Below are 113,120 nucleotides of genomic sequence, written 5' to 3'. Positions count from 1 at the left end.
GGGAGCACGAGCTCTCCTGCTGGGAGGGCGAGCTCAGCCACATCGAGGCGATCGACAATCCGATGCTCGTGCGCCGCCTCGCCGTCACCTCCGAGCAGGACCGCGAACGGACGATCGCGTACAAGCGCTTCGCCTACGACGGGCTCGCGGATCGCGCGCGCGGCGAGATCGCCTGGGCCGAGCGCGGGCTCCGGCTCATCGACGAGCTCGAGGGGCCGGGGGCGCGCTGATGCACCCGGGTCCGACGACTGCGCCGGGCGGCGCGGGATCCGCGACGCCCGCGCCCCGCGAGGTCGACCGGCCGCGCGCGATGCGCGCGGTCGCCGAGTTCCTCGCGGCGATGGGCGAGGATCCCGAGCGTTCGGAGCTGCGCCGCACCCCCGAGCGCGTCACCGAGCTGGCCGTCGGGCTCTTCGCCCAGGCCGGTGCCGACCTCGGGTCCGCGCTCGGCACCCCGATGGCGATCACGGACGCGGAGTCGCTCGGACAGCTCGTCGTGGTCTCCGAGATCCCGTTCCGCTCGCTCTGCCCGCACCACCTGCTCCCCTTCGAGGGCACGGTGGACGTCACCTACGCCCCCGACCGCAGGCTCGCGGGCTTCAGCCGGGTCGTGCGGCTCGTCGAGGCCGCCTCGCAGCGCCTGCAGCTGCAGGAGCGCATGGGCGAGCAGATCGCCCAGACCCTCATGACCGTGCTCGAACCGCACGGCGTGCGCGTGCGCATCGAGGCCTCCCACGGCTGCGTCACGATGCTCGAGCACGGCGCGGCCTCCGTGCGCATGATGACGACGTGCAGCCGCGGTACGCTCGCGGATCCGGAGTCCCCGGGATCCGGATCTGGATCCGACGCGGACTTGTCAGGCCCGCGCGCACAGGCTTAGATTGTCTGAGAAGTCATCGACAATCGTGGAATCCCGGGAGTTCGCATGGTGGGGAACCCCCCGAAGACGCCGAGCACGGCGGACGATCTCACCCTCGCGATCCGCAGGGAGATCCTCGAGGGCGGTTTCGCGCCCCACCAGCGGCTGATCGAGGCCGATCTCAGCGGCCAGTTCGCCGCCTCGCGCACCGCGATCCGAGCCGCGCTGATGACGCTCGAGAACGAGGGCCTCGTCGAGCGGATGCCGAACCGGGGCGCCCGGGTCCGCGCCATCACCGTCGAGGAGGCGGTGGAGATCGTGGAGGTGCGCGTCGGCCTCGAATCGCTCGTCGCCCGCCTCGCGGCCGAGCGGCTGAGCGACGAGGACGCCGCCGAGCTCGGCGAGCTGCGCGCGGGCATGCGCGAGGCCGTGCCCGCGGGCGACCTCATGCGCTACGCCGCGATGAACCAGGAGCTGGACCAGCGGCTGCGCGACATCGCGGGACACGCGCTCGCGGCGCAGCTGCTCGAGCGGCTGCGCGCCCAGGCCGCGCGGCACCAGTTCCGGCTCGCCTTCGACCCCGCGCGCGCCCAGCGCTCGCTCGGCGAGCACACGGCGATCATCGACGCCGTCATCGCGCGCGACCCCGACGCCGCGGAGGCCGCGACGCGCGCCCACCTCACGGCCATCATCGAGACGCTGCGCGCGAGCTCCTAGCCCGCGGCTCGCGGGATCGGAGCGACGTCGCGCCTCCCGGTGCCGCGGGCGCCGCGCCGCGTTCCCCGCGCATGCGACGAGCCGGGGCCCGTCTCCGGGCCCCGGCTCGTCGGGCGCTCCCCGCGGAAGCGGGGGCGGGCGCGACGGCTAGCCGATCGCCTCGACCGTGTCGTAGCCCTTGCCGTTGTACTTCTGCACGACGACCGTGGAGACCGCGGGCTGCCCGTCCTCGGTGGTGTCGACGTAGGTGCCCTCGAGCATCAGCGGCGCCTGGAACTGCTCGACCTCGCGCATCCGCTGGATGAACTCGGCGCGCGTAGGCTCCTCCATGCTCTGGAAGACCTGCTCGAGCGTCGCGCCGAGCATGTAGCTCCACATGCAGTGCGGGAACGCCGGGGTGTCCTGGTAGTCCGCGTACTCCTTGAGGTCGGAGAGGAACGTCTGCACGTCCTCGTCCTCCGCGAACTCCGGCGACGCCGGGGCCTTCGCGAACGCGACCGAGTAGACGCCGGGGAACGCCGCCCCGCCGCCGGGCTCGAGGATCGCCGAGGGGCTCGAGGTGTTCGACGGCAGGAACCAGCTCGGGCTCCAGCCGATGCTCTGCGCGCGCTGCATCGAGGAGATCACGAGCGGCGTGATGGACATCGCGTTGAAGAAGATGTCGGCATCGGTGGCGGCGAGCTCGGTCAGCTGCGCGTCGACCGCGGTGTCGGTCGCCTCGTAGGTGAGCTCCTTGACGATCTCGATGTTGTCTGCGCCGGCGATGCCCTCCTTGAAGCCCTCGACGTAGCCCTCGCCGTAATCGTCGTTCTGGGAGAGGATCGCGACCTTGTGGTCCTCGCCCGAGGCGGCGAGCGCCTCGCCGAAGGCCTGGCCCTCGTTCTGGTAGACCGGCACCCAGCCGAGCGACCAGGGGCTCTCCTCCTGGTCGCTGAAGATCGGGTCGCCGGTCATCACGAAGGCCTGCGGCACCTCGTCGGCGTTCGCCGCCTCGCGCCACGCGAGGTTGGTGGGCGTGCCGAGGCCCGAGGTGATGGCGAAGGCCTTGCCCTTGAGCGCCTGGTAGTTCGCCGAGGCCTTCTGCGGGTCGTAGCCGTCGTCCATGGCGTCGATCTCGACCTGGCGGGTCTTGCCGTCGCCGAACTCGATGCCGCCGTCGGCGTTCGCGGCGCCCATGTAGGCCTCGAGGCCCGCGACGGTGCAGGTGCCCGGCCCGGCGGTCGCTCCGCTGAGCGGGGTGGTGATGCCGAGCGTGATCGAGTCGTCCGTGATCCCGGGGCTCGCTTCGCCCCCGCCCTCCCGGCCGCCTCCTCCGCCGCCGCCGTCCCGCGCGCAGCCGGTGAAGGCGAGCGTCACGGCCGCGGTCAGGGCGACCGCGCTCATGATCCTCCGTGTGGTCCTGGTCATCGTCATCGATCTACCTTTCGTTCTGCGTCGTCGTCGGCGCGGGTTCGGGGTCTGGGTCTGGAGCAAGGCTCGCGCCGCCCGGCGGCGCCTGGCCGCTCGGGCGTCGGCGCAGCGCGGCGATCCGGCGCGGCAGGGACACGAGCCCGCCCGGCAGCACGAAGAGCACGATCAGCAGGATCGCGCCCTGCAGCGCCGCGGTCAGGTTCGGGTCGATCGCGTTCGTGAGCATCGGGACGAACACGTAGTAGACGCCGCCGAGCACGGAGCCGGTCATCGTGGCAGCGCCGCCGATCACCATCGAGGCGACGAGCGTGATGGAGTGGTGGAAGGCGAGCGTCTCGGGCGAGGTGTACTGGACCACCGCCATGTACAGGAAGCCGCTGACGCCGCCCACGAGCGAGGCGATGGTGAAGGCGAGCACCTTGTACCAGTAGGGCGAGATGCCCATCGAGCTCGCGACCGCCTCGTTCTCCTTCACGATCGCGAGCGCGCGGCCGAACTTGCCCCGCACGAAGTTGCGCACGAGCACGAAGGTGACGGCGCCGATGACGAGCACGAGATACAGCTTCCACTGGTCGTTGTAGAGCCCCGTCCACTCGGGAGCGTCGGAGAAGCGGGAGGAGAGCCCCTGGGAGCCGCCGGTCCAGTCGCTCAGCCGTTTCGCGAGCGGCAGGCCGATGATCGGCAGCGCGATCGTCACCATCGCGATGGCGAGCCCGCCGAGCCGGGCCGCGGCGAGCGCGACGAGCAGGCCGATGACGGCGGGCAGGAGCAGCGCGAGCACGAAGGTGAAGACGATGTTCCAGTCGTGCGTCGCCCCGTACGCGGTGACGTAGGCGCCGAGCCCGAGGAAGAAGATCTGGCCGAGGGAGACCTGGCCGCCGTAGCCCATCACCACGTTGAGCCCGAGCACGGCCACGGCGAAGACGCCGATGCGGGCGATCGTGTCGTTCGCGATCTCGGGCAGCACGAGGGGCAGCACCGCGGCGATCACGACCAGCACGATGAGCGCGCCCCACCGCACGACGGGCCGCCGCAGGAAGGACTGGTTCGCGTTGTTCGGCATCAGACTCGCACCACCGCTTTCCGGCCGAAGAGGCCCTGTGGTCTCACGACGAGCACCACGACGATCAGGAGGAACGGGACGACGACCTTGAGGTCGTGCCCGATGAAGGGGATGTAGACCGCGGCGAGGTTCTCGAGCACGCCGATGATCCACGCGGCGAGGACGACCCCGACGGGGCTCGTGAGCCCGCCGAGGATCACGGCGGCGAGGGCGTAGACGAGCGCGTTGTCCATCATCCCCGGCGTGAGCGTGAGCTGCGGGGCGACGAGCACGCCGGCGACGGCGCCGAGCGCCGCGGCGAGGCCCCAGCCGACCATGAGCAGCCGGCCGACCGGCATGCCGGAGAAGGCCGCGGACTGGGGGTTGATCGACACCGCCCGCAGGGCGAGCCCGAGCTTGGTGCCGACGAAGAGCAGCTGCAGCAGGCCCATGATCGCGACGATGACGACGAAGGTGCCCAGGGAGCGCAGGCTCACCTTCGCGCCGAGCAGCTCGAGGGTCTCGTTCGGGAAGAGCGAGGGGAAGATGCGGTTGTTGTACGACCAGAGCCAGGCGCACACGCCCGTGATGAGCGTGAGCAGGCCAATGGTGACGACGACGGCGGTGTCGGGATCGCCGCGCTCGAAGCGACGGATCAGCAGCCGCTCGACGGCGGCGCCGATGACGAAGGAGATGAGGATCGACCCCAGGATCGCCAGGATGAGGGGCAGCCCGGCGTTCAGCAGCGCGAAGGCGATGTAGCCGGAGAGCACGGCGAGCGCGCCCTGCGCGAAGTTGATCATGCCGGTGGCCTGATTGACGAGCACGATGGCGAGCGCCAGCGCCGCGTAGATGGAGCCCGTCGACAGCCCGTCGATCAAGAGCTGGATGAAGATACCCATCGGTCAGCCTCCCAGGTAGGCGCGTCGAATGTCGTCCATGGTGCGCAGCTCCTCGGTCGGCCCGCTGAGCACGCTGCGCCCGGTCTCGAGCACGACCGCCTCCTCCACGAGGGAGAATGCGAGGTTCGCGTTCTGCTCGACCACGAGCATCGAGATGCCCGACTCCTCGCGCAGGCGGCGGATGGCCCCGTACACCGTCTTGGCCGTGCCGGGCGCGAGCCCGAGCGAGGCCTCGTCGAGCAGCAGCAGCCGCGGCTTCGCCATGAATGCGCGGGCCACGGCGAGCATCTGCTGCTCGCCGCCGGACAGAGCCGAGGCGTTGGAGCGGATCCGGTCGCGCAGCTGCGGGAAGAGCTCGAGGCAGTAGTCCATGTCCTCGCGGATCCGCGCGCGGTCCTTACGCAGGTAGGCGCCGACCCGCAGGTTCTCGCGCACGTCGAGGTCGCCGAGGGTGCCGCGCCCCTCGGGGACGTGCGCGATCCCGAGCGCGGCCACCTGATCCGGCCGCATCCCGAGGATGCTGCGACCGTCGAAGCGGATCGTGCCGCCCGCGCGGACGACGCCGGTGATGGCGCGCAGGGTGGTCGTCTTGCCCGCGCCGTTCGCCCCGAGCACGCCGACGGCGCCGCCCTCGGGCACGGCGAGGGAGACCCCGTCGAGCACCTGGACGCGACCGTAGGCCGCGGTGACCCCTTCGAGCTCAAGCAGCATCGTCCGCCTCCTCCCGGCCGATGTAGGCCTCGAGCACTCGCGGGTCGGACTGCGCTTCGGCGGCCGTCCCCTCCATCAGCTTCGCCCCGTGATCGAGGACGACCACGCGGTCGGTGAGGGCCGCGATGAGCCCCATGTGGTGCTCGACGATGACGATGGTGACGTCCGCGTCGCGCTGCAGCCGGCGCACCGTCTCGATGAGCTGCTCGACCTCGGAATGCGGCAGGCCGGCGGCAGGCTCGTCGAGGAGGAGCAGCTTCGGGCGCATCATGAGCGCGCGGCAGAGCTCGACGCCCTTGTGCAGGCCGTGCGAGAGCTCGTCGGCGCGCGTGTGGGCGGCCCAGCCGAGGCCGTTCTCCTCGAGCAGCGCGAGGGCCTCGTCGCGCAGGGCGCGCTCGGCGCGCAGCGCCCGCGGCAGCCGGAGCGACCACTCGAGCGGGCCGCCGGGGAGGCGCGCGTGGGCGCCGAGCATCACGTTCTCGAGCACGGTCTCCCGCAGCTGCAGCGCCGGGTGCTGGAAGGTGCGCGCGAGGCCGTGCCCGGCCATGCTCGCGGGCCGCGCCCCGCGCACCTCGACGCCGTCGATCCTGAGCGAGCCGCCGCTCGGGCGGTAGTGGCCGCTGATGCAGTTGAACAGGGAGGTCTTGCCCGCGCCGTTCGGGCCGACGAGGCCGAACACCTGGCCCGGCTCGACGTCGAATCCGACTTCGCGGAGCACGGTGACCCCGCCGAAGTGCAGGCTCACGCCCTCCAATTGCAGTCGAGCCGCCATAGCCCATCTCCCTGTCATCGTCTTTGAAGGCACGGGTCCGTCTCCACCCGCCGGGCGGTTCCGACACTACGGATCCGCTCAGAAAGTGTCAACAATTTCTTCGCCAATATTGCGAGAATGTTGCGTTACGGAGGATCATTATGCCGAGGCCCCCGGCGCCCCGACGCCCGAGATTCCGTTCAACGGAATCCGCGCGCTCCGCCTTCGGCTCGCCGACCCGATTCCCCGGGCCCGGCTCCTCGATCCAGCTCCACCCGACACCGACTCCTCGATCCCGACTTCCCGAAAGGCGGTCCCGCGTGACCCACATCGCCATCCTCGGTCTGGGCGAGGCCGGACGGCGCTACGCCGTCGGGCTCGCCTCCGCATCGCCGGGCGCGGCAGTGGTCGGCTACGACCCCTTCGTGACGCTCGCCGATCCCGCGTTCGCCGCGGTGGCGACGCAGGAGGCCGATCTGCACGCGGCTCTCGCGGAGGCGGATCTCGTGCTCTCGCTCACGGGAGCGCGCGCCGCCGCCGCGGTCGCCGCCGAGGCGCTGCCGCACCTGCGGCCCGGGGCCATCCTCGCCGATCTCAACACCGGATCCCCCGAGCTCAAGGAGCGGATCTCGGCGGAGGCCGCAGCGGCCGGCGTGCGCTTCGCCGACGCCGCCGTGCTCGCGCCCGTGCCGCGGGCGGGCCACCGCACCCCGCTCGCGGCGAGCGGGACCGGAGCCGAGGCTTTCGCGGCGCTCATGACCCCGCTCGGGGCCCCGGTCGAGGTCGTCGGCGCGCGCGCGGGCGACGCGGCGCGCCTGAAGCTGCTGCGCAGCGTGTTCATGAAAGGGCTCGCCGCCCTCGTCATCGAGGGACTCACCGCGGCGGCCGCGCAAGACGCGGAGCCCTGGCTGCGCGCGCAGATCGCGGCGGAGCTCGGCCCGGGCGGCGACGCGCTCGTGGAGCGGCTCGTCACGGGGACCCGCGCCCACGCCGAGCGACGGGAGCACGAGGTGCGCGACGCCCTCGACGTGCTGGAGTCCGGCGGATTGCCTGCGGACATGACCCGGGCGACGCTCGCCTGGTTCGAACGCATCCTCGCGGAGCACCCCGCCCCCTGACCCGCGCCCGGCCTCGCACCCCCGCCCGGTCTCGTACCCCCGCGCCCCTCCTCTCCTCCGCACCCCTCTGCTCCCCCGCACCCCATTCCCCTTCCCCGCGCCCCGCACAAGCGAAGGATCCGGGTCGCTCCGGCAGGGGGCGCTTGGCGCGCACCCTGCCGGAGCGACCCGGATCCGAGCGGGAGGGAAGCGGGGATCAGGGGACCAGGGTGGAGATCGCGTGCGGCTCCTGGAAGTCGCGCACGCCGTGGAGCCCCTGCTCGCGCCCGATGCCGGACTGCTTCACGCCGCCGAACGGGGCGCGCAGGTCGAGGCGGGTCGCACCGTGATCGTTCACCCACACGTACCCCGATCGCAGACGAGCACCCACGCGCGCCGCGGCATCGGCATCGGCGGTCCACACCGAGTTGCCGAGGCCGGCCCAAGTGTCGTTCGCGAGGCGGACGGCCTCCTCCTCGTCGTCGAAGGCGAGCACCGGGATCACCGGGCCGAACTGCTCCTCGGTGACGACCCGGAGCGCCGGGTCGGCCCCGACCACGACCGCGGGTCGCACGAAGTTGCCGCCGGCGAGCTCGGGATCGGCGGGGAGCTCCCCGAACTCGCGCACGTCGGCGCCGGCGTCCTTGGCCTCCTGGATCAGCCCCTCGACGAAGGACTTCTGGGACGGCGCGTGCAGCGGCCCCATCGTGGTCCCCTCGTCGAGGCCGTAGCCCAGGCGGACGCCGCGCAGCCGCGCCTCGAGCCCGGCGACCAGTTCGTCGAGGCGGGAGCGGTGCACGAGCACGCGCTTCGCGTTCATGCAGATCTGCCCGGTCGTGTCGTACACCGCGGCGAACAGGCGGTCGAGGTGCTCGTCGTCGAGGATCGCGTCCTCGAGGAACACCGCCGCGTCGTTTCCGCCGAGCTCGAGCGTCACCGGGGTCACGGTGCGCGAGGCCATCTCCATCATGCGCTTGCCGCCGCCCACGCTGCCCGTGAAGCTGACTTTGGCGATCCGCTCGTCCTCGATCAGCGGAGACATGTCGGCGTCGCGGCCGGTCACCACCTGCAGCACCCCGGGCGGGAGCTTCGCGGCGACGCGCTGCACCACGCGCGCCGTCGCGAGCGGCGCGGTGAGCGGCGGCTTCACGATCACCGTGTTGCCCGCGAGCAGCGCGTGCGGGAGCGCCGCGCCCAGGATCGCGATCGGCCAGTTGAAGGGCACGATGATGGTGACGACGCCCATGGGCCGGTAGGTGATGAGGGTGCGGTTCGGGATCGCGCCGGCGACGGGCTCGAGGGTCTCCGAGCCGTCGACCTCCTCCGCGTGGGCGAGCGCGAGGTTCCAGCGCAGTTCGAAGACGAGCGCGTCGACCCACGCCTCGTGCACGACCTTCCCGTTCTCCTGCGACAGGATCGCGGCGTCCGCGTCCCGGTCGTCGCCGATGCCCTGGATGGCCTCGGCCATGCGCGCCGCGCGCTCGGGGCCGGTCAGCGCCGACCACGCGGGGAACGCGGCGTCGGCCGCCGCGATCGCGTCCTCGACGTCCTGCGCCGAGGCAGCGGCGGCCTCGCCGACGGTCCGTCCGGGCTTGCCCGGATCCGCGATCGTCAGGGCCTCGGTCGTGGTCCGCGGCTCACCGCCGATGAACAGCGGGATGCTGATGGGGGTCTGGTCGTTCGACATGCTCGTGATCTCCTTCGATTCGATGCCGCGGCGCGGCATGAGGGGTCGTGGTGCGGGTGGCTTCGGTGCTCGGGGTCGGTGCTCAGGGTCGGTGCTCGGATAGGTGCTCAGGGTCGGTGCTCGGAATGCCGGGACCGGTCGCCGCGGCCGGAGCCGCGGCACCGGGGGCGGCGCGCTCGGCGCGGCGCTCCGTGTGCCGCAGGTACCCGCTGCGCAGGATCCCCGCGGCCTCCGCGGCGAGCGCCGGGCCGTCCGAGAACGGCGCCCGCCACACGGCGAGCGCCGCGCGCGCCGGCGCGGTGAGCAGCGGGGCCGAGAAGGCCTCGACGCCCCACCTCCCACCGTATCCGGCGTCCAGCGCATCGGCCACCAGCGCGGGCAGGTCGAGCGCGCCCGTCGCGAGCCTGCCGCGGCCCGACTGCCCGAGCTCGAGGAAGCGCAGCCGCGGCAGCGCGGTACGGATCGCCGCCGCGATGTCCGCCTCCTCGACGAGCATGTGGAAGGCGTCGAGGTGGATGCCGAGATGGGGGGAGCCCGAGGCCTCGGCGAACGCCATCGCCTGCTCGGCGGTGTTGACGACCGCCGTCTCGTAGCGGTTGAGCACCTCGAACGTCAGCGTCACCCCGCGCTCGTGCGCGTACTCGGCGGCCTCCCCCACTGCCGCCGCCGCGCGCGCGACGGCCGCGGGCGGCGCGGCCCGGGCGGCCCGGGCGAAGAGCCCGTAGGGGACGCCGTTGAGCTGGTCCCCGCCGAGACGCACGGTGAGGTCGATCATGCGCCTGAGCGCGGCCGCGCCGGCCCGCCGCTCCTCGGGCTCCTCGGAGGAGACGTCCGCGCCCGGCTCCTGCCCCGCGATCGGGATCGGCACGATCCCGCGCTCCGCGCAGCACGCCGCGAGCGCCGACGCATCGAGGGCCTCCGGGTCGACCGGCGGCAGCACGACCCGTCGGTAGCCGAGGCCCGCGAGTCGGTCGAGGGCGCCGGGCAGCGCCCCCGGATCGACGTCGGCGAGGAGCGCGTTCAGGTGGCAGGCGGCGTCGAGGGCCGCGGGGATCGCCGGGGCGTCCCGCGCGCCCGCGTCCGCGTCGTGCGTGCGCATCGTGCGGCCCGTCAGAAGACCGGCAGCTCGAGGCGCTGCTTGAACGCCGAGTAGCCGTCGTCGACGTGCACGACGGTGCCGTTGATCGCGTTCGCCTCGTCGGAGGCGAGGTACGCCACCACATCGGCGATCTCCGACGGCTCGGTCAGCCGGTCGCGCAGCTGCTCCGAGGCGAAGGTGGCCCGGAGCTCCTCGCTGAACTGGTTGATGATCGGGGTGCCCACGCGCCCCGGCGTGATCGCCACCGCGCGGATCCCGTGCTCGGCGAGCTCGTACGCCGCGGAGCGGGTGAAGGAGATCACCGCGGCCTTCGCCGCGCTGTAGGTGAAGGAGAGCTCCGCCGCCTGCTCGCCGTAGATCGAGGAGGTGCTGATGATGACGCCGGGGGTGCCCTGGCGCACGAACTGGCGTCCGGCGGCGAGGATCCCGTAGTAGACGCCGTCCTGGTCGATGCTCACGAGCGGGCGGTAGTCGCGCTCGGGATCGTGCTCGAGCAGCGGACGACCGCCGGCGATCCCGGCGTTGTTGAAGATGACGTCGAGCTTGCCGAACACCTCGGCCGCGCGCTGCACGGCGGCCTCGACCTCGGCGTAGTCGGAGACGTCGACGCGGACGGCGGCGGTGGCGCCCGGAGCCGTCGCCTCGATGTCGGCGACGACCGTCTCGGCACTCGGGAGATCGATGTCCGCGATCATCACCTTCGCGCCCTCGCGGACGAACTTCTCGACCGTCGCGCGGCCGATGCCGCTCGCGCCGCCCGTGATCAGGGCGACCTTGCCTGCGAGTCTCATAGTGTGTGCTCCTTTCAGAATCCGGTGTGGGAGAGGGCGAGCGCGCCGCCGTCGATCGCGAGCGTCGCGCCGGTGACGAAGGCCGACGCCGGCGCGACGAGGAAGAGCATGGGTCCCTGGATCTCGGCCATGGTGCCCATCCGCCCGAGCGGGATGGTCTCCGCCCAGGCCGCCTCCGCCTCGGGGGCGATCTCGGTCTTGCCGTCGCCGATGCGGGTGCCCTTGAACGGACCGGGGGCGATCGCGTTGACCCGGATGCCCCGCGGGGCGAGTTCGAGCGCCGTCTGGCGCACGAGGTTGAGGATCGCCGCCTTGGTGGCGACGTAGCCGTACGACACCATGGGGTCGGTCCGCAGACCCGCCGTTGAGGAGGTGACGAGGATCCGGCCGCCCGGCCCGAGCACGCGCGCGGCGGCGCGCACGGTCTCGAAGGTGCCCTGGAGGTTCGTGGCGACCACCTCGTCCCACTCCGCGTCGGAGTAGTCGGCGATCCCGCCGTCGCCGCGGTAGCTCTCACCGCCCGCGATGCCGGCGTTCGCGACGACGACCGTGGGGCGGCCGAGGTCCTGCGCGATCCGCGCGACGGCCGCGTCGACGGCGCCGCGGACGGCGACGTCGACCGCGTAGCCGCGCGCGGTGCCGCCGGCCGAGACAATGCCGGCAGCCACGGCGTCGGCGCGCTCGGCGCTGCGCCCGAGGACGGCGACGGCGGCTCCGGCGGCGGCGTAGACCTCCGCCGCCGCCTGCCCGATCCCGCTCGAGGCCCCGGTCACCACGACGACATCGCCGGTGAGGTCGAAGAGCGCCGGGATCCCGGCCGCACTGCTGATGCTCATCTCCGCGGCCGTCAGAGGCTCGGGGTGAACGAGTCGACGTTGCTCCGGTCGATGAGCTCGCCCTTGATCTCGACGAAGTTCTCCTCGGGGAGGGTCGCGCTGTCGCGGTAGTCGTTCATGTACCCGATCACCTCGTCCACGACCGAGATCCAGTCCTGGGAGACGGAGGCGTACATCGGCCCGTTCTTCTTGATCTCCACCGTCGTCTCGGCGAGGGCGTCGACGCCCGTCACGAAGATGTCGTCCCTGCCGGCCTCCGTGATCGCCTTCGCCGCGCCGAGCGCGGCGTCGTCCCAGCCGACCCAGACGCCGTCGAGCCCGTCGGGGTTCGCCTGCAGGTAGTCGGTCACGAAGTTCAGCGCCTCGGTGCGGCCCGTGCCGGGGTCGAGAGCCTGCTTCATCTCGCCGCCGGCGATGTTCGCCCCGGCCTCCTCCAGCATGTCGAGCGCGAGGTTGCTGCGCGTCATGATGCCGATGTGCGGGTCGTGGCCGATGACCATGACGTCCTTGCCCTCGAGGCCGCCCATCGCCTCGTCGAGCGCGCCGACGGTCTGCTCGGCGATGTCCTCCTGGTCGAAGGTGACGTCCACGACGAAGTCGTCGTTGGGCTCGACGCCGCCGTCGATCGAGAAGATCGGGATGTCGGCGGCCTGCGCGGCCTGGACGAGCGGCTCGATCTGCCGGGGATCGGGGAATCCGGCGAGGATCGCGTCGGCGCCCTGCGTGATGGCGGTCTGCACGTCGCTGTTGATCTTGTCGTAGTCGAAGGCGCTCGTGTACAGCGTCACCTCCCAGTTCTCCTGCTCGTTGCCCTTGGCGACGAAGTCGTCGAGGGTGAGCTTGCCGCCCGGGGTCGCGTAGCCGGCGGTGAACGCGGCGACCTTGAAGACGCCGTCGTCCCCCATGCCGTCGCTGCGCTGCTCGGACGTGCCGCCCGAGGATCCGCCGGTCTCGACGGTGCAGCCGGTGAGGGCGACGAGAGCGAGGACGCCCGCGCCGGCGACGGCTCCGAGGCGCCGCGCACCGTTGCGCCGGCGTGAGGAGTGCTGCGTGTGCATGATGGTCTCCTTCATGGTGATGGTGGGGTGATGCGGAGTGGAACGATAGGGGTCAGCGCTGGGTCTTCACGCCGGACAGCAGCACGGCGCCGACGATGATGGCGCCGATGAGCACCTGCTGGATGTAGGTGTTCACGCCGATGATGTTGAGACCGTTGTTCACGACGCCGATGATCGCGACGCCGACGAGCGTGCCGCCGATGTTGGCCTGCCCCGATTTCAGGAGCGTCATGCCCAGGAAGACGGCCGCGACCGCGAACATCATGAGGTCGTTGGCGGAGGCCGATCCCGCGCTCGCGAGCCGGCTCACCAGCACGACGCCGCCGAGCGCGGAGAGGAATCCGGCGACGGTGAAGGCGAGGAACCGGGTGGAGCGCACGCTCACCCCGGAGAGGCGCGCGACCTCGGCGTTGCCGCCGATGGCGTACCAGCGGCGCCCGATGGTGGTGAAGCGCAGCACTGCCCACATGATGAGCGCGAGCACGACCGCGTAGATGACCGGCGAGGGGATGCCGTTGATGCGCATCTGCCCGATGTACCCGAAGGCCTCGGGCATGCCGTAGAGCGTCGTGCCGCCGGTGACGATGAGCGCGAGGCCGCCGACGGTCGTCATCATCGCGAGGGTCGCGACGAAGGCGGAGAGGTTGAGGTACGCGACGAGCACGCCGTTGACCATGCCGATGAGCGTGCCGGCGCCGAGTGCCAGCAGGATGGCGACGGGGATCGAGACCCCGTTGATCATGAGCGCGGCGGCCGTCGCGCCGGAGAGCGTGGCGTTCGTCCCGACCGAGAGGTCGAAGTCGCCCACGACCATCACGACGGTCTGCGCCGCCGCGATGATCGTGAGGATCGCGACCTGGTTGAGGATGTTGGTGAGGTTGCCCGGCGTGAGGAAGACGCCGCCGCCCGCGATCGTGAAGACGATGATGAGGGCGATGAGCGCCAGCACGGTCGAGCCCTGCCAGACGAGCTGCGTGAGGCGGGGGCGCTCCTGCGCCGCCGCGGGGATCGTGAGGGTGTCGGTCTGAGCCATCTCAGGCGTCCCTTCCGTAGGCGTGGGTGAGGATGAGTTCGTCGTCCGCCGTGGCGGCGTCGAGGAGGCCGGTGACCCGGCCCTCGTGCATCACGAGGATGCGGTCGGACAGCCCGATGAGCTCGGGCAGTTCGCTGCTGACGGCGACGACGGTGGTGCCGCGCGCCGCCAGCTCGCGGATGAGGCGGTAGATCTCGGCCTTCGTGCCGACGTCGATGCCGCGGGTGGGCTCGTCCATGAGCAGCACGCGGGGGCTGCGCGCGAGCATCTTCGCGAGGACGACCTTCTGCTGGTTGCCCCCGGAGAGCTGTCCGACGGGCTGCCTGACGCCGCTCGCCTTGATCTGGAACTCGGCGAGACCCCGACGCGCGAGCTCGGCGATGCGGCGGCCCGAGACGATGCCCGCGCGGCTCACGCCGGCGAGGTTCGCGATCGCGATGTTCTCGGAGATGGGCGCCGAGAGGATCACGCCCTGGCTGCGGCGCTCCTCGGGGACGAGCGCGATGCCCGCTTCGAGCGCCCGGCCGACGCCGCCGCCGCCCGCGAGCGTCCGCCCGCCGACGGAGACCTCCCCGGCCGAACGCCGCTGCGCGCCGGCGAGGAGGCGCAGCAGTTCGCTGCGCCCCGATCCGGCGAGCCCGCCGATGCCGATCACCTCGCCCGCGCGCGCCTCGAAGCTCACCTCGCGCACGCGACGGCCGGAGAGCCCGTCGACGCGGAGCACGACCTCGTCGCCCGCGGTGCCGCGGTCGGGGTAGAGCTCGCCCTGCTCCCGGCCGACCATGGTGGAGATCACCTCGTCGATCGAGGAGTCCGCGACGTCGGTCGTGACGATCGTGCGGCCGTTGCGCATCACGGTCAGCCGATCGCACAGCTCGAAGACCTCCTCGAGCCGGTGCGACACGTAGACGATCGCCACGCCCTCGTCGCGCAGGCCGCGCAGCACCGCGAAGAGATCGCCGATCTCGGTGTCGGTGAGCGAGGCGGTGGGCTCGTCGAGGATGAGCACCCGGGCGTCCGCCATCAGCGCGCGGGCGACGGCCACCATCGTCTGCTGCACGGGGGAGAGGCTGCCGGCGAGCCGGCCGAGCGGCAGCCGCTGGTTCAGCCGGGCCAGCTGCGCCTTGGCGCGGCGCCGCAGCTCCGTCCACTTGACGAAGCCGGCGACGCTCGGCGCGCCCTCGCCGAGCACGATGTTCTCGGCGACGCTGATGGTCGGGACGATCGAGAGCTCCTGGTAGAGCGCGACGACGCCGGCGCGGTGGGCCGAGCGCACGTTCGCGAAGTCGACGGCCTCGCCGCCGACGCGCACCTCGCCCCCGTCCATCCCGTAGAGCCCGGTCACGATCTTGATGAGCGTCGACTTGCCCGCCCCGTTCTCGCCGAGCAGCGCGTGGATCTCCCCCGGTCGCACCGAGAGCGTCACCCCGCGGAGCGCCTGCACGCCCTCGAAGCTCTTGACCACGTCGACGGCCTCGAGGGCGGGCGCGGCGGCGGTCATGCCTCGGCCCCCGCGAGCTCGTTGCAGCGGATGACGACCTTGGGGTGCGCCCCGGACACGTGCACGGCGAAGGCCTCGGCGGCGTCCTCGAGGGGGTACACGGCCCGGGTGAGCTCCTCGACGTCGAGGTGGGGCAGGAGCTGGAGCGCGCGGGGGAACGCGTAGGGGGAGACGAACACGCCGGTGAGGGTGAGCTCTCTGAGGTAGAGGTAGTCGGAGAGGTTGAGGGGCAGTTCGTAGTCCTCGGGATACATGGCGCCGTAGACGACGGTGCCGCCGGGGGCGGCGAGGTCGAGGAGGCCCCGGACGGCGCGGGGCGATCCGGAGGCGTCGATGACGATGTCGTAGCCGCGGTCCGCGGTGTGGCCGGCGGCGAGGGCCGCCTGATCCTCGCCGACGGGATCGATGACGTGGTCGGCGCCGTGGCGCAGCGCCATGGCGCGTCGTTCGGCGATGGGTTCGATGAGGGTGAGGGCGGTGGCGCCGTGCCGCTTGGCGAGCTGCAGGACGAGCTGCCCGATGGGGCCGCCTCCGCAGATCGCGACGCGGTCGCCGACGCGCATGCGGGTCTTGTCGATGATGCGCACGGCGACGGAGGTCGGCTCGAGAAGGCACCCCTGGAGGAGGGACACGGCATCGGGGAGGCGGTACACCTGGGACTCGTGCCAGGTCACGGTCTCCGCCATGCCCGGCCGGTTGTACTCCTGCACGAAACGGCAGAACTGCTGCGCGCCCTCGCGGCACGGATCGCAGGTGCCGCAGAAGCGGAGGAAGTTCCCCGCGACCCGATCGCCGACCCGCAGCCCGTTCCGCGTCGCGCGCTCGCCGAGCGCCTCCACGACGCCGGAGATCTCGTGGCCGAGGCCGATGGGGACGTCGGTGCCGAAGAAGCCCTCGGCGAGGTGCGGGTCGGAGCCGCAGATCGCGGCGTAGGCGACGCGGATGCGCACGTCCTCGGGACCGAGCGCCGGCTCGGGGAGGTCGACGAGGCCGATCCGGCCGCGGGCGGCCGGATCGGGGTCGCGCAGGCTTCCGATCTTCGTGACGGCGACGGTCTTCATCGCGTCTCCTCCGAGGCCCCGGCGGCGCGGCGCGCCGCATCGATCGTCGCCTGCAGACCGTAGCCGTGCTTGTCGCGCAGCTGCTCGTCCTCGCCGAAGCCCGCGTACACCTGGGGGATCCCGAGCCGCTCGAAGGCGGCGAGCCGGATCCCGCGGTCGGCCACGACGTCGGCGATCCGCGTCGCGAGCCCGCCGTAGGCGAGGTGGTCCTCGAGGACGACGAATCGCCCGCCCGTGGCGCGGGCGCTCTCGACGATGAGCGCCTCGTCGATCGGCTTGAGGGTGAACATGTCGACGACGCGCGCCTCGATGCCCTCCGCGGCGAGCCGCTCGGCCGCTTCGAGGGCCTGCGCGACGGTGGTGCCGTGCGTGAAGATGGTGAGCGCGTCGCCGTCCCGCGGCACGAGGCCCCGGCCGATCTCGATCGTGTGCGCCCCCGGCTCGTAGACGACCATGTCCTTCTTGCCGACCGCGAGGCGGATGTAGATGGGGCCGTCCATCTCCATGGACTGGCGGATCACCTCGCCGACCATGAGCGGATCGCCGATCGAGGTGACCGTCATGTTCGTGAGCGCGCACATGAGCGCGAGATCCTCGACCGCGTAGTGGGTGGACCCGCCGTTGCCGACGAGGCCGCCGTGGGTGCCGATGATCTTCACCGGCAGGTTCGGATAGCAGACGTCGGTGCGCACCTGCTCGAGGGCCCGCATGCTCAGGAAGGGCAGCATGCCGGAGACGACCGGGATGTTGCCGTCGTAGGCGAGGCCGGCGGCGATGCCGACGCTCGCCTGCTCGGCGAGCCCCACGTCGACGAAACGGCCGGGGAAGGCCTCGCGGAACTCGACCAGGGTCGCGCCGATGTCCGGCGTGATGACCCACAGGTTCTCGTGCTCGGCGCCGAGCTCGGCGAGGGTCGAGCCGATGACGGACCGGGCGGAGAGCATCTCCCCGAAGGTGAATGTGGTCGGCATCAGTCGATCTCCTTCGCGTAGGCGTGCTCGAGCGCGACGATGGCGCGCTTGAGGTCTTCGGCGCCGAGGGAGCCGGCGTGCCAGGCGAGGTTGCGCTCCATGAAGTCGACGCCCTTGCCCTTCACCGTCTCGGCGATGACCACCGTGGGGCGGTCGGAGGAGGCCGGGGGCAACGCATCGAAGGCGTCCGCGAGCGCGGCCATGTCGTGTCCGTCGACCTGCACGACGTTCCAGCCGAAGGCGCGCCACTTGTCGGGGTACGGTTCGAACGAGACCCGCTCCTCGGCGAAACTCGTCATGAGCTGCCGGTTGCGGTCGATGACGGCCACGAGGTTGCCCAGCTCGTTGCTACGCGCGGCCATCGCGGCCTCCCACACCGAGCCCTCTCCCGTCTCGCCGTCCCCCATCAGGGTGAAGACCCGGTGGTCCTCGCCGCGACCCCGTGCGCCGAGCGCCATGCCGACCGCGATCGGGAGTCCGTGGCCGAGGGATCCGGTGGAGGCCTCCACGCCGGGCAGCTGCACCTTGCAGGGGTGCATGCCGTAGGCGCTGTCGAGCTGCCCGTACGTCGCGACGATGTCGTCGTAGTCGAAGAAGCCCCGGATCGCCATCGCGATGTACATGCATACCGCGGCATGGCCCTTGGAGAGCACGAAGCGGTCGCGCGCAGGGTTGGCGAGATCGCCCGGATCGACGCGCATGGCGCGCTGGAAGAGCGCGGTGAGGAGATCGGCGGCCGAGAGGTCGCCGCCGATGTGGACGGCCCCCTCGTAGGTGCCGCAGAGCCGCAGCAGCTTCGCCCGCAGCTCGTACGCCAGCCCCTCGAGTTCTCGCACGCTGCGCCTCTCGGCCTGCAGCACTGGTCCGCCCATCTTCTGCCTCCTTGCCTGATGACGGGAAGGGTCGCGAAGACGTCTCGAAAGTCATCGTCGACTCCCACCGGGGCACCGCATCCGCGGGCCTGAGCCGAATCTAATCGCGTCTTGTTTACGTGTCAACAAGAAGATGAATAAACTTGATGAACACCAATCATCCGCGCCGCCGCGGCAGTTCTGAGCCCGAGCGCCCCGCACGGCGTCTGGCATACTCGACGGACGCGGATGCGCGGCGACGGAGCATCGAGGGGAGCGTCATGGTCACGCGGAGGAAACCGGCGGCAGCACGGCAGGGCGTGCCCGCGGGAGCGATCACGGAGCCGCTGGAGCGCACCCTCGACCACGAGAGCTTCACCCCGAGGCTGATGGCGCTGCTCACCCACGCGCTCGTCTGGCGCGAGTCCTACGAGCTCCGCAAGCAGTTCGGCATGGGCACGAACGAGTGGCGGGTGCTCTCCTCGCTCGCCGTCCATCCCGGGCTCACCTCGGGGGACGTCGCGGCCTTCCTGGACCTCAACAAGGCCATGGTCTCCCGCAGCACCAACGTGCTGCTGGCCGAGGGGCTCATCGTGCTCGGCGAGGGGCCGCGGGGGTCGCGACCCATCTATCTCACCGAGGCGGGCGCCCGGATGCACGACCGGATGCTCCCGATCTCGGTGCAGGGCCAGAGCATCATCCTCGAGGACATCCCCCCGGAGGACGTGGAGCAGCTCAACAGCGTGCTGCGCGAGATGCTCAAGAAGACGCGGGAGCTCCACCGCGTGGAGGTCGCCGCCGAACGCGAGAGCTGACACGGCAGGGGCCGTGCCGGGCTCAGAGCTCGAGCCGCAGGCGCTTCCCCCGGCACCGGGACACGCAGATCATCATGACCTCCGACTCCTCGCGCTCGCGCGCGTTCAGCACCGCGTCGCGATGATCAGGCTCGCCGGCGAGCACGAAGGTCTCGCAGGTGCCGCAGGTCCCGCCCCGGCAGGAGGAGGGCGCGGGGACGCCGAGCTCCACGACCCGATCGAGGATCGACTCGCCCGGGTGCACCGTGATCGTCGTGCCCGTGAGCGCGAGCTCCACCTCGAAGGGGTGATCGGCTTCGGACACGATCTCGGCATCGTTGACGAAGCGCTCCACGACGGCCGGCACGCCTGCCGCCTCGGCCGCGGTTTCCACCGCGTCCAGCAGTCGTCCCGGCCCGCAGGCGTAGACCCGACCGGGCGCCGCCGCGGCGACGATCTCGGGCACGGCCATCCGCTCTCCCTCCGAGGAGGCGTACACCCGCACGCGTTCGCCGTACCGCGCCAGGTCGCGGCCGAAGGCCATCGAGGCCGGCTCGCGCCCCGCGTAGTGGAGCGTCCACTCGGCGCCCGCCGCCTCGGCCGCCTCGAGCATCGGCAGGATCGGGGTGATCCCGATCCCGCCGGCGATGAACGTCGCCCGTTCCTCGGCCGCGTAGGCGAAGAGGTTGCGCGGCTCCGAGACCCGCACGAGCTGCCCCTGGCGCACCGCGTCGTGGAGGTGCCGGCTGCCGCCCTCGCCCTCCGGCTCCCGCAGCACCGCGATGCGGTACGCCCCGCGATCCGACGGCGAGCCGCACAGCGAGTACTGGCGGACGAGCGCGGGGGCGCCGGGGCGCTCGATGTGCACGTCGATATGCGCCCCGGGAAGCCATTCGGGCAGCTCCCCGCCCTGCGGATCCGTGAGCACGAGGCCCGCGATCCCCTCGGCCTCGTCGGTCCGCGACCGCACCTGCAGCGTGAGCATCAGGATCGCTCCGCCGCCGTCGCGAGATGCGACCGGTAGTCCGTGCGCTTCGCCCGCTGGATGAGTTCGTAGACCTCGGTGCGCTTCGCCGCGAACTCCGGGAGCGCCCGGGTGCTGAGCTGGTCGCGCTCCTCCGGGAGGTCGATCTCGACCTCCTGCAGCACGAAGGTGGGCGCGTGCGAGAGCACGAGCACGCGCTGGGCCAGGTATACGGACTCGTCGATGTCGTGCGTGACGAAGAGCACCGTCACCCCGAGCTGCTTCCAGAGCCGGCGCACCAGGTCCTCGAGCTCGGCACGGGTCTGCGCGTCGACGGCGGCGAACGGCTCGTCCATGACGAGGATGTGCGGCTCGAAGGCGATGGCTCGGGCGATCGCGACGCGCTGCTGCATGCCCCCGGAGAGCTGCCAGGGGTACTTCTTCCCGGCGCCCGCGAGCCCCACGGCCTCGAGCGCCTCGGCGACGAGCTCGCGGCGGCGCGACGCCGGGAGGCGCTTGGCCCGCAGCGGCAGCTCGACGTTGTCCTGCACGGTGAACCACGGGTAGAGGCTGCGTCCGTACTCCTGGAGCACGACGGCCATGCCCTCAGGCGGACCGGTCACCGGCGCGCCCTCGAGCAGCACCCGGCCCTCGCTCGGCGGCAGCAGGCCGGCGACGCACCGCAGGAAGGTCGTCTTGCCGGCGCCCGAGGGGCCCACGATGCACACGAGCTCGTTCCGCGCGATCGAGAAGTCGAGCCGGCCGATCGCCTCGACGGCGGACTCCCCCGTGCCGTAGACCTTCCGCAGGCCGTCGACGCGCAGCATCGCGGCATCCCCGTCCGGCGTGTTCGTCTGGGTCATGATCATTTCTCCTGTCTCTGCATGCCGACGTACCACCGCAGCACGCGCCGTTCGACGAACCGGAAGAGCAGATTCGCCGTGATGCCGATGATCCCGAGCAGCACGATCCCGGCCCACATCTCGCGGAACTGGAAGAGCCGCTGGAACTGGATGATGTTGAAGCCGATCCCGTTGGTCGAGGCGAACATCTCGCTGATCACCATCATGATGATGCCGATGGAGAGCGCCTGCCTCGCCCCGACGAAGACCCGGGGCGACGCCGCCGGGATCACCACGGAGACGAGTCGCCGCAGGCCCCCGAGCCGATACGTCCGCGCCGTGTCGAGCTGGGTGAGGTCGACCGAGCGCACCCCCTCGATGGTGTTGATGAGCACCGGCCAGACGCAGCCGAAGGCGATCACCGTGATCTGCATGCCCGCGCCGATGCCGGTGAAGAGCATCACGATCGGCACGAGCACCGGCGGCGGGATGGCGCGGAAGAGCTCGAAGACGGGCTCCGTGAAGAGTCGCAGCCGGCGTGACGAGCCGACGAGCAGTCCGAGCGCCGTGCCGATCGCCACCGCGGCGATGAAGCCGACGAGGAGGCGGCCGAGGCTCGGCAGCACGTCGCTCGACAGTCGGCCCTCGAGCCAGGTGGGTCCGAAGGCCCCGAGGATCGCGGGCGGGGACGGCCAGTAGATGTTCCGAGTGATCTCCGCCGCGAGGGTCCAGAGCGCCACGAGCACGACCGGCACGGCCAGCGCGGTGACGGCCCAGCGCAGGGCCCTCATCGTGCCGCCTCCGCTCGCACCGAGGCGTGCCAGAACATCGCGCGCCGTTCGAGCGCGCGCGTGCCCACGTTGATGATCACGCCGAGCAGCGCCGCCACGAGCACGAGCGCGTACATCGTCCCGATCGCCGCGGACGACTGCGCGAGCGCGATGAGCTTGCCGAGCCCGGGCGTCGCGATGACGAGCTCGCCCGTGATCTCGAGGATCAGGGCGACGGAGGCCGCGAGCCGCACGCCCACGATGAGGTACGGCGTCATGCTCGGCCAGATGACCCGCGCGACGGTGCGCACGAGACCCAGGCGGTAGCTGCGCGCGGTCTCGAGCGCCACGCGATCCACGTCGCGCACGCCGTAGATCACCTGGAGCAGCACGGGCCAGAAGCTGCCGAACACCACGAGCAGGAGCGTCGCCTGCATCGTCGTGCCGAAGAGCAGCGCCGCGATCGGCACGAGCGCCACGGACGGAATGGGGCGGAGGAACTCCACGGTCGAGGCGAGCATGCGATCGAGGATCGGCACGCTCGCGATCAGCACGCCGAGCAGGGAGCCCGCGACGACCGCGATCCCGAGGCCGATGAGCCAGCCGGTCACCGTGGAGCCGAGGGCCGACCAGAACTCGGGGCGCCGCAGCTGGTCGCCCAGGGACGCGAGGATCTCGGTGAGCGGCGGGAAGTAGGCGGGGTTGACGAGTCCGCTGCCCGGGATCGCCTGCAGCGCGATCGCGAGGGCCGCGAGCCCCGCCGCACCCCAGAGCAGTGCCTCGCGGCGGCCGCGGAACGCCTGCCGGACGCTCGTGGCGCTCATGCGCCGCCCCCGAGGTGGGCGGCGAGCGCCTCGAGCTGGATCGCGACGGCCACGGCGCCCGGATCGGGGACCCCGACGGCGCGCTCCCCCAGATAGCTGCTGCGGCCGAGGCTCGGCGTCAGCGCGGCGGTCGCCTCGGCGCCTGCGCGGGCCGCGGCGGCCGCGGCGGCGAGGCGCTCGCGCGGACCGGCGGCGGCCGCCAGGGCGGCGACGCCGGGGACGAGCGCGTCCACCATGGTGCTGTCGCCGGGCGCCGCTCCGCCGACGCGGCGCACCCGCGCGACGCCGTGCGCGGCGGCCTCGGCCCACTCCTGCGGCCCCGGATGCGGGACTCCGCGCAGGGACTCCGCCAGGCCGAGGACGAGCGTGCTGTAGAGCGGGCCCGAGGTGCCGCCGATCTCCCGGCGGAGCACCTCGGAGAGCGCGCGCAGGTACGCGGCCGGATCCGGAAGCCCGGCGAGGCGTTCGCCCGCGGCGCGCACCGCGGCGGCGCCCCGCGCGAGGTTGATCCCGAGATCGCCGTCCCCGACGCGGCGGTCGAGCGCGCTGAGCTCCGGCTCCGCATCGCCGAGGGCCTGCGCGAGCGCGGCGACCGCGGCGTGCAGCAGCACCACCTCGGACGCGGAGGCGGTGCCGACGGCCGCAGCGACCGGATCTGCGGGAGCGGGCAGCTCCGTCACCCGCTCGGGGTCGAGGAGCGGGGTCGTGCGGGGGAAGGCCGCGACCGACGTCTCCTCCGCGAGCAGCTCGAGCAGCTCGGCATCGACGGCTGCGACCGTGAGCGACGCCCCCGGCATCTCGAGCGAGGTGAGAAACGCACCGGCCCAGCTCATCCGCGCGCGCAGTCCGCGGCGCGTGAGCCCCGCGAGCACGGCGCCCTGCAAGATCCGCAGTTCGAGATCCGGGGTGCCGCCGAGTCCGTTCACCAGCGCCACGACCTCGGTGCCTGGCGCGAAGCCGCGGGCGCTGCAGACCGTGTCGAGGAGCCGTTCGGCGATCGCGGCGGCCGGGACGATCCCGCTGCGCTCGGCCCCGGCCTCGCCGTGGATGCCGAGGCCCCACTCGACCTCATCCGCGCCCAGCGCGAAGTTCGCCTCGGCGCCCGGCACCGAGCACGGGCCGAGCGCGACCCCCATGGTCGCGGCGCCGGCGAGCAGGCGCCGCACGACCGCCGCGATCTCCTCCAGGGAGCCGCCGCGCTCCGCGGACGCCCCGGCGACCTTGTGCGCGAGGACGGTGGCGGTGAGCCCGCGCGCGCCGACGCGAGACCCCTCGCCGAGCGCCGCGTCGTCGGCGACGAGCACCGTCTCCACGCGGATGCCCTCGGCGCGGGCGAGCTCGGCGGCGAGGCCGAAGTTCAGGCGGTCCCCCGTGTAGTTCTTGACGACGAGCAGGACCCCCGCGTCAGTCGCCACGGCGCGGACGGCGGCCAGCACGGCGTCGACCGACGGCGAGGTGAACACGGGTCCGAGCACGGCGGCGTCGAGCATCCCGGCGCCCACGTAACCGGCGTGCGCGGGCTCGTGGCCCGAGCCGCCGCCCGCGACGATCGCGACGCGATCCCGCGGCTTCCGGGTCTCCGGGGAGCGGACGACCACCGGCCACCCGGCGAGCCGTGCGAGGTGCGCCGATCCCGCGACGAGTCCGGCGATGTAGTCCTCGATGACCCGATCCGGGTCGCCGATGATCTTCTTCACGGTGCGCTACTCCCCCGCGATGAATCCGGCGGCCCGCTCGGTCGCCCCGTCGGGATCGTCGAGCGACTCCGCAGCGGCGGCGAGGTCCGCGATGAGCTGCAGATCGCCCTCCGTCAGTCCCCAGGTGAAGTCGGTGAGGATCATCCCGTCGACGAGTGCGGGATCGATCTCCGTGAAGTTGCCGAGCTCGGCGCGCACCGCGTCCGGATGCTCCTGGGCGTAGTCGAAGGACTGCTCGAGCGCGGTGTTGAAGCGCTCGATGAGCTCCCGATCCGACTCGGCCTTCTCCTCGGTGGTGAAGTAGAGCGCGGTGACGAAGTCGGGGTCGGCCTCGGCGTAGGTGCTCGTGACGAGGCGATCCCCTGCGCCCTGCAGCACGCCGAGGAACGGCTCGGCGGTCGAGGCCGCGTCGATCTGACCGATCTCGAGCGCCGCGCCCATGTCGGGCAGCGCCATCTCGACGAAGTCGACCTGCGCCGGGTCTCCGCCGTCCTTGCGGATCGCCTCCCAGAGGGCGACCTCGTGCAGACCGCGGAGGGCGTTCACGGCCACGGTGCGCCCTTCGAGATCGGCGGCGCTCTGAATCTCGCTGTCCGCCGGGACGAGGACGCCCCCGTGGTCCTCGCCGACCACGCCCGTGCTGCGGCCGCCGACCGCGGTCGCCACGAGCGGCAGCCCCTGGCCGACGGCCTGCAGCAGGTTCACGGAGCCGCCGTAGAGCAGGTCGTACTGCCCGTTGATGAGCGCGGGGATCATGGCGGCGCTGCCCTGGCCGAACTCGATCTCGAGCTCGATGCCCTGCTCGGCGAAGAAGCCCTCGTTCTCGCCCACGTAGAGCGCGGCGACGTCGACGACGGGGACGGCGCCGACCTTCACGGTCTGCAGTTCCCCCTCCGCCGGTTCGGGGGCGTCGCTCGCCGCCGGGCTGCATCCGGTGAGCGCGAGGGCGACCGCGGCCGCTCCGATCAGCGCCATTGCTGCTCGTTTCATGGTGTTTCTCCTGTGTGTCGGGTGTTCGGGTCTCGGTCCGCTCAGCGCAGCGTCGCCCGCATGGGCAGCCGCTCGTAGCCTCTGAGCCAGTTGGAGTGGAAGCGCACGGGTTCGCCCGCGGGCTCGATCGTGTCGACGAGCTCGGCGACGGCGGTGAGGAAGCAGGTGGCCTCCATGCGCGCCATCATCTGGCCGACGCAGCCGTGGATGCCGGTGCCGAAGGCGAGGTGGCCGGCGGTGTCGCGCTCGAGGTCGAAGCGCTCGGGGGCGTCCCATCGCCTCGGATCGCGGTTCGCGGCCGCGAGGTTCATGATGACCTTCTCGCCCCGACGCACGGTGGAGCCGCCGATCTCGACGTCCCGGGCCGCGGTGCGGCCGATGTACGGGCTCGGAGCGTTCCAGCGCAGCGCCTCCTCGAAGGTCTTCCGCGCGAGGCTCGGATCCCCGCGCAGCGCGGCCCATGCCCGCGGGTGCTCGGCGAGGGCGCGCAGCGCGAACTGGAGCCCGAAGATGGTCGTGTCGATGCCGGCGGAGAGGAACGTCCGCACGAGCATGCCCGCATCCTCCTCGCTGATCTCGCCGTCGTCGACGTAGCCGTAGATCGTGTGGCCGAGCCCGCCGGGGGTGAGCGCCTCCCGGCGCATCTGCCAGCCGACGAAGGCGGCGGCGTCCTCGGCCTCCTCGGCGGCGCGGCGGTAGAGCTCGTTGCGCGGTCCCATGGCCTGGAAGTTGAGATTGGCGTACGGCAGCAGATGCTCCCGGCCCTCGGGGCTGAAGCCGACGGCGTCGGGCAGCACCTGGAGCGGGTAGGAGCGCGCCAGCTCGGCGGCGTCGAACTCGCCCGAGCCGAGCCCCGCGGCGACGATCTCGTATGCCCGGCGCTGGAAGTCCTCGGTGAGACGGCGCACGACCCGCTGGCTCAGCACGGAGGTCATGATGCGGCGGTACTTCGTGTGGGTCGGAGGATCCTGCTCGAGGATCACACTCGGCTTGCGCCAGTTCTCGGCGGTCTTCGTGTTCGTGATCCCCGTGCCCGCGGAGGATTCGAAGGCCTCGTAGTCGCGGAAGACGCGCTCCACCGTGTCGTAGCGGCCGGTGAACCAGATGCCGTAGTCCGGCAGCCACACCATCTCGGCCGTCTCCCGCAGCCGCGCGTCGAAGGCGTGCGGGTCATCCATCGTCTCCGGCGAGAAGGGGTCGAGCCCGATCGTCTCGGCGGATGCGTGCGAGGTCGGTTCACTCATCTGGACTCCATCGTTCAGCGGCTCGGCGGCGAATGGATTTGAGTTTATATACCAACCAATTTGATGTCAAACTAGTTTCACGAGCGGCATAGACTGACCGCAGACCGATCCCGAGGAGAGGAGCCGCGGATGGGCGAGATGACCGAGGCCGCACCGGAGATCAGGCAGCTCGCCGCGCGCCGGGGGCTCGTCGTGGAGCGGCTCCCCGACACGATCGATCGCGACAGCTACACCCCGGCACTGCTCGGGCTGCTCAACAACATCCTGCTCTGGGGCGGCTCGCGGGTCTTCCACCGCCGGCACGGCATCGGCACCAACGAGTGGCGCATCGTGAGCGCGCTCGGCAACTGGCCGGGAGCGACCGCCAAGGAGCTGTGCGAGCTGCTCGGCATCAACAAGTCCGTGGCCTCGAAGAGCGTGAAGCTCCTCCTCGAACGGGAGGACATCGCGCAGCTGGACGGACCTCGGGGATCCCGGCACCTGTACCTCACCGCGCAGGGCGCGCGGGTGCACGACGACTGCATGCCGATCGCCCTCGACCGCCAGCGGATCCTTCTCGAGTCCCTGAGTCCCGAGGAGGTCGGCACGCTGAACGCGCTGCTCGTGCGCATGCTCGACTCGAGCGCGTCGATGCAGGCCTACGAGCGCGACATCGTCTCGGACGCCTCCTGATCCGGTTCCCCGCCCGTCCTCCCCGGTTTCCCGCGCCAGCCTGCCCCCGCCCGCTCCGTTCCTGACCCTCCGCCAGCTCCGCCAGCTCCGCCCCCGCTCCCTCCGCCTCTGCCTGCCCGCCTGCCTCGCCCTTCCGGCCCCGCAGCCTCCACCCCCGCTCCCTCCGCCTCTGCCTGCCCGCCTGCCTCGCCCTTCCGGCCCCGCAGCCTCCACCCCCGCAATCCGGGTCGTTCCGGCAGGGTTCGGGAGAGAGTCACCCTGCCGGAACGACCCGAACCGGGGGCAGGGATGGGTGAGGGAAGGGAAGAACGGGGCCGAGCGGAGCGGAGCGGGACGGAGCGAAGCGAGGCAGGACGGAGCGAAGCAGGCTGAAGCGGAGTGCGGATAGCAGGGGACGCGAAGGAGGATCGCGGTCGGCGCCGCGATCCTGATCCTCGATCCTCGGCCCGTCTCCCGCCCGCCCCCGCATCGGCCTATCGGCCTCGCAGCCCTCACCCGCGTCCGCACCCCGCACCCCTGTTCTTCCCCGCCCCGCCCTCCCCACCCCCCGAGCACAACGATCCGGGTCGCTCCGGCAGGGTGCGCGGGCCGCGCACCCTGCCGGAGCGACCCGGATCGAGGGGGCCTCGGGGATAGAGGGAGAGGAGGGAGGGAGGGAGGAGGGAGAACGGGGTCAGGAGGCGCGGTAGTTCTCGCGGGCGAAGCGCGAGTACGGCGCCGGCGCGACCGTGGCCCGCACCCGCAGCTGCCGGTGCCGCTCCACGGCGGGCTTCGCGGTGTTCGGCTCCTCGCCCCAGACGACCTCCACCTCGGTTCCGGGTTCCGCGTGGGCGGGATCGAGGCTCGCGAGGGAGAGGAGCGCCTGCTCGTTCACGCTGTACCCGACGTCGTGCGAGAGCCCGATGGTCTCCTCCCCCACGAGCACGCGATCGACCTGGTGCTGGCCGTAGCGGGCCTTCGGGAACTCGAGGAACTTCGCCGGAGTGCCCGCCTCGTACGCCGAGCGCTGGATCGCGGCGACGTCCTCGGGCTCCCACACGAGGGAGACCTTCACCCGCTCCGGCTCGCCCGCCGCCGCCCGCCGCTCGAGTGCCTCCCTGCCGATGAACTCGTGGTCGAACTTCACCGTGCGGCCGTATCCGAGCTCGTATGGAGTGAGGTAGTAGTCCTCGATGCGCTCGGCGTCGAAGGAGCCGGCGAGCGATCCCAGGCGCGCTGCGGGCAGCCACTCGAGGTACGCCGCGCTGCCCTCGCCCGTGTAGATCGCGGGGAGCGGGGACGGCACCCACGCGGACTCGAGGTTCGCCGAGGAGTAGGCGCGGGAGCCGACCAGCGTCAGCCCGAACGCCTCGCCCGCATCGACGAGGGCGGCGCGCACCCGCTCGCCGTCGGCCCACGGGCCGAACAGCTCGAAGCCGGGCATGCCGGCCATGCCGTGCCGCAGCGAGCGCACGGTGACGCCGGCGATCTCAAAGGTCTCCATGCCGAAGAAGCGCGTCTCGGGCACGGGACGGCCGGTGACGGTCTCGAGCAGCGCGAGCGCGTTCGGCCCCTGGAGCTCGTAGCGGTAGAGCGTCGGGTCGCCGCCGCCCGCCGCCGCCCGGGCGATCGAGTTCGGGTCGCGCTCGAAGCGCACGTCGTAGCCGCCGGTCTCGCCGTGGTACTGCACCCAGTCGAGCACCATGTGCCAGCCGACGAGGTCGTAGACGTCGTCGTCCGCCCCGGCCTCGCCCTCCAGATGGAAGAGAATCGCGTCGCCGATGAGGTACCCCTCGTGATTCACCGCGATGAACTGCTTGGCCGCATTCGCCGGGAACTTCGCGAAGCTGTTCACGCCGGTGTCGCTGAGCAGGCGGGCCGCGTCCGCCCCGCGGATGAAGAGATCGCTCATGTGATGCGACTGATCGAGCAGCGCGACCGACTCGCGCCAGGATCGCTGCTCCGAGATCCAGTTCGTGAACTCCGGCCGCACGGGGAACTGCGTCGGCAGCGCCTGGGCGTTGCGGAGGTAGGCGACCGGCCCGCCGGCGGCGGCGATGGCCGCGGCGGCGTTCTGGGCTGCGGGGGTGGGCGTCATGCTGAGCTCCTTCGATCAGGTCCGGGCCTCCAGCGTAGGGTCGCCGCACGCTGTTCACGGCGTTCTCGCTTCATCATCTCTGAATGCCGATAAAGTTCTGCTACATGGACCTCAACCTCATCCGCGTCTTCGTCGCGGTCCACGAGACGCGGAGCATCACGCTCGCCGCGACCCGGCTGTACGTCACGCCGCCGGCCGTGAGCCAGTCGCTCGCCAAGCTGCGCGGCGCACTCGACGACCGGCTGTTCGAGCGGGTGGGCCGCCGCATGCACCCCACCCCTGTGGCCGACGAACTGTATCCGGAGTTCCGCGACGCCCTGCTGCGGATCGAGCGCGCCGTCGACGGGCTCGGCGGCTTCGATCCCGGGGCGTCCGAGCGCAGCGTCCGCATCGCCCTCTCGGAGCTCGGGGAGATCGGTTGGCTCCCCGGGATCCTCCGCGCCGTGCGCGCCCGCGCACCGCGCATGAGCCTCGAGGTGGTGCCGCTCGACCCCGCCGAGCTGCCCGACTGGCTCTCGCGCGGCGTCGTCGACCTCGCGGTGACGCCGGCCGAGCTCCCCGCCGGTTTCGAGAGCACGCTCATCAAGACGCAGGGCTACGGCGTCGCGATGTCAGCGCAGAACCCGCTCGCCGAGGGCGAGCTCACCCTCGAGCGCTACGTCGCGGCGGCGCACGTCAAGGTCGCGGGGGATTCCGGGATCGGGCATCTCGAGGCCGCGCTCCGGCACGCGGGGGCGCAGCTCGTCCCCCGCGTCGTCGCCAGCCGCGTCGCCGCGCTGCCGGCGGCGCTGGCCGCCGATCCCGAGCTCATCGCGACGGTCCCCGACACCATCGCGGAGGGGTGGGCGGCCACCTGGCCGCTCGCGATCCGCCCGCTCCCCTTCGACATGCGCCCCCTCGCGGTCCGCCTCTACCGCAGGCGCACGGCGCAGCACCCTGCGGCGCTCGACTGGCTCTTCGATACGGTGGCGCGGGCGATCCGGGGCTCCTCGGGGCAGTTCGAGGTCATCCACGGCCGCGCATGAACGAACTCCACGGCCGCGCATGAACGGACTCCACGGCCGCGCATGAACGGCCCTCTTCGGGCGCGCGAATGCCACCGCCCCGGGCGCGCGGGCGGCACCGCCGGCGCACGAGCCCGCCGCGGATGCGCCTGCGTCGCGGCGCGCACCCGCGGCGGCGTCAGGCCCGGCGCGTGGACTGGTCGCGGATCATGCGCGCGATGGTGGAGCGCAGATGGACGAACGCCTCCTCCTCCCGGGTCGCCACCTGATCGCGCGGGCCCGGGAGGTCGACCTCGAGCGTGTCGACGACTGTCGACGGCGACTTGGAGAGCACGAGCACCCGATCGGCGAGGTAGACGCTCTCGTCGATGTCGTGCGTGACGAAGAGGATGGTCATCCCGAAGCGCCGACGGACGTCGAGCATGAGATCCTCGAGCTCCGCGCGGGTCTGGGCGTCCACCGAGGCGAACGGCTCGTCCATGAGCAGGATGCTCGGCCGGTACGCGAGCGCGCGGGCGATCGCCACGCGCTGCTGCATGCCGCCCGAGAGCTGCCAGGGATACTTGTCCGCGGCGCCCGTGAGCCCCACCGCCTCCAGCACCTCGGCGATGCGCTCCTGCCGCGCCTCCGGCCCGACCGTCCTCCGGTCGAGCACGAAGGCGATGTTGCTGGCGACGGTGCGCCAGGGGAAGAGCGACCGGCTGTAGTCCTGGAAGACCAGTGCGAGGTCGCGCGGCACGCCGTCGACGGGTTCGCCCGCCAGCAGCACGCGGCCGCGCGACGGGCGCATGAGGCCGGAGAGGCAGCGCAGCATCGTCGTCTTGCCGCACCCGGAGGGGCCGACGATGGAGACGAACGCGCCCTCGGGGACCGTGAAGTCGAGCCTCCCGATCGCCTCGTGGCGGTGCTTGCCCTCGTAGACGTGCCCGAGGCCCTCGATGGTGAGCAGATCCTTCGTGGTCGTCGCGCTCATTGCACTCCCTCCCGTGATCCCTGGTGCCATCTCGTCACGCGCGTCTCCACCAGGGAGAGGATCGCGGTGAGCACGTAGCCGATGATCCCGAGCACGAGGATCCCCGCCCACATGTCGAGCATCTGGAAGCTGCGCTGCGCGATGACGACGTTGTAGCCGATGCCCGAGGTCGAGGACATCTCGGCGATGACCATGACGATGAGCGCCACCGCGAGGCTCACCCGGAGCCCCGCGAAGATCTTCGGCGAGGCGCTCGGCAGGACGATGCCGAAGAAGATCTTCCCCCGCGGGAACGCGAACACCCGTGAGGTGTCCAGGTGCAGCGGTTCGACGGATCGGACGCCGTCGATGGTGTTGAGCAGCACGGGCCAGACGACCGCGAACGCGATGAGGGAGATCTTCATCCCATCGCCGATCCCGAGCAGGATGAAGAAGATCGGCAGCAGCGCCGGCGGCGGGATCGCGCGGGCGAAGTGCATGATCGGCTCGACATAGTCGCCGAAGGTGCGGCTGCGGCCGATCGCGACGCCGAGCAGGATGCCGAGGGCGACGCCGAGGCCCCAGCCCCCGAACAGCCGGCCGAGACTCGGCAGCAGATCGGTGCCGAAGCGCTCGGTGAGGAAGAGCGCGGACGGCGGCCCGGAGAACCACAGGTCCACGAAGCGCCCGATCACCTTCGAGATCGGCGGGAAGAACGGCGAGCCGATGAGCCGCGCCGCCACCTCCCAGACCACGCCGAGCGCGACGAGTGCGCCCCAGCGGATGACGAAGGCGCGCAGGCCCTTCCAGCCGTTCCTGCGGCGTCGCGGCACGGCGATCCATGAGGTGTCGACGGCGGTCATCGCGCCTCACCTCCCGTCCCGCGCAGCGCGGGCTGCCAGGAGAGGAACCGCCGCTCGGCGAGGGCGAGCACCCCGTTGATGGCGAGGCCGAGCAGGCCGGCGATGATCGCCCCCGCGAACACCAGATCCGAGCGGTTGCCGGTGGAGCTCACCTGGATGAGCCAGTAGCCGAGGCCCGTGCTCGATCCGCCGAAGAACTCCGCACTCACCGCGACGATCAGCGCGACGGAGGCCGAGATGCGGACGCCGGTGAAGATGAAGGGCGCCGCGCTGGGCAGCGACACCGACCACAGCGTGGCGAGCCTCCCCCGGCCGAAGCTGCGGGCCGTGAGCTTCGCGATCGGGTCGACGTCGTGCATGCCGTAGATGGTGTTGAACAGGATCGGCCAGGCCGCGGAGAAGACGATCAGTCCGACCTTCATCTCGATGTCCTTGCCGAGCAGCAGCATCGCCACCGGGATGAGGGCCACCGAGGGGATGGGGCGCACGAACTCGATGATCGCGCGGCTCGCCGAGTACGCGCCGCGGGACGAGCCGAGCAGCACGCCGAGCGCGATCGCCACGGCGCTGCAGATCACCATCCCGACCGCCCAGGCCTGCAGGGTGGCCAGCACCTCGACGAGGAAGGACGGGGTCACCAGCAGTTCGAGCACCCGCAGCAGGACCACGGAGGTGGGCGGGAAGTAGAACGCATCGACGATTCCCGACCGGGACACGACCTCGGCGACGATGAACAGCGCCAGGATGCCGATCGCGCCGCGAAGGACCCGCGCCCTGCGGCCCGTCCCCAAGGATCACTCCTTCCAGGCGATCGGCTCGAGATCGTCGATCGGCGCCTCGAGCAGGCCGTAGTCGACCATGAGGTCCATCATCTTCTCGGCGCCCGCGAGGTTGGGGGCGCCGTCCACGACGAAACTCGGCTGCGTGATGCTCTCCGCGAGTTCCGGCGTGAGCGTCGTGAACTCCGGCAGGATGTCGATGACGACCTGCGGGTCGTCGACCGCGAGCTCCGTCGCCCGATCCATCGCCCGCACGAACGCGGCGACGACCTCGGGGTGCTCCTCGGCGTACGAGGTGGAGACGTTCCAGTTGATCAGCGGGAGCTCGCTCTGCAGCTCGTTGCAGGTGGAGGGGTAGAAGAGGGGCTCGAGCCCCTGCGACTCGCCGATCGTGATGAACGGCTCCGGGACGAAGCCGGCGGCGATGCGGCCCTGGTCCACGGCCGCGGCCGCGTCGGGGAAGGCGACCTCCACGAGCTCGTAGTCCCCCGGCTCGAGGCCCTCGGAGGCGAGGCAGTCGCGGATCTGCACCTCGGTCGCCGACTGCAGCGTATTGATGGAGATGGTCTCCCCGCGGAGATCCTCGACCGATTGGATCGGGCCGTCGGCCTGGACGATGAGCCCGTTGATGCCCTCCTTCTGCGAGTCGGTCCCCTCGCGCACGACCTGGATCTCCAGCCCCTGCGCCACGGCGGAGAGGGTGTTCGCCCAGGTGGCCGCGCTGAAGTCGATCTCCCCCGACACCAGCTGCGTCACGCCGACCGCGCCGCCGGCGATGATCTCGATCTCGACGTCGAGCCCCTCCTCTTCGAAGAAGCCCTGATCCTGGGCGATGTAGAGCGGCGCGTAGTCGCCCGCGGGCAGGGTGCCCACGGTGACGGGCGTCGGGTTCTCGGGGTCGAGCGCCTGCCCCTCGCCCGATTCGCCGGCGGAGCCGGAGCATCCGACCGCGAGCGCGGCCACGACCGAGACCGCGGCGACGGCCGCGATCCGCTTACGAAGAAACGTCATTGTTCTCTTCACTCTCCTCATCGAGATGTTGCTGCGGCCGAGAGGCGCAGCCACCGGGTCCAGCATCATCAGTTTAACTGAAACTCCCAGGGATGCAAGGGGTACCGGCATCCGCGTCTCAGCGCACGAACGCGCTCAGCCCCGTCACCGCGCGTCCGACGAGGAGCGTGTTGATCTCGCGCGTCCCCTCGTAGGTGTAGACCGCCTCGGCGTCGGTGAAGAAGCGCGCCACGTCGTGGTCGGCGACGAGGCCGTTGCCGCCGACCACCTCGCGGGCCAGGGCGACCGTCTCCCGCAGCCGATCCGCGATCCAGACCTTCGCGAGCGATGAGTCCGCCTCGCTCCCCTCCCCCGTCTGCCGCCGCTCCGCGAGCCGGACGGCGAGCGCGAGCGAGGCGGTGACGTTGCCGAGCATCCGCACGAGCTTCTCCTGCACGAGCTGGAACCCCGCGATGGGTCGGCCGAACTGCCGGCGCTCCAGCGCGTAGCGCAGCGCCGCCTCGTAGGCGCCGGCCTGGGCCCCGGCCCCGATCCACGCGACGTCGGCGCGGAGCGGCTGGAAGAGCTCGGCCACGTCGGCGAAGGAGCGCACGCGCTGCAGCCGGTGGCTCTCCGGAACCCGGACGCCCTCGAGCGCGATGTCGGAGTTCGTGACGAGCCTGAGCGCGATCTTCCGCTCGATGGTGGTGCGCGTGAGGCCGGGCGCATCCGTGCGCGCGAGGAAGGCCTTCACCTCGCCGTCGGCGACGTCCCGCGCGAAGATCGCGACGAACGCGGAGTGCGCGGCGTTGCCGACCCAGCGCTTGCGGCCGTCGAGGATCCAGTCGTCCCCGTCGCGGCGCGCCGTCGTCTCCAGGCCCCGCGCGACGTCGGATCCGTGATCCGGCTCCGTCAGCCCGAAGGCTCCGGTCATCTCGAAGTCGAGGATCGCGGCGTCCCACGCCGCGGCCTGCTCGGGCGATCCGCCGCGGAGCACCAGCTCTCGGAACATCGCGACCTGCCCGTGGAAGAGCATGCCGATGCCGATGTCGACGCGCGAGAACTCGAACACGCGGAAGCCGGCGAAGAGCTCCCGGGTGCGGCCGTCCGGGCCGAGCAGCGCGGGGTCGTCCACGAGCCGCAGGTCGCGGAGGGCCGGGAGCAGCTCCACGGGCGACTCCGCCCGCTCCCAGTACTCGGCGATCACCGGGCGCGCCCGTGCCTCCAGCACGGCGCGCAGCGCGCGGAGCTTCGCGCGCTCGGCGGGCTCGAGGAGGCCGGCGAAGCCGTAGAGCCCGTCGTCCTCGTGCGGCGCGGTCACGCCAGCCCCAGCACGCGGGCGGCGTTGTCGCGCAGCACCTTCGCGCGCACCGGCTCCGGGAACCCGAGCGCGTCGAAGTCCCGCAGCCAGCGATCCGGCGTGAGCGCCGGGTAGTCGGAGCCGAAGAGCATCTTGTCCTGCAGGATCGTGCGGGCCTGCCGCACGAGCGCCGGCGAGAAGTACTTCGGCGACCAGCCCGAGAGGTCGATGTAGACGTTCGCCTTGTGCGCCGCCATCGAGAGCGCCGCGTCCTGCCAGGGCACCGAGGGGTGCGCGAGGATGACGGTGAGCCCCGGATGCTCGGCCGCGACGTCGTCGAGGAGCATCGGATCCGAGTAGCGCAGCTTCAGGCCGTAGCCGCCCGGCAGCCCCGCGCCGACCCCGGTCTGGCCGGTGTGCACCACGATCGGGACGCCGAGGCGCTCGATCTCCGCCCACAGCGGGCGGAACTCCTCGGCGCTCGGGTCGAAGCCCTGCACGGTGGGATGGAACTTGAACCCGCGGACGCCGCTCTCCTCGACGAGCCGGCGGGCGAGCGAGAGCGCCTCGGCGCCCGTGCGCGGGTCGACGCTGCCGAACGGGATCAGCGCATCCGGGTGCCGCGCCGCCCCGTCCGCGATCTCGCGGCTCGAGTTCGGGGGCGTGCCGAGGGCCGTGCGCGCGTCCACGGTGAACACGACGGCGGCCATCTCGCGCTCGCGGTAGTAGTCGGCGAGCTCGTCGACGGAGAGCGCCTGCGGGCCGTGGCCGAAGTACGCGTCCATGGCGTCGAGCAGGGCGTCAGGCAGCGCCCGCCGGCCCGTCGAGTCGAACTGCACGTGCACGTGGGTGTCGATCGCGCGGATCGCCGGGAGCTCGATGCGCGGCGCGTAGCGCGTCACAGCGCCACCCCCTCGGTCTCGGCCCGCCGCCGGATCCGCGCGAGGTCGATCTTCCCGCTGCCGCTGCGCTCGAGATCCCGGGTGACGAGCACGCGCCGCGGCTTCTTGTAGCCGGCGATCTCCTCCCCGACGCGGGCCACGAGCTCCGGCACCGGGAAGCGCTCCGGGTCGTCGACCGCGATGGCCGCGGCGACGACCTCGCCCCAGCGCGGGTCGGGTTGTCCGAACACGACCGCATCGTTGACCCCGGGGTACCGCATGATCGCCTCCTCGACCTCCGACGGGTAGACCTTCTCGCCGCCGGTGTTCACGACGGCCGCGCCGCGGCCCAGCAGCTCGATGCAGCCCTCCTCCTCGACGCGCACGAGGTCTCCGGGGATGATGTGCCGCTTCCCGCGGATCTCCACGAAGTTCTCGGCCGTCTTCTCGGGGGCGCCGTAGTAGCCCTTCGGCATCCCGCCCGTGAACGCGATCCGGCCCACGGCGCCGGGGATCCCCTGCACCTCCGCGTCGCGGTCGTCGAGGACCACGGTCCCCGGAGTGAGGCGGAAGCGCGCGGGCAGCTCCGCGACCGACCGCGTGATCCCGAGCGCGACCGCGCCGCCCTCGGTCGACGCGAGCAGATCGGTGATCACGAGCCGGGGCGCGAGCGCGTGCAGGCGCGCCTTGGTCGCATCGCTGAAGCGCATCCCCGAGGAGAGCACGGAGGCGAGTTCCGGCAGCGCCTCGACGCCGAGCGACTCGGCCGCTTCGAGGAGCGGCAGGGCGATCGCGTCCCCCGCCACGGCGACGCGCGTCACGCCGGCGTCGATGATGGTGCGCACCGCCCGCTCCGCATCGAAACGGGCGGTCGGCAGCACGACGACCGTGCCGCCGAGCAGCAGCGCGTTGATGACCGTCGTGAGGGCCGTTCCGTGCATGTAGGGCGAGAGCGCCAGCGCGACGATCCCCGGCGCCTCGCCCCCCGTGGCGGCGGCCACGGCCTCCTCGGGGGTCTCGGGCACCGGGAGGCCCGCGGTGAGATAGGCGTTGTAGGCCTGCATGGCGAGCATCTGCCGCACGCCCCACATCGCGGCCTTGGGCGCCCCGGTCGTGCCGCCGGTGTAGATGAAGAACTCGCCGTCGTGCGGATCCGCGTACGGCAGCGGCGCGCGCTCCGCGTACGCCGCGAAGTCGAGGGCGTCGGGCAGCAGGGGCGCCTCGGTGTCGCGCAGCTGCAGGAGCGCGATCGGTCGGCCGAGCAGTGCGACGGCCTCCGCGACCACCGGGGAGAGGCTCGAGGCGAAGACGACGGCGGCGCAGTCGGAGTCGTCCAGGAGCTCGGCGACCTCCCGTGCGCGGTACCGGAAGTTCAGCGCGACCGGGACGATGCCGACCCGGATCGCGCCGGCGAAGGCGAGCAGCCACTCGGGCCGGTTGTGGCTGAGGATCGCCACCTTGTCGCCGCGTCGGAGGCCGAGCTCCCCGAGCAGCGCGGCGACGCGCGCGCAGGCCTCGTCGAACTCCGCGCGGCTGAGCGTCGACTCGCCGACCGTCACGACGGCCGGCCGGTCGGGCTCGGCGAGCGCGATGCGATGCCAGATGTCGGCGTAGTGCCCCTCCATCGCCATCACCCCAGCGGCTGCTTCGGGCCGGAGCGCTGCGCGTGCGCCGAGAGCTCCCGCTCCCAGGCCTCGCCGATGCCCGCGGCGTCCCACCCGCCGTCGCGCAGCGCGACGGCGGCCTCGTCCGGGTGCGCGTAGAGCGTGAGCCGGTCGCCGCCGATGCCGATCGCCTGCCCGGTGACGCCGTCCGCCGCGGCAGAGGCCAGCCACACGATGAGCGGCGCGACGTCCTCGGGCGAGCCGAGGGCGTGATCGCGGCGGTACTCCGCCGGCACGGGCTCGCCCGCCGTGTATCGCTCGTAGAGCTCCGCGTAAGCCGGGATCGTGGCGGTCATGGGGCTGAGCGCCGTCGGGATGACGGCGTTCGCCGTGATCCGATCGCGGGCGAGCTCGAGCGACCACGTGCGAGCCATCGCGACGAGTCCGGCCTTCACCGCCGAGTAGTTGCTCTGCCCGAAGCTGCCGAACTGCCCGGCGGGCGAGCCGATGAGGATGATGCGCCCGCCCTCGCCCTGGGCGCGCATGGCCGCGGCGGCGGCCCGGCCGCAGGTGAAGCTGCCGCGCAGGTGCGTGGCCACGACCGCATCGAAATCGTCGTCCCCCATCTTCCAGAGCACGCGATCGCGCAGCACACCGGCGTTCGCGACCAGCACGTCGAGTCGCCCGAAGTGCGCGAGCGCCGCGGAGACCAGGGCGTCGGCGGTCTCGCTGGGCCCCACGGGCGCGACGACTGCGGTCGCGCGTCCGCCGGCGCGCTCGATCTCGGCCACGGTGTCCGCCGCCGACGCCGCGTCGACGTCGTTGACGACCACCGCCGCGCCCGCCGCGGCGAGCGCGAGCGCGTAGGCGCGGCCGAGGCTCCGGCCCGCGCCGGTGACGATCGCGGACGCGCCTGCGAGCTCCCCGCCGCTCATCGGAGGTACCTCAGCAGCATCTCGGCGACGCAGACCGGTTTCTCGCCGCCCTCGCGCTCCCACGTCACCGTCGTCGCGATCTGGTACCCGCCGGCCACCTCGTCGACGGCATCGACGACGCCCGAGACGCGGATGCGGGAGCCGACGGGGACGGGGGCGGGGAAGCGGAGCCGGTTCAGCCCGTAGTTGATGCCCATCGAGGCACCCGTCACCTCGAAGACCTCGGCCATGAGCGGCACGACCAGCGAATGCGTGAGCAGGCCGTGGGCGATCGTGCCGCCGAAGGGCGTCGCCGCGGCGGCCTCGGGATCGACGTGGATGGGATTGCGATCGCCCGTCACCCGGGCGAAGTCGTCGACGTCCTGCTGCCTCACCTCCAGCCAGGAGGAGGGCCCGTAGGCGCGTCCGGTATATGCGGGCAGGTCCTCGATGGGGATCGACAGCGCGATCGCTTCGGGCATCTTCGCCTCCAGTGCTGGTCGTTCTGGACTCGGCCTCACTGCCGAGTAGATTCAGTTTAACTGAAACTAAACTCGGCCACCACCCCGTGCTCGATTACTGTGGGCGGAAGGAAGACTCGGAGGATCACGTGGAACAGTCCGGCAGCTTCGTCTATCTCATCAAGCAGCTCGAGATGGGTCTGCGCCCGCGATTCATCGAGGCGTGCGCCGAGGGCGGCATGACGTACGGCCAGTACACCGCGCTCACGGTGCTCAGGCATCGCCCCGGCATCACGAGCTCGGAACTCGCACGGCGCTCCTTCGTGCGCGCGCAGAGCATGGCTGCGACCGTCGATCCCCTCCTGGAGGCGGGGCTCGTGCGCCGCGAGCAGGATCCCGCGCACGCCAGGCGGATGCTGCTCTTCCTCACCCCCGAGGGCGAGCGCACGATCGACCGCCTGTCCCCCTCGGTGGATCGCCTCGAGGAGCAGCTGCTCGGCGACCTCGACGAGTCGGAGCGGCAGCTGTTCGCGAGCCTGCTGCGCCGCTGCCGGCACGCGCTCGACGGCGGCGAGCCGCGGCGGGCGTCGGCGGCCTGAACGCGCGCGGGGGCGGAACGGGATGCGCCCCGTTCCGCCCCCGTCCCGCCCCCGCGGAGTCCGCCCTCGGGCTAGAGCGCGCCGGTCGTGCGCCACCCGCCGTGATACTCGCTGCGCGCCGTCTCCGCGTACGGCGTCGGGCTCACGATGGCGCGCACCGAGATCTGCTCGTGCGGCTCGACCGTCGTCTTGCCCGAGCCCCCGTCCGGCTCGCCCCACACCACGCGCACCTCGGCGCCGATCGGGACGTCGCGGTCGACCGTGGCGAGCGACAGCCCGCGCTTCTCGTTCGCGGTGACGCCCGTGAAGAGCGAGAGCCCCACGGTATTGCCGTCGGCGTCGATGACGGCGTCGAAGTTCGAGGAGCCGTAGTTCGCGTTCGGCAGGTCGAAGAACTGGTACCCCGGCCCCTCGCGGTCGATCACCGAGGTGAGGATCTTCGCGAGATCCTCGTCGTTCCAGGCCAGCGTGACCTTCTTCCGGCTGCGCTCCGCGTCGATCTTCTCGAGCGCCTCGCGGCCGATGAAGTCGTGGTCGAACTTCACGAAGGAGCCGTAGCCGAGCTCCCAGGGGTTCAGATAGTAGTCCTCGATGTTCTCGGAGACGAAGGAGCCGGCCACGGCGTTGATCGCCTCGTAGCTGTCGACCCCGAGCCACTCCCGATAGGGCCGCTCGGCCTCGCTCGTGTAGATGGCGGGGAGCGGCGAGGGGATCCAGCCGGACTCGAGGGTGTTGGAGGAGTAGGCGCGCGAACCGCAGGGCTCGATGCCGAACTCGGCCCCGGCCTCGAGGATCGCCGCGCGGATCTTCTCGTGCTGCGCGTAGGGGCCCCAGAGTTCGAGTCCCGGAGCGCCGGCCATGCCGTGGCGGAGCGTCCGCACGGTCTCGCCGGCAATCGTGAGGGTGCCCATGTGGAAGAACTTCACCTGCTCGAGCGGTCCGCCGTTGAGCTTCTCGATGATCGACCAGGCCTTCGGCCCCTGGATCTGGAAGCGGTAGTACTCCCGGCTCACGGCGTGGCCGTAGGGGCGGGAGGGCGAGCGGTCGTCGTAGCGGTACTCGAGGTCGTAGCCACCGGTCTCCGCATGGAACTGCAGCCAGTTGGCGCCCGGGGCGCGACCGACGTAGACGTACTCGTCCTCGGCCTCGTGGAACAGGATCCCGTCGCCGATCACGCCGCCGTTCGAGGCGACCGGGACGAACTGCTTCGCGGTGTTCACCGGGAAGTTCGCGAAGGAGTTGATGCCGGTACGGCTCAGCAGCTTCAGCGCATCCGGTCCCTTCATGAAGAAATTGACCATGTGGTGGGTCTGGTCGAACAGCACCGCGCTCTCGCGCCAGGCCTTCTGCTCGCGGCGCCAGTTGCTGAACTCGGCCGGCACCACGGGGTAGATGTAGGTCCCCAGCCGGGAGTTGCGCAGCATCTCGACCACACCGCCGTGCTCATCGATCAGTTCCTGCAGGTTCTTCGCCATCGTGTCCTCGACTTCCTTGTCTGCATCGCTCCAGCGGACGCTGCGGGGCCCCTCCATCGGCGAGAGGCGACTTCCCTCTCTCCATAGTGCTTTTGGTCGCCAGAATTGTCAACAAAATCTTGACGAATCATTTCCCCTGTGCTTCGCTGGAGGCGACTGAGAGGATCACACATGGCTGCAACGACTCCGTCCCTTCTGGTGGTGAGCGCCCACGCGGGCGACTTCGTCTGGCGCGCGGGCGGCGCGATCGCCGCGGCGGCGCTGCGGGGCGAGCGGGCGACCGTCGTGTGCCTCTCCTACGGCGAGCGCGGCGAGTCGGCGAGCCAGTGGCTGGCCGGCAAATCCCTCGCCGACATCAAGGAGATCCGCCGCGCCGAGGCCGAAGCCGCCGCTGCCGCGCTCGGCGCGGACATCGAGTTCCTCGACCTCGGCGACTATCCGCTCCTCGAATCCCCCGAGGCGGTCGCACGACTCGTCGACGTGTACCGCAGGGTGCAGCCGACGGTGGTGCTCACCCATCCGCTCGCGGATCCGTACAACGGCGACCACCCCGCCGCGGCGCGCATGGCGCTGCAGGCCCGCGTGCTCGCTCAGGCCATCGGCGTCGCGAACAGCGATGGCAGCTTCCCGAGCCGCGAGGAGATCATCGGCGCGCCCCCCGTCTTCTTCTTCGAACCGCACCAGCCGGAGCAGTGCGACTTCAAGCCGAACGTGCTGCTCGACATCACTGAGGCGTTCGCGCGCAAGCGCGCCGCCATGGAGTGCCTGCCCGCGCAGAAGCACATGTGGGAGTACTACACGCAGCTCGCGATCCGTCGCGGCGTGCAGGTGAAGCGCAACGCCGGCCCGAACCTCGGGCTGCCGCACGACACCATGGGCGAGGCCTACATGCGCTACTTCCCGCAGGTCACCGGGGAGCTCGCGTGAGCGCGGGGGCCGGGCGGCTCGGCGTCGTCGTCACGGACATCGCGCGCGCCGACGCCGAGATCGTCGCCCGCCTCGGCGCGCACGGCGTGGCCACGGTGCACGAGGCGATGGGCCGCCAGGGCCTCGTCGGGCGTGCGATCGCCCCGATCCAGCGCGGGGCGCGGATCGCGGGATCCGCCGTCACCGCGCTCTGCTGGCCGGGGGACAATCTCATGATCCATGCGGCGGTCGAGCAGTGCGCCCCGGGCGACGTGCTCGTCGTCGCGACGACGTCGCCGTCGGGCGACGGGGCCTTCGGAGACCTGTTCGCGACGGCGCTGCGCGCGCGCGGCGTGCACGGACTCGTCACCTCCACCGGCGTCCGCGACACCGCCGATCTGCGCGAACTGGGCTTCCCGGCCTGGGCGGGATCGGTGCACGCGCAGGGCACCGTGAAGGCGACGGCGGGATCCGTCAACGTGCCGGTCGTCGTCGAGGGCGCGCTCGTGCGCCCGGGCGACGTCGTCGTCGCCGACGACGACGGGGTCGTGTGCGTGCCGCGCGAGCGGGCCGCCGAGGTGCTCGCGGCCGCGGACGCGCGCACCGCGAAGGAGGCGGCGGATCGCGACGCCTACGCCGCGGGCGAGCTGAGCCTCGACCGCAAGGGGCTGCGAGCGCTGCTCGCGGAGCTCGGCGTCCGCTACGTCTCGCAGGCAGAACTTGACGCGGAGGCCGGGCCGCGGTGACCGCCACCGCTCGGGGCGGCGCGGTCGCGGGCGGCGTCGAGCCCGCGACCGACGGGCTGCCGTGCATGCTCATGCGCGGCGGCACCTCGAAGGGCGCCTACTTCCTCGCGGACGACCTGCCGGCCGAGCCCGCGGAACGCGACGCGCTCGTACTGCGCGTCATGGGAAGCCCCGACGAGCGGCAGATCGACGGTCTCGGCGGCGCCCACCCCCTCACGAGCAAGGTCGCCATCGTCTCTCCGTCGAAGACGCCCGGCATCGACGTGGACTACCTCTTCCTCCAGGTCGGGGTCGACACGGCGCGCGTGTCCGACGCCCAGACCTGCGGCAATCTGCTCGCCGGCGTCGGGCCCTTCGCGGTGGAGCGCGGGCTCGTGCGGCCGCAGGAGGGCCGGACGGCGGTCCGGATCCGGCTCCTCAACACGGGGGACACCGCGACCGCGAGCTTCGCGACCCGCGACGGGCGCGTCGTCTACGACGGCGACCAGGCCATCGACGGCGTGCCGGGGACGGCCGCGCCGATCGAGATCGAGATGGGCGGCGCCGGGGATCCCGCGCCGCTGCTCCCGAGCGGCCGCGCCGTCGACGAGATCCTCGGCACCCGCGTCACGCTCGTGAACGGAGGCATGCCCGTCGTGCTGCTCGACGCCGCGGACTTCGGGCTGAGCGGAGCGGAATCCCCCGAGGCGCTCGAGGCGGACGGCGCGCTGACCGCCCGGCTCGAGGCGATCCGACTCGCCGCCGGACCGCTCATGGGCCTCGGCGACGTGACCGAGCAGACCGTCCCCAAGATGTTCCTGCTCTCCCCGCCCCGCGCGGGCGGAGCGATCGCCACCCGCGCCTTCATCCCGCACCGGGTCCACCCCTCGATCGGCGTGCTCATGGCCGCGTCGGTGGCCGCGGGCATCCGCATCCCCGACACCGTCGGCCACGCCCTCGCCGAGGTCCCCGAGGGCGCCCGCGTGCCCGTGGAGCACCCCGGCGGGGTGTTCGACGCGCTCGTGCTCGTCGAGGACCGCCCCGGCGTCGGCCCCGTCGCGAGCTACTCGGCGAACCTCCGCACCGCCCGCAAGATCTTCGACGGACGGGTCTTCCCCCGCCCGCGACCGTGACCCAGACTCGAACTCCACGACCCGAACCGCACGCCGTCAGAGAGGACCGCACCATGACCGATTCCACCGCCTTCGACGTCGCCCACATCGGCAACGTCGAGCTGCTCACCCCGAAGTTCGACGAGAGCCTCTGGTTCTTCCGCGACCTCCTCGCGATGCGCGTGGTGGCGACGGAGGGCGACAGCGCCTACCTGCGCACCTGGGACGAGTACCAGCAGTACACCATCAAGCTCACCGCATCCGAGGCGGCGGGCGTGGGGCGGACCTCGTTCCGCACCTCCAGCCAGGAGGCGCTCGAGCGCCGGGTCGCCGCGATCGAGCGCCTCGGGCTCGGCGAGGGCTGGGTGGACGGCGAGGTGGGCATCGGACCGACCTTCGCCTTCCGCGACCCCGACGGGCACGCGATGTCCATCTACTACGAGACGGAGCGCTACGTCGCCGGCGACGAGGACCGCCCGGCGCTCAAGAACCAGGCGTCGGCGTTCCCCGGCCGCGGCGTCAACGCGCGCCGCCTCGACCACATCAACTACCTCGGCAAGGACGTCGAGGCCAACGGCGCCTTCCTCGCCGACGCGCTCGGCATGCGCGAGAGCGAGCGCATCCGCCTCGACAACGGCAAGTTCGCGGCGTGGTGGTTCCACTTCGGCCTGAAGTCGTACGACGTCGTCTACAGCGACGACTGGACGAAGCACGGCAACCGCCTGCACCACATCGCGTTCGCGCCCGACACGCGCGAGGACATCCTGAAGGCGGCGGACATCTTCCTCGAGAACGGCATCCACATCGAGTCGGGGCCGCACAAGCACGCCATCAACCAGACGTTCTTCCTCTACGTGTGGGAACCGGGCGGCAACCGCATCGAGTTCGCGAACGCCGGTGCCCGGCTGCTCCTCGACCCGGATCAGCCGGTCGTCGAGTGGAGCGAGGAGGAGCGCAAGAAGGGCCAGGCCTGGGGCATGAAGACCATCGAGAGTTTCCATACGCACGGCACCCCGGTGGTCTGAGGCCGCGGCGCGCCCCATCGGTCGGTGATGCGGCTTCGGTGAGCCGCCTGGCGCCCAGGCGGCTCACCGAAGCCGCATCACCGACCGAAGCCGCATCGCGGCGCTCCCGATCCCCGACCGAGCCGGATCGAGGCGGTCACTCCTCGGCGCCGAGGAAGCGGGCGAACTCCCGCTCGAGCACGGGCTTCGGCTGCGCGCCGCGCACCGTCGCCGCGACCTCGCCCCCCGCGAAGACGAGGACCGCCGGGATCGAGATGATGCGGTAGCGCCCGGCGACCTCGCGGTTCTCGTCGACGTTCACCTTGACCACGTCGACGCGATCCGCGTACTCCACCGCGAGCTGCTCGAGCACCGGCGACAGGCGTCGGCACGGCCCGCACCACTCGGCCCAGAAATCGACGATCACGGGCTTCTCCGCCTGCAGCACGGCCTCCGCGAACGTCGCGTCGGTCACATCGGTCACGAGCGTCATGACCCCTCCTTCACGTAGGTGAGCGCGTTCTTGTACTCCCCGACGGGGATCCGCCCCGCGGCGAGCGCCTCGATGCCGACCCGCACCCGGAGCCGGCGTCGGATCTCCTCCTCCGCCCGCCGCAGCGTCTCGCGGACGCCCGACGCGTCGAGCCCCGGCCGCAGCTCCGCCTCCAGCGGGATCGGATCGTCGAAGCGCACCTGGGACGCCGTGTCCTTGCGGATCCGCATCGTCCCCGTGAGCGCCGCCCCGGCGACGTCGAGCGCGACCTCGCGGATCGCCGACGGGTAGACGTTCATGGCCTTGTAGATGAGCATGTCGTCCGTGCGGCCGACGCAGCGCACGGTCGGCGCGGTCCGGCCGCAGGCGCACGCGACGCCCGTCACCTGGAGCTGATCGCCCGAGCGGAAACGGACCACGGCGAACGCCTCGCGCCGCAGCGTCGTGTACACGGCCTCGCCCGTCGCGCCGGGCTCCCACGGCACGCGCTCCTCGGTCGCGGGATCGATGAGTTCCACGAGCACGTCCGGTGCGGCGGTGAAATGCATCCCCTGACCGACCGCGCACTCCGCCCAGAGCGCGGGGAGCACGTCTCCGAGGCCCATGAATTCGCTCACGCGGGTCGCCCCCCAGGCGTCCATGATGCCCTGGCGGATGTGCGGCACCCCGGCCCCGGGCTCGCCTCCGGCGATCACGGTGCGCACCGAGAGCCCGCTCGCCGGCCGTCCGAGCTCCTCGGCGCAGCGCTGCGCGAAGTGCGCCGAGAACGAGGCCGTGGCCACGAGCACGCTCACCCGCAGCCGCTCCATCGCCATCGCCATCCGGGGCGTGGTCTGCCCGCCGATCCACGCGAGGGTTCCCCCGGCCTCGCGGATGCCGTCGGCGTAGGGCAGCCCCCCGGCGACGATCGCCATCCCCGTGGTGTGGGCGACGACCTCGCCCGGGCCGACACCCGCGGTGCGGTAAGCGTTCGCGATGGCGCGGTCCCAGCGCCTGCGGTCCTCGCGGGTGAGGCCGAAGTAGGTCGGCGCGCCCGTGGTGCCCGAGGAACTCGTGATCTGCGCGAGCTCGTGCCGGTCGACGAGCTGGAACGCCCCGAGCGGCTGCGCCTCGCTCGTCTCGCTCTGCGCGGCGCGCAGCTCGTCCTTCCGGGTGAAGGGGACGTCGAGCAGCCCGAGGTCGGTCATGGTCCCGGACACGGAGGCGAGTCGATCGCGCCACACGGAGTGCGACCGCAGGCGCTCCACCATGCCGTCGAATGCGCGCAACTGCCGCTCCCGCTGCTCCGCCCACGGCAGCGTGTCCTGCTCCGGGTCCCACAGGGGGTGCTCGGCCATGTCAGCCCTCCTCGTCGTCGGATCCACCGGCCTGGCCGCGATTCGAGATCGCGAACCCCCCGCCGTCGACGGGCAGCACGTGTCCGCTGATCCACCGCGCCTGCGCCGTGCACAGGAAGAACGCGGCCGAGGCGATGTCCCAGACGTTCCCCTCCGTCTGCAGTGCGACGTTGCGCCGCCGGACCTCCCGCTGCTCCTCGCTCATGCCCCGGGCGGCGAAGGCGCCCCAGATCATGCCGACCCGCACGCAATTGGCGCGGATGCCCCGCTCGGCGAGGGACCCCGCAGCGCCGAGCGTGAGCTTCTCGAGCGCGGTCTTGGCGACGCCGTACGGCGTCCCCGGTCCCCGGCCCTCGGCGGCTCCCGACGAGATGGTGACGATCGCGCCGCCGCGGCGCAGGTGCGGCTGCGCGTGTCGGATGAGCGACCATGCCGACATGAAGTTCAGGTCGAGCGCGGCGTGGAACTCCTCGGGGCCGACGTCGAGGAGGCTGCGCACGCTGCCGCCGCCGATGGAGTCCGCAAGCACGTCGATGCGACCGAAGCGCTCGTGCAGGGCGGCGATGGCCCGGCGCACCGAGTCGTCGTCGGTGACGTCGACGGTGAACGCCTCGGCCTCGCAGCCGGCCGCGCGGATCGCTGCCACCGCGCGCTCGGCGCACGCGGCATCGCGGTCGAGCACCGCGACGCGCGCGCCGTTGCGCGCGCACAGCCAGGCGATCGCGAACCCCACGCCGCCGGCGGGGCCGCTGAGGCCTCCGCCCGCGACGACCGCGACGGCGTCGGGGAGCCAGGGCCCCGCGGCGGTGGCGAGCGGATCGGCGGTCGCCTGCGCCCAGTTCTCATCGGTCATGGTGCGTGCACTTCCTTCGTGTGATCGGCGGGGCCGCGCCGCGGCGCGCCCGCGGGTCGGGATGGGGATCAGAGCGGGGTGTGGCAGGAGACCAGCTGGCCGTCGCCGAGCTCCCGGAGCCGCGGCTCCTCCTCGGCGCAGCGATCGTGCGCGAGGGGGCAGCGGGTGCGGAAGCGGCAGCCGCTCGGCGGATGCAGCGGCGACGGCGGGTCCCCCTGCAGCGGCACCGGGCGCCGGGCGATCCCGGTCAGCGGGTCGAGCCCGGGGATCGAGTCGAGCAGCGCACGGGTGTACGGGTGACGCGGACGCTCGTACAGCCGCTCGGCGGCACCGATCTCGGCGAGCTGCCCGAGGTGCATGACCGCGACGCGATCGCTGATCTGCTTCACGGTGGCCAGGTCGTGGGCGATGAAGATGCAGGCCACTCCGAGCTCGGTCCTGAGCTTCTCGAAGAGGTTGAGCACCTGCGCCTGGATGAGCACGTCGAGCGAGGAGATCGCCTCGTCGCAGATGATGAGCGCCGGGTTCACGGCGATGGCGCGAGCGATGGCGACCCGCTGCGCCTGTCCGCCGGAGAGCTCGATCGGGCGGCGCTTCGCGTACAGCCCCGGCTCGAGCCCCACGAAGTCGAGCAGTTCTCGCACGCGGGCCGCACGGGCGGCGGCGCCGAGGTCGGTGTGCCCCCGCAGCGGTTCGGCGACGACCTCCTCCACCCGCCAGCGGGGGTTCAGCGAGCCGAACGGATCCTGATAGACCATCTGCATGTCCGAGCGCAGACGGCCGAGCTCGCGCCGACGCAGGCCGACCATCTCCCGGCCTTGGAACACCACGGAGCCCGCCGTGGGCCGTTCGACCTGGATGATCGCCCGGGCGAGCGTGCTCTTGCCCGATCCGGTCTCCCCGACGATGCCGAGCGTCTCGCCCGGCATGAGATCGAAGGAGACGTCGGAGACCGCGTGGACCACCTCGCCCTTGACCCCGCCGGGGCCGCGGGTCTCGAACTCCTGCACGAGTCCCCGGACGGACAGCAGCGGTTCTCCCGCGGTCCGCGTCCCGGCCTCGACCGGTCGCGTCTGCGTCGTGCTCATCGTGCGTCCTCCTCGGCCGTTCGCGGATCGCCGGCGAGGCCGACGGGGTGGTGGCATGCGTACCAGTGCGCGGACTCGTGCTCCTCGAGCGGGGGCGCCTCGGCGCACGCCGCCGTGGCGAAGGCGCAGCGCGGCCGGAAGCTGCAGCCGACGATCGGCCGGCTGAGATCCGGCGGCTGCCCGTCGATCACGGCGAGCGGGGTGTGCGGCGGGTTGGCGAGCTGCGGCACGGCGCCGAGCAGCGCGTGCGTGTACGGCATGCGCACGTTGCGGAACAGCTGAGCGGCGTCGGCGCGTTCGACGATCCGACCGGCGTACATCACGAGCACCTCGTCCGCGTAGCTGGCGGCGAGGCCGAGGTCGTGGCTGATGAGGATCACGGCGGTGCCCAGTCGATCCTGCAGATCGAGCAGCAGCTCCATGATCTGGGCCTGGGTCGTGACGTCGAGCGCGGTCGTGGCCTCGTCGGCGATGAGTACTTTGGGCGACGCCGCGAGCCCGATCGCGATCATCACGCGCTGGCGCATGCCGCCCGAGAGCTGATGCGGGTACTCGTGGAAGCGGCGCTCCGCGGCCGGCAGCCGCACCAGTCGCAGCAGCTCGACCGCGCGCTCGGCGGCGGCGCGCTTGTCGACGCCGCCGTGGGCGCGCACCGCCTCGGCGACCTGGGCGCCGACGGCCATCGTCGGATTCAGCGAGCGCGCCGGATCCTGGAACACCATGGCCACCTCGCTGCCGCGCACCCGTCGCATGGCCGGCTCGCCCAGCCCGACGAGCTGGGTGCCGCCGATCCGCGCGGAGCCCTCGACGAAGGCGCTCGGGGGCAGCAGCCCCATGAGCGCGCGCACGCCGACCGACTTGCCGGAACCGGACTCGCCGATGATGGCGAGCATGCGCCCGGGGTAGGCGTCGTACGACACCCCGTTCACGGCGTGCACCGTGCGCCCGCCCCGGGAGAAGGTGACCCGCAGGTCCCGCACGGAGAGCACGGGCTCCCTCCGCTCCGCGTCGTCGTCGCGCACCGCCGCGGTCGTCGTCATCGTCGCCTCGTTCATCGTCCGCTCATCTCGTCTCGTACGTTGTCGCCCAGCAGGTTGAACGCGAGCACCGTGACGAGCAGCGCGAGGCTCGGCCACAGCACCAGCAGCGGGGTGGCCGAGAGCGACTGCTGGCCCTCGAAGATCATGTTCCCCCAGCTCGGCTGGGGCGCCGGGATGCCGAGTCCGAGGAAGCTCAGCGCGCCCTCGGTGACGATCATGATGCCCATGCCGAGCATCACGAAGTTCAGCAGTTGCGGGGCGATGCCGGGGGCGATGTGCCGCAGCAGGATGCGCCATCCCGGGGTTCCGCTGAGCTCCGCCGCCTGGATGTAGGGCATGCTCAGCACCCGCAGCGTCGCCGAGCGCGCGATTCGGGCCACCGCGGGGACGCTGAAGACGGTGAGCGCGAGGATCGTGTTGGGCAGGCTCGGTCCGAGCGTCTGCGCGATCGCGATGGTGAGCACGAGCGAGGGGAAGGCGATGAGCACGTCGAGGCCGCGCATGATGATGGTGTCGGTGCGGCCCCCGCAGTATGCGGAGACGGTGCCGATGCATCCGCCGATGGCGAGCCCGATGACGTTCGTCGCGATGGCCACCGTGAGCGAGGCCCGACCGCCGTAGACGAGCCGCGAGAGCACGTCGTTGCCGTTGACGTCGGTGCCCAGCGGGTGACCGGGCGAACCGGGCGGCAGCGAGCTGTCGAGCACGCTGCCGCCGACGGGGGGCTGCAGCGGGAGCACGAACGGCCCAAGGAAGCACACGGCGAGCAGCAGCAGCACGAAGCCCAGCGGGACGCCGACGACGATGCGTCGACGGAGGCGGTCCACGCGGATGCTGCGCCCGACAGCACGGATCGGGGTCGCCTTGGTGACTGCGGAGGTCTCAATGACTGCCATAGCGGATCCTCGGGTCGAGTACTGCGTACATCACGTCCACGAACAGATTGGCGAACACCGCGACCGCGGCGAAGATGAAGACGCACGCCTGGACGACGGCGACGTCTCGGGACATGGCGCCCTGCAGCATCATCGTGCCCATGCCGGGCATCGCGAAGATCTGCTCGATGATGACGGTGCCGCCGACGAGCACCCCGATGTTCAGCCCCACGAGCGTGAGCAGACCGAAGGAGGAGTTGCGGAAGGCGTGCACCCAGAGCACCCGCCACGGCCCCAGCCCCTTCGCCCGCGCCGTCTCCACGTAGTCGGCCGTATTGATCTGCTCGACGAGGTCGCCGCGCAGGAACCGGGCGTAGAAGCAGGCGAGGGGGATCGAGAGCGCGAGCACGGGCAGGGTCACCGAGCGCAGGTTCGGCAGCAGCCCGTCGGCCAGCGGCACGTAGCCGATCGCGGGCAAGGAGCGCAGCAGCACCGCGAAGACCAGCACGAGCAGCAGCGCCAGCACGTAGTTCGGGATCGCAAGCAGGGTCATGGACGACACCATCACCGCGCGGTCGAAGAGCCCGCCGGGCTTCCGCGCCGCCATGAGCGCGACCGGCAGGGCCACCGCGAGCGACACGATGAAGGCGAGCAGCACGATCTCGAGCGTCACCGGCATCCGCTCGGCGAGCATCGAGGACACGGTCTGCCCGCTCACGGAGGATCGTCCGAGGTCCCCGCCCAGCGCTCCGAGCAGCCAGCCGAGGTAGCGCTCGACCGCGGGACGGTCGAGGCCCATCTGGGCGCGGAGCGCCGCGACCTCCTCCTCGCTCGCATCCATCCCCGCCTGATTGCGGGCGGGGTCGCCCGGCATCGCTTCGAGCAGCGCGAACACGAGGACGCTGATGGCGAGCAGCAGCGGGATCGCGATGAGCACTCGACGCGCCACGAGCCGGGCGAGCGGCGAGGCCGCCGCCCGGCCCAGGGCGCCCCGGGTCCGGGCCGGCCGCTCCGCGACGGTCTCGACGGTCACTGCTCGACCCAGACCTCGTCGTAGAGCACCGCGGTGTTCACCGCGAGCGCCGGGATCGGCGTGGTGAGGCCGGGCCCGTGCACCCCGGCCCGGGCGACCTGCGCCGGCGAGAAGGCCATGCCGAAGGGGCCGTAGGCCTCATCGGAGATGATCTTCGCCGCCTCCTGGTAGCGCACCCTCCGCTCGTCCTGATCGATCGTCGCGACGGCGCTCGCGAGCACGTCGTCCAGCTCGGTGCGCAATCCGCGCTCGAGCGCGTCGGCGGACGTCGAGGCGCCCTCGGGCAGGGGCGTCCCGCTGTAGGGCGAGGTGGAGCCGAACCGCACATCGACGCCGATGCCGGCCGCGGGCTCCCAGGCTCCCGCGGTCTGGAGCATGGACTCCCAGTCACCGCTCGTGAACTTCGTGATGACGTCGCCGAGCGGCTTCGCCTCGATGGCGACGTCGATGCCGGCCTCTCCCCACTGCTGCTGCAGGGCCGTCGTCACGGAGCGCGCCGTGACGATGTCGGTCGTGCCGAGCTCGACCGTGAGCCCGCCGAGCTCATCCACCAGCTCGGCGGCCTTCTCGGGGTCGTACTCCCGGTAGCCCGCGACCTCGGGTTCCCAGAAGAGACCGCCCGACGCCGTGAAGGACTGGCTCATGTCGCCCTCGCCGTTGAAGAGCCCCTCGTTGATCGCGCCGAAGTCGGTCGCGTAGTAGATGGCCTCGCGGGCCCGCCGGTCGTCGAACGGCGGCTTGCGGGTGTTCAGCTGCACGACGTAGGGCGAGGTCGGCGCGCCGGGGGTCACGGTGACGTCGGGATTGCCCTGGGCCTGGCCGATGAGCGTCACCGAGCTGAGCCCCTCGATCGCGTCGCCCTGGCCGGACTGCAGGGTCTGGTAGGCGACCTGATCGCCGGCGACCGACTGGAAGGTGAGCCCGTCGAGGTAGGGCTGCCCCTCCTTGAAGTAGTTCGGGTTGCGCTCGAGCTCGAGGCGGTCGCTCAGGCTGTTCTTCACGACCACGAATGGGCCGGCGGCCACCGGTTTCTCCGCGAACTCCTCCGCGCCGAGCTCCGCGTACGCCGTCGGCGAGGCGATGAAGTTCATGTTGGTGCCCGGCAGGCTGTTGACGAGCGCGCCGTTGACGGCGGCGAGGTGGATCTCGAGGGTCCGGTCGTCGACGGCGACGATCGCCCCCAGGCGCTGCATGACGAGGTCGCGGTCCACGTCCTCGGGCAGCGCGGCGAACAGCTCGTCGAGGAACGCCTGCTCGAGCTCCGGCGTCTCCCGTTCGAGGTCGAGCGACAGCCGCGGCGCGGAGACGCTCCCGGAACTCAGTGCGCGGATCCAGTTCCAGAGCACCGCTCGCGCGTCGAGCGGTGTGCCGTCGCTGAACTCGATGCCCTCGCGGAGCGTCACCGTGAGCGTGAGCCCGTCCTCGGAGTACTCGTAGCTTTCGGCCTGGTCGGGGACGACCTCGGCGTCGCTGCCGTCCTCCGCGGCCTCGATGCGGAACAGGCCCCCGAAGATCGCGCTGTTCTGCCCCATGTTGGCGCCGACCGAGCTGCTCGTCGCCGGGTCGAGTCCGGTCGGCCAGCCGCCGCTGAAGCCGGCGTCGAGCAGCACGGTGATCGCGCCGCCGCTCTGCGGATCGCCGCCGCCGGTCGAACCGGCGCCCGAGGCGCCCGGAGACGTGCAGGCCGCGGCGCCGAGCATGAGGGCGAGGGTCGCCGCGAGGGCGCCGGCGCGGCGCCCGCTGCGGCGGGGTCGGGAAGCGGTGATGTTCACGATTCGATCTCCTTTGATCAGGGCGGGAGGCGCTTCGGCCGTCGATCCCCGGTCTCCCTCCGGGTCCGTCGTCGCTCCCGTATCAGACAGTCTGAAGAGGCCGGCGGCCCCCCAGTCGATGACTTCCATGGGGCGGAAGCCCGTGGCCCGGGGTCACCCCCGGGTGTCGCGGCCCAGCCAGCGCAGCGCGTTCACCGAGCTGATCGCGCGCCAGTCGGCGTCCTCCAGGCCCATCTCGCGCAGCGTCCGGGCGATGGGTTCCTCCCGCAGCATCGCGGGGAAATCGGAGCCGACGAGCAGCCGGTCGGCGCCGAGCAGCTCGATGAGGTACCGGATCGTGCGGTGGTCGAACACCATCGAGTCGTAGTAGAAGCGCCGCGCCAGCTCGAGCGGCGACGGCCCGTCGTCCGGCATCACCGCGCGCGCGGGGTCCGGCGGGCCCTCGTTCCAGGCTCCGCCCCAGAAATAGGCGGCCCGCGGCAGCATCATCGCGAAGCCGCCGGCGGCGTGGCTGAAGGAGATCCTGAGCTCGGGGCACGCCGCGGCGGTCCCTCCGAGGATCATGGAGGCCGCCGCGAACATCCCCTCGATCCCGACCACATAGGTCCCCATGGCCGCGGGCGGGAGCCGGTCCATCGGCGCCGGCATGGCGTGCACGAAGACCGCGAGCCCGAGGCGCTCCGCCTCGCGGAAGAACGGCAGGAAGCGCTCGTCGCCGATCGACCGGCCGAGGATGTTCGAGGCGATCTCCACGCCGGCGAGGCCGAGCTCGCGGAACCCCGCGAGCTCGGCGGTCGCCGCGTCCGGGTCCTGCAGGGGGACCATGCCGAGGCCGTGGAGGCGCTCGGGCGCGTGGGCCAGCAGCTCCGCCGTGTAGGCGTTGACGTGACGGGCGAGCGCCAGGCCGTCGGCGGGCGGCAGGTCGTAGCGCAGGAGCGGCGGCATGGGGCTGAGCACCTCGGCGTCGACCCCCGAACGGTCCATCTCCTCGATCCGTCGCTCGGCGTCGAAGAAGGCGTCGCGGGCGCGGAAGCGCAGCTGATCGAAGACGAGCAGCCGGTCGCGACTGCCCGGGATCGGCTCCATGCGGGGGAGGCCGGAGGGCGCATCGCCGGGGAAGCGCCCCGGAAGCAGGTGCGCGTGCGCGTCGATGATCATCGCGATCCCCCCGTCGCTGAGCCGGGATGCACCGAGACGTGGATGGCCGGGTCGTCCCCCGCGTCGGCCGCGAGGGTCTCGATCGCGAGTCCGACCTCATCGAGCCCGAAGGTATGGGTGTGCAGCTTCTCCAGCGGCACGGTGCCGGATTCGAGGATCTGGATCGCGCGCCGGTTCGCGGCGGCATCGACGCCGAAGGCGCCCTTCACCGTGATCGCCCGGTTGATGATGAGATCCGTGACGAGCGGGATCTCGCGGTTGCCCTTGAGGCCGGCCAGCACCACGCGGCCGCCGTGCCTGACCGACTGCAGCGCGTCCGTGATGGGCAGCGCGGCCATGGGCGTGAGGTCGACCGCGACGTCGACGCCCGCTCCCCCGGTGAGGTCGCGCACGGCGTCGGCCACGCTGCCGAACCCCTCCTCGTCGACGACGAGCGTGTGGTCGGCGCCGAGCTCTCTCGCCACCGCGAGCTTGTGCCGGTCCGAGGACAGCCCGGTGACGATCACGGTGCCGGCGCCCGCGGCCTTCGCCGCGATTACCGCGGCGAGCCCGCGCTGCCCGGGGCCGAGGACGAGCAGCGAGTCGCCGAGTCCCACGCCGCCGAGCTGCACGGCCCACCGCACACCGGCCCCGAGGGGGTTGTACAGCGCCGCGATCTCGATCGGGAGGGCGGGGTCGATCCGATGCATCACCGTGTTCGGCGACAGGTACAGGTGCTCGGCGAAGCCGCCCCAGAGGCTCGGTGCGACGTCGATGCCCGTCACGCCGTGCCCGAACTTGCGGAAGCGGCAGGCCTGGTAGGCGCCCGTCAGGCAATCCGCGCACGATCGGCACGGGACCACGACCTCGAGGGCGACGCGGTCGCCCGGCTCGACGCCCCAGCGCTCGGCCGCGCGCTCGCCGACCTCTTCGACGATGCCGACCGGCTCGTGCCCGGGGACGAACGGCCGGGGGTTCATCACGATGTTGCCGTGGTAGATCTCGATGTCGCTGCCGCAGATGCCGTTCGCCTCGACGCGCAGCAGCCCGTCGTCCGGTCCGATCCTCGGCCGCCGGAACTCCCGCATCTCGATCGTCCTCGGCGCCACCTGCACGGCGGCCCGCACCGTCCCGCTCATCGTCCGCTCCCTTCCGGTTCCGCCGTGGTCGTCCGAGTGTCCGGTCCGCGACGGATGGGCACGGAGGTGCCCGACCAGTTCGCGAAGAACCGCACGACCATCGAGATGCCCGCGGTGCGGGATCCGGCCACGGCGATGAGGATGTTCTCCGGCCCGAGCGGCGGCAGCGTCCGCTGGAAGGACTCGGGGGGGTCGGCGCTGCCGGGTGAGCGCACGCCGTTCTCGTCGGCGCGGTCCTTTCCGGCAGCCGCGAGCTGGGCCGTGCTCCTGCCGCTGCGCTCCGCGAGCCACTCCGCGACGGCGCGCCGGTCGTAGCCGCCGGCGGCGAGCCGGCTCGCGTGCTCGGGGCAGAGGATGACGCCGACCATGGCGTGCTTGAAGATCCACGCGCCCGATCGCCCGATCGTGTCCGCGAAGTCGCCGAGCAGCTGCTCGGGGTCGGAGGTGTGCCGGTTGTCGACGTACTCGCAGGTGCGCAGCAGCGTCGCCGTCACGGCGTCGCCCGGCACTCCGAGCTCCGCGGCCAACGGGGGCCACGGGCTCTCCTCCTCGTTCTCGGCGACGCAGATCGACCAGCGGCCAGGGAGCCCCTGGGTCGCCTGCTCGAGCTCGTGCGGATGGATGCCGAAGGCGTTGCGCACGATCAGCCCGATCGCCCGGGCGACGGTCGCGTTGGCCCGGAATCCGGGACCGAACGCGCCCCCGGTGCTGTTGAAGCCGAGCTCCCCGCGGATCGGGCCGTTCACGAGGATGATCGGAGCCGGCCCGCTCGTGGACTGCCACCCGCCGCCGACGGCGCCGCGCTCGAGCATGAGCGCCTCCCACGCGGCGAGGACGACGGGGAAGTACTCGGGCAGGCACCCGGCCATCGCCGCATTGATGGCGGCGAGCTCCACCGTGACGGAACGGTCCACCTGCGGCAGGTGGCCGATGACCTCGTCGGGGTCGCGGCCCGCGACCGCGAGGAAGCGGTCGACGAGCTCGCGGGACGCCGGCACGAGCGGCAGCCCGTCGGACCAGCCCGCGTCGTAGCACTCCTCGATCGCCGCGCGCGCGAGATCGGGATCGATCCCGACGCGCGCCGTCATGCGACGGCTCCCGTCTCGAGCGCCGCGACGATCCCCGGCACCGCCGCGCGGGCGCGCTCGTCGACCTCCTCGGGGGTGAGCACCGCCACCGGATGGCCGGTCGTCACCCAGGTGTAGTCCGGCATGCCCTGCAGGCGCGCCATCGTGCTGCCCGTCGCGGCGAAGGCGTCCGTGAGCACGACCGCGGCGGGCAGCCCGGCGCGCTGGAACGCGATGCCGTCGGTGACGGCCGCCGCGCTGCAGGAGCCGCAGTCGCCCACGCCGCCGATCACGGCGTCGCAGCGCTCGGCGAAGCGGTCGATGACCTCCTGCTCGAGCGGCACCGAGAAGTTCCGCTTCACCTCGACGAGGGCGACCTCGGCCCCGTAGTCAGCGCGCAGCCGCGCGGCCACCCGTTCGAGGAAGAGCCCCGCATTGTGCTTCGTGTTGTCCAGGAGGCCGATGCGCGCCCCCTGCAGGCTCGACAGTCGCGGTCGGGGCGCGTCGGCGCCGTGCGGGGCGCGCCTGGACCGCCCCGTGGGGTCGAGAATGGGATTGGACATGAGTCGTTCCTCCGTCGTGGCCGGGGTCCGGCGCCTAGTGGTCGTGGGTGATGATGCCCCGGATGTTCCGTCCCGCGACGAGGTCCCGGTAGGCGTCGTTGACCTGATCCAGCGTGTAGCGCCGCGTGATGAGCTCGTCGAGCTTGAGGTCTCCCGAGCGGTAGAGCCCGAGGAGCTTCGGGATGTCGTACAGGGGATTGCAGTCCCCGAAGAGCGCGCCGCGGATCTGCCGCTGGTAGCTGATGAGCATCCCGGCGTGGACGTGCACCGCCCGCTCGCTCAGGTGGCCCACCGACGTGATGACCACCTTCCCGCCCTTGCCGGTCATGAGCACGGCGGCGTTCACCATCTCCTCGGTGGTCGCGTCCGCCGTGATGATGACCTTGTCCGCGAGCTGCCCCCAGGTCGTCTCGACGACGAACTCGCGGGCCTCGGCGGCCGTGGCGAAGGCGTGGGTGGCCCCGAAGATGCGGCTGTGCTCGCGCTTGAACTCGACCGGGTCGACGACGATGACGTTCTTGGCGCCCGCGAACCGCGCGCCCTGGACGGCGTTGCTGCCGACGCCGCCCGCGCCGAAGACGACGACGGTGTCGCCCGCGCGCACCTCCCCGGCGTTGACGGCGGAGCCCCAGCCCGTGGGCACACCGCAGCCGACCAGGGAGCCGAGCTCGAACGGGATGTCGTCGGGGAGCGGGACCGCCGCCCACTCCGAGACGACCGCGTACTCGGAGAAGGTGCCGAGCGAGCAGAAGCCCCCGTAATCCTGCCCCGCTCCGTGGAAGCGGTAGCTGCCGTCGAGGAACATGCCGGTGCCGGCGTTGAGTCCCTTGACGCACATGTTCTGGTGCCCGGTGGAGCAGGGACGGCAGGCGCCGCAGGCGGGGATGTAGGAGCAGACGACCCGATCGCCCGGCCGCACGCGGCGGACGTTCGGGCCGACCGACTCGACGATGCCGGCACCCTCGTGGCCGCCCACGATCGGGAAGCGGACCGGGGCGTCCCCCGCGGTGATGTGGTGGTCGGAGTGGCACAGCCCGGAGGCGGCGAACTTGATGCGGACCTCGTGCTCGCGCGGATCGTCGAGCTGCAGCTCGGTGATCCGCCAGTCCTCGTGCGCCTCGTGGGCGACGGCCGCACGGGTGGTGATGGTGGCCATGATGGGTCCTCTCAGAGCTGGGGCGCCGCGGCGCCGCGCAGGGAAACGGTTTTGACCTGGGTCCAGTCGAGCACCGAGTCGGCGCCCATCGTCCGGCCGAAGCCGCTCTTCTTGTAGCCGCCGAACGGGCCCCCGATGACGCCGGAGCCCAGCGCGTTGTTCACGCCGATCTGGCCGGCCTCGATCCGGCGGCTCATGCGCACGGCGACCCCGACGTCCTGCGTCCACACCGAGGCGACCAGGCCGTAGTCCGTGCCGTTCGCGACCTCGACGGCCTCGGCCTCGTCGTCGACGGCGATCACGGAGAGCACGGGGCCGAAGATCTCCTCCCGGGCGATGCGCATGTCGGGGGACACGCCGTCGAAGAGCGTCGGCTGCACGAAGAAACCGCGCGCGAAGTCCTCGCCTGCGGGCCGGCCGCCGCCGGTCACGAGCTCAGCGCCCCCGCGCTTGCCCTCCTCGATGTACCCGAGCACCCGCTCGTGCTGCCGCCCGTTGATGAGCGGGCCCATGTTCACCGGCTGATGCCAGGGCCCCACGGAGACCGTCTCCATCTGGGCGGCGAGCCGGTCGACGAGCTCGGCGTGGATGCTGCGGTGCACGATCACCCGGGAGCCCGCGGCGCAGATCTGCCCGGTGTTCAGCGTGATCCCCGTGACCATCGCGGGTACGGCGACGTCGAGGTCGGCGTCGGGGAAGACCAGCTGCGGGGACTTGCCGCCCAGCTCGAGGTGCAGCGGCGTCAGGTTCTTGGCGCAGGCCTCCATGACGGCCGCGCCGGTCGCCGGCGAGCCCGTGAAGCCGACGCGACGGATCCGGGGATGCGCGGGGATCGCTGCGCCGGCCTCGCGGCCCAGCCCGGTCACGACGTTGATGACCCCGGCGGGCACCCCGGCCCGGAGCGCCAGCTTCGCGAGCGCGAGACCGATGAGCGGCGCGTCCTCGGCCGGCTTGATGACGATCGCGTTGCCCGCGGCGATGGCCGAGGCGACCTCGGTGACGAACATCGGGCCCGGGGCGTTCCAGGGGATGATGGCGCCGACCACGCCGAAGGGCTCCCGCAGCGTCATGCCGAGCGTGTCGGGCTGGTAGGTGGGCAGCGAGAGGCCCTGCACCTTGTCGGCCTGCCCCGCGATGAAGCGGATCTGCCCGGCCATCGGGGAGAGGCCCCAGTGCGGCCGCCCCACCTCCTGCGACTCGATCTGGTCGAGCGCATCGGCGTGCTCCTCGACGAGCGCGGCCCAGCGGAAGAGCGCGGCGGCCCGGGCCGTGGCGTGGGTGTCGCGCCACCCCGGCAGTGCCCGCTCGGCGGCCTGCACCGCGCGTTCCACATCCTCCGCGCCGCCGCGCGGCACGCTCGCGATGAGCTCGCCGTTCGCGGGGTTGATGACGTCGATGAGCTCGCCGCCCGCGGCGGGGACCCAGTCCCCGCCGATGAGCTGAGCCCGGTCCACGATGAGCTCGCCGTCGAGCTCGGTGATGGTGTCCATGTCCTGCTTCCTCTTTCCTCGTCGAATGGATCCGCCGACGCGGTCGTGCGGGGCGGCGCGGCGGCTAGTGGTCAATGAGCACGACGCCGCGGATGTTCTTGCCGTCGAGCATGTCCTGGTACCCCTCGTTGATCTGCTCGAGGGTGTAGGTGCGCGTGACCAGCTCGTCGAGCTTGAGGTGACCGCTCTGGTAGAGGCTGATGAGCCGCGGGATGTCGTGGAGGGGGTTGCAGCCGCCGAAGATCGCTCCCTGGATCCGGCGCTGGTAGCCGATGAGCATGCCGGGGTTCTCGTCGATCCAGCCGTTGCCCACCGCGGTGATGGTGACCTGACCGGTCTTGCCGACGACGGCGATCGCGTCGTGGATGACGGCGTCGTGGAGGATCCCGACGGTGATGATGGCGTGGTCGGCGAGCTCGCCCCACGTCGCATCGACCACAAACTCGTGCGCCTCCTCGGCTGTGGCGAAGGCGTGTGTCGCACCGAAGACCATCGCCTGCTCCCGCTTGAACTCCACGGGGTCGACGACCACGATGCGCTGGGCGCCCGCGAGCGCCGCGCCCTGGACGGCGTTGCTGCCGACGCCGCCGGCGCCGTACACGACCACGGTCTCGCCCGCGCGGACGCCCGCGGCGTGCACCGCCGTCCCCCAGCCCGTCGGCACCGCGCAGCCCACGAGCGCGGCGACCTCGAAGGGGACGTCCTTCGGGATCGGGATGACCGAGTACTCGGAGACCACGGAGTACTGCGAGAAGGTGCCGAGCACGCAGAGCCCCCCGAAGTCGACGCCGTCCTGATGGAAGCGGAAGGTGCCGTCCGAGAACTCGCCGGTCGCGGCGTTCTTGCCCTCGTCGCAGAGGTTCTGCCGCCCCGTGGAGCAGTAGCGGCACTTGCCGCAGGCGGGGATGAAGGAGCAGACGACGTGATCGCCGACCTGCACCCGGGTCACGCCCGCGCCGATGGCGTCGATGATGCCGGCGCCCTCGTGCCCGCCCACCACCGGCATCCGCATCGGCGCGTCGCCCTTCTGGATGTGGTCGTCTGAGTGGCACATGCCCGCCGCGTAGAACTTGATGCGCACCTCGTTGGCGCGGGGCTCGTCGAGCTCCAGCTCGGTGAGCTCCCACGGGGTGCCCGGCGCCCGGCAGACGACCGCGCGCGTGGTCATGCCGCCGCGCGCGGGTGCGGCGTCCGTTCCGGTATCGATGACGGTGTCTGTGGAGCGTGTGCTCATGGTGCGCCTTTCCGATCGTGAGTGCGGGGCTGCGACGGCTCCGCCGTTGGAGTCGTCGTCCCGCCGTTCCGGCAGCCGGGCGTCCGGCGTGCTCCCACTCTCGGCCCGGAGCGCGGGTCGGCCCATCGGACTTTCACCGGACGGAAGGAAATTCCTCCGAGCCAGCCCGCCCGGGTTGACTGGCAGCCAACGCCGGCGCGACGGAGGCCCCGCCGCGGCCGCGCACGAGGAGCAGAGGAGACTGAGGATGGTCGAGATCGAGGGCGGGGTCGCCGTCATCACCGGGGGATCCAGCGGGATCGGGCGCGGTATCGCGCGAGCGTTCGCACGGGCGGGGATGCGGGTCGTGGTCCTCGGCCGCGGAGAGGAGCACCTCGCAGAGACGGCTCGCCTCTTTGCCGCGGAGGGGCTTGAGCTCGACGCGCTGCGCGTGGACGTCGTGGACCTCGCGGCGATGCGCGACGCGGCGGCGGAAGTGATGCGGCGCCACGGGCGCGTGGACGTCCTCATCAACAACGCCGGCATCGGCCTGACCGGCCCCGTGACGGAGGCGACGCCCGAGGACTGGGACTGGGTGATCGACGTCAACATCCGCGGCGTCGGCAACGGGATCCAGGCCTTCCTGCCGCTCATCCGCGCCGGCGGCCGCGGCGGGCGGATCGTCAACACCTCGTCGATGGGCGGGCTGGTCCCGGTCGTCGCGGGACTCTATTCCATGACCAAGGCGGCGGTGATCGCACTGTCGGAGGCGATGCACATCGAGCTGCTGCCCGAGGGGATCGCGGTCTCCGCGTACTGCCCGGGCCCCGTGCACAGCAACATCGCGACGGCGGTCGGCAACCGTCCGGAGGCGTACGGCAGCTCCGGCTACGCCGTGCCGTCGCAGGACTTCGCGGAGGCCTCGCGCCGGCAGCCCTACATGAGCGCGGAGGAGGCGGGCGAGCGCGTGCTCGCCGGGATGCGGCGCGGCGACATGTTCATCCTCACGCACCCCGAGTTCCGCGCCGGGCTCGCGGAGCGCCACGCGGCGATCGAGGCCGCCTTCCCCGACGAGCCGATCGACGAGACGCGCGCCGCGGCGATCCCCTTTCTGCTCTCCTCGCCCGTGTACCGCGCGGGATGAGCCGCCCGGCTACAGCAGCCCCGCGTGCCGCCGCTTGAAGTCGACGGTGCGCGGGTCGGGCTGTCCCGGGCGCTCGCAGATCGCCCGGGAGATCCGATGGGCCGCGAGGCGCACCATGTCGAGCAGCGCCTGCGGCCGGTCCTTCCCGGTGAAGTAGATCAGGCCGACGGCGGCGATCGTCTCGCCCATGCCGTTCGTCACGGGCACACCGACGCCGCCGGCGTCGTGGGTGATGAAGCGCTCCGCGATCATCGCCTTCTCCTGCCGGATGCGGGCGACGGTCGCGCGGATCGCGTCGGGATCGACGGGCGTGTGCTCGGTGTACCGCTTCAGCGGCCCGCTGAGGTAGTCCTCGAGGGCGTCCGGTCCGGCGCCGGCGAGGAGCACCAAGCCCGCGGCCGACACGTGCAGCGGAAGCCGACCGCCGATCCGGGCCTCACCCGACCAGTTCGGGTGCGTCCGCAGCGCTTCGAGATAGACGATGTCGCGGTCGTCGCGCACGGCGAGCTGCACGGCCTGGCCCGAGGTGCGGTGGAGCGCGATGAGGTGGGGCAGCGCGTGCTCGCGAATCTCGAGGCCGCGCGTCGAGGAGGACGCGAGCCGCAGGAACTTGCCGCTCAGCCGGTAGCAGCCCTCCTCGTCCTGCTCGAGTCCGCCCCACTCCAGGAGCTCGCGGACGAGACGGTGCGCGGTCGGGAGCGGGAGATCGGCGTACCGGCTGATGTCGGTGAGCCGCAGCGCCCCGCCGCCCCGAAGGAAGGCGTCGAGCAGCGAGAGCATCCGCCCGGCGGCCGTGCGTTTCTTGACGTGCTCATCGGCTGCGATGTCCACTCGACCCCCCGTGGGCCCCGGATGGGGCCGCGTCATCGTCGACACGAAATATCCCTATGCTCAGAGCTACTGTACCGAGGGAACCGGGTGAATGTAAGCCTCGACTCCGGCCGCTTCGCCGGGGGCGGCGGCGCCCGCCGAGAGGAAGCGCTCGGCGTCGATCGCCGCCGAGCATCCGCTGCCCGCGGCGGTGACGGCCTGCCGGTAGTGCCGGTCGACGAGGTCGCCGCAGGCGAAGACCCCGGAGACGCTCGTCCGCGTGGTGGGCGCCGAGACGCGCACGTACCCTTCCGCATCGAGATCCAGCTGGCCGCGCAGCAGTCCGCTGCGCGGCAGGTGGCCGATCGCGACGAAGAGCCCTGCGGCCGCGAGCGTGCGCTCCGCGCCGTCGCGGGTGTCGCGCACCGTGACCGATTCCAGCTGCTCGTCGCCGAGGAGATCCGAGATCTCGCTGTGCCAGAGGAAGGAGATCTTCGGGTCGTCGGCCGCGCGGCGCGCCATGATCCGTGAGGCGCGGAGCTCGCCGCGGCGCACGACGACCGTCACCGATCGCGCGAAGCGCGTGAGGAAGGTCGCCTCCTCCATCGCCGAGTCGCCGCCCCCGACGACCACGACGTCCCGACCGGTGAAGAAGAAGCCGTCGCAGGTCGCGCACCAGGAGACGCCCCGTCCGCTCAGCGCCCGCTCCCGGGCCAGTCCGAGCTCCCGGTGAGCGGCGCCGGTCGCGAGGATCATCGCCGCGGCGCCGTGCGTCTCGCCGCCGGCGGTCCGCACCGACTTCTCCGGCCCCCGCAGCCGGAGCTCCTCGGCATCGTCGAAGAGCACCCGGGCGCCGAAGCGCTCCGCCTGCCTGCGCAGATCCTCCATGAGCTCCGGCCCCTGGACCCCGGCGGGGAACCCGGGGAAGTTCTCGACCTCGGTGGTGTCCATGAGGGACCCCCCGCTCGACACCGCCCCGGCGACCACGAGCGGTGCGAGACCGGCCCGCGCGGCGTAGATCGCGGCGGTGTATCCGGCGGGGCCCGAGCCCACGATGATGAGCTGCTCGGTCATGCCGCCGCCCCCGCCGACTCGGGTCGGGCGATCGGCGCGAGCGCGTGTCCGCCGCCGTCGACCGTGAGATCCTGCCCGGTCACGTATCCGGCCGACTCGGAGGCGAAGTAGGCCACCGCCGCCGCGATGTCGTCCGGCGTGCCCACGCGGCCGACGGGGATGTGCTCGGCGGCGCGCGCGAGGTGCGCCTCGATATCGAGCTCGGCGTCGAGGCTGAGCACCGCGCGACTCGTACCGACGAGACCGGGGCAGACCGCGTTCGCCGTGATCCCCCACGGTCCCAGGTCCATCGCGAGCGCACGGGTGAGGCCGATGACCCCGGCCTTCGAGGCGGAGTACGCGGAGGAGTGCGCGGCGCCCACCTGGCCCGCGCGGGAGGCGATGTTCACGATGCGGCCGTGGCGCTGCGCGCGCATCGTCGGGATCACGGCGCGGCACATGAGGTAGGTGCCGCGCAGGTTCACGTCGATGCTGCGGTCGAACGCCTCCTGGGGGACGTGCTCGACGTCCTGGCGGTCGAGCCCCTGCGGCGCGCCCGCATTGTTGACGAGCACGTCGATGCGCCCGGCCCGCTCGAGGGCCTCCGCGACGATGCGCTCGACATCGTCCGCATCGGAGATGTCCCCGAGCACCGCGTGGGCCGCGCCCCCGGCCGCCACGAGCTCGTCGACGAGCGACTCCACGCCGCGCCAGCCGGGCGCTGGGGCCGCGCCGAGCACCTCCTGCCGGCGGTTCGGCACGCCGTCCGCGCGCAGATCCGTCACGACGACCGTCATGCCCGAGGCCGACAACCGCCGTGCGATCCCCTGACCCACGCCGTCGATCTTCCCGCAGCCCGTGACGAGCGCCACCCGTCCTGCCATGTCCAGCTCCCTCCGCTTGTCCGACACGGCCACTCTCCGGCACGGGCGATCCGCGGCGGTGCGGGCTTCCGCCCCGCGGAAGCCGGCACCGCCGGAGCGCCGGAGCGGGCGGCGTCCGCGGACACGCGTGCCACTGCACCTTCCGCCAGACGGAAGCCTCGGCCCCCGAGGCGGTCGCCGTGGCGCACAGTGGAGCATCGGGCCCGGAGACCGCCGCGGCCGGCCATCCCTGAAGGAACGCACCATGAACGATCAGCTGGACGCACTGCGCGACACGCTCGCCGCCGACGGATACGGCCTGGAGGTCGAAGCCAGGGAGCGCGGCTTCCTCGTGAAGGTATCCTCGGCCGACGGGGTGTGCGACGACTGCCTCGTGCCGAAGCCCCTGCTCGTGAGCATGCTGCAGCCGGCCCTCGGCGTCGCCGCCGACGGCATCGAGCTCCTCTACCCCGACGAACTCTGAGCCCCGGCTACGCCGCCGTCAGGCGCATGGGCAGCGCCTCGAAGCCGCGGAGCGTGTTGTTCAGGTGGCGGCGCGCCGGGCCGGTCGTCTCAAGCGCGGTCACGCGGTCGAGCAGCGCGTCGAGCACGGAGACGGCCTCGAGCCGCGCGAGGTGCTGCCCCACGCACTGGTGCAGCCCCATGCCGAAGCCGACGTGCCCGGACGGATCGCGATGGAGGTCGAAGGCGTGCGGATCGTGCCAGCGGCGCCAGTCGCGGTTCGCGGCGCCGAGGAACATGAGCACCTTCTCGTCCGCGGGGATCTCGACGCCCGCGAGCTCGACCGGCTGCGTCGTGGTGCGGAAGAACGTCTGCACCGGCGACTCCAGTCGCACGGCCTCCTCGAACACCCGCGGCAGCAGCGAGCGGTCCGCGCGCAGCCGCCGCCAGTCCTCCGGGCGATCCGCGAGCGCGTGCAGCACGGACGCGATGCCGGTGACGGTGGTGTCCACCCCCGCCGTGAGCAGCGAGCGGACCACGAAGGGCGCCTGCTCGGCGGTGATCTCACCGCGGTCGGCGGCCTCCCAGATCTGCTGCCCGATGCCGCCGGGCGCCAGGTTCTCGCGCCGGCACTGCGCGTCGATCCACGCCATCGTCGGGCCGATGCCGGCCTGCCCCTCCTCGACCAGGCGGTTGCGCGGACCGAAGGCGTTGAACGCGAAGTCGCCGTAGGGGAGCAGGTGCTCGCGCCCGGAGTCGCCGAGGCCGATCGCATCGGGGAAGACGCGGAGCGGGAAGACCTCGGCGAGGTCGGTCACGGCGTCGAAGTCGCGACCGCGCGCGAGCATCTCGTCGACGACCCTGGCCGCGTCCGCCCGCCAACCCGCCTCGAGGGCGCGCAGCCGCCGCGGCGAGAGCAGCTTCACGAGCACCGAGCGCGGGGCGTCGTGCCGCGGCGGGTCCGCCTCGAGCAGCACGCTCGGCGGGCGCCACGGCGGCTCCTTGCGGAAGTTCGAGAGCCCGACGCCGGCGGCCGACTGCAGTCCCTGCCAATCCGTGAGCGCGCGGTGCACCTCGGCGTAGCGGGCGACGGCGTAGACGCCGTAGGGCTCGAGGTAGGTGACCGGCGCCGCCTCGCGCAGCCGCTCGTGGAACGGGAACGGGTCCGCGAGGAACGCGTCGCTGAAGGGGTCGATGTCGAGCCTCGGCACCTCGGTGCGCGGCCCGATCGTGGCGGTCGATGCGGTCATGGCGTTCTCCTTCGGGTGGTCACAGGTCGAGGACGAGGCGGGCCGCGCGACTGCGCGAGACGCACGGGAACATGCAGTCGCCGCGGGCGCGCTCGGCATCGTCGAGCAGGGAGTCGCGGTGGTCGGGATCGCCCGCGAGCACTCCGGTCTCGCACGTGCCGCACACGCCCTGGGCGCACGAGGTGATGACGTCGACGCCGACGCGCCGCAGGGCGTCCACGACGCTCTCGCCGGCGTCGACGGTGGCGGTCGCGCCGCTGTGGGCGGCGACCACCTCGAAGGCGCTCGGGCTCGCGCCGGCTGAGACCTGCGCGGTGAAGCGCTCCACCCGGGGCGCGAGACCGCCCGGCGGCGCGCCCCACGCCTCCACGGCGTCGAGGAGCCGGTTCGGACCGCAGGCGAAGACGCGCACGGCGGGGTCGGCGGGGCGCCAGGCGTCGAGGTCGGCGCGGCCGAGCTCGTCGGCGGCATGCACCGCGACGCGATCCTCCGCGCCGCCGAGCTCCGCGAGCTCCGCGAGCCCCGCGAGGCGCCGCGCACTGCGGCCGAGGTAGAGGAGCCGCCACGGCTGCTGCAGGCGCCTCGCCTGATCGATCATCGGCAGCAGCGGCGTGATCCCGATCCCCCCGGCCACGAAGAGGTACTCGGCCGCCGGGGCCATGCGGAAGTGGTTGCGGGGTCCGCCGAAGCCGAGCGCGTCGCCCTCGGCCACCCGATCGTGGATCGCGACGGAGCCGCCGCGCCCGTCGGCCTCGCGCTGCACCATGATCCGGTACTCCGCGGGCCGCCAGCGGTCTCCGCACAGCGAGTACTGCCGCACAAGGCCGGCGTCCGCGCCGTCGGCGGGCACGACGAGATCGATGTGCGCCCCGGGCGCCCAGTCGGGCAGGCGCGCGCCGTCGGGGCTCACGAGCGTGAGCTCGACGACGCCCTCCGCGACGACCCGCTTGCGCGCCACGCGCAGGGTGCCTGCGCTCGCACGGCGCTCCGTTGCGGCGCTGCGCGCCCGGTCGATGACGGCGTTTCCGCCCCCGAGGTCTCCACCCACACCGGCCTCCTCGCCCGTGTCCGCTGCCCCGGGCTCCGGCCCGGGCGTGATCTGCCCTCAGTGTGCTCGCGGCCGCGACGGGTCGAGGCTAGAATTCCGTTGAACGGAATCGATGAGGATTCACGGCGGTGTCGCCCGCCGCGACGGAGGACGCCATGGCCAGACGCTCGGACGGCGAGTCGGTGCTGCACAAGCATCTCCGCGTGCTCGACGCCTTCGAGCCGCAGCGCCCCGAGCTGACGCTCAGCGAGATCGTCGAGATCACGGGCATCGCGCCGTCCTCGGCGCACCGGCTCGTGAGCGAGCTGCAGCACGAGGGACTGCTCGAGCGCAGCCCGGAGCGCCGCTTCCGCCTCGGCACCCGGCTCTGGGAGTACGCCTCCCGGACCCCGGGAGCGCTGGGGCTCCGGGAGCTCGCGAGGCCCTGGCTCGACGCGGTGCACGTCCGGGTGCGCCAGCACACCCAGCTCGCCGTGCTGCGCGGGATCGAGGTGCTCTTCATCGATCGTCAGTCGACGCGCGACGCCGTCGTGAACGCGACGCTCATCGGCGGGCGGATCCCGCTGCCCCTGAGTTCGAGCGGGATCGTGCTCCTCGCCCACGCGGGGACGGAGCTCGTGGACCGCGTCGTCGCCGCCGGCTGGCCGCACATGACCGAGGACTCCCCGCGGGACGGCGAGGAGCTCAGACGGACCCTGCGCCTCGCGCACGCGCGCGGCTACGCCGTCTGCGACGGCTACATCCACGAGCAGTCCAGGGGCATCGCCGTGCCCGTCATGGGCCGCTACGGCGAGCCGGTCGCCGCGCTCGGCGTCGTCGTCGCGCGCGACGACAGCTCGCCGCTCGGGATCGTGGAGCTGCTGAAGGGCGCCTCGCACGGCATCTCGCAGGCGCTCGCCTCGACCGAGATCGGCATCCAGCCGCTGCTCACGACCTCGCGCGCGTCCCTCGAGTACTTCGCGACGCTCGACGAGCAGGGGGCGGAGCGCCAGAGCATGCACCGCGAGCGACACGTGCCCGGCCCGCGCCCGGAGCGCGAGCCGGATCCCGCGGGGTGAGCCGCGGGATCGGACTCGCCTCTCCCGTTCTCAGACGCGGCGCGCGGCGCGGCGGGCCCCCTCCCCGAGCGCCTCGAGCTTCGCCCAGGCGATCTGCGGGTGGATGCGCCCGCCGAGACCGCAGTCGGTGGCCGCGATGACGCGCTCGGGGCCGACCACTCGCGCGAAGCGCTCGATGCGCTGCGCGACCAGGTCGGGGTGCTCCACGAGATTCGTCGAATGGCCGATCACGCCGGGGACGAGGATGAGGTCGGCGGGGATGAGGTCGGCGTGCTCCTCCCAGACCGCCCACTCGTGCTCGTGACGAGCGTTCGCCGCCTCGAAGGAGATCTGACCGACCTTCGCGCCGAGGACGGTCTTCAGGATGTGCCGGAGCTCGATGTCGGTCGTGTGGGGGCCGTGCCACGAGCCCCAGCACAGGTGCAGGCGGATCTGCTCCTTCGGCAGGCCCGCGATCGCCGCGTTGATGGCGTCGATGCGGATCTGCGTGAAGGCGAGGTAGTCCTCGACGCTCGGCTCGGGGGAGATCTGATCCCAGTTCTCGGCGAGCGAGGGGTCGTCGAGCTGCAGGATCAGCCCGGCGTCCGTGACCGCGCGGTACTCCTCGCGCAGCGCCGCCGTCCAGGCGTCGATGTGCTCCTGCTCGGTGGCGTAGTACGCGTTCTCGATGCGCGCGGCGGAGCCGGGCGCGATCGCGGTGATGAAGCCGCGCTCCCCCGGCTGCAGGGCGGCACGGAGGTTCCGGGTGTCGGCGGCGACGGCGTCCTGGCCCGTGTAGGCGATGGGGCCCGTCGTGGTCGGGAAGGCGGTCGCGTTCGTGCCGACCCCGATCCCGCTCTCCGGATCCTGATAGGCCTCGGCGAAGGCGGTCCAATCGCGCCGATCGGGGAAGGAGGTGAGCCGGACGTCGCCCGGGGCGGAGCGCACCGGTTCCTGCGTGAAGATGTTGCGCTCGGTGATGGTGAGGCCCGAGGTGCGCTGGAAGGAGTAGGTCCACCAGGCGCCGTAATCGAGGGCATTCGACATCGCCTTGCCGAACTCGCCGTCGCCCGGCTGGGTGATGCCGAGCTCGCGCTGGCGCGCCACGACATCGCGCACGGCCTCTGCGACGAGCGCCTCGAACTCGGGAGTGGACTGCAGCGTGAGGCCGTCCTCCGCGAAGCTGCGGGCGGCGTTCGCATCGATGAGCGCCTGCGTACGGGGCAGGCTCCCGGCGGTGGTGGTTTCGATCGTCGTCATACGCAGAAGCCCACCATGCGAGTCCCGCGGCCCGAAATCTCGTGACGCCGCGTGACGCCCTACCCCTTGAGGCCGGGGAAGTCGTCCTCCCGCCACTCGCCAGCGAGACGCTCCCCCGCGGCGTGCGCGGCCTCCTCGCGGCGGCGCAGCTCGACGCGCCGGATCTTCCCCGAGGTGGTCTTCGGGAGCTCGAAGAACTCGACGCGGCGCACGCGCATGTATGGCGGGAGGGCCGTGCGCGCGTGGGCGAGGATCGCTCGGGCCGCGGTCTCCCCTTCCGGGGCGCCGGCCGCGAGGGCGACATAGGCCTTGGTGACGTTCAGCCGCGTGTCGTCCGGTGCGCCGACGACGGCGGCCTCCGCGACGTAGTCGTGCTCGATGAGGGCGCTCTCGACCTCGAACGGGGAGACCTTGAAATCGCTCGATTTGAAGATGTCGTCGGTGCGACCCACGAAGGTGAGCACGCCGCGCGCGTCGCGCTGGGCGACGTCCCCGGTGTGGAAGCGTCCGTCCGCGGTGGCCCGTGCGGTCGCCTCGGGGTCGCCGAAGTAGCCGGGCATGAGGTTCACGGGCCGATCGGGCTCGAGCGGCAGGCAGATCTCGCCCTCGTCGGCCTCCTCGCCGGTGACGGGATCGACGAGCACCGCGTCGACGCCGGGGAGCGGCCGCCCCATCGCGCCCGGCACGATCGGGTCTCCCGGCAGGTTGCCGATGAGCGCGGTCGTCTCGGTCTGGCCGTAGCCGTCGCGGATCTCGAGCCCCCACCACTCGCGGATCCGAGCGATGACCTCGGGGTTCAGCGGCTCTCCGGCGGAGACGAGCTCGCGCAGCGCGCGGGGCTTGCGCTCGAGCCTGGCCTGGATGAGCATGCGCCAGACCGTCGGCGGCGCGCAGAAGGTCGTCACGCCGGCGCGATCGAGCTCGGCGACGAGTGAGGCGGCGTCGAAGCGCGCGGAGTTCACCACGAACACGGTGGCGCCGACGTGCCAGGGGCCGAAGAAGGCCGACCAGGCGTGCTTGGCCCACCCCGGCGCGCTGATGACGAGGTGGACGTCGCCCGGCCGCACGCCCAGCCAGGAGAGCGTGGTGAGGTGACCGAGCGGATAGCTCGTGTGGGAGTGCACCACGATCTTGGGCAGGCTCGTCGTCCCCGAGGTGAAATAGAGCAGTGCCGGATCCTCGCTCCGGGTGACCCGTGCGATGGGGGCGAGCGAGGCGGCGCTCGACTCCTCGTAGCGGATCCAGTCGTAGAGCGCCGCGCGCTGGTCGTCGGTCGCCGCGCCGGGTCCCGCGCCGTCGAAGCCGACGCCCACGCCGCGGTAGTCGCCGGGGACCTCGCGGAACTTCACGGCGTCGGCCGCCTCGGCGAAGACCCAGCGCACGGTGCCGCGCTCGACGCGGTCGACGAGCTCGTGCGCTCCGAGCACGACGGAGGTCGGGAGGATCACGACTCCGATCTTCAGCGCCGCGAGCATGATCTCCCAGAGTTCGACGCGGTTGCCGAGCATGAGCATCGCGACATCGCCGCGCTGCGCACCGATCCCGCGCAGCCAGTTGGCCACCTGATCCGAGCGCTGCTTCAGCTGGGCGAAGCTCCGCGTGAGCTCGGTGCCGTCCTCCTCGGCGATGCGGAGCGCGGTGCCGTCGTTGCCCTCCGCCAGCACGTCGAAGACGTCGTGCGCCCAGTTGAACTCCGGGCCCACGTCGGGCCAGCGGAACTCCGCGCGGGCCCGATCCGGGTCTCCGGCGCGGGCGAGCAGTTCGTCGCGGGCGGCGAAGAAGGCGCGGGATGCTTCGGTCACACTCATGCGTCCATCATCTCGCAGATCGGGCGCGGTTGCCCGCGATGCGGACGGCCGCGCGCGAGTTCCGGTCAGCTGCTGAAGACCGTGTGCAGCGCCGGATCGCCGAGCGCCTCTCGACCGCCCAGGCCGTCGATCTCGAAGAGCACGGCGGTGCCCGCGATCGCGTAGCCGAGGCCCGTGAGCAGCTCCCGTGCGGCGGCGAGCGTGCCGCCCGTGGCGAGCACGTCATCGATGACGAGCACGCGCGTGCCCGCGGGGAAGTCCGCGTGCGCCTCGATCTCCGCGGTGCCGTACTCGAGCGCGTACGCCATGGCCGCCGCGGGCCGCGGGAGCTTGCCCGACTTGCGGATGGGCATGAGCCCCGTGCCGCTCGCGTACGCCGCGGCGCTCGCGAGCAGGAAGCCGCGCGCCTCGAGCCCGGCCACGACGTCGAAGGTGCCGGCGAAGGGCGCGAGCAGCGCGTCGACGGTCGCGCGGAGGGCGTCGCCGTCGGCGAGGAGCGGCGTGATGTCGCGGAACAGGATGCCCGGGCTGGGGTAGTCGGGGATCTCGAGGATCAGCGACTCGGCGCGGGCGAGCGGGGCGGAGGGCTGGGATTCGGGCACGGGCTCCAGGATACCCGTGCGGTTTGCAGGCTTCCCCTCGCGCGCTGGGAACGCCCGAGACCCGCACCGCAGGACCCGCGGTCGGGCAACACGCCCGCGATGCACGCGCGGAGCCGCCTCGATTTCACATTCACCCCGGCCTCGTGTAATGTTCTTCTGGTTGGAAGCAACGTGCGCCCCTAGCTCAGCTGGATAGAGCATCTGACTACGGATCAGAAGGTCGGGGGTTCGAATCCCTCGGGGCGCGCCACCTCACCCCCGGAACGATCGCGAGAACTCGCGGTGGTTCCGGGGGTGTCCTGCGTGTACGGGGCCCCGAGGCGTCCACCGGGTGTCAGCGCGTGAACGACTCGCCCAGCGCGGCGTCCCTGATGAGTTGCTCCGCCGCCCCGACGCTGTCGAGGCTCTTCGAGTAGTACACCTCCCGGGCGAGATGGGTCATGCCCTGTTCGAGCGTACGACGCTCGCCGTGGGAGATGTGCTTCTCCTCCTTGCGTCGCAGAAGATCACGCACCACCTCCGCAAGACTCAATATGCTCCCGGAACGGATCTTCTGCTCGTTCGCCTTGTATCGTCTCGACCAGTTGTCCGACTCCTCGCCCGTCGCGCCGTTCAGCGTCCCGAAGACCTCGTCAACGGCGGCGCCGGTCACGACGCTCCTCAACCCGGACGCGGCGTACTGGTCGAGCGGGATCGTCACAGCGAGCGCGTGCGTGTCGAGCGCTTCCAGGTTCAGACACTCGTGGGTCGCCCCGTCGGGAAACCTGCGGCTCGTGGTGGAGACCACGCGCAATGGCCCGTGCGAGGGGTGGATAAGAACGGTTCCTGGTGCATATGTCATGGGGTCCTTTGGAATCCGGAGCGGAGCGTGGGCGGAGCGCGGTCGGAGCGCGGTCGGAGCGCGGTCGGCGGAATGCAGGCAGATTGCGCGACTCGGAGAGGACGCGGTAGCGAGCGGCGATGGGATCGCCGCCCGGTACCGCGCGACCTACTTGCGGTTGTTCAGCAGCGAAGCGGCGGCCTGGTTCTTCTCCCGCTTGGCTGCCTTCTTCTCCTTCGCGCTCATCGCGGCGGGCTTCTTCGCGGCCTTCTGGCCTTTGTCTTTGGACATCCGTGTGCCCTCAATTCCGGGTATTGGCACCCGAGCCCGACCATAGCCCATCGGGCTGCGGTCTGCGCGACGGATCGGGGCAGTGCTATCCGGCGCGCGTCTCTCCCTCTCGGGGCGGGACGGGATGCTCATCGAGGTCGTCGGCGATTCGCCGGCGAAGCTTCTCAACGCGGGCCGCGGACTCGTCGCGCTGCATCTCCGTCAGCCGCCGTGCGACGGTCGCCGGCGTCGGCGTGTACCTGCCTCCGGCGTGAAGGATCTCCTCGTCCCACTCGGAACGGGTGGGCTGCGTTTCTTCGTTCATGATCGAAGGCTACGTCGCGCACATGTGCCGTTCACAGGAATCTCCGCCTCCTGAAGCAGTCGGGCGCCGCGGTGCCCGCGGCGCTCCTCGTTATTGCCGCTGCGATTCGGCGAAGATCTGCCCGACGGCCTCGCGCTTCTCGGCCTGGAAGCCGTCCTCGGCTCGGCCCAGCGCCCAGTACGCGGAAAGGGAGAGCGCGCGGCGCGCGATCCCCCATTCGTCGTGCAGCAGCACGCGCAGCCCCTGCATCGCGGCGCGCTCGCCGTGCGCGAAGACTTCGGGCACCGTCTCGGGCTTCGGCAGGGCGCGCGCCGCCGCGAGCAGCACCGTGCCGTGGACGGCGTCGCCGGCCGCAGTGCGCCGGTGCAGCCAGCGCAGTTCGATGCCCGAGGGGCGCGCCAGCGCGATCTCGTCCTCCGCACCGTCGACCTCGATGAGCGCGAGGCCCGTCGCCCCGGCCGGCATCGCCTCGAGCGCCGCGGCGATGGCCGGGATCGCCGAGTCATCGCCGAGCAGCAGCCTCGGGATCGCGGCCTCTGCGACCGGCGCGAACTGCCCGCCTGGCCCGGAGAGCGACACCTGATCCCCTGGCTGCGCACCGGCCGCCCAGGGGCCTGCGACGCCGTCGTCGCCGTGCACCACGAAATCGATCGCCATCGTCCCGGCGGCCGCGTCGACCGCGCGGATCGTGTAGGTGCGGCGCACCGGCAGGTCCGCGAGCGGGAGCGCCTCGCGGAGCACCTCGAGGTCGTAAGGCGGCTCGAGACCGAGCTCGGGGCGCGCGAAGAGGAGCTTCACGTACGCGTCGGTCTTCGCGATCCGCTCGGGATCGGCCTCGCCGAGGAACGCGGCGAAGCCCTCCCCACCGAGATGCACGCGCACCAGGTGCGGGGTCAGCCGCTCGGTGCGCACGACCGTGAGCACGTGCTGACTGCCGCCGTGGCGGCGCGCTGGGGTCGCGGATTCGCTCATCCTCCGATCATACGGCGCGGGCATTCCTGTCAAACGTGCGTCACGAAACCGGGAATTCTTCGTGTTAGGTGATACAGGCGCGTATGCTCCACTCCAATGGCCCCCGCACGGGGGTCAAATGCGCGCCCGATTCCGCGGCCGACCCGGCTCGCGGTTATGTTCCTGGAACCCCTTATTCACACCCACATTTGAGGTGCATCGCATCGTCGCGTCAGACGGGCGAGGCGCCTCACCACGATCGAGGAAGTCGAGGCTGCCATGGCATCTGAGGACCACCGGCCAGTCATCCAGCGGAGGCGGTGGTGGGCGGTCGCGCTCATCGCCGTCGTCTCGCTCGTCGTACCGTCGTTCGCGTCCGCCGCGTCGGCGACCCTGCAGACCGGGGACTCGGTCTGGGTCAGTTCGGTGACCCAGGGGTACATCGGAACGAACATCCACGGCGTCTTCCTCGAGACCCCGGAAGACCCCGACAATCCCGGCACCCCCGACTACTGGGCCTATTGCCTCGAGAATCGGATCGAGGTCGGCTCCCGGCACCCCGGAATCATCGGCGACCCGCAGGACTATCTGGGAAGCAACTTCTACGCAACGGATCCCACGGTACCGAATAAGGTCACCTGGGTCCTTGCGCACAGCTACCCGTACCTCTCGCTCGATGAGCTCCGCGCCGCATCGGGCGTGCCGACGCTCTCGGTCAACGATGCGGTCGAGGCGACCCAGTACGCGATCTGGCGCTACACCGACGTCGGCTGGGACGCCCCCTGGGCGTGGGAGACCCCGGACAGCGAAGCGGTGTACTGGTACCTCGTGAACGGTGCGAACGCGAGCGGGGGGCAGCCCATCGGCGAGCCCATCACGGTCTCCATCGACCCGAGCGACGGCGCGTTCTCGGGCGGTGACCTCGCCGGCCCCTACACCGTGAGCACGAACCAGGCGAGCGTGGCGCTCACCGCGTCGAACGGCCTCGCCTTCGTCGACGGTGCCGGCGCCCCGATCGATGCGAGCGCCGTGGTCGACGGGCAGCAGGTCTTCCTCGACCTCCGCGACGTCACCTCGGCCGGTTCCGCGACGATCACCGCGACCGCGACCGGCGCCTCGGGCACCGGCAAGATCATCACGGTCCCGGGCACCCCGGGTGGAACCGCGACGCCGGAGGACCACGCACAGACGATGGTTCTCGCGGTGCCGAGCGATGCCACGACGACCGCGACCGCGACGGCGACCTGGACCGTGCCGTCCATCGGCACGAGCCTCGTCGACGCCGCCGACGGCGACCAGATCGTCGCCTGGAACGGCGGCACCGTCACCGACACCGTCGCCTACGAGAACCTCATTCCCGGCCTGTCCTACACGCTCCAGGGTGAGCTCATGCGGAAGTCCGACGGCTCCGCGACCGGCATCACCGGCACCACGGGCTTCACGCCGACCGCACCCAACGGGCAGGTGACCGTGCAGTTCACGATCCCGGAGGGCTACGCCGGCGAGACCCTCGTCGCCTTCGAACGGCTCTACGAGGGCGGCGAAGCGACGGGCACCCCCGTCGCCACCCACGAGGACATCGAGGACCTGGCGCAGACCGTCGTCGTCGAGAACGCCCCCGTGCCGTCCATCGGCACGAGCCTCGTCGACGCCGCCGACGGCGACCAGATCGTCGCCTGGAACGGCGGCACCGTCACCGACACCGTCGCCTACGAGAACCTCACCCCGGGCCAGGAGTACACCCTCACCGGCGAGCTCATGCGCAAGTCCGACGGCACGGCCACCGGCATCACCGGCACCACCACCTTCACCCCGGGCGAGGCGAACGGGCAAGTCACCGTCGAATTCACGATCCCCGAGGGCTACGCCGGCGAGACCCTCGTCGCCTTCGAACGGCTCTACGAGGGCGGCGAAGCGACGGGCACCCCCGTCGCCACCCACGAGGACATCGAGGACCTGGCGCAGACCGTCGTCGTCGAGAACGCCCCCGCGACGCCGACGCCCGTGATCGGCACGAGCCTTGTGGACGCGTCCGACGGCGACCGGATCGTCGCCTGGAACGGCGGCACCGCCACCGACACCGTCGCCTATCGGAACCTCACCCCCGGCCAGGAGTACACGGTGACGGGCGAACTGATGCGAAATTCCGACGGCTCCGCGACCGGCATTGCCGGCAGCACGACCTTCACGCCGAGCGAGGCGAACGGCGAGATCGACGTGACCTTCACGATCCCCGAGGGCTATGCCGGTGAGAAGCTCGTGGCGTTCGAGTGGCTGTACGCGGGCGACGAGGCGACGGGCACCCCCGTCGCGTCCCACACGGACATCGACGACGCGGCCCAGACCGTCACCGTCGAGAAGCGGCCCGCGACGACCGTCACGACGCCGCCGGCGAGCGGGCCGAAGGGCGCGCTGGCGACGACCGGCTCCTCGACGCCGCCGATGCTGGTCTCCGGTCTCGCGCTCCTCGGCCTGATCGCCGGAGGCGGCGCGCTGCTCCTGGCGCGACGCCGCGCGGTCGCTGCTGAGACGGAGTAGCCGGCACTGACGTCGCCGACCAGCCGCCGACGGGCCCGCCGTCTCCTCCTGGAGACGGCGGGCCCGTCGGCATTGCGGCCCGGCATTCATGCGAACATCGCCGCGCGCATCTCGCCGTCCATCGGACGACTACACTGGGATGCGAGTGGGAAGCGATGGGGGTTGCTTCCGAACTACACGAGGCCGGCGGACTCGAGCGCCATCTTTGGCGCGCCGGCGTTTCCACGCGAACTAAGGGGTAAGTGACGTGCGCAGACTGCGTCGACAGCAGGGAAGATTGCGGAGCGCGGGGAGGTGGCTCGCCGGCGGGCTCGCCGTCCTGCTGTTCGGAACGGCGATGGTCGCCAGCGGGGCGGGCATCGTTCCCGCCCAGGCCGAGCCCGGCTCCTACCTGCAGCTGATCAAGCAGGTGGACGGGCAGGAGGCGCATCGCGGGCTCGCTCCCGGCGAGAGCGTCACGTATCGGATCGAGTTCAGCGCCGAGAACTACGACGCCGACGGCCCGGTGACGCTCACCGACGTGCTCCCCGCCGCCTTCTCCGGCTGGGAGATCAGCGAGATCGCCGCGGCCCTGCCCGGCTATCCCGGCACGGTCTCCGTGGATCTCCCCGGCGTCTCCCCCGCCACCGGCGGCGTCATCGGCAGCTCGGAGGCCGACCGCACGGTGACGGTCGACGTCGCCGCTCCGATCGACGGTGGTGCCACCGGCCTGCCCACCGGCCCCCAGGGGTGGCTGGAGTACACCGTCACGGTCCCCGCGACGCTGAGCCCGGACTGGGACTCCAACGGCCTGGACCTCGTGAACTCGGCCAGGATCACGGCGATCGCCGCCCCGGGCGAGACCATCTCGGCCCAGGACTCCGCGACCGTCTCCGTCGACGTCGAGCGCGTCATCGATGTGACGCCGACGAAGTCCTGGACGCCCGCGGGTCAGGGCTACGAGCCCGGCGCCCCCTCCACCATCGTGATCGGCGGCACGCAGGCATCCAACGTCGATGCCGCGGAGCTCGTGCTGCAGGATCCGCCGGTCGCCGACGACGGCGCCGGCGAGCTGGATGCGTCGAACCCCTTCCGCTACGTCGACTTCGCCGGGTTCACCGCCGACCCCGCCGATCCGGCGAACTGGCCCGCGGGCGCCACCGCCGCCACCGTCGAGGTCTACGTCCTCTCCGGCGGCAGCTGGAGCTGGGTGGGCTACTCCGGCGGCATCGCCGACGCCGACATCGCCGGCGTGCGCATCGGCTACACGGGCGCGATCGTGCCCGGCGCGGAGGCCTCCGCGTCCTTCACCGTCTCCCAGCGCGAGGACGATCGACTCGGTCTCCTCGACATCTCGAAGGGCTACGAGGCGGAGAACGTCGTCGCGGCGTCCGTCTCGGTCACCGGCGAGGATCCCGTCACCCGGACCGCTGACGCTCCCTTCGCAGTCACCCCGCTCGCGATCGCGGTCGAGGCGGGCAAGACCTTCGTCGACGCCTCCGGCACCGAGGTCGAGCCGCTGCGCACCACTGCGGGCAACACCGTCGGCGCGATCCTCACCGCGCAGAACCGGCTGGCGCCCCAGAGCGCCGCACTGGACTCCCTGACGATCAGCGAGCCCGGCGAGGGGGCGGACGCCGCCTACTTCTCGAACGAGCTCCGCTTCGCCGGCTTCGACGCCGCGTACACGACGCAGGTGTGGCCCGCGGGCGCCACCGGCGGCACCCTCACGTGGCAGCACGACGGCGGCCCGACCGTCGTCGTCCTGACCCCGGGTGAGGCGCTCCCGGCCGTGCCGACACCGCTCACGAACCGCGACATCACCGGGTTCGAGCTGAGCTTCACCGGAAGCATCGCTCCCGGGGCGACCAGCCAGGTCAAGTACGCGATCGACACGGACGAGGGCCTCGCCTCCGACGGCGCCGAAGCCGGCCCCTTCCGCAACGCCATCGACGTCACCGGCACCCGCCCCGGCGTGGACGAGCCCGCCGAGGACTCCGCGGACGCCACCCTCACCGTCGTCTCCCCGAAGATCGAGGTGGAGATCGAGAAGCGGATCAGCCCGAGCGTCGTCCTCCCCGGCGACGACGTGATCGTTCAGCTGCCGACCACGGCGACCGCCTCAGGCGACAAGACGAAGCCGACCGAGATCGTGGTCGAGGACACCCTCACGGGCGACGGCACCTTCTGGGACGCGTACGATGCGACGGCGATCCTCGCCCCGATCGACGTCCCCGCCGGCAGCACGCTCACCATTCAGCGCTACGACGCCGCGCTGGGCGACTGGGTCGACGTCGACACCCTGACCGCGAGCTCGATGACGGACATCGCGCTCCCGAGCCCCGAGACCACGACCGGCATCCGCTTCGTCTACCGGAACACCGACGGCTTCGGCGCGACCACCACGGTGAAGCCGAACCTGGCCTTCACCGCGCGCGAGACCCTCCGCAGCAGCGGCGAGCCCACCGCGCCGGGCGCGGCTCCCGACTACCCGGCGACGCCCTATGAGAACACGGCGACGGCCGAGAGCACCGGGATCCTCGACGAGCGCGAGGTGCACGGCGAGGACCTCGATACCGGCGCCGGCAGCATCCGCCCCGAGGAGTGGGTCGGTCCCGGCCCCCTGTGGGCGGCGAAGCAGTGGACGGATTCCGCGCTGATCTCGCAGTCGGGGGCCGAGAGCTCCACGATCCAGAGCTGGGCGGTGACCGAGCGCGGCTTCGACGAGATCCGCCTCACCGATCCCGCGACCCCGAACGCCACCGGCGTCGGCACCGTCTTCGAGGCGTTCGATCTCACGCGCGTCTTCCCGATCGCCTTCGACGACGACCCGCAGCTCGCCTGGGACGCGGTGACCGCAGTGCAGCTCTGGAACGGCGCAGCCTGGACCGACGCCGCCGCTCCCGCGGGCGGCTGGATGAACGGCGCCGGCTTCGTCGGCTACACGCTCAGCGCAGCGGAGCGCGGCAGCACGCTCGGCGTGCGCCTCGTGCTCGCGCCGAACGACGACGCCCGCGCGGCCGCGATCGCCGACGGCGACCTCGGCGTGCCCGCCGTCGGCTCCGGGATCGCCGCCTCGGCGTCGACCCGCGGCTACGAGCTCGGCTGGAAGCTGCGCGACTCCGCGCGCACCGCCGCCGGGGACGACGCGAAGTGGGTCGTCTCGACGAGCGCCTTCAACTGCCTCGTGGCGCCGGCCGCCGAGGCGGACGCCGGGTGCATCGACAACGTCTTCGAGATCGCGGGAGATCAGGCGGGGACGACGCATCGCGACACCGACGGCGACACGATCACCGTGCTCGACGGCGTCGCGGGCGTCTCGCTCGCGAAGACCGTCGGCGGCCTCGCCGACGGTCGCTCCGTCGCACTCGTCGCCCCCAAGCCCGGCGACCTCGATCCCGCCGACTACCCGACCACCTGGTACACGCTGACCGCGCGGAACGCCTCCGGCGCCGGCATCGACCCGGTGGACGCCGTCGGCGTGATGAAACTCGGAAAGGTCCGCGTGACCGACGTGGCCACCTCGACGCTCGGCACGAGCGGCATGTCGGAGAGCCCGTTCTCCGGCCGCGACTTCGACGCCGAGGCGGCGAGCGGCGCCGGCAACCACTTCGACGAGTTCGACCTGACCGGGATCAGCTTCGAGGGCCTGCCGTCGTACATCGACACCGCGCAGAGCACGCTCGAGCTGTGGCTGTACGCGGGCGGCACCCCGACGACCGCGGCGTTCTCGATCGACCAGATCACCGGCGCCGCCCCGGGCGGCCCGACCGCCGCCCAGCTCGCCGACGCCATCGGCGTCTCCGTCGTCTACCAGGGCACCGACCCGGAGACGAACGGCAACCGCATCGTCGCCGGCGACGCCCTCACGATGCGCCTCGACGTCCAGCTGCGCGCCTCGCATCGCGCCTCGGGCGCACCGGTGACGGGCGGCGCGGACGGCGTGTCCGTGCCCGTCGACAACTCGGCGGCCGCGCTGGGGCAGGATCTCGTGGTCGACCCCGCGGCGACGCCGCGCGATGTCGACGACGCGCAGGTCCTCCTCACCGACGCCGCAATCGACGTCGAGCTCGCCAAGCGCGTCACGGTCGACAACCGCGACGGGCAGGACGACGGCACCGTGTACGAGGCGACGCGCGATGCCCCCGTGCATGTGCTCCTCACCGCGACCCCCGGCGCATCGAAGGCGCCGCTCGACCGCCTGAGCATCGAGGACACGACCGCGGAGTTCTGGGATCTCTTCGAGCTCGTCTCGCTGCCCGCGCCCACCGCGGTGCCCACCGACAGCGACGCCTACCGCTACGACTACTTCGTCGCGGGCGCCTGGGTCGCTCAGGCGGACTTCGCGGGAGAGCTCGCGGACGTTCGCGGTGTGCGGATCACCTTCGATCGCGCCGACGGCGCGCTCTTCCCGCTCGGCGCCACCTCGTGGACGTCCGACTGGGGCGAGGGTCGGCTCCCGATCGACGTCCGTCTGCGCGCCGGGGCCGAGATCGACTGGGCCGGCGGGCTGAGCGTCGAGAACGTCGCGGCGACGACGGCGACCGGCAGCGGCGGCGCGACCGCGGACGACGGCGCCGACGCCTCGCTCGGCTTCTCGGAGGGTTCGCACGAGCTCACCGTGCAGAAGCGCGCGCCGCTGGATACCTCGACGCACACCGTCGAGGCGATGTCGAGCGCCCCCTGGCAGCTCGTTGTCGCGAACAGCGGCACCGGCTACCTGCCGCTCGGGACCGTCACCGACGTCCTGCCCGCGGAGCTCGAGTGGGACGGCGAGCAGCCGGCCTTCTCGCGGACGGGCGGCGACGGCGCGTCGATCGATCCCGCCGAGATCACCGTGGCCGCGAGCGAGGACGGGCGTCATCTCGTCTTCACCTGGCCGGCGGGGACGCGGATGGATCCCGGCGAGGAGCTCACCATCGACCTCGGGCTCGTGCTGCAGCCGGGCCTCACCGCGGCCGACCGCGCCTGGAACACCGTCGTGGCTGAGACGGGCGTCGAGCTCGACGCCTGCACGCAGCCGACGAACAACGGGCAGGATCCCTCCCGCGTCGACGGCCTCGCGAGCACGCAGTGCGGCAATGCGAACTACGTGCAGCCGCGCAGCGGCACGCTCATCGGCGCGCAGAAGTTCGTGAACGGCGAGCCCGCCGGCACGCTCGGCGAAGACCTCGTCTCCGGTGCGGTGAACGTCGTCACCGGCGCCGAGGGCTGCACCACCCCCGGTGCGCCGGCCGACTACACCCGCACCCCCTGCGCCGACGTCACCGCCGTCGGCGCGACCGATGCGTGGCTGCTGCGCCACGTCAACGCCGGCACGACCGATCTCGCGCGCATGACGATCGTCGACATGCTCCCGGCGCCGGGCGACAAGCTGCTCGCGGGCAACGCGAGCCGCAACAGCACGTTCCGTCCCGTGCTCGCCGATCTCGCGTCGCTCGAGGTCACCGGGCTTCCGGCCGGCGCGACGTACGCGGTGGAGATCACCACCGACCCGACCGCCTGCATCGGCACCGCTCCGATCTCCGGCTGGATCGCGGATCCGGAGTGCAGCGACGCCGCGACGAACGCCGCCAACGGGAGCTGGGTCGCCGCCGATGCCTACGCGGGCGCGGCCGAGGACATCGCCGGGTTCCGCATCGCGGTCACCATGGGCGACGCGCCGCTCCGACCGGGCGCCTGGCTCGACGTGGCCTACGAGACGGTGAATCGCGTCGCCGAGCAGGCCGAGGGCGGGCTGCAGCCCACGCTCGCGCAGTTCGCCGAGCCGCAGTTCGCCTGGAACCAGAACGGCGTCGTCGCGTGGGACACCGCGGGCAGCCGCGTGAATCTGCCGAAGGCCCCGCAACCCGCGGGCGTGACGCTGCAGACCGGCTCGCTCGAGGTCGCCAAGACCGTCGTGGACGGCGGCGTGACGCAGATCCCCGAATCGTTCGACGTCTCCCTGGTCTGCACCGTGCCGAGCGGCCTGGCCGATCCGGCGCGCGTGGCGCTCGACCTCGGCGAGTCCGCGACGCTGACGCTCCCCGCGGACGGCACCCCGGTGACCGTGGACGGACTGCCGATCGGCACCGACTGCACCCTCTCCGAGACCGGCGAGGTCGGGGCTCACGGCGAGGTCGGCCGCTCGTTCCAGGTCTCCGACGGAGTCACCCCCTCGGTGGACGGAACGACCGCCGAGATTGCCATCCGTGCGCCGCGCAGCGGCGACACGGCGACGGTCGCGGCGCTCACCAACACCTACGCGCTCGGCGAGCTCGTGGTGGAGAAGAGCGTGCGCAGCGACAACGCGCACGACCTCTCGGAGGAGCAGCTGTCCGCCGAGTACGCCTTCCTGCTGGAGTGCGCGGTCGGCGGGAGCGACGAGCCGGTCGTCCGCGAGTTCACGCTGACGGCGGGGGCGCAGCAGCGCTTCGCGGATCTCCCGCAGGGCGCCGTGTGCGAGGTCACGGAGACCGACGCCGGGGAGGCGACGAGCACCTCCGTCACGGTATCGACCGGCGCCGCCGGCGAGACCGTCGAAGGCACCGCGAGCGGTGAGCTCGCACTCGGCGAGACCGGCGCGCTCGTGCTCGTCTCCAACGCGCTGAGCGGCGTGCCGCCGGTGCTCCCGCCCGGAGACGGGGGCGACGGCGGCAACGGCAACGGGGGCGACGGAAACGATCCGGGCGGCCTCGGGGTCACCGGCGGGCAGGTGGCCGGTCTCATCGCCGCCGCCGTCCTCCTCATCGCGCTCGCGGGCGGCGCATTCGCCCTGAACCGCCGCCGCGCGCGCCGGGACGCGTAAGAACGGATCGTGCCGCGGCGACGGCCGGGAACGCAGCCGCGTTCCCGGCCGTCGCGCGTATCCCCTCGAGCCTCGCCGACGCGCCGCATCCCGCGAACGTCCTCCCGACGCGACGCGACGCGCGGCGCCGTGCGCTCGCGGCCCTAGCAAACATCGTGCCCTCCGAGCAACGGCCTGGCCCCGCGCGGGCGCGGCTGCCATCATCGCTGCATGCAGGCGGAGTTCGGCGCGAGGGCGCGCATCGACGGAGCGGGGCGGAGGCGAAGACCCGGACGGGTGTCCGCCCTCGCGGGCGTCGCCCTGCTCGCCGCCGCGCTGACGGGGTGCGGCCTCACGATCCCCGCCGACCCGGACGGCAGCCTGGAGCGGGCGCGCGGCGGGGAACTTCGCATCGGCATCGCGGCGGAGCCGGGGATGAGCACGGACGCGCACCCGCCGGAGGGTCCGCTGCCCGAACTCGGCGCGGATTTCGCCGAGAGCATCGACGCGGCCCCGGTCTGGGAGCTCGGCGGCGAGGAGACGCTCGTCGGCATGCTCGAATCCGGCGACATCGACCTCGCGCTCGGGCACTTCACACCGGAGACGCCCTGGACGGAGCGGGCGGCGATCTCGCGGCCGTTCGCCGGAAGCGCCGGTGGCGTGGACGGCGCGGACGCGGAGCTCGTCGCGCTCATGCCGCTCGGGGAGAACGCCCTGCTGTCGGCATTCGAAGGCTATATCGACGGGCGGGGGCTGGCGCGATGAGCCTCGCCGACGGCGTCGAGGCCGACGACCATCTCCCGGGGGAGCAGCGGACCGCGCTCCGCCGGGCCGTGCGCTGGCAGATCTTCACCATCTGCTACACCGCGGTGACGATCACGTCCGTCGCATTCGTGCTCGGCAGCTCCCAGGCCATGAAGACGGCCTGGATCGAGGACATGCTCTCCCTGCTGCCCCAGCTCGCCTTCCTCGTCGCCCTGGTCTTCATCCGCCGCAAGCCCACCCCGAAGCATCCCTACGGTCAGCACCGGGCCATGAGCGTCGGGCACCTCGTGGGCGGTGTCGCCCTGCTCGCGGTCGGCGCCTCCCTCGCCGTCGAGTCGGCGCTGGGGCTCATCCGCGCCGAACACCCCTCGATCGGCACGGTGAACCTCTTCGGGCACACGATCTGGCTCGGATGGCTGATGGTCTCGGTGATGGCCGTCGTGGTCGTCGGCCCGGTCTTCCTGTACGGCCCGGCGAAGGCGAAGCTCGCGCCCGTGCTGCACAACAAGCTGCTGTACGCCGACGCCGACATGGCGAAGGCCGATTGGCAGACGAACGCCGCCTCGATCGTGGGCGTGCTCGGCGTCGGGATCGGCTGGTGGTGGCTCGACGGCGCGGCCGCCGTCTTCATCTCCCTCGGCATCATCTGGGACGGTGTGCGCAACACCAAGGCTGCGGTCGCGGACCTCATGGACCAGCGTGCGCGCACCTTCGACGACACGAGGCGCCACCCGCTGGCGGACGTCATCCACGCGTACCTCGCGGAGCTCGACTGGGTGGCGGAATCGGGGATCCGCATGCGCGACGAGGGTCAGGTCTTCCACGTAGAGGTCTTCGTCGTTCCGACGGACGGCCGGATCACCGTGGACCGCGCCGAAGCGCTCGCGGGAGCAGTGCAGGGGCTGGACTGGAAGATCCAGGACGTCGTGATCGCGCCGTGCGCGACGCTGCCGGAGCATCTCGACCGTCCCGGCGCCGAAGCGGCCGACGCGAAGCGGCACTAACAGAGCGCGCGGTGCGCTTCAACCCCGGTTCGCGATGCGGCGCGAGCGCGTAGCGTCGCAGGAGACGCACGGAGGTGGCAGCATGACGAATCACACGGATGCACACAGCCAGGGACGCGGAGACGGCGACGGACACGGCGACGGCACAGGGAAGCACGATCCGGACAGCGCGCAGCCGACCGCGACCGCCCCGGATTCGGTGAGCGGGTCCGTACCGCAGGCGGCAAAGGACGCCGGCCAGCTCGGCTCGGACGCCGCGGACCCGCCGCGCGCCGCGCGGAAGGCCGAGCAGGCGGAAGACGGTCCGTCGACGCCCGACGCTGGCGAGGATCCCGAACTGGATGCGAACGAGGGCGCCGACGCCTTCGAGACGCGCGACGAGGCGGAGCAGAGCGCCCGGAGCGCGAGCACCGACCGCCGGGACGAGGATCAGATCACGATCGACCCGCCCGACTGAGCGCGGGAGCGACGGAGAGGAGCGCATGATGACCGGAGCCGCACGAGATGGAACGGCAGGCGCCCCGGACGCGCGCAGCCCGCTGCAGGAGGCGCTCGCGCGTCCCGGCGCATGGACCACCGTGTACGCGGACGGCACGGGCGACACGCCGGCGGGGTCGGAGGCGACGAAGCGGGAGTCCCTCATGGACGGCCTCGCGCAGGCCGGCGCTCCCGAAGCCGACCGGGAGGCGGTCGCGACGGCGCTGCGGGCGGGATCCGGGGTGGCGAGCCCCTCGGCGCGGTATCTGCTCGTGAGCGGGGGCGGCATCGCCGTCGATGAGCACTTCGCCGGGCCCCGGCGAGGGCAGGCCGTGCTCACGCACGCCGCCCTGCCGTTCGTGATCCCACTGCTGCGCCACCGCACGTACGCACCGCGGTACCTCGTCGTGGAGACCTCCCGCGACGGGGCGGAGCTCCGGCTGGAACGCGCCGCCGGGACCGAGTCGGAGCAGACCGCCCGCATCGAGGGGAGCACCGATGCCCTGCCGAAGGTGCAGGCCGGCGGCCGGTCGCATGCCCGCTGGCAGCGCCACTCCGAAGAGGTGTGGAAGCACAACCAGGCCGAGGTCGCCGCGTCGCTCGAGCGCCTCGTGCGAGATACGCGACCCGCCTTCGTGGTGCTCGCGGGCGATCTGCGCGCGCGGCAGCTGCTCCGCGAGCGGCTGCCCGCCGACTGCACGGACCTGCTCATCGAGGTCGACGCGCACACCCGCGCGGACGGGGCCGATCCCCGCGCCGTCGACCGGGCCGTCTCCGAGGCCCTCGACCTCGGCCTGCAGCGCGAGATCGACGAGGTATCGGCCGCTGCGGACGCCGGCGGGGGCGAGCGCCGGGCCCGAGGCGTCGCGACGGTCGTCGAGGCGCTGCAGCAGGCGCGGGTCGCGGAGCTGCTGCTCGACGCCCGAACGCTCGAGGCCGATCCGCGGGAGGCCGCGGAGACGCTCGGCGCGCTCGATGCCGAGCCGTGGATCCGCGACGGAGCTCCCGCGCTCGGCGCCGGCCGCGAAGTCGCACGGCTGCCCGTGGCCGAGGCCCTCGCGCGCGCGGCGATCCTCACGGGAGCCCGCGTGCGGATCCTCGAGCCGGCGCTCGCGCCGGAGGAGCCGATGCCCGACGGCGGCTCCCCGCCCACGGCGCTGCTGCGCTGGTGAATCGCGGGGACGCGCCCTCGGGAGCCGCCGGGCGTCTCGGTGCGCCGGTCGGGCCTCAGTAGTGCGCCGGCGGATCGCTCGCCGGGAAGGACTCCTCGCCCCACTCGTTCGCCAGCTCATCGGCGTGCTCGTGGCCGACGGCTGCCGATCCCGGGCGCTCGGCGACATCGTCCGGCGCCTCATCGGGAAGCTTCGGATCGTTCTCGTCCGGGCCGTTCTCGCCCGGCTCCGCCTCCTCGCCTGCGCGATCGGGCTCGTGCCGGGGGTCGCCGGTCCCCGCGCTCATGACAGGAGCTCCTGGAGCGCGCTGCGGAGCTCCTCGCTCGTGTGCGTCTCCTGGTCGAGGTTCTGCTGGAGGAGATCGGCCGCCTCGCCCGCCCCGAGCGCGCGCGCCTCGAGGATGAGCCCTTCGTATGCCGAGATCTCGAAGTGCTCGTTGCCGAGGGCGCTCATGAGCGCGACGCGATCCCGGAGCTTCGCGTCGACCTTCTCGAGCAGCGAGGACGCCTGGTTCTTGATCCCCGTCGTCGCCGGGGAGGGCGCGGTGCTCGGATCGACCTCGAGCAGCGCGAAGACCTGCTCGAGCGTGTCGATCTGCTCCCGGGTCTCCGTGGCGTGGTGCGTGAACAGCTTCGTGATCTTGGCGTCCTTCGCCGCCGAGCGGAGCTCGTCGAGCGCCTCGAGCGAGTGGTGCTCCATCGTGAGCGCGCTGCGGACCTGGTAGTGGAACAGCTCTGCAGGGGTCTCGAGTTTCTGCTGGGACATGCGGCCTCCTCCGGTGTCGGGTGCTGGATCGTCCCAGCATGGCGGCTCGTCGCACGCCTGCGAAGGGGGTTGCCTTCCAGTACGGCGGGCGTGTAGCGGCCTCCGCGGTGGAGCCCGAGCGGACGGTGCGGTACGCGCCGCGTCAGAGCGTCGGGTCGAGGTACCCCTCGCTCCACGCGATCCGCCCGAGGTCGAGCTGGGTCCGCGCGGGCACCCCGGCCTCGCGGTACTTCCGCTTCACCCGGTCGAGGTACTGCTTCGCCGTCTCGCGGCCGATGTTCATGGCGGAGGCGACCTGCTCGATCGTGAGCCCCGAGGCATAGAGCACGAGCGCCCGTTCCTCCTGCACGCTGAGCTTCGGCCGCTCGGGGTCGCCGGCGATGACGGCCGCCAGCTCCGTCGTCATCCACTCCTCGCCGCGCAGCACCGCGCGGATCGCCGCGAGGATGTCGGTCTCGGCGTCGCGTTTGCCGACCACGCCGGAGACCCCGGCGCGCACGATGCCGCGCACGAGCGGCGGCGACGCCAGCGCGGAGAGTACCACGATCTTGAGCCCCGCGCGCAGCAGCGCCTCCACCACCGCGACATCGACGCTCGGCCGCCGGTCGACCATGAGATCGAGCACGAGCAGATGCGGCCGGCGCTCGCGCGGCGCCTCCCGCACCCACGCGACGAAATCGGGTGCCGACTCGCCGCTGAAAACGATCTCGAAGCCCGGCTCGCGGCGCAGCAGGTCCTCAGTCCGCGCCCGCTGCAGCAGGTGATCCTCGACGACCGCGACGCGGCAGACGGGGGACGGAACGGCTTCGCTCATGGGGTACCTCGCGGGGTTCGGGATCCGATGACCTCTCCTCGCCAGTGTAGGTGAGTTCGAGCAGCGCGACCGACCCGAGCCGCTCGAAGCGCGAGGAGCCCCGCCCGGCGGCGAGCGCGGCCGGCGCCTCGAGCGACGCTCCCGAGACCGTCAGCTGCATCCCCGATCCCACGGGGAAGAGCGAGACGTGCAGCGCCTCGCCGGGCGGCGTCCCCCGGATCGCCGAGAGCAGCACCCCGGAGACGTCCTCCGCCGTCGCCGCGTCCGGGGCGTCGGGCCCTCCGGCCCGCAGCACGAGCGGCACCCCGCGATCGCGCGCCTCGCGCAGCGCGGCCATGAGCCCGCGCCCGAGCCGCACGAACTCCGGGCTGATCTGCACGAGCTGGCGCAGGTACTGCTCCTCCTCGGCGCACGCGGCGCGCGTGGCCGCCGCGGCGACCCCCCGGCTTCCCTCGGCGATCCCGCGGAGCAGTTCGATCGCCGAGTCGAGACCCGCGTCCAGCCAGCGGAGATAGCTCGTTCGCGCCGCCGCCGCCGCGTCCACGGCGATCCGCGCGTCGAGCGCTCGCGCGCGGTCCCGGAAACCGCGCTCCGCCCGCGCCACGAGCAGCGTCTGAAACCTCCCCCAGACCGCCGAGAAGCCGACCCCGACGATGCCGGCGATGACCACGATCTGCGCCGCGGTCGCGTTCGGCGCGACGAATGCGGCGAGCGCGAGCACGAGCAGCGCCCAGGCCGTCATCGCGGCGACGGCGACCTTCCGCCCCGGCCTGAGCGCCAGCAGCATGACGAGGGGGCCCGTCGGGGCGAGGGCCTGCCAGTACACGGCGCCGAGGCCGCCGAAGCCCGTGGCCGCCGCCGAGAGGACGAAGACGGTGAGCGTGCAGAGGGCGAGCACGCTCGCCAGCAGCGCCCGCCCGGCCGTCGAACCGAGGAGGCGCGATCCCGGCCGCCCGCGCGTGCCGCCCCACGCCGCGGCCCAGGCGGCCAGCATGAGGACGATCATCGGCAGCAGGGCGTTGCCGACGTTCGCGCTCCCCGTCGCCGTGAGCAGCACGCTCACCACGGTGACGCCCATCCCCCAGAGGAGACCGGCACGCCGGAGCAGCCGGGCGCTGACCTCGTGCACCTCGGCGTCCGTGCGCGCCATCTCGGGCGCGGGGTCCCGCACCGGAGCGAAGGGCGCGGTGATCTCGACGCGCGTCCCCCGGCCCGGTGCGCTGTCGACCTCCGCGACGAGGCCGTGATCGCGGGCGCGGGCGCGGATGGACGTCGCGATGCCCCGGTCCCCCGGCGACGGCCCGGCGAACCCGCGTCCGCGATCCTCGACCCGGATCACGAGCTCCGCCCCGCCCACGGTCGCGTCGATGGCGACGAGCTCCGCGCCCGAGTGCTTCGCCGCGTTGGTGAGGGCCTCCCTGACGCAGCCGACGATGCCCGCGGTCGCCTCCTCGCTCAGTCGCGCCGCGGCCCTGTCGAGTTCCGCGTCCTCCGCGCCGCCGCGGACGATGGGGAGGCCGGGCAGCGCGAAGATGTCGCGCAGCGCGAGCGTCCGCGGGGCGGAGCGGTCGTCCCGCATGGTCTCCAGCAGCACGACGTCCCTGGCGCACTGGTCGCGCACCTGCCCGCCCTCCACGATGCCCGCCGTGCCGTTCGCGACGGCGCCGAGGGTGTTGATGGCCGTGTCGTGCAGGGTCCGGGTCTCCTCGGCGATGCGGGTGCCGAGGAGCGCACTCACGCGCAGCCGGAGCTCGGCGGCGTCCGCCGCGCCGGCCGCGGCGTCGGCCTCCGCGGAGACCCGCATCAGCCGAGGCAGCCCGAGTCGCATCACCACGACGATCGACACCTGCGTCACGGCGATCGAGAACGGCATCTGCGGGCCCCACTCCGGGAGGACGGTCAGGATCGCGAGCGCCGTGAGCAGGGCCTGCCCGACGACGGCGACGATCACGGCGCGGCGGGCGATGAGCAGGAGCGCGATGCAGGATGCGAAATTGATCTGCCAGCACGCCGCGAACGACAGCGCCGAGTCGATGTCGCGACTCACGAGGTAGCCGCAGGTGCCGAGCGCCGCGGCGAGACCGGGGACGAGGTACGCGGGCATCGGCCGTCGCAGCGCGACGATCGCGAGCACGGCCACGACGCCCTGCGCCACCGCGAGCCCCCACCCGGCGCCCCCGACGGAGGCGAGGGTCACCAGCACCATGACGAGCTGCCACGCGGCCGCCGCGACGAACGCGACCTGCCGGATCGCGGCGGTGACCGACCCGCTCGCCCAGGCCGTGCCGGGCTGCGCCTCGCGCGGAGGCGGGGGTGCGACGGGATCTCGGCTCATGGTCGTTCAGGAGGCGGTCCGGCCGATCCCGAGCGGAACGGCGGAGCGTGCGGCCTGCCTGAGAGACTACACCCACGTCGCGCGCGCGTGACGGGCGGGATCCTTCGCTTCGGGGCCATCGGGGATGGGGGAGAGAGGGCCCCGAAGCGCGGATCCGGCGTTTCGCGCAGCTCGCCGAGCGAGGGTGCTGCCGGACTCCGTGCGCCCGGGCCTCGGATCGCTCCGGGGTCGCGGGTCGCAACGGTGGCTCCAGCGTAGGTCCAGCTGTGCCCCCACGACGAGACAGGGCGCGAAGTGACCCCCGCTCCGGGGTCAAACGGCGCGACACGCCGCGCACGTCGCGGCGACGGAATCCCCGTGATCCGCACCGCTGTGGTATGACCGACGCAGGGGGGTTTGAGAGGAGACGAACATGAGCGAACCGCAGCTTCCGCAGGCCGTGCAGCGCCTGGTGGACGCGATCAACGCCGCGGACACCGAGGCGTTCGTCGCGGCGTTCGCGAACGACGGCTACGTGGACGATTGGGGGCGCGTCCTCAGCGGCCCCGCGGGCGTGCGCAGCTGGGCCGAGACCGACGCGATCGGGGCAGGCGCGCGCATGACCGTGCTGGAGGCCAGCACCAGCGACGACGTCACCGAGCTCCGCTTCGGCTGGAGCAGCCGGGTCTTCAACGGCGAGTCCACGGCCTTCGCGACGGTGCGCGACGACCGCGTCACGGCATTCCGCATCCCACCCCACGCATGACCGGCGCCCTCGCCTCGCGCCTCGGCCTCGTCCGGATGACCGGACGCGATCCGGGGCAGCATCATCGCGCCGCGAGCCCGCTCGAGCTGTTCTTCGACCTGGTGTTCGTCGTCGCCGTGTCGCAGGCCGCGCAGAACCTGCACCACGGCATCTCCGAGGGGCACGCCGGCCCGGCGGTGCTCGCCTATGTCATGGTCTTCTTCGCCATCTGGTGGGCGTGGATGAACTTCACCTGGTTCGCCTCGGCCTTCGACACCGACGACTGGCTGTACCGGCTCTCGACCATCGTGCAGATGGGCGGCGTGCTCGTGCTCGCCGCCGGGGTGCACGATGCGATGAGCGCCGGGGAGTGGGACACGGTGACGTGGGGCTACGTCATCATGCGCCTCGCGATGGTCGGGCAGTGGCTGCGCCTCGCGGCCTCCGACCCCGAGCAACGGAGGACCGCGATCCGCTATGCGATCGGGATCGCCGCCGTGCAGCTGCTCTGGGTCGCGCGGATCCTGTTCTCCGCCGACGTGCAGTTCTGGACCTTCTGGCCGTGCCTCGTCCTCGAGGTCCTCGTGCCGATCTGGGCCGAGCGCGCGCGCAGCACCCCGTGGCATCCGCACCACATCGCCGAGCGCTACAGCCTGTTCGTGCTGATCCTGCTCGGCGAGAGTCTGCTGGCCTCCGCGAACGCGATCATCGACGCCCTGAACTCCGGCGAGCACCTCCCCGGGCTCATCGGGCTCGCGGTCGCCGGCATCGCGCTCGCCGCGGGCATCTGGTGGATGTACTTCTCCGGCGAGTACGGGGATCGGCTGCGCACCATGCGGCAGGCCTTCGGCTTCGGCTACGCCCACTTCATCCTGTTCGCCGCCGTCGGCGCGGTGTCCGCCGGCATCGAGGTCGAGCTCGACCTGCTGGCGGGGGCGTCGGAGCACCTCACGGCCGCGACCGCCTCGTTCGCGCTGACGGTGCCCGTGGCCGCGTTCATGCTCGTCGTGTGGGCGCTGCTCCTCCGGCGCCACATCGGCGCCGCGAGCTCGGCGTGCTTCCTCGTGCTGACGGCGGCGGTACTGCTCTCCGCGCTGTTCCCGCAGGGCACGGTGCTCGGTGCGACGGCGGCCGCGGTGCTCGCCGTCGTCGTCGTGGAGCTGGGGCGCATCCGCGCACGCTGACGCTCACCGAGTCGCGCCGGCTCGTCTCGGCACGCGCCGGCTCACCCCGACTCGGATCGGATCGCGGGTCCCCGCACCGAGCGGATGCCCCGGCGCTCAGGCCGCGCGGACGTCCCACCGGGAGCCGTCGCGGCGCAGCGCGAGCGTGCGCGTCTCCCCGTCGCCGTCACGGCGCACCGTGCAACGCCACTCGGTCTGACGCGATCGCGGATGCGCGGCGAGCGGATGCCGCTCCTCCTCGGGCGCTTCGATGATCGCGCGCGGCGTGCCGACGACGCGCCAGCGCGCCCGTTCGTAGACGAGCCTCGCCGGACGATCCTGCTCCATCCACACGAACGTGCTCTCACCGGTCACCCGCGCCTCCACTCTCGAATATATCTTCGAGTATACGGGCGACCGCCGACATCGCGCGACGCGCCCCGGTCGCCCGCTGCGGATCCCGGAAACGACGCTGGCCCCGCCCTCCGGATCTCTCCGGGAGGACGGGGCCTGCGGGTGCTGCTCGATTGGCGGAGACGGGGGGATTTGAACCCCCGGTCCGGTTTTAGCCGGACCCTTCATTAGCAGTGAAGTCCATTCGGCCGCTCTGGCACGTCTCCCTACGCGAACAACGTCACCCATTCTACCGGGAGGACGGGCCTCTCGGGAAATCGGCGCCCACCGGGCCGGTCGGACGCTCAGAGAACGGTGCGACCCGCCGAGCAGGTCACCGTGTCCGCGGGCTGGCCCGTGACGTTCTCGGGAAGCACGACCTTGCCGTTCTCATCCGTCGTGGTCGTCGCGCCCTCGGCCGCGCCCGGGTCGCCCGCCGCGGGATCCGTCGCCGCAGGATCCTCTGCGGCGGGGTCCGTCGTCTCCACGGGCGCCTCGGCGCTGCCGTCGGTCGGGGCCTCGCCCGCCTCCACGGCCACGCCCTCGCCCGTCGCGGCGACGGTGAACGCGGCGCCGCTCTGCAGCACCTGGAAGAGCGCCTCTGCGCTCGCGTAGTCGGGCGTCAGCCGCCCCTCCTCGTAGGGGTGCGAGAAGGAGGGGTACTGCACGAAGTTGATGCGGCTGAGGTCGATGTCCTTCACCGTGCCCGCGACCTGCTGCATGAACTGCACATTGGCCATGTTGCTCGAGAGCGTCATGTTCTCCACCGCGGCCTTCGCGAGGCCGTAGACCTTCACCGGGTCGGAGAGCGTGTCGGCGCTCTGCAGCTTGCGCACGAGGGAGGACATGAAGACCTGCTGGTTGCTGATGCGGCTCGTGTCGCCGCCGTCGCCCACGCCGTGCCGGGTGCGCAGGAACTGCAGGGCGTCGTTGCCGACGAGCGTGTTCTCCCCCGCGGGCAGATTGAGCTCGGTGGCCTCGTCGACGATCGGCTGCGTCAGGCAGACGTCCACGCCGCCGATCGCGTTCGAGACGCCGATGACCCCGTCGAAGGTGATGAGGCCCGCGTACGGGATGTCCATGCCGGTGAGCGACTCGATCGTGCGGACCGTGCAGGGGAGCCCGCCGTAGGAGAGCGTCGAGTTGAGCTGCTGCTCGCTCATCGCCGGGTAGTACTCGTCCTCGCCGTCCGGGCCAGGGCAGCTCGGGATCGGGATCATCAGGTCTCGCGGGAAGCTGACGACGGTGGCGCTCTGGTGATCGGCCGAGACGTGCAGCATGAGCGTCACGTCGTTGAGCTCGCCCTCCTCGCCGTCGTCGTAGCTCTGCCCCACGCGCGAGTCGGAGCCGACGAGCAGGATGGTGAGCGGACCGTCGATCGACTGCGAACCCGCGGCGACGGTGTCCGCGCTGTCGCCGAGATCCACCGTGTCGACATCCTGCGTGAGCCCCCACACCGCGTAGGCGACGGTCGCGACGCCGCTCAGCGCCACGACGACCGCGGTGGTGGCGAGCACGCGCAGCGCGTTCGCCCACGAGCTCGACCGGCGCAGCTTTCCGTGGCGCACGAACGTCGAGCGTTCGGCCTCTCCGACGGTCTTCGTGCCCATGCAGCTTCCCCGGGTCGTGCGGGCAGCGCGATTCGCTCCCGGCTTTCAGCGTTCAATGTACCCGACACGACTGGATGACGGCTGGAGGGCGGCGGACACCCGCAGCGGGGGACCGGTCGAAGACCGATCCCCCGCCGCGCCGCGTCGCCGCGGTCCGGGCCGCGGGACAGCGCCCCGCGGTGCGCGGTTCACCGCCGGCGCAGGCGCCGCCCGGTGAGGAGCGCCGCCGCACCGAGGAGCGCGAGCGCCCCGGCCGCGAAGACCGTCGGGGCGGCGTCGCCCGCGCCGGTGACCGCGAGTCGCGGTTCCGGCGCGACGACCGTCTCCGTCCGGGTCACGACCGGTGCGAGCGGGGTCGTCACCGCGGTGGGCGGGACCACGGCCGGCGGCTCCTGCGGAGGCTCCTCGGGCGGAACGTCGCAGCGCGCGACCGTCACGCTCGCGGTGGCCGCCGTCGCATCGCCGGCGAGGAGGGTGATCGCGTACGCGCCGAGCCCGCTGAGCGGCAGCGCGTAGCTGCCGTTCCCGGTCACCGGCACGGTGGCGTCCGGACCGGAGCCGCCGGAGATCGCGAGGACGTACGCCACGGCGTCGACCTGCATCTCGGCCGCGTCCGGGGCGAAGCCGTCGACCGCGACCTCGACGCTCTCGGGGAGCTCGGCATCGGCCGCGATGCAGGGCAGCGGAGCGACCGAGATCCCGGGATCGTCCGGATCCGGCGGGACCTCGCAGCGCTCGAGCAGGAACCCGGTCGCACCGTGCACCGTCTCACCCGAGACGATCACCACCGTGTAGCTCCCCAGACCGTTCGTGGGCACGGCGTACACCCCGTTGCCGACCACCGGAACGGAGGCGGACCAGCCCGTGCCGTCATCGACGCGCAGGGTGTACTCCCCGAACCCCTCGATCCCGCTCACCGTCACCGCCACGGACGTCGGCACCGGGGCGTCGGCGGCGAGGCAGTCCATCGGGGCGACCGTGAGCACGAGGCTTCTCGGCTCGGGCGGAGTGACGGGGTTGCAGCCGTTCGCGAAGATCGCCTGCCCCTCGGCGTCCCAGTTCTGCCCGGGGACGTTCACCGTGGTGCCGTGATCGTTGTAGCTGAACGGCGGGATGATGTCGCGGCCGCCCTGGTGACCGAGGTGACCGCTGGCGCTGCCGTTGGCGTTCACCGTGATCTGCACGAACGGGTTCTTCTCCGACGCCGTGGCGTGGCAGAGCGTCACCTTGTTGTGCGGATTGTCGCTGCCGCCGCGCGCTGCGGCCGGATCCTCGGCGACCGCGGCCCCCGCGGGATCCGGTTCGGTCGCCCCGGCGACCGGGTCGGCCGCGGTCTCCGCCGCCTCGGCCGGTTCCGGATCGGCGGGTGGCGTCCCGGGGTCCGGCGCGACCGCCGGCTCCGGCTCGACGACGGGCGCGGGCTCGACGACCGGCTCCGGCTCGACGACGGGTGCGGGCTCCACGACCGGCACCGGCGCGGGCTCCACGACCGGCGCCGGCGCGGGCGCCGGCTCGACGACGGGCTCGGGCGCAACCGCGGGCGCGGGCTCAGGGACCGGCGCGGGCTCCGCCACCGGCACCGGGTCGGACGGTGCTTCAGCCGCCGGCTGGGCCAGCGGTTCCACCGCCGCCGGTTCGACGGCGACGGGAGCGTCCGCCGATGCCGCGCTCGCGGCCCAGGCCCCCGGTCCGAGCACGAGTACGACGGCCCCCGCCATCGCGATCATCAGGCGCCTCCCGCGCCGTCCTGAAGCGGATCCTCCGCTTCGGTTTCGAGTATCCATCATCCGCCCCATCCCCAGGTGCGCGCGTTGCACGGGGGGACGTTCTCCTCGGGCCGCACGTCTTCGGCCAACCTGTTCGCAGGCTAAGCGGGGAGCCCCCGGGGCGGATCCGGGAGGATTACGTATTTCCGGGGTCGATCAGCGTCGCGCGGTGCCGCGTCGCCCAGCCGCGCAGTTCGTCGCGGTTGGAGACCCCGAGCTTCGCGAAGGCGTGCCCGAGGTGCGTCTCGACCGTGCGCGCCGAGATGTGCAGGCGCTCCGCGATGAGGCGACTCGAGTGCCCCACCGCGGCGAGCAGCACGATCTCCCGCTCCCGGGCCGTGAGCTCCGGGGCCGGAGGCAGCGGCAGCCAGATGCCGAAGTCGGCGAGGCGGCTGGCCTCCGGATCGCTCGCGGCGGTTCTCGGGCCGGCTCTCGTGCCGATGCGCTCGAGATGTCCGAGCAGCGCCGCCCCGAGCGCGGGGTCGACGCGCCCGGCGAGCTCGGTCGCGCGCCGGAGCTCCTCCGTCGAGCATGCGCCGACCGCGTAGGCGTGCGTGTGGCGCGCCTGCAGCTCGATGAGCGCCAGCTCCTCGTCGCTCGCCCAGGCCGCGATCCGCTCCGCCTCGGCGACGACGCCCGGGTCGCGCAGCCACTGCCGCGCGCGCAGCAGCAGCATGCGCCGGTGCCCGTCGAGGGCTCGCGCGAGACCCGGGGGACGTGTCCGGCGGCGTGGATGGCCCGCCTGGCCGGTTCCGCCTCGCCGAGCACCGCGAGCGCGAGACCGAGAGCCGCCTGCACGAGCGGCGTCAGGCCGTAGCCGTCGTGCTCCGCGAGGCGGTGCGTGAGGCGCTCCGCGCTCATCGCCGCGTCGCCCCAGCGCCCCTCCTGGATCCCCAGGAGGACGGCGCCCGTCTCGACGAGGCCGGAGTAGTGCGCTTCGGCGTGCGCGTCGGCGGAGGCTTCGGCGACGAGCGCCTCGTAGACGCGTCTCGCGGTCTCCGCGCTGCCGCTTACCCAGTAGCCGAGCAGCCAGCAGAATCCCTGGACGTCGACGAGGTCGCTGCGCAGATGCGGGCCGAGGCGGCTCAGGGCGCGGGCGTGCTCAGCGCTCGAGATCGCCTCCTCGATGGCACCCCGCTGCTCGAGGATGAGCGCCGCCATCGCCCGACCGGGCGAGCGCGCCCACTCCGTGTGCAGATCGGGGGAGGTGTCGAGCGGCGGGCAGGCCGCAGCCGCCTCACGGAGCCTGCCGGAGTAGGCGAGGACGTGCACCCTCGTGCTCCGGATCATCTCGGCGACGGGCGTCGCCGCCGCGTCCCCGTGCTCGGCGGCGAGCGCATCGAGCTCGTCGAGCGCGGCCTGCGGGTCCCCTCCCTCCCGGATCCGCTCGCGGATCGCGGTGAGCACGAGACCGACGCGGAGGCTCTCGGGGAGCTCGGCCGCGGACACCTCGTCCGCGAGGATCCCCGCGATCCGGGCGAGCGCTGCCCGACGCGCGGCGTCGTCGCCGAGCAGCCTCGCGATGCGGGTCGCCCGCAGCGCGGCGCTTCCCGCCTGCGCGGCGTCCGCAGCGGGGTGCGCGGCGATCGCCTGCGCGAGCCGGAGCATGAGCCGCGGATCCCCGCCCCGCGCCATGAACTCGAGTGCCGTCCACAGCCAGGCGTAGGGCAGTTCGCGCCCGCCCTCGAGACCGAACACCACGAGCCGCATGAGGCGGTCGGGCAGCTGCACGGGATCGAGGGCTCCGAGATCCTCCTCGAGCACCCGGAAGATGCGGTCGTTGAGCTGGATCCTGCGGATGGGCGACAGCCCGGCGCGGATCGACGCCCCGAGGAGCGGGTGGGCGATGCCCACGGCGGATCCGCCGAGGCTCGGCTGGGCGACGACCATGCCGCGGTCGAGGAGCCGGGCCAGTACGCCGGTGTCGAGGCTGCACAGCAGCGCGGCCTCCCTGATCGGTTCGGCGAGCGCGATGCGCTCGAGCATGCCCCACTCCTCGGGCGCGCACGTGTCGCCGAGCAGTCGCGCGAGCTCCCCGGGCACCCGCCCGTCCCGGCTCGCCACCCATGCCGTGCCGCGGCTCCGGCGCACCTCCCCCGCGCGGTCCGCCGCGAGCGCGAGCATGCTGAGCGCGTAGCTGTTGCCGCGCGCCGCCGTGGTCCAGTACTGCAGGGTCTCGGCTTCGATGCGATCGACGCCGAGCAGCCGTGCGAGGTACCGCTCAGCCTCTGCCGGCTCGAGCGGGCCGATCGCCACCCGGCGGACGCGGGGCCCGTGCCCGATCCGCTCGATCGCGGGCGTGACGTGCCGTGCGGTGGCGATGATGCGGAGGCCGCCGCTCCGCGCGATCCCCTCGAGGACGCGCAGATCCTGCGGCGTGTAGTCGTCGATGTCGGGGGCCACGAGGATCACCGCGTCCCCGGCGAAGCGCTCCCCGAGCCGGCGCACCACGCCGCGCGCGTGCTCGACGGGACCGAGCTCGGCGAAGGCGCCGGCGTCCCCCTCGGCACCGAAGCCCTCGAAGTCGAACGCGAACACCGAGGCGATGCCGCTCCCCGGCCGCGGCGGCCGCGGCAGGACGAGCGCGTGCACCGGGCCCGGTAGCCGCGATATGAGCGCATCGGCGGCGTGCTCGGCGATGAACGCCTTGCCCGAGCCCGGTTCGCCGAGCAGCGTGGTCACGGAGCCCGGCTCCGCGGCGGCGGCGAGCACGAGATCGAGCATCCGTTGCGGGATCGAGGCCGCCGCGGCCCCCAGCTGCTGGGCGCCCGCCCCGATGCGTGCGCTGCGCTCCTCCATAGCAACTCCTTGCGAGTCCGCGTGCTGCCGGAGCCCCCTGGCTCGATTGTCGCCCGGGAGGTCGCAAACCGCAAGGGCCGGGCACGACGGGCGGACGCTAGGCTGAAGCGCATGCGCATCGCCACCTGGAACGTCAATTCGATCCGCACCCGCTTCGGACGCGTCGTCGACTGGCTCGTCCGCGAGGACGTCGACGTGCTCGCGATGCAGGAGATCAAGTGCCGCCCCGATCAGTTCCCCGTCGAGGCCTTCGCTCAGGCCGGCTACGAGCTCGAGATCCACGGCCTCAACCAGTGGAACGGCGTGGCCTTCGCGAGCCGCCACGAGATGAGCGACGTCGCGCGCGGTTTCGCGGGGATGCCCGGCTTCGGCAAGCCCATCGCGGGCCAGGAGGCGGTGCAGGGGGTCGACGCCGCGGGGCTCCCCCTCGAGGCGCGGGCGCTCGGGGTGACGGTGGGCGATCTGCGGCTCTGGAGCCTCTACGTGCCCAACGGCCGCGCGCTCGGCGATCCGCATCTCGACTACAAGCTGCGCTGGCTGGAGGCGCTCCGCGAGGACGCGGCCGGCTGGCTCGAGGCGGACCCGGAGCTCCCGCTCGCGCTCATGGGGGATTGGAACATCGCCCCGCTCGACGCCGACATGGGCGACCCCTCCTTCGCGGTCGGACGCTCGACGCACGTCTCCCCCGAGGAGCGCGCCGCCCTCGCCGCCTTCGCCCCGCTCGTGGAGGACGTCGTGCGGCCGATCGTGCCGGAGGGCTACACGTTCTGGGACTACAAGGCGGGCCGCTTCCCGAAGGACCAGGGCATGCGCATCGACTTCATCATGGGCTCGCGCGCCTTCGCCGACGCGGTGACGGGCGCCGCGATCGCGCGCGCCGAGCGCACCGGGGACGCGCCGAGCGACCACGTGCCCGTCGTGTGCGACATCGATCCCTCGCTCCTCGGCGGCACCTTCGAGGACGAGTACGACCGTCCGATGGTGTTCTGACCCCGACCCGGCCCGGGGCGGCGCATCGTCGGGGGTGCGACATAGACTGGACGCATGGCTGATTCCCTGCGCGTCGCTTCCGTCAACGTCAACGGCGTCCGCGCCGCCTTCCGCAAGGGCATGGGCGCCTGGCTCGAGACGAGCGGCGTCGACGTGCTGGCCCTGCAGGAGGTCCGCGCGGACGACTCGCACCTCGCCGAGCTCTTCGGCGAGGAGTGGCACGTCCTCCACGATCCGTGCGAGATCAAGGGGCGCGCCGGCGTCGCGATCCTGAGCCGGGTGCCCGCGACCGGCCATCGCACGGGTCTCGGGACCCTGGATGCGCAGGAGCGCATCCAGTCGTCCGGTCGCTGGCTCGAGGCGGACTTCGAGCTCGGCGGCACGCCGATCACCGTCGTCAGCAACTACACGCATTCCGGAGAGGTCGACACCCCGCGACAGGAGGCGAAGTGGGCCTTCCTCGACGCCATGGGCGAGCGCATGACGGAGCTCGCCGACGCCTGCGAACTCGTCGCGATCGTCGGCGACTTCAACGTCGGCCACCGCGAGCTCGACATCAAGAACTGGAAGGGCAACGTGAAGCGCGCCGGGTTCCTGCCGCGCGAGCGCGCCTACTTCGACCGCTTCTTCGGCGCGCGGGGCGAGACCATCGTCGGCGTCGACGGCAGCGAGGGGCCCGGCTTCGGCTGGGTCGACGTGGGCCGGCGCTGGGCCGGCGAGGTCGACGGGCCCTATTCGTGGTGGTCGAATCGCGGGCAGGCCTTCGACAACGACACGGGCTGGCGCATCGACTACCACGTCGTCACCCCCGCGCTCGGCGAGCGCGTCGCGGACTACCGCGTGCACCGCTACCCCTCCTACGACACCCGCTGGTCCGACCACGCCCCCGTCGTCGTCGACTACCGGGCGTAGCCGCCCGGCCCCAGCATCCGAAGACCGAGATCCCGCGGCCCCGATCGCCGCGGGATGACAGAAAGCCGTCCCCCATGAACGCCTCAGCCAAGCCCGTCATCTTCTCCGGCATGCAGCCCTCGAGCGATTCGCTGCATCTCGGCAACTACATCGGCGCGCTGCAGCAGTGGACGAAGATGCAGAAGGACTACGACGCGTTCTTCTGCGTCGTGAACCTCCACGCCATCACCGTCCCCCAGGATCCGGCCGAGCTCGCCGCCCGCACGCGGCGCACCGCGGCCCAGTACATCGCCGCGGGGATCGACCCCGCGAAGTCCACGCTGTTCGTGCAGTCGCAGGTGCCGGCGCACGCGGAGCTGGCGTGGGTGCTCAACACGCTCACCGGCTTCGGCGAGGCGAGCCGCATGACGCAGTTCAAGGACAAGTCGCAGAGGAACGGCGCCGATGCGGCCTCGGTCGGTCTCTTCACCTACCCGATCCTCATGGCGGCCGACATCCTCCTCTACCAGGCCGCGAGCGTGCCGGTCGGCGAGGACCAGCGCCAGCACGTCGAGCTCACCCGGGACCTCGCGAATCGGTTCAACTCGCGCTTCGGCGAGACCTTCGTGGTCCCGGAGGCGCAGATCCAGACGGGCACCGCGAAGATCTACGACCTGCAGAACCCCTCGGCGAAGATGTCGAAATCGGCGGAGACCGAGGCGGGGCTCATCAAGGTGCTGGACCCCGCGAACGTCACCCGGAAGAAGATCATGCGGGCGGTCACCGACGCCGACGGCGAGATCCGCTTCGATCGCGAGGCGAAGCCCGGCGTCTCCAACCTCCTCACCATCTTCTCGGTGCTCGGCGAGCGGCCGGTCGACGCGATCGCCGAGGAGTACGCGGGCCGCGGGTACGGCGATCTCAAGAAGGGCGTCGCCGAGGTCGTCGAGGCGAGCTTCGCCCCCGTCCGCACGCGCACGGAGGAGCTGCTGGCCGACCCGGCGGAGCTCGACCGGCTGCTCGCCGCAGCCGCCGAGCGGGCGAACGAGGTCGCGAGCCGCACCCTCGCGCACGTCTACGAGCGCATCGGCCTCATCCGCTGATCGGTCGCGCCGTCCGGTGAACCGCGCCGTCGGGTGAACCGCGCAGTCCGGTGAGCCGCGCAGCGACTCGCGTCCTAGACTGAGTCCATGGAATCCGACGCCCGGCGCCGAAGCCCGCTCACCCTCCTGCGACGCGTGCCGTTCACCGCGGCCCTGGTGCTCGCGCTGCTCGTGATCGGCATCGCCACGGGGACGCTGTGGTCGCCGGCGTCGGAGAAGCCCTGGTACGCCGAGTTCGCCACCGGGCTGCCCGCGTTCGCCGAGGGGCGCTGGTGGACCGTGTTCACCTCGCCGTTCCTCCTCAACGCCCCGTACGTGTTCCTCACCATCGCGCCGCTCGTCATCGGCGGCGTCGGCTGGGCCGAGTGGCGCTTCGGCTCGCTGCGCACGATCGGCCTCTTCCTCGCCGGCCACCTCGTCGGCGTGCTCGGCGCTGCGGGGATCGTCGCCGTCGTCTCGCAGACGGGATGGCACTGGGCCGAGCGCCTCACGACCGTCTACGACGTCGGCCCCTCCTGCGGCGCCTTCACCGCGCTCGTGTTCGCCATCGCGACGCTGCCGTCGCCGTGGCGGCTGCGCGCCCGCGTCGCGACGGTGATCTGGATCGGGGTGTCGGTGCTCTACCTCGGGCAGCTCCACGACCTCGAGCACGCGGTCGCCCTCGTGGCGGCGATGCTCGCGAGCGGCTGGCTGCCCGCCTTCCGGCATCGGGCGAGCCGTCCGAGCGCGCGGGAGTGGCGACTCATCGCCTTCGCCGGCCTCATCGCCATCGGCGCCGTGCAGGTGCTCGGCCTCGTCGTGCCCTACGACGGGCCGCTCGGCAGCAACGAGCCGGTCTCCTCCTTCCTCGACGTCGCGATCGACGTCGTGGTCATCCTGCTCATCGCGAACGGCGTGCGCCGGGGCTATCGCGTGGCCTGGATCGCGGCGATCGTGCTCGGCGCGTTCAACCTGCTGACGGCGGCGCTCGTCTTCGCCGCCCTCCCCCTGCTGCTCGACGCCGGCGCCATCGACTCGCCGCTCGACGTCGTCGGGATCGCGGTCGCCCCGACCGTCTACTGGATCGCCCAGCTCGCCTTCATGATCATCGGACGCGGCGCGTTCCGGGTGCCCCTGCGCCGCTCGCGGCGCCGGGTGGCGGCCGCGACCGTGACGCCCGAGGAGACCGCTGCTCGGATCCGCCGCTTCGGCGGCGGGACGATCTCGTGGATGGTGACGTGGCCGGAGAACCGTCACATCGCGCTCCGCGGGCCGGCGGAAGCGGGCGTCGTCGGCTATCAGGAGCACGCGGGCGTCGCGATCATGCTCGGCGATCCGATCGTGCCGGCCGGGTCGCTCGGGGAGGCGCTCGCCGCGTTCGAGCGCACGACGCAGGATGCGGGCCTCATCCCCTGCGTCTTCTCGGCGGGCACCGCGACGGCGACGGCGCGCCCGGAGGGGTGGCGCTCGGTCATCGTCGCCGAGGACACGATCGTCGATCTGCCCGAGCTGCAGTTCACCGGCAAGGCCTGGGGCGCCGTGCGCACCGCGATCAACAAGGCCGAGCGCGAGGGGATCGAGTTCCGCATGGTGCGGCTCGCCGACGAACCCTGGAACGTCCTCGCGCAGGTGCGCGCCATCTCCGAGCAGTGGACGGGGGACAAGGGCCTGCCCGAGATGCGCTTCACCCTGGGCACGGTGGCGGAGGCGCTGGATCCCGAGGTGCGCGTCGGCATCGCCGTCGACGGCGAGGGGAGTCTGCACGGGGTGACCTCCTGGCTCCCCGTCTACGGCGGAGACGGACGGGTCGCCGGCTGGACCCTCGATCTCATGCGCCGCCGCGACGGCGGCTTCGGGCCGGTGATGGAGTTCCTCATCGCCTCCTCCGCACGGCACTTCTCGGGCGAGGGCTACGACTTCGTCTCGCTCTCGGGCGCGCCGCTCGTGCGGCCGGCCGACGCGGAGGCGGGACCCGTGGACCAGGTGCTCGAGCAGATCGGGAGCCTCGTGGAACCGCTCTACGGCTTCGCCTCGCTGCACCGCTTCAAGCAGAAGTTCAACCCGCGGCATGAGTCCCTGCACCTTCTCTACCGCGACGAGGGCGATCTGCCGCGCATCGGCGTCGCGCTCACCCGGGCCTATCTTCCGGACGCGTCGCTGCGCGATCTCGTCACCTCCGCGGCCGGAACGGCGGCGCGGACATAGACGCCATGGCGGAGCGCTCCCCCTGGCGCACGGCGAGCGCGGCACTCAGCATCGGCGGCGAGGTGCTCGGTCTGCTCATGCAGCTGGCCCTCGTCTGGGTGGGCGCGGATCTGCTCTGGGGCGGCGACGACGATCTCATGATCGCCCAGCGCTTCGTGTGGTGCAGCGTCGCGATGCTGTACCTCGCCCTCACCGCGCTCGCGCTCAGTCTCCAGGTGCGCATTCGCCAGCCCGACCCCACCGCCACGCGGGTGCTCATCGGCCACCCCGTCACCCGGCTGTTCACGATGGTCTTCACCTTCGGCGCGAGCGTCATCGGACTGTCGGTGGCGGTGGATCTCATCACCGACATCGGTCAGGACGTGCACGACCCCATTGCCGAGTTCACCGCGGTCTGGGCGATGCTGCTCTCCTGGGTGATGTTCAACTGGGGCTACGCTCGGATCTACTTCTCGCGCTTCCACCGATCCTCGGCGCCGCCGCTCGAGTTCCCCGGGACTCCGAGCCCGCGCCTGGCGGATTTCGCGTACTTCGCCTTCACGAACTCGACGACGTTCTCCGTCTCCGACGTGAAGGTCCTCGACACCCACATGCGCTGGACGGTCGTGTGGCACACGACGTTCGCCTTCTTCTTCAACGCGCTCATCATCGCGCTGTCCATGAACGTCATCGCGAACGGGCAGCTGTTCGCCGAGCTGTTCTCGTGAGAGCGGCCGCGTCCGCACGATTCCGCCCAGAGGGAAATGTGACGGGGCGGCGTGCGACGACGCGCCCGAGGGGCTAGCATGAGGAGCGTGTTCCGGGGTCGGTGAGAATCCGAACCGGCGGTGACAGTCCGCGACCCTCGCATCCGCGAGGCCGAACCGGTGGAACTCCGGTACCGACGGTGATGGCAGTGCGGAGTCCGCCTGTGTAGTCCGGATGAGAGGAATGCAGGAGGACGGGCGACCGTCCGCACCCTGTGCACCCGGGACGTGAGGATCGCCGGATGCTGCAGCAGGAACTCGTCGAGGAGGCGATGCGCCGCGCGCTCGGGGTCGCCCGACGCGGGCCCGTCGACGACCCCAATCCGCAGGTCGGCTGCGTGATCCTCGACCCCGACGGCCGGATCGTCGCCGAGGGCTGGCACCGCGGTTCCGGGACGCCGCACGCGGAGATCGACGCGCTGGCGCATCTGCCCGGGCCGTGGCGCGGCCGCTTCTCGGAGCTCACCGCCGTCGTCACCCTCGAGCCGTGCAATCATACGGGGCGCACCGGTCCGTGCGCCGAGGCCCTGCGCGACGCGGGCATCGGCGCGGTCGCCTACGCCCTGGACGATCCGGGCCGCGCCTCCTCGGGCGGGGCCGCCACGCTGCGGGCGGCCGGAGTCGAGGTGCGCGGCGGCGTTCTGGCGGGAGAGGCGCGCGCGCTGCTGGGCGCCTGGCTGGCGCGCCAGGGGGCCGCGGACGCGTCCGCTCCGTCGCCGCTCCGTCGCCCGCGGGTGACCGTGAAGTGGGCGCAGACCCTGGACGGCCGGGCCGCGGCGGCGGACGGGACGAGCCGCTGGATCACCGGGCCCGAGGCGCGCACCGACGTGCACCGTCGGCGCGCCGAGGCCGACGCCATCCTCGTCGGCACCGGCACGCTGCTCGCCGACGACCCGGAACTCACCGCGCGCGACGCCGAGGGGGCGCTCCTCGTCCCGGCGTCCGAGCAGCCGATCCCCGTCGTGCTCGGGCACCGGGGCATCCCCGAGGCGGCGCGGGTGCGCGCGCATCCCGCGCTCGCGGCGCGGGGCGTCCCCGAGCCCCTGAGGCTCCCGGGCGACGATCTCCCCGCCGAACTCGCCGGGCTCGCCGCGCGCGGCATCGGGAGCCTCTTCGTCGAGGGCGGGCCGCGGGTCGCGAGCGCGCTGATCGCGGCCGGCCTGGCGGATGAGCTGCTCGTCTACGTCGCCCCGGCGCTGCTCGGCGGCCCGAGGCTCGCGCTCGGCGACCTCGGGATCCCGAGCATGGCGGGGATCGCGCGGCTCGCGGTGCGCGAGCGCCTCGAGCTCGGCGCGGATCTGCTCGTCCGAGCCGATCGTGTTTCACGTGCAACCCCAGACTCCCCGGCCCCCGGGGACCACGCCTCCGAGGAAGGATAGGCATGTTCACAGGACTCATCGAGGAGATCGGCGAGATCGTGGCCGTCGAGGCGATCGATGATTCGCTCCGCCTCACCATCGCGGGCCCCGTCGTCACCGCGGACGCCGTTCACGGCGCCTCGATCGCGGTGTCCGGCGTCTGCTTGACGGTGATCGAGCAGGGGACCACGTCGGACGGCCGCGGTACCTTCACCGCCGACGTGATGGCCCAGTCGCTGCGCATGTCGACGCTCGGCGCGCTGATCCCCGGCAGCCGGGTGAACCTCGAACGCGCCGTGCGCGTCGACACCCGGCTCGGCGGCCACATCGTCCAGGGGCACGTCGACGGCACCGCGAGCCTCGTCACGTCCACCCCGGCCGAGCAGTGGCGCGTGCTGCGCTTCGCCCTCCCGGCCGCCCTCGCTCCCCTGCTCGTCGACAAGGGCTCCGTGACGCTCTCGGGGGTCTCGCTCACCGTCTCCGGCATCTCCGACCCCGCCGGCGGCGAGGAGGGCGGATCCGGCCACTGGTTCGAGGTCTCGCTCATCCCCGAGACGCTCGCCGCCACGACGCTCGGCGCGCTCGAGCCCGGCGACCGGGTGAACGTCGAGACCGACATCCTCGCGCGCCACGTCGCCCGCATGCTCCGCTTCGGCGGCGAGCCCGCCGCCCTCACCGAACCGCACGTCCCCGAAGGAAGCCGCGCATGACCCCCACCGATTCCCCCGAACCCGCCGGCCGCATCTCGAGCATCGAGGAGGCGGTGGCCGCCATCCGCGCCGGGCGGCCCGTCATCGTCGCCGACGACGAGGATCGCGAGAACGAGGGGGACGTCATCCTCTCGGCCGAGCTCGCGAGCCCCGAGTGGATCGCCTGGACGGTGCGCTGGTCCTCCGGCCTGCTCTGCGCGCCGATGACCAACGACATCGCCGACCAGCTCGACCTGCCCATGATGGTGGAGCGCAACGAGGATGTACGCGGAACGGCATACACGGTCACCGTCGACGCCGCGCACGGCGTGACCACCGGCATCAGCGCGAGCGACCGCGCGACCACGCTGCGGGTGCTCGCCGGCGAGCACTCGGCGCCCGAGGACGTGCGACGCCCGGGCCACGTGCTCCCGCTGCGCGCCGTGGACGGCGGCGTGCGCGCCCGCGCCGGTCACACGGAGGCGGGCGTCGAGCTCATGCGGCTCGCCGGCCTCCGTCCGGTGGCGGCGATCGCCGAGATCGTCGCCGAGGACGGCGAGATGATGCGCCTGCCCGGCCTGCTCGAGCTGGGCGCGGCCGAGGGCGTCCCCGTCATCACCATCGAGCAGCTCATCGCCTATCTCGACGAGCGCGACCCGGAGGGACGGCCTCCGGCGACCGCGCGCCCGCACCGCCAGGTGAGCCTCCGCGCGAACGCGGCCCTGCCGACCACGCACGGAGCGATGCGGGCCCTCGCCTACCGCGACCGGCGGGCCGGGGTCGATCACATCGCGCTCGTGGCCCCGACGCCCGAGGGCGTCGATGCCGGCGCCGACACGCTCGTGCGCGTGCACTCCGAGTGCATCACCGGAGAAGCCTTCGGCTCGCTCAAGTGCGAGTGCGGTCCGCAGCTCGACCGGGCGCTCGACATCATCCACGAGCGCGGCGGCGTCGTCGTATACCTTCGCGGGCATGAGGGGCGCGGCATCGGCCTGGCGAACAAGCTCCGCGCCTACCAGCTGCAGGAGCAGGGCGTCGACACGCTCGAGGCGAACCTCCAGCTCGGCCTCCCGGCCGACGCGCGCGACTACACCGCGGCCGCCGAGATCCTCGCCGATCTCGGCGTGGAGCGCGTGCGGCTGCTCACCAACAACCCCGACAAGGTCGCGCAGCTCGAGGCCCACGGCATCGTCGTGACCGAGCGCGTGCCGCTCATCGTGGGGCTGACCGAGGAGAACCTCGCGTACCTCGCGACCAAGCGCGATCGCATGGGCCACGAGATCCCGAATGCCGCGCTGCCCGGCGCCGCGGCGGCGGACGGAGCGCGCTCGTGAGCGGCGCGGGGGCTCCCGATCTCGCGGTGGACGCGCGCGGGATGCGCGTCGCGATCATCGCGGGCAGCTGGCACGAGGAGATCATGTCCTCGCTGATCGACGGCGCGCGGGACTCGCTCGCCGCCGCCGGTGCCGCGCACGAGGTGTTCCGGGTCGCCGGAGCCTTCGAACTGCCGCTCGCGGCGCAGACCGCCCTCGCCGAGGCGCCCGACGGCGGGGGCTTCGATGCCGCCGTGTGCCTCGGTGTGATCATCCGCGGCGGCACGCCCCACTTCGAGTACGTCTGCGCCGCCGTCACCGACGGGCTCACCCGCGCGCAGCTCGACGCCGGCCGTCCCGTGGGCTTCGGCGTGCTCACGACCGACACGGAGCAGCAGGCGCTCGACCGCTCGGGGCGCCCCGGGGCGCCGGAGTCCAAGGGGCGCGAGGCGGCCGAGGCCGCCCTGCACCTCGCCGTCGCCCAGCGGGCCATCCGCGGCGGCCGCTGACGGGGATCCTGCCAGCGCGCTGGCGTAGAGTGGGCGGGTGACCGGGCAAGCAGACACGTCCGCGGCGCCCCGGGGTCCCCGGGCATCGCTGCGCCAGCTCATCCCCTATCTCTTCGAGCAGCGCGGCCTGCTCGCCGCGGCGCTCGCCCTCGGGCTCGTCGGGGCGGCCGCGTCGCTCGTGCAGCCCGCGCTGCTCGGCCAGATCATCGGCCGGGTGCAGAGCGGCGAGGCCGCGGGCGCGCTCCTCGTGACCCTGAGCGTCGTCGTGGTCGTCGGCGCCGTGCTCAGCGGACTGCAGCACTACGTGCTGCAGCGCATGGGCGAGGGCGTCGTGCTCGCGAGCCGCAGGCGGCTCATCGCCAAGATCCTGCACCTGCCCATCGCGCAGTTCGACCGCCGTCGCACGGGCGACCTCGTCTCCCGCGTCGGCAGCGACACGACCCTGCTGCGCGCGGTGCTCACGCAGGGCTTCGTCGAAGCGATCAGCGGACTGCTCGTGTTCGTGGGCGCGCTCGTGGGCATGCTCGTCATCGATCCCGTGCTCTTCGGCATCACCTTCGGCGTCGTGCTCGTCGCCCTCGTCGTGGTGGTGACGGTCTCCAGTCGCATCCGCCCCGCCGTCGCCCGGGCGCAGGAGAAGGTCGGCGATCTCGCGGCGCAGGTCGACCGGTCGATCTCCTCCATCCGCACCATCCGCGCCGCGGGCGCCGCGGAGCGCGAGCAGCGCGCGACGGAGCGGGACGCCGAGGAGGCGTACGCCCTCGGCGTCAAAGTCGCGCGGATCTCGGCCGTCATCGTGCCGATCTCCTTCCTGGCGCTGCAGCTGTCCTTCCTCGTCGTGCTCGGGCTCGGCGGCTACCGCGTGGCGACCGGGGCGATCACGATCGCCCAGCTCGTCACCTTCATCATCTTCCTGTTCCTCATGGTCACGCCGCTCGGCCAGGCGTTCGGCGCGATCTCCGCCGTCGGACAGGCGCTCGGCGCGCTCGGGCGGATCCAGGAGATCGCGGCGCTCCCGACGGAGACCGAGCGCGACGCCGAGGACTCCCCCGCGGGCGGGCTCCTCCCGCTCGCCGACGCCGCACGGCAGGGCGCCCCGGCGATCGCGCTCGCCGACGTCCGCTTCACCTACCGCTCCGCCGCCCCGGCCCGCGCCGACGCGCGCGCGCTCGTCCGCGGCGGCCGCGGATCCTCGCGTCGCGACCTCGAGGCCGCCCCGGCAGAGATCGTCGAGACGCCCGTGCTGCGCGGCGTGAGCTTCGAGGTGCCGCGGGGCTCCCGCGTCGCCCTCGTCGGCCCCTCGGGCGCCGGGAAGTCGACGGTGCTCGGCCTCGTCGAGCGCTTCTACGATCCCGATTCGGGGACCGTGTCGCTGCACGGCGCCGACGTGCGGACGCTGCACCGCGCCGAGCTGCGCGCGCAGATGGGCTATGTGGAGCAGGATGCGCCGGTGCTCGCCGGGAGCCTTCGAGACAACCTCAGGCTCGCGTCGCCCGAGGCCTCCGATCAGGCGTGCGAGCGCGTGCTGCGCGCCGTGAACCTCGGGGGGCTCCTCGACCGCACGCTCGGGCCGCGCACCGGCGACGGGTCGTCGTCCGGCGACGGGTCGTCGTCCGGCGACCACGCGTCGTCCGACGACCGCGCCGCGGCCCTCGCCGAGGCGTTGGAGCTGCAGGTCGGCGAGAGCGGGATCCTCCTCTCCGGCGGCGAGAAACAGCGCCTCGCAATCGCACGGGCGCTGCTCACGGCGCCGCCCATCCTGCTCCTCGACGAGTCGACCGCCAGCCTCGACGGTGTCAACGAGCGGCTCATGCGGGAGGCGCTCGACTCGGTCGCGACGGGTCGCACCCTCATCGTCATCGCGCACCGGCTGTCCACGGTCGTCGACTCGGACAAGATCGTGGTGCTCGATGCCGGCAGGGTCGTGGGCGAGGGCACGCACGAGGAGCTGCTCGCCTCGACGCCGCTCTACCGCGAGCTGGCGAAGCACCAGCTGCTCGTGCCCGAGGAGGGCTGAGCGGGTCGCAGACCCGCAGGGGACGCCGCGGCGGGCAGCGCGCAGCGGCCAGCGGGCAGCGCGCAGCGGCCAGCGGGCAGCGCGATCCTTAATGGTCACCACGCGCCACAGCGATCGGCACGCTCCCCAGCGGCCGGCGCGATCCTCAACGGTCGGCGCGCGCCTCAGCGATCGCTCCTCGACGATCCGCACGCTCCTCAGCGATCATCGCGGCGCAGCAGCCAGCCGAGGCGCGGTTCGATCACCGGCCAGAACGCCTTCGGCGCCCAGGAGAGCGACAGGACCACGGCGAGTACGGCGCCGCCGGCCGCGACGAGCAGGAGCCCGGGGGTGCCGCTCCCCCCGATCGCATCGATGACTCCGGTCTCGCGCAGCACCCAGACGACGGGGCCGTGCAGCAGGTAGACGTAGAGGGTGCGCGTGCCCCAGACCGTCGCGGGACCGCTGCTCCGCGGCACGACGATGAGGAGCGCGAGCGTCATCGCAGCGGCGACGACGAGCAGGGCCGCGGAGACCGCGGCGCCGCCGAGGAGGACCGTGAGCCAGTGGCTCGGCAGCCACTCCCCGATCGGCGCGTTGCGGAAGAGCCAATCGTAGTCGTCCCGCCAGGTCAGCCAGGTGTCGATCCGCCAGGTCTCCCGCAGCCCGGGCAGCAGCGCGAAGGCGAGCGCGATGCCGCCGAGCACGGTCCACGCGGCGACGCGCGCCCCGCGGAAGGGCCTTGCGAACCACTGCCCGTCGAGCCAGCCGCGCTCGCGGATCAGCCAGCCGGTCACAAAGAATGGGAGGAAGACGAGCGTGCGATGCGCGGAGAACGCGGTGCCGATATCGGGGATCGCGCCCGCGGCGAGCGCCAGGGCGATCGACACGAGCAGCGGGTGGCGCAGTCGCGCGAGGTACGGGAGCAGGATGCGCATGGTCGCCAGGCTGATGAGGAACCAGAGCGTCCACGCCGGCGTCTCGAGGAAGTCGTCGTCGGGGGTCTCCTCGAGCACCGCGAAATCGACGGCCGCCCAGATCCCCTCCCAGATGAGCCAGGTGACGACGAGCTGCAGCGTCGAGCGGATGACCTTCGGCGAGGCCTCCGCCCGGGAGAAGATGCCCGAGAGGAGGATCATCGCGGGCATGTGGAAGAGATAGATGTACGCGTAGATCGCGAAGCCGAGCGCGGACTCCGTGCGCACCGTCGAGATGGCATGGCCGACGACGACGAGCACGATCAGGGCGAAGCGCGCGTTGTCCCAGAACGCGATGCGCGGCCGGGCGCCGGCGAGCGGCTGGGGGAGTTCTGGCATCGGTAGCAGCTTAGAGGGTCGGGGGCGGGGCGCCTGGACGGGCGCCGAGAAGCCGGAGCGCGGATGCCCCCGCCCCACGGATCCGGGTCGCCGTGGCAGGGTGTTCAGGTCGAGCACCCTGCCGCGGCGACCCGGATCGGGGCGGTGGGCGGAGTTGGGGAGCGGGGCGGTGCGGA

General features: G+C 72.4%; 102 protein-coding genes, 2 tRNA genes and 1 riboswitch (1 of these 105 only partly in view). Of the genes, 34 read left to right on the top strand and 70 right to left on the bottom strand.

Going from position 1 to position 113,120, the window contains the following annotated elements; genetic code table 11:
• The 3 genes in view from MUN78_RS00750 to MUN78_RS00740 are tightly spaced (at most 45 nt apart) and all read left to right on the top strand, a layout consistent with a single transcriptional unit that may run on beyond the window.
• Positions 1-230, top strand: partial view of a PadR family transcriptional regulator gene (locus MUN78_RS00750; RefSeq protein ID WP_244692444.1) — the 3' portion only. Its footprint begins 364 nt before the window's first position; only the last 230 of its 594 coding nucleotides appear in the window; its start codon lies beyond the left edge, outside the window; the stop codon is at positions 228-230.
• A complete protein-coding gene (folE, locus tag MUN78_RS00745; protein WP_244728131.1) occupies positions 230-880 on the top strand; it encodes a GTP cyclohydrolase I in 651 nt (216 codons plus the stop codon). The genes MUN78_RS00750 and folE overlap by 1 nt, the downstream gene beginning before the upstream one ends.
• Positions 881-925: 45 nt before the next feature.
• Complete coding sequence (locus MUN78_RS00740; RefSeq protein WP_244692442.1) at positions 926-1,576, top strand: GntR family transcriptional regulator; 651 nt, start codon at positions 926-928, stop codon at positions 1,574-1,576.
• A gap of 147 nt (positions 1,577-1,723) precedes the next feature.
• Here MUN78_RS00740 and MUN78_RS00735 read toward each other — a convergent pair whose 3' ends face one another.
• The 5 genes from MUN78_RS00735 to MUN78_RS00715 are packed head-to-tail and all read right to left on the bottom strand — an operon-like array spanning position 1,724 to position 6,413.
• Positions 1,724-2,959, bottom strand: a complete 1,236-nt coding sequence (locus tag MUN78_RS00735) for an ABC transporter substrate-binding protein (protein WP_244692441.1) — start codon at positions 2,957-2,959, stop codon at positions 1,724-1,726.
• 34 nt (positions 2,960-2,993) lie between these two features.
• On the bottom strand, positions 2,994-4,049 hold the full coding sequence (locus MUN78_RS00730) for a branched-chain amino acid ABC transporter permease (protein WP_244692440.1): 1,056 nt from the start codon (positions 4,047-4,049) through the stop codon (positions 2,994-2,996).
• Positions 4,049-4,930 carry a branched-chain amino acid ABC transporter permease gene (locus MUN78_RS00725; protein ID WP_244692439.1) on the bottom strand — a complete coding sequence of 294 codons (882 nt, stop codon included), beginning with the start codon at positions 4,928-4,930 and terminating at the stop codon, positions 4,049-4,051. The genes MUN78_RS00730 and MUN78_RS00725 overlap by 1 nt, the downstream gene beginning before the upstream one ends.
• A gap of 3 nt (positions 4,931-4,933) precedes the next feature.
• The gene (locus MUN78_RS00720; protein ID WP_244692438.1) at positions 4,934-5,641 is read right to left on the bottom strand and encodes an ABC transporter ATP-binding protein; all 708 of its coding nucleotides are present in this window, start codon (positions 5,639-5,641) and stop codon (positions 4,934-4,936) included.
• The gene (locus tag MUN78_RS00715; RefSeq protein WP_244692437.1) at positions 5,631-6,413 is read right to left on the bottom strand and encodes an ABC transporter ATP-binding protein; all 783 of its coding nucleotides are present in this window, start codon (positions 6,411-6,413) and stop codon (positions 5,631-5,633) included. The genes MUN78_RS00720 and MUN78_RS00715 overlap by 11 nt, the downstream gene beginning before the upstream one ends.
• A gap of 299 nt (positions 6,414-6,712) precedes the next feature.
• On the opposite strand from MUN78_RS00715, the gene MUN78_RS00710 reads away from it, so the two are divergent.
• On the top strand, positions 6,713-7,510 hold the full coding sequence (locus tag MUN78_RS00710) for a DUF1932 domain-containing protein (RefSeq protein ID WP_283248408.1): 798 nt from the start codon (positions 6,713-6,715) through the stop codon (positions 7,508-7,510).
• Positions 7,511-7,706: 196 nt separating this feature from the next.
• Here the strand turns inward: MUN78_RS00710 and MUN78_RS00705 are convergent, their stop codons facing one another.
• The 10 genes from MUN78_RS00705 to MUN78_RS00660 form a co-directional block, all read right to left on the bottom strand.
• A complete protein-coding gene (locus tag MUN78_RS00705; RefSeq protein ID WP_244728130.1) occupies positions 7,707-9,176 on the bottom strand; it encodes an aldehyde dehydrogenase family protein in 1,470 nt (489 codons plus the stop codon).
• Positions 9,177-9,258: 82 nt separating this feature from the next.
• Positions 9,259-10,275 (bottom strand): sugar phosphate isomerase/epimerase family protein, encoded by a 1,017-nt coding sequence (locus MUN78_RS00700; protein ID WP_244728128.1) that lies wholly within the window; start codon positions 10,273-10,275, stop codon positions 9,259-9,261.
• An 11-nt stretch (positions 10,276-10,286) separates the two neighbouring features.
• Positions 10,287-11,066: an SDR family NAD(P)-dependent oxidoreductase gene (locus tag MUN78_RS00695; protein ID WP_244728126.1), complete on the bottom strand. Its 780-nt coding sequence runs from the start codon at positions 11,064-11,066 to the stop codon at positions 10,287-10,289.
• Positions 11,067-11,080: 14 nt separating this feature from the next.
• Entirely contained in the window at positions 11,081-11,902 is an 822-nt protein-coding gene (locus MUN78_RS00690) for an SDR family NAD(P)-dependent oxidoreductase (protein ID WP_244728124.1), read from the bottom strand.
• A gap of 11 nt (positions 11,903-11,913) precedes the next feature.
• A complete protein-coding gene (locus tag MUN78_RS00685; RefSeq protein WP_244728122.1) occupies positions 11,914-12,960 on the bottom strand; it encodes a sugar ABC transporter substrate-binding protein in 1,047 nt (348 codons plus the stop codon).
• Positions 12,961-13,012: 52 nt separating this feature from the next.
• Positions 13,013-13,993 (bottom strand): ABC transporter permease, encoded by a 981-nt coding sequence (locus MUN78_RS00680; protein WP_244692431.1) that lies wholly within the window; start codon positions 13,991-13,993, stop codon positions 13,013-13,015.
• A gap of 1 nt (position 13,994) precedes the next feature.
• On the bottom strand, positions 13,995-15,494 hold the full coding sequence (locus MUN78_RS00675) for a sugar ABC transporter ATP-binding protein (protein WP_244728120.1): 1,500 nt from the start codon (positions 15,492-15,494) through the stop codon (positions 13,995-13,997).
• The gene (locus tag MUN78_RS00670) at positions 15,491-16,555 is read right to left on the bottom strand and encodes a zinc-dependent alcohol dehydrogenase (RefSeq protein ID WP_244728118.1); all 1,065 of its coding nucleotides are present in this window, start codon (positions 16,553-16,555) and stop codon (positions 15,491-15,493) included. Before MUN78_RS00670 ends, MUN78_RS00675 begins: the two co-directional genes overlap by 4 nt.
• The gene (locus MUN78_RS00665; protein ID WP_244692428.1) at positions 16,552-17,526 is read right to left on the bottom strand and encodes a transketolase family protein; all 975 of its coding nucleotides are present in this window, start codon (positions 17,524-17,526) and stop codon (positions 16,552-16,554) included. Before MUN78_RS00665 ends, MUN78_RS00670 begins: the two co-directional genes overlap by 4 nt.
• Positions 17,526-18,398, bottom strand: coding sequence for a transketolase (locus tag MUN78_RS00660; RefSeq protein ID WP_244692427.1), 873 nt, complete (start codon positions 18,396-18,398; stop codon positions 17,526-17,528). Before MUN78_RS00660 ends, MUN78_RS00665 begins: the two co-directional genes overlap by 1 nt.
• Positions 18,399-18,544: 146 nt before the next feature.
• Here MUN78_RS00660 and MUN78_RS00655 point away from each other — a divergent pair, with 146 nt between their 5' ends.
• On the top strand, positions 18,545-19,192 hold the full coding sequence (locus MUN78_RS00655) for a MarR family winged helix-turn-helix transcriptional regulator (protein WP_244692426.1): 648 nt from the start codon (positions 18,545-18,547) through the stop codon (positions 19,190-19,192).
• A gap of 22 nt (positions 19,193-19,214) precedes the next feature.
• Here the strand turns inward: MUN78_RS00655 and MUN78_RS00650 are convergent, their stop codons facing one another.
• Genes MUN78_RS00650 through MUN78_RS00620 form a run of 7 tightly spaced genes read right to left on the bottom strand, consistent with a single transcriptional unit; the run spans position 19,215 to position 26,502 of the window.
• Complete coding sequence (locus MUN78_RS00650; protein WP_244728117.1) at positions 19,215-20,156, bottom strand: PDR/VanB family oxidoreductase; 942 nt, start codon at positions 20,154-20,156, stop codon at positions 19,215-19,217.
• A complete protein-coding gene (locus tag MUN78_RS00645) occupies positions 20,156-20,998 on the bottom strand; it encodes an ABC transporter ATP-binding protein (protein ID WP_244692424.1) in 843 nt (280 codons plus the stop codon). Before MUN78_RS00645 ends, MUN78_RS00650 begins: the two co-directional genes overlap by 1 nt.
• A gap of 2 nt (positions 20,999-21,000) precedes the next feature.
• Entirely contained in the window at positions 21,001-21,768 is a 768-nt protein-coding gene (locus MUN78_RS00640) for an ABC transporter permease (protein WP_244692423.1), read from the bottom strand.
• Complete coding sequence (locus tag MUN78_RS00635) at positions 21,765-22,571, bottom strand: ABC transporter permease (protein ID WP_244692422.1); 807 nt, start codon at positions 22,569-22,571, stop codon at positions 21,765-21,767. Before MUN78_RS00635 ends, MUN78_RS00640 begins: the two co-directional genes overlap by 4 nt.
• Positions 22,568-24,268, bottom strand: a complete 1,701-nt coding sequence (locus MUN78_RS00630) for a dihydroxyacetone kinase family protein (RefSeq protein WP_244728115.1) — start codon at positions 24,266-24,268, stop codon at positions 22,568-22,570. Before MUN78_RS00630 ends, MUN78_RS00635 begins: the two co-directional genes overlap by 4 nt.
• Positions 24,269-24,274: 6 nt before the next feature.
• Positions 24,275-25,258, bottom strand: a complete 984-nt coding sequence (locus MUN78_RS00625) for an ABC transporter substrate-binding protein (protein ID WP_244728113.1) — start codon at positions 25,256-25,258, stop codon at positions 24,275-24,277.
• Positions 25,259-25,299: 41 nt separating this feature from the next.
• Positions 25,300-26,502: a cytochrome P450 gene (locus tag MUN78_RS00620; protein WP_244728111.1), complete on the bottom strand. Its 1,203-nt coding sequence runs from the start codon at positions 26,500-26,502 to the stop codon at positions 25,300-25,302.
• 129 nt (positions 26,503-26,631) lie between these two features.
• Between MUN78_RS00620 and MUN78_RS00615 the strand changes: the two genes are divergently transcribed.
• Positions 26,632-27,174, top strand: coding sequence for a MarR family winged helix-turn-helix transcriptional regulator (locus MUN78_RS00615; protein WP_244728109.1), 543 nt, complete (start codon positions 26,632-26,634; stop codon positions 27,172-27,174).
• 673 nt (positions 27,175-27,847) lie between these two features.
• Here the strand turns inward: MUN78_RS00615 and MUN78_RS00610 are convergent.
• A complete protein-coding gene (locus MUN78_RS00610) occupies positions 27,848-29,251 on the bottom strand; it encodes an aminomethyl transferase family protein (RefSeq protein WP_244728108.1) in 1,404 nt (467 codons plus the stop codon).
• Positions 29,252-29,355: 104 nt separating this feature from the next.
• On the opposite strand from MUN78_RS00610, the gene MUN78_RS00605 reads away from it, so the two are divergent.
• The gene (locus MUN78_RS00605) at positions 29,356-30,276 is read left to right on the top strand and encodes a LysR family transcriptional regulator (protein ID WP_244692416.1); all 921 of its coding nucleotides are present in this window, start codon (positions 29,356-29,358) and stop codon (positions 30,274-30,276) included.
• 157 nt (positions 30,277-30,433) lie between these two features.
• Here MUN78_RS00605 and MUN78_RS00600 read toward each other — a convergent pair whose 3' ends face one another.
• The 9 genes from MUN78_RS00600 to MUN78_RS00560 form a co-directional block, all read right to left on the bottom strand.
• Positions 30,434-31,228: an ABC transporter ATP-binding protein gene (locus MUN78_RS00600; RefSeq protein ID WP_244728106.1), complete on the bottom strand. Its 795-nt coding sequence runs from the start codon at positions 31,226-31,228 to the stop codon at positions 30,434-30,436.
• On the bottom strand, positions 31,225-32,070 hold the full coding sequence (locus MUN78_RS00595; protein WP_244692414.1) for an ABC transporter permease: 846 nt from the start codon (positions 32,068-32,070) through the stop codon (positions 31,225-31,227). The genes MUN78_RS00600 and MUN78_RS00595 overlap by 4 nt, the downstream gene beginning before the upstream one ends.
• The gene (locus MUN78_RS00590; protein WP_244692413.1) at positions 32,067-32,861 is read right to left on the bottom strand and encodes an ABC transporter permease; all 795 of its coding nucleotides are present in this window, start codon (positions 32,859-32,861) and stop codon (positions 32,067-32,069) included. The genes MUN78_RS00595 and MUN78_RS00590 overlap by 4 nt, the downstream gene beginning before the upstream one ends.
• A 3-nt stretch (positions 32,862-32,864) precedes the next feature.
• Positions 32,865-33,860, bottom strand: coding sequence for an ABC transporter substrate-binding protein (locus MUN78_RS00585; RefSeq protein WP_244692412.1), 996 nt, complete (start codon positions 33,858-33,860; stop codon positions 32,865-32,867).
• 118 nt (positions 33,861-33,978) lie between these two features.
• Positions 33,979-35,160: an acyl-CoA dehydrogenase family protein gene (locus MUN78_RS00580; RefSeq protein WP_244728104.1), complete on the bottom strand. Its 1,182-nt coding sequence runs from the start codon at positions 35,158-35,160 to the stop codon at positions 33,979-33,981.
• Positions 35,157-36,041 carry an amidohydrolase family protein gene (locus MUN78_RS00575; RefSeq protein ID WP_283248407.1) on the bottom strand — a complete coding sequence of 295 codons (885 nt, stop codon included), beginning with the start codon at positions 36,039-36,041 and terminating at the stop codon, positions 35,157-35,159. The genes MUN78_RS00580 and MUN78_RS00575 overlap by 4 nt, the downstream gene beginning before the upstream one ends.
• On the bottom strand, positions 36,038-37,651 hold the full coding sequence (locus MUN78_RS00570) for an AMP-binding protein (protein ID WP_244728102.1): 1,614 nt from the start codon (positions 37,649-37,651) through the stop codon (positions 36,038-36,040). The genes MUN78_RS00575 and MUN78_RS00570 overlap by 4 nt, the downstream gene beginning before the upstream one ends.
• The gene (locus MUN78_RS00565) at positions 37,651-38,559 is read right to left on the bottom strand and encodes an SDR family NAD(P)-dependent oxidoreductase (protein ID WP_244728100.1); all 909 of its coding nucleotides are present in this window, start codon (positions 38,557-38,559) and stop codon (positions 37,651-37,653) included. Before MUN78_RS00565 ends, MUN78_RS00570 begins: the two co-directional genes overlap by 1 nt.
• Entirely contained in the window at positions 38,556-39,020 is a 465-nt protein-coding gene (locus MUN78_RS00560) for a MaoC family dehydratase (RefSeq protein ID WP_244728098.1), read from the bottom strand. The genes MUN78_RS00565 and MUN78_RS00560 overlap by 4 nt, the downstream gene beginning before the upstream one ends.
• Positions 39,021-39,148: 128 nt before the next feature.
• Between MUN78_RS00560 and MUN78_RS00555 the strand changes: the two genes are divergently transcribed.
• Positions 39,149-39,598, top strand: coding sequence for a MarR family winged helix-turn-helix transcriptional regulator (locus MUN78_RS00555; RefSeq protein WP_244692406.1), 450 nt, complete (start codon positions 39,149-39,151; stop codon positions 39,596-39,598).
• A 71-nt stretch (positions 39,599-39,669) separates the two neighbouring features.
• On the opposite strand, the gene ligM is transcribed toward MUN78_RS00555, so the two are convergent.
• Entirely contained in the window at positions 39,670-41,073 is a 1,404-nt protein-coding gene (ligM, locus tag MUN78_RS00550) for a vanillate/3-O-methylgallate O-demethylase (RefSeq protein ID WP_244729965.1), read from the bottom strand.
• Between the two features lie 171 nt (positions 41,074-41,244).
• Here ligM and MUN78_RS00545 point away from each other — a divergent pair, with 171 nt between their 5' ends.
• The 4 genes from MUN78_RS00545 to MUN78_RS00530 are packed head-to-tail and all read left to right on the top strand — an operon-like array spanning position 41,245 to position 44,841.
• On the top strand, positions 41,245-42,000 hold the full coding sequence (locus MUN78_RS00545) for a PIG-L deacetylase family protein (protein WP_244692405.1): 756 nt from the start codon (positions 41,245-41,247) through the stop codon (positions 41,998-42,000).
• On the top strand, positions 41,997-42,725 hold the full coding sequence (locus MUN78_RS00540) for a 4-carboxy-4-hydroxy-2-oxoadipate aldolase/oxaloacetate decarboxylase (protein ID WP_244728097.1): 729 nt from the start codon (positions 41,997-41,999) through the stop codon (positions 42,723-42,725). Before MUN78_RS00545 ends, MUN78_RS00540 begins: the two co-directional genes overlap by 4 nt.
• A complete protein-coding gene (locus MUN78_RS00535; RefSeq protein ID WP_244728095.1) occupies positions 42,722-43,837 on the top strand; it encodes a 4-oxalomesaconate tautomerase in 1,116 nt (371 codons plus the stop codon). Before MUN78_RS00540 ends, MUN78_RS00535 begins: the two co-directional genes overlap by 4 nt.
• Positions 43,838-43,890: 53 nt before the next feature.
• Complete coding sequence (locus tag MUN78_RS00530) at positions 43,891-44,841, top strand: VOC family protein (protein ID WP_244692402.1); 951 nt, start codon at positions 43,891-43,893, stop codon at positions 44,839-44,841.
• 136 nt (positions 44,842-44,977) lie between these two features.
• Here MUN78_RS00530 and trxA read toward each other — a convergent pair whose 3' ends face one another.
• The 15 genes from trxA to MUN78_RS00455 form a co-directional block, all read right to left on the bottom strand.
• On the bottom strand, positions 44,978-45,313 hold the full coding sequence (gene trxA, locus MUN78_RS00525; protein ID WP_244728093.1) for a thioredoxin: 336 nt from the start codon (positions 45,311-45,313) through the stop codon (positions 44,978-44,980).
• Complete coding sequence (locus tag MUN78_RS00520; RefSeq protein WP_244728091.1) at positions 45,310-46,650, bottom strand: phenylacetate--CoA ligase family protein; 1,341 nt, start codon at positions 46,648-46,650, stop codon at positions 45,310-45,312. Before MUN78_RS00520 ends, trxA begins: the two co-directional genes overlap by 4 nt.
• Before the next feature lies 1 nt (position 46,651).
• Positions 46,652-47,503, bottom strand: a complete 852-nt coding sequence (locus MUN78_RS00515; protein WP_244728089.1) for an SDR family NAD(P)-dependent oxidoreductase — start codon at positions 47,501-47,503, stop codon at positions 46,652-46,654.
• Positions 47,504-47,571: 68 nt separating this feature from the next.
• A complete protein-coding gene (locus tag MUN78_RS00510) occupies positions 47,572-48,591 on the bottom strand; it encodes an ABC transporter ATP-binding protein (RefSeq protein WP_244728087.1) in 1,020 nt (339 codons plus the stop codon).
• Positions 48,588-49,646, bottom strand: coding sequence for an ABC transporter ATP-binding protein (locus tag MUN78_RS00505; RefSeq protein ID WP_244728085.1), 1,059 nt, complete (start codon positions 49,644-49,646; stop codon positions 48,588-48,590). The genes MUN78_RS00510 and MUN78_RS00505 overlap by 4 nt, the downstream gene beginning before the upstream one ends.
• Positions 49,643-50,527, bottom strand: a complete 885-nt coding sequence (locus tag MUN78_RS00500) for an ABC transporter permease (RefSeq protein WP_244692397.1) — start codon at positions 50,525-50,527, stop codon at positions 49,643-49,645. Before MUN78_RS00500 ends, MUN78_RS00505 begins: the two co-directional genes overlap by 4 nt.
• Complete coding sequence (locus tag MUN78_RS00495) at positions 50,514-51,539, bottom strand: ABC transporter permease (RefSeq protein WP_244692396.1); 1,026 nt, start codon at positions 51,537-51,539, stop codon at positions 50,514-50,516. Before MUN78_RS00495 ends, MUN78_RS00500 begins: the two co-directional genes overlap by 14 nt.
• A complete protein-coding gene (locus MUN78_RS00490; RefSeq protein WP_244692395.1) occupies positions 51,536-53,311 on the bottom strand; it encodes an ABC transporter substrate-binding protein in 1,776 nt (591 codons plus the stop codon). The genes MUN78_RS00495 and MUN78_RS00490 overlap by 4 nt, the downstream gene beginning before the upstream one ends.
• A 153-nt stretch (positions 53,312-53,464) precedes the next feature.
• The gene (locus tag MUN78_RS00485) at positions 53,465-54,469 is read right to left on the bottom strand and encodes an amidohydrolase family protein (RefSeq protein WP_244728084.1); all 1,005 of its coding nucleotides are present in this window, start codon (positions 54,467-54,469) and stop codon (positions 53,465-53,467) included.
• Positions 54,466-55,587, bottom strand: a complete 1,122-nt coding sequence (locus tag MUN78_RS00480) for a zinc-dependent alcohol dehydrogenase (protein WP_244728082.1) — start codon at positions 55,585-55,587, stop codon at positions 54,466-54,468. The genes MUN78_RS00485 and MUN78_RS00480 overlap by 4 nt, the downstream gene beginning before the upstream one ends.
• A complete protein-coding gene (locus MUN78_RS00475; RefSeq protein WP_244728080.1) occupies positions 55,584-56,675 on the bottom strand; it encodes a hypothetical protein in 1,092 nt (363 codons plus the stop codon). Before MUN78_RS00475 ends, MUN78_RS00480 begins: the two co-directional genes overlap by 4 nt.
• Entirely contained in the window at positions 56,672-57,217 is a 546-nt protein-coding gene (locus MUN78_RS00470; RefSeq protein WP_244728078.1) for a UGSC family (seleno)protein, read from the bottom strand. The genes MUN78_RS00475 and MUN78_RS00470 overlap by 4 nt, the downstream gene beginning before the upstream one ends.
• A 34-nt stretch (positions 57,218-57,251) precedes the next feature.
• Complete coding sequence (locus MUN78_RS00465; RefSeq protein WP_244728076.1) at positions 57,252-58,373, bottom strand: NDMA-dependent alcohol dehydrogenase; 1,122 nt, start codon at positions 58,371-58,373, stop codon at positions 57,252-57,254.
• An 11-nt stretch (positions 58,374-58,384) separates the two neighbouring features.
• The gene (locus tag MUN78_RS00460; RefSeq protein WP_244728074.1) at positions 58,385-59,863 is read right to left on the bottom strand and encodes an aldehyde dehydrogenase family protein; all 1,479 of its coding nucleotides are present in this window, start codon (positions 59,861-59,863) and stop codon (positions 58,385-58,387) included.
• 64 nt (positions 59,864-59,927) lie between these two features.
• On the bottom strand, positions 59,928-61,097 hold the full coding sequence (locus tag MUN78_RS00455) for an NDMA-dependent alcohol dehydrogenase (protein ID WP_244728072.1): 1,170 nt from the start codon (positions 61,095-61,097) through the stop codon (positions 59,928-59,930).
• A gap of 247 nt (positions 61,098-61,344) precedes the next feature.
• Between MUN78_RS00455 and MUN78_RS00450 the strand changes: the two genes are divergently transcribed.
• Positions 61,345-62,220: an SDR family oxidoreductase gene (locus MUN78_RS00450; RefSeq protein ID WP_244728071.1), complete on the top strand. Its 876-nt coding sequence runs from the start codon at positions 61,345-61,347 to the stop codon at positions 62,218-62,220.
• Positions 62,221-62,229: 9 nt separating this feature from the next.
• On the opposite strand, the gene MUN78_RS00445 is transcribed toward MUN78_RS00450, so the two are convergent.
• From MUN78_RS00445 to MUN78_RS00435, 3 genes are all read right to left on the bottom strand, one after another.
• Positions 62,230-63,051: an IclR family transcriptional regulator gene (locus tag MUN78_RS00445; RefSeq protein ID WP_244728069.1), complete on the bottom strand. Its 822-nt coding sequence runs from the start codon at positions 63,049-63,051 to the stop codon at positions 62,230-62,232.
• Positions 63,052-63,117: 66 nt separating this feature from the next.
• Entirely contained in the window at positions 63,118-64,104 is a 987-nt protein-coding gene (trxB, locus tag MUN78_RS00440; RefSeq protein ID WP_244728067.1) for a thioredoxin-disulfide reductase, read from the bottom strand.
• On the bottom strand, positions 64,101-64,967 hold the full coding sequence (locus MUN78_RS00435; RefSeq protein ID WP_244728065.1) for an SDR family NAD(P)-dependent oxidoreductase: 867 nt from the start codon (positions 64,965-64,967) through the stop codon (positions 64,101-64,103). Before MUN78_RS00435 ends, trxB begins: the two co-directional genes overlap by 4 nt.
• A gap of 244 nt (positions 64,968-65,211) precedes the next feature.
• Here MUN78_RS00435 and MUN78_RS00430 point away from each other — a divergent pair, with 244 nt between their 5' ends.
• Positions 65,212-65,430, top strand: a complete 219-nt coding sequence (locus tag MUN78_RS00430) for a hypothetical protein (RefSeq protein ID WP_244728063.1) — start codon at positions 65,212-65,214, stop codon at positions 65,428-65,430.
• Between the two features lie 7 nt (positions 65,431-65,437).
• Here the strand turns inward: MUN78_RS00430 and MUN78_RS00425 are convergent, their stop codons facing one another.
• Positions 65,438-66,658 (bottom strand): cytochrome P450, encoded by a 1,221-nt coding sequence (locus tag MUN78_RS00425; RefSeq protein WP_244728061.1) that lies wholly within the window; start codon positions 66,656-66,658, stop codon positions 65,438-65,440.
• A gap of 19 nt (positions 66,659-66,677) precedes the next feature.
• Complete coding sequence (locus MUN78_RS00420) at positions 66,678-67,706, bottom strand: PDR/VanB family oxidoreductase (protein WP_244728059.1); 1,029 nt, start codon at positions 67,704-67,706, stop codon at positions 66,678-66,680.
• A gap of 155 nt (positions 67,707-67,861) precedes the next feature.
• On the opposite strand from MUN78_RS00420, the gene MUN78_RS00415 reads away from it, so the two are divergent.
• On the top strand, positions 67,862-68,764 hold the full coding sequence (locus tag MUN78_RS00415; protein WP_244728057.1) for an IclR family transcriptional regulator: 903 nt from the start codon (positions 67,862-67,864) through the stop codon (positions 68,762-68,764).
• 30 nt (positions 68,765-68,794) lie between these two features.
• Here the strand turns inward: MUN78_RS00415 and MUN78_RS00410 are convergent, their stop codons facing one another.
• The 3 genes from MUN78_RS00410 to MUN78_RS00400 form a co-directional block, all read right to left on the bottom strand.
• On the bottom strand, positions 68,795-70,003 hold the full coding sequence (locus tag MUN78_RS00410; RefSeq protein WP_244728055.1) for a cobalamin-independent methionine synthase II family protein: 1,209 nt from the start codon (positions 70,001-70,003) through the stop codon (positions 68,795-68,797).
• Positions 70,004-70,062: 59 nt separating this feature from the next.
• A complete protein-coding gene (locus MUN78_RS00405; protein ID WP_283248406.1) occupies positions 70,063-71,811 on the bottom strand; it encodes an AMP-binding protein in 1,749 nt (582 codons plus the stop codon).
• A gap of 65 nt (positions 71,812-71,876) precedes the next feature.
• Entirely contained in the window at positions 71,877-72,413 is a 537-nt protein-coding gene (locus MUN78_RS00400) for an adenine phosphoribosyltransferase (RefSeq protein WP_244728053.1), read from the bottom strand.
• Between the two features lie 173 nt (positions 72,414-72,586).
• Here MUN78_RS00400 and MUN78_RS00395 point away from each other — a divergent pair.
• Positions 72,587-72,663: transfer RNA gene (locus MUN78_RS00395), tRNA-Arg, on the top strand.
• Positions 72,664-72,747: 84 nt separating this feature from the next.
• Here the strand turns inward: MUN78_RS00395 and MUN78_RS00390 are convergent.
• The 4 genes from MUN78_RS00390 to MUN78_RS00380 all read right to left on the bottom strand — a co-directional run bounded on the left by MUN78_RS00390 (position 72,748) and on the right by MUN78_RS00380 (position 74,800).
• Positions 72,748-73,200: a CarD family transcriptional regulator gene (locus MUN78_RS00390; RefSeq protein ID WP_244728052.1), complete on the bottom strand. Its 453-nt coding sequence runs from the start codon at positions 73,198-73,200 to the stop codon at positions 72,748-72,750.
• A 201-nt stretch (positions 73,201-73,401) separates the two neighbouring features.
• The gene (locus MUN78_RS16685) at positions 73,402-73,524 is read right to left on the bottom strand and encodes a hypothetical protein (RefSeq protein WP_255821010.1); all 123 of its coding nucleotides are present in this window, start codon (positions 73,522-73,524) and stop codon (positions 73,402-73,404) included.
• 85 nt (positions 73,525-73,609) lie between these two features.
• Positions 73,610-73,828: a hypothetical protein gene (locus MUN78_RS00385; protein WP_244728050.1), complete on the bottom strand. Its 219-nt coding sequence runs from the start codon at positions 73,826-73,828 to the stop codon at positions 73,610-73,612.
• 90 nt (positions 73,829-73,918) lie between these two features.
• Entirely contained in the window at positions 73,919-74,800 is an 882-nt protein-coding gene (locus tag MUN78_RS00380; protein WP_244728048.1) for a siderophore-interacting protein, read from the bottom strand.
• Between the two features lie 258 nt (positions 74,801-75,058).
• Between MUN78_RS00380 and MUN78_RS00375 the strand changes: the two genes are divergently transcribed.
• The 6 genes from MUN78_RS00375 to MUN78_RS00350 all read left to right on the top strand — a co-directional run bounded on the left by MUN78_RS00375 (position 75,059) and on the right by MUN78_RS00350 (position 87,480).
• Positions 75,059-77,317 (top strand): VaFE repeat-containing surface-anchored protein, encoded by a 2,259-nt coding sequence (locus tag MUN78_RS00375; protein WP_244728046.1) that lies wholly within the window; start codon positions 75,059-75,061, stop codon positions 77,315-77,317.
• 337 nt (positions 77,318-77,654) lie between these two features.
• A complete protein-coding gene (locus MUN78_RS00370) occupies positions 77,655-84,083 on the top strand; it encodes a DUF5979 domain-containing protein (protein WP_244728044.1) in 6,429 nt (2,142 codons plus the stop codon).
• Between the two features lie 210 nt (positions 84,084-84,293).
• Positions 84,294-84,827: a hypothetical protein gene (locus MUN78_RS00365; protein WP_244728042.1), complete on the top strand. Its 534-nt coding sequence runs from the start codon at positions 84,294-84,296 to the stop codon at positions 84,825-84,827.
• Positions 84,824-85,831: a cation efflux transmembrane domain-containing protein gene (locus MUN78_RS00360; protein WP_244728040.1), complete on the top strand. Its 1,008-nt coding sequence runs from the start codon at positions 84,824-84,826 to the stop codon at positions 85,829-85,831. Before MUN78_RS00365 ends, MUN78_RS00360 begins: the two co-directional genes overlap by 4 nt.
• Before the next feature lie 82 nt (positions 85,832-85,913).
• Positions 85,914-86,288 carry a hypothetical protein gene (locus tag MUN78_RS00355; RefSeq protein WP_244728038.1) on the top strand — a complete coding sequence of 125 codons (375 nt, stop codon included), beginning with the start codon at positions 85,914-85,916 and terminating at the stop codon, positions 86,286-86,288.
• A 25-nt stretch (positions 86,289-86,313) separates the two neighbouring features.
• A complete protein-coding gene (locus MUN78_RS00350; protein ID WP_244728036.1) occupies positions 86,314-87,480 on the top strand; it encodes a baeRF2 domain-containing protein in 1,167 nt (388 codons plus the stop codon).
• A 55-nt stretch (positions 87,481-87,535) separates the two neighbouring features.
• Here the strand turns inward: MUN78_RS00350 and MUN78_RS00345 are convergent, their stop codons facing one another.
• From MUN78_RS00345 to MUN78_RS00330, 4 genes are all read right to left on the bottom strand, one after another.
• Positions 87,536-87,766, bottom strand: a complete 231-nt coding sequence (locus tag MUN78_RS00345; protein ID WP_244728035.1) for a hypothetical protein — start codon at positions 87,764-87,766, stop codon at positions 87,536-87,538.
• A complete protein-coding gene (locus MUN78_RS00340) occupies positions 87,763-88,245 on the bottom strand; it encodes a YciE/YciF ferroxidase family protein (protein WP_244728033.1) in 483 nt (160 codons plus the stop codon). The genes MUN78_RS00345 and MUN78_RS00340 overlap by 4 nt, the downstream gene beginning before the upstream one ends.
• Positions 88,246-88,387: 142 nt before the next feature.
• Positions 88,388-89,059 (bottom strand): response regulator transcription factor, encoded by a 672-nt coding sequence (locus tag MUN78_RS00335; protein WP_244728031.1) that lies wholly within the window; start codon positions 89,057-89,059, stop codon positions 88,388-88,390.
• Complete coding sequence (locus MUN78_RS00330) at positions 88,983-91,394, bottom strand: sensor histidine kinase (RefSeq protein WP_244728029.1); 2,412 nt, start codon at positions 91,392-91,394, stop codon at positions 88,983-88,985. The genes MUN78_RS00335 and MUN78_RS00330 overlap by 77 nt, the downstream gene beginning before the upstream one ends.
• 412 nt (positions 91,395-91,806) lie before the next feature.
• Here MUN78_RS00330 and MUN78_RS00325 point away from each other — a divergent pair, with 412 nt between their 5' ends.
• Together MUN78_RS00325 and MUN78_RS00320 are read left to right on the top strand one after the other, a co-directional pair.
• Positions 91,807-92,139, top strand: a complete 333-nt coding sequence (locus tag MUN78_RS00325; protein ID WP_244728027.1) for a nuclear transport factor 2-like protein — start codon at positions 91,807-91,809, stop codon at positions 92,137-92,139.
• Entirely contained in the window at positions 92,136-93,302 is a 1,167-nt protein-coding gene (locus MUN78_RS00320) for a low temperature requirement protein A (protein WP_244728025.1), read from the top strand. Before MUN78_RS00325 ends, MUN78_RS00320 begins: the two co-directional genes overlap by 4 nt.
• A gap of 96 nt (positions 93,303-93,398) precedes the next feature.
• Here the strand turns inward: MUN78_RS00320 and MUN78_RS00315 are convergent, their stop codons facing one another.
• From MUN78_RS00315 to MUN78_RS16775, 5 genes are all read right to left on the bottom strand, one after another.
• Positions 93,399-93,656, bottom strand: coding sequence for a hypothetical protein (locus MUN78_RS00315; RefSeq protein ID WP_244692363.1), 258 nt, complete (start codon positions 93,654-93,656; stop codon positions 93,399-93,401).
• Positions 93,657-93,809: 153 nt separating this feature from the next.
• Positions 93,810-93,901 (bottom strand) — tRNA-Ser (locus MUN78_RS00310).
• Positions 93,902-93,979: 78 nt separating this feature from the next.
• Positions 93,980-95,284, bottom strand: a complete 1,305-nt coding sequence (locus MUN78_RS00305) for an LCP family protein (RefSeq protein WP_244692362.1) — start codon at positions 95,282-95,284, stop codon at positions 93,980-93,982.
• A gap of 188 nt (positions 95,285-95,472) precedes the next feature.
• Positions 95,473-97,011: a hypothetical protein gene (locus MUN78_RS00300; protein WP_244728023.1), complete on the bottom strand. Its 1,539-nt coding sequence runs from the start codon at positions 97,009-97,011 to the stop codon at positions 95,473-95,475.
• A gap of 175 nt (positions 97,012-97,186) precedes the next feature.
• The gene (locus MUN78_RS16775; protein WP_429952313.1) at positions 97,187-97,726 is read right to left on the bottom strand and encodes a helix-turn-helix transcriptional regulator; all 540 of its coding nucleotides are present in this window, start codon (positions 97,724-97,726) and stop codon (positions 97,187-97,189) included.
• Positions 97,727-99,960: 2,234 nt separating this feature from the next.
• Here MUN78_RS16775 and MUN78_RS00290 point away from each other — a divergent pair.
• The 10 genes from MUN78_RS00290 to MUN78_RS00245 all read left to right on the top strand — a co-directional run bounded on the left by MUN78_RS00290 (position 99,961) and on the right by MUN78_RS00245 (position 111,649).
• Positions 99,961-100,839, top strand: coding sequence for an exodeoxyribonuclease III (locus tag MUN78_RS00290; RefSeq protein WP_244728019.1), 879 nt, complete (start codon positions 99,961-99,963; stop codon positions 100,837-100,839).
• Between the two features lie 54 nt (positions 100,840-100,893).
• Entirely contained in the window at positions 100,894-101,751 is an 858-nt protein-coding gene (locus MUN78_RS00285) for an exodeoxyribonuclease III (protein WP_244692358.1), read from the top strand.
• A 74-nt stretch (positions 101,752-101,825) separates the two neighbouring features.
• Positions 101,826-102,833: a tryptophan--tRNA ligase gene (gene trpS / locus MUN78_RS00280; protein WP_244728018.1), complete on the top strand. Its 1,008-nt coding sequence runs from the start codon at positions 101,826-101,828 to the stop codon at positions 102,831-102,833.
• A gap of 87 nt (positions 102,834-102,920) precedes the next feature.
• Positions 102,921-105,017, top strand: a complete 2,097-nt coding sequence (locus MUN78_RS00275; RefSeq protein WP_244728016.1) for a bifunctional lysylphosphatidylglycerol flippase/synthetase MprF — start codon at positions 102,921-102,923, stop codon at positions 105,015-105,017.
• 5 nt (positions 105,018-105,022) lie between these two features.
• The gene (locus MUN78_RS00270) at positions 105,023-105,724 is read left to right on the top strand and encodes a DUF1345 domain-containing protein (protein WP_244692355.1); all 702 of its coding nucleotides are present in this window, start codon (positions 105,023-105,025) and stop codon (positions 105,722-105,724) included.
• A gap of 84 nt (positions 105,725-105,808) precedes the next feature.
• Positions 105,809-105,954: riboswitch (FMN riboswitch) on the top strand.
• Positions 105,955-106,005: 51 nt separating this feature from the next.
• On the top strand, positions 106,006-107,142 hold the full coding sequence (gene ribD, locus MUN78_RS00265; RefSeq protein WP_244728014.1) for a bifunctional diaminohydroxyphosphoribosylaminopyrimidine deaminase/5-amino-6-(5-phosphoribosylamino)uracil reductase RibD: 1,137 nt from the start codon (positions 106,006-106,008) through the stop codon (positions 107,140-107,142).
• Between the two features lie 2 nt (positions 107,143-107,144).
• Entirely contained in the window at positions 107,145-107,831 is a 687-nt protein-coding gene (locus tag MUN78_RS00260) for a riboflavin synthase (RefSeq protein ID WP_244728012.1), read from the top strand.
• Positions 107,828-109,144, top strand: coding sequence for a GTP cyclohydrolase II (gene ribA, locus MUN78_RS00255; RefSeq protein WP_244728011.1), 1,317 nt, complete (start codon positions 107,828-107,830; stop codon positions 109,142-109,144). Before MUN78_RS00260 ends, ribA begins: the two co-directional genes overlap by 4 nt.
• The gene (gene ribH, locus MUN78_RS00250) at positions 109,141-109,632 is read left to right on the top strand and encodes a 6,7-dimethyl-8-ribityllumazine synthase (protein ID WP_244692351.1); all 492 of its coding nucleotides are present in this window, start codon (positions 109,141-109,143) and stop codon (positions 109,630-109,632) included. Before ribA ends, ribH begins: the two co-directional genes overlap by 4 nt.
• 37 nt (positions 109,633-109,669) lie before the next feature.
• Positions 109,670-111,649 carry an ABC transporter ATP-binding protein gene (locus tag MUN78_RS00245; protein ID WP_244728009.1) on the top strand — a complete coding sequence of 660 codons (1,980 nt, stop codon included), beginning with the start codon at positions 109,670-109,672 and terminating at the stop codon, positions 111,647-111,649.
• A 197-nt stretch (positions 111,650-111,846) separates the two neighbouring features.
• Here MUN78_RS00245 and MUN78_RS00240 read toward each other — a convergent pair whose 3' ends face one another.
• Positions 111,847-112,944 (bottom strand): acyltransferase family protein, encoded by a 1,098-nt coding sequence (locus MUN78_RS00240; protein ID WP_244728007.1) that lies wholly within the window; start codon positions 112,942-112,944, stop codon positions 111,847-111,849.
• Positions 112,945-113,120 lie beyond the last annotated feature (176 nt).

Source organism: Leucobacter allii (genome assembly GCF_022919155.1).
GTDB classification, from domain to species: Bacteria; Actinomycetota; Actinomycetes; order Actinomycetales; family Microbacteriaceae; genus Leucobacter; species Leucobacter allii.
Note: the sequence above shows the minus strand (reverse complement) of the source record. Positions and strands in the feature narration are given on the sequence as shown.

Bases quoted from the DNA above. Each gene is read 5' to 3' on its own strand.
- folE (WP_244728131.1), top strand. From the start codon at position 230: ATGCACCCGGGTCCGACGACTGCGCCGGGCGGCGCGGGATCCGCGACG.
- MUN78_RS00740 (WP_244692442.1), top strand. From the start codon at position 926: ATGGTGGGGAACCCCCCGAAGACGCCGAGCACGGCGGACGATCTCACC.
- MUN78_RS00735 (WP_244692441.1), bottom strand. From the start codon at position 2,959: ATGAGCGCGGTCGCCCTGACCGCGGCCGTGACGCTCGCCTTCACCGGC.
- MUN78_RS00730 (WP_244692440.1), bottom strand. From the start codon at position 4,049: ATGCCGAACAACGCGAACCAGTCCTTCCTGCGGCGGCCCGTCGTGCGG.
- MUN78_RS00725 (WP_244692439.1), bottom strand. From the start codon at position 4,930: ATGGGTATCTTCATCCAGCTCTTGATCGACGGGCTGTCGACGGGCTCC.
- MUN78_RS00720 (WP_244692438.1), bottom strand. From the start codon at position 5,641: ATGCTGCTTGAGCTCGAAGGGGTCACCGCGGCCTACGGTCGCGTCCAG.
- MUN78_RS00715 (WP_244692437.1), bottom strand. From the start codon at position 6,413: ATGGCGGCTCGACTGCAATTGGAGGGCGTGAGCCTGCACTTCGGCGGG.
- MUN78_RS00705 (WP_244728130.1), bottom strand. From the start codon at position 9,176: ATGTCGAACGACCAGACCCCCATCAGCATCCCGCTGTTCATCGGCGGT.
- MUN78_RS00700 (WP_244728128.1), bottom strand. From the start codon at position 10,275: ATGCGCACGCACGACGCGGACGCGGGCGCGCGGGACGCCCCGGCGATC.
- MUN78_RS00695 (WP_244728126.1), bottom strand. From the start codon at position 11,066: ATGAGACTCGCAGGCAAGGTCGCCCTGATCACGGGCGGCGCGAGCGGC.
- MUN78_RS00690 (WP_244728124.1), bottom strand. From the start codon at position 11,902: ATGAGCATCAGCAGTGCGGCCGGGATCCCGGCGCTCTTCGACCTCACC.
- MUN78_RS00685 (WP_244728122.1), bottom strand. From the start codon at position 12,960: ATGCACACGCAGCACTCCTCACGCCGGCGCAACGGTGCGCGGCGCCTC.
- MUN78_RS00680 (WP_244692431.1), bottom strand. From the start codon at position 13,993: ATGGCTCAGACCGACACCCTCACGATCCCCGCGGCGGCGCAGGAGCGC.
- MUN78_RS00675 (WP_244728120.1), bottom strand. From the start codon at position 15,494: ATGACCGCCGCCGCGCCCGCCCTCGAGGCCGTCGACGTGGTCAAGAGC.
- MUN78_RS00670 (WP_244728118.1), bottom strand. From the start codon at position 16,555: ATGAAGACCGTCGCCGTCACGAAGATCGGAAGCCTGCGCGACCCCGAT.
- MUN78_RS00665 (WP_244692428.1), bottom strand. From the start codon at position 17,526: ATGCCGACCACATTCACCTTCGGGGAGATGCTCTCCGCCCGGTCCGTC.
- MUN78_RS00660 (WP_244692427.1), bottom strand. From the start codon at position 18,398: ATGGGCGGACCAGTGCTGCAGGCCGAGAGGCGCAGCGTGCGAGAACTC.
- MUN78_RS00655 (WP_244692426.1), top strand. From the start codon at position 18,545: ATGAACACCAATCATCCGCGCCGCCGCGGCAGTTCTGAGCCCGAGCGC.
- MUN78_RS00650 (WP_244728117.1), bottom strand. From the start codon at position 20,156: ATGCTCACGCTGCAGGTGCGGTCGCGGACCGACGAGGCCGAGGGGATC.
- MUN78_RS00645 (WP_244692424.1), bottom strand. From the start codon at position 20,998: ATGACCCAGACGAACACGCCGGACGGGGATGCCGCGATGCTGCGCGTC.
- MUN78_RS00640 (WP_244692423.1), bottom strand. From the start codon at position 21,768: ATGAGGGCCCTGCGCTGGGCCGTCACCGCGCTGGCCGTGCCGGTCGTG.
- MUN78_RS00635 (WP_244692422.1), bottom strand. From the start codon at position 22,571: ATGAGCGCCACGAGCGTCCGGCAGGCGTTCCGCGGCCGCCGCGAGGCA.
- MUN78_RS00625 (WP_244728113.1), bottom strand. From the start codon at position 25,258: ATGAAACGAGCAGCAATGGCGCTGATCGGAGCGGCCGCGGTCGCCCTC.
- MUN78_RS00620 (WP_244728111.1), bottom strand. From the start codon at position 26,502: ATGAGTGAACCGACCTCGCACGCATCCGCCGAGACGATCGGGCTCGAC.
- MUN78_RS00615 (WP_244728109.1), top strand. From the start codon at position 26,632: ATGGGCGAGATGACCGAGGCCGCACCGGAGATCAGGCAGCTCGCCGCG.
- MUN78_RS00610 (WP_244728108.1), bottom strand. From the start codon at position 29,251: ATGACGCCCACCCCCGCAGCCCAGAACGCCGCCGCGGCCATCGCCGCC.
- MUN78_RS00605 (WP_244692416.1), top strand. From the start codon at position 29,356: ATGGACCTCAACCTCATCCGCGTCTTCGTCGCGGTCCACGAGACGCGG.
- MUN78_RS00600 (WP_244728106.1), bottom strand. From the start codon at position 31,228: ATGAGCGCGACGACCACGAAGGATCTGCTCACCATCGAGGGCCTCGGG.
- MUN78_RS00595 (WP_244692414.1), bottom strand. From the start codon at position 32,070: ATGACCGCCGTCGACACCTCATGGATCGCCGTGCCGCGACGCCGCAGG.
- MUN78_RS00585 (WP_244692412.1), bottom strand. From the start codon at position 33,860: ATGACGTTTCTTCGTAAGCGGATCGCGGCCGTCGCCGCGGTCTCGGTC.
- MUN78_RS00570 (WP_244728102.1), bottom strand. From the start codon at position 37,651: ATGGCGATGGAGGGGCACTACGCCGACATCTGGCATCGCATCGCGCTC.
- MUN78_RS00565 (WP_244728100.1), bottom strand. From the start codon at position 38,559: ATGAGCGGCGGGGAGCTCGCAGGCGCGTCCGCGATCGTCACCGGCGCG.
- MUN78_RS00560 (WP_244728098.1), bottom strand. From the start codon at position 39,020: ATGCCCGAAGCGATCGCGCTGTCGATCCCCATCGAGGACCTGCCCGCA.
- ligM (WP_244729965.1), bottom strand. From the start codon at position 41,073: ATGGCGAAGAACCTGCAGGAACTGATCGATGAGCACGGCGGTGTGGTC.
- MUN78_RS00545 (WP_244692405.1), top strand. From the start codon at position 41,245: ATGGCTGCAACGACTCCGTCCCTTCTGGTGGTGAGCGCCCACGCGGGC.
- MUN78_RS00530 (WP_244692402.1), top strand. From the start codon at position 43,891: ATGACCGATTCCACCGCCTTCGACGTCGCCCACATCGGCAACGTCGAG.
- trxA (WP_244728093.1), bottom strand. From the start codon at position 45,313: ATGACGCTCGTGACCGATGTGACCGACGCGACGTTCGCGGAGGCCGTG.
- MUN78_RS00520 (WP_244728091.1), bottom strand. From the start codon at position 46,650: ATGGCCGAGCACCCCCTGTGGGACCCGGAGCAGGACACGCTGCCGTGG.
- MUN78_RS00515 (WP_244728089.1), bottom strand. From the start codon at position 47,503: ATGACCGATGAGAACTGGGCGCAGGCGACCGCCGATCCGCTCGCCACC.
- MUN78_RS00510 (WP_244728087.1), bottom strand. From the start codon at position 48,591: ATGAGCACGACGCAGACGCGACCGGTCGAGGCCGGGACGCGGACCGCG.
- MUN78_RS00505 (WP_244728085.1), bottom strand. From the start codon at position 49,646: ATGAACGAGGCGACGATGACGACGACCGCGGCGGTGCGCGACGACGAC.
- MUN78_RS00500 (WP_244692397.1), bottom strand. From the start codon at position 50,527: ATGGCAGTCATTGAGACCTCCGCAGTCACCAAGGCGACCCCGATCCGT.
- MUN78_RS00485 (WP_244728084.1), bottom strand. From the start codon at position 54,469: ATGATCATCGACGCGCACGCGCACCTGCTTCCGGGGCGCTTCCCCGGC.
- MUN78_RS00480 (WP_244728082.1), bottom strand. From the start codon at position 55,587: ATGAGCGGGACGGTGCGGGCCGCCGTGCAGGTGGCGCCGAGGACGATC.
- MUN78_RS00475 (WP_244728080.1), bottom strand. From the start codon at position 56,675: ATGACGGCGCGCGTCGGGATCGATCCCGATCTCGCGCGCGCGGCGATC.
- MUN78_RS00470 (WP_244728078.1), bottom strand. From the start codon at position 57,217: ATGTCCAATCCCATTCTCGACCCCACGGGGCGGTCCAGGCGCGCCCCG.
- MUN78_RS00465 (WP_244728076.1), bottom strand. From the start codon at position 58,373: ATGGCCACCATCACCACCCGTGCGGCCGTCGCCCACGAGGCGCACGAG.
- MUN78_RS00460 (WP_244728074.1), bottom strand. From the start codon at position 59,863: ATGGACACCATCACCGAGCTCGACGGCGAGCTCATCGTGGACCGGGCT.
- MUN78_RS00455 (WP_244728072.1), bottom strand. From the start codon at position 61,097: ATGAGCACACGCTCCACAGACACCGTCATCGATACCGGAACGGACGCC.
- MUN78_RS00450 (WP_244728071.1), top strand. From the start codon at position 61,345: ATGGTCGAGATCGAGGGCGGGGTCGCCGTCATCACCGGGGGATCCAGC.
- trxB (WP_244728067.1), bottom strand. From the start codon at position 64,104: ATGACCGAGCAGCTCATCATCGTGGGCTCGGGCCCCGCCGGATACACC.
- MUN78_RS00435 (WP_244728065.1), bottom strand. From the start codon at position 64,967: ATGGCAGGACGGGTGGCGCTCGTCACGGGCTGCGGGAAGATCGACGGC.
- MUN78_RS00430 (WP_244728063.1), top strand. From the start codon at position 65,212: ATGAACGATCAGCTGGACGCACTGCGCGACACGCTCGCCGCCGACGGA.
- MUN78_RS00425 (WP_244728061.1), bottom strand. From the start codon at position 66,658: ATGACCGCATCGACCGCCACGATCGGGCCGCGCACCGAGGTGCCGAGG.
- MUN78_RS00415 (WP_244728057.1), top strand. From the start codon at position 67,862: ATGGCCAGACGCTCGGACGGCGAGTCGGTGCTGCACAAGCATCTCCGC.
- MUN78_RS00410 (WP_244728055.1), bottom strand. From the start codon at position 70,003: ATGACGACGATCGAAACCACCACCGCCGGGAGCCTGCCCCGTACGCAG.
- MUN78_RS00405 (WP_283248406.1), bottom strand. From the start codon at position 71,811: ATGAGTGTGACCGAAGCATCCCGCGCCTTCTTCGCCGCCCGCGACGAA.
- MUN78_RS16685 (WP_255821010.1), bottom strand. From the start codon at position 73,524: ATGTCCAAAGACAAAGGCCAGAAGGCCGCGAAGAAGCCCGCCGCGATG.
- MUN78_RS00385 (WP_244728050.1), bottom strand. From the start codon at position 73,828: ATGAACGAAGAAACGCAGCCCACCCGTTCCGAGTGGGACGAGGAGATC.
- MUN78_RS00380 (WP_244728048.1), bottom strand. From the start codon at position 74,800: ATGAGCGAATCCGCGACCCCAGCGCGCCGCCACGGCGGCAGTCAGCAC.
- MUN78_RS00375 (WP_244728046.1), top strand. From the start codon at position 75,059: ATGGCATCTGAGGACCACCGGCCAGTCATCCAGCGGAGGCGGTGGTGG.
- MUN78_RS00370 (WP_244728044.1), top strand. From the start codon at position 77,655: ATGGTCGCCAGCGGGGCGGGCATCGTTCCCGCCCAGGCCGAGCCCGGC.
- MUN78_RS00365 (WP_244728042.1), top strand. From the start codon at position 84,294: ATGCAGGCGGAGTTCGGCGCGAGGGCGCGCATCGACGGAGCGGGGCGG.
- MUN78_RS00360 (WP_244728040.1), top strand. From the start codon at position 84,824: ATGAGCCTCGCCGACGGCGTCGAGGCCGACGACCATCTCCCGGGGGAG.
- MUN78_RS00355 (WP_244728038.1), top strand. From the start codon at position 85,914: ATGACGAATCACACGGATGCACACAGCCAGGGACGCGGAGACGGCGAC.
- MUN78_RS00350 (WP_244728036.1), top strand. From the start codon at position 86,314: ATGATGACCGGAGCCGCACGAGATGGAACGGCAGGCGCCCCGGACGCG.
- MUN78_RS00345 (WP_244728035.1), bottom strand. From the start codon at position 87,766: ATGAGCGCGGGGACCGGCGACCCCCGGCACGAGCCCGATCGCGCAGGC.
- MUN78_RS00340 (WP_244728033.1), bottom strand. From the start codon at position 88,245: ATGTCCCAGCAGAAACTCGAGACCCCTGCAGAGCTGTTCCACTACCAG.
- MUN78_RS00335 (WP_244728031.1), bottom strand. From the start codon at position 89,059: ATGAGCGAAGCCGTTCCGTCCCCCGTCTGCCGCGTCGCGGTCGTCGAG.
- MUN78_RS00330 (WP_244728029.1), bottom strand. From the start codon at position 91,394: ATGAGCCGAGATCCCGTCGCACCCCCGCCTCCGCGCGAGGCGCAGCCC.
- MUN78_RS00325 (WP_244728027.1), top strand. From the start codon at position 91,807: ATGAGCGAACCGCAGCTTCCGCAGGCCGTGCAGCGCCTGGTGGACGCG.
- MUN78_RS00320 (WP_244728025.1), top strand. From the start codon at position 92,136: ATGACCGGCGCCCTCGCCTCGCGCCTCGGCCTCGTCCGGATGACCGGA.
- MUN78_RS00305 (WP_244692362.1), bottom strand. From the start codon at position 95,284: ATGGGCACGAAGACCGTCGGAGAGGCCGAACGCTCGACGTTCGTGCGC.
- MUN78_RS00300 (WP_244728023.1), bottom strand. From the start codon at position 97,011: ATGATCGCGATGGCGGGGGCCGTCGTACTCGTGCTCGGACCGGGGGCC.
- MUN78_RS16775 (WP_429952313.1), bottom strand. From the start codon at position 97,726: ATGCTGCTGCTGCGCGCGCGGCAGTGGCTGCGCGACCCGGGCGTCGTC.
- MUN78_RS00290 (WP_244728019.1), top strand. From the start codon at position 99,961: ATGCGCATCGCCACCTGGAACGTCAATTCGATCCGCACCCGCTTCGGA.
- MUN78_RS00285 (WP_244692358.1), top strand. From the start codon at position 100,894: ATGGCTGATTCCCTGCGCGTCGCTTCCGTCAACGTCAACGGCGTCCGC.
- trpS (WP_244728018.1), top strand. From the start codon at position 101,826: ATGAACGCCTCAGCCAAGCCCGTCATCTTCTCCGGCATGCAGCCCTCG.
- MUN78_RS00275 (WP_244728016.1), top strand. From the start codon at position 102,921: ATGGAATCCGACGCCCGGCGCCGAAGCCCGCTCACCCTCCTGCGACGC.
- MUN78_RS00270 (WP_244692355.1), top strand. From the start codon at position 105,023: ATGGCGGAGCGCTCCCCCTGGCGCACGGCGAGCGCGGCACTCAGCATC.
- ribD (WP_244728014.1), top strand. From the start codon at position 106,006: ATGCTGCAGCAGGAACTCGTCGAGGAGGCGATGCGCCGCGCGCTCGGG.
- MUN78_RS00260 (WP_244728012.1), top strand. From the start codon at position 107,145: ATGTTCACAGGACTCATCGAGGAGATCGGCGAGATCGTGGCCGTCGAG.
- ribA (WP_244728011.1), top strand. From the start codon at position 107,828: ATGACCCCCACCGATTCCCCCGAACCCGCCGGCCGCATCTCGAGCATC.
- MUN78_RS00240 (WP_244728007.1), bottom strand. From the start codon at position 112,944: ATGCCAGAACTCCCCCAGCCGCTCGCCGGCGCCCGGCCGCGCATCGCG.